Below are 90,195 nucleotides of genomic sequence, written 5' to 3'. Positions count from 1 at the left end.
CTCATCATCGCAGCTCAGAGGGCACTTTCCTCGTCACGACACCCGACGACCAGCCAATTCGTCCGTGGATCGAGGCTAAACGGACAGCGTCGCGGGTGGTCAACCCGTCGAGTCGCCCGCGCAACGCGGTGATGGACGCTTCGGCCACGCCGTGAAGGATAAAGGTCGCCGTGGCTCTGCCGCCCGGTACCTCCGACGGTTCGGACACTCCGCGCGACCCCGACCGGCGCCGGCAGGGCGGAACACCAGCACCAGATGATGGCTGTAGCGTGGCGGGCGTGAAAACTTCTCGGATGCCTTCCCTGATCACGCTCGCCATCGGAACCACCTCGCTGGCCGTTGCACTCACCGGGTGCGGATCCGACAGCGACACGTCGGCATCGCCGTCACCGTCGATCAGCGACGCGGTGTCGTCGTCGACCACCCAGGCCCCGGCCGCGGCGGCATCGTGCCCGACCGCCGCACCGGTCGGCGACGCCACCCCGCAGTGGACCCTCTCCGGGGCGACCGGTTCCGTCGCGGTCACCGGCTCCACCGACACCGCGGCACCGGTGGTCACGGTCGAGGCGCCGTTCAGCGTGACCGAGACCCAGGTGGAGACCCTGGAGCCCGGCGACGGCCCCGTCGTGGCCGACACCGCGACCGTGTCGGTCTGCTACATGGGGGTCAACGGCCGTGACGGCAACGTGTTCGACAGCAGCTACGAACGGGGCGAGCCGGTGGAGTTCCCACTCGACCGCGTCGTCCCGGGCTTCCAGAAGGCCATCGCCGGGCAGACGGTCGGTTCGTCGGTCGCCGTGGCGATGGTGCCCGACGACGGTTACCCGAACGGTGAACCGCGTGCCGACATCGCGCCCGGTGATACCCTGATCTTCGCGATCAAGATCCTCGACGCGTCCGCCTGACCCCGACCCGGCGGCAGCCCGCTAGTTCGTGGCGTACATCGGGTTGCCGCTGGCGTCCTGGAGCTGGTTGGACCAGTGCTCCAGAGTCGGACCACTGTCCCAGTCGTCGGGGTGGAAACCCTTCGTCGTGTACGACGCGTAGCGGCGCAACGCCTCCCGGCTGAACAGCGGTGACTTGCGGAACTCGTTGAGGCTGCGCAGCAGACGAATCGGGTTGTAGGAAGCCGGATCACGCACCAACGACCGGACCGTCTGGAGGAACATCTCCAACACGAAAATCGTGGTGGCGATCCGCATGGCCCGGACCCGGTTGCGCTCGCTTCCGCCGACCGCCCGGTAGACGTCGAACGCCACCGCTTTGTGCTCGGCCTCTTCAAAGGCATGCCACAGCAGGATCGACCGCACATCGGAGCCGTCCAGCAGCGACAGCAACTCGTCGTCGTTGAGCAAGATCTCGGCGAACGACGCGGTGTAGTGCTCCAACGCCGAGGTGGCCGCCAACCGCATCTCCGGCGAGAAGACCCGGTCCACGCGGTCGAGCAGTCGTTTGACGTGTCGGTCGATCTTGTCGGTCGGGTAGCCCATCGCCTGCAGCCGATCGTTGAGCATGCGGTGCTGCGCCTTGTGCGACGACTCCTGACCGATGAAGCCCTTGACCTCCTGCTGCAGACGTGGGTCGGTGATCTGGTCGTTGTAGTTGCGCACCGAACGGATGAAGAAGTCCTCCCCTTCTGGGAAGACCGCCGACAAGACCGCGACGAAATGACTCATCACCAGGTCGTCGTCGACGAAGTGCTGTCGTTTGGTGCCGCTGGGAAAGGTGAATTTGACCCGCCGGGCCTTCAGCGGAACGTGCGGATGCCTCCGGGCCGGGGTGTTGTTGTCGCTCATCTCGACCTCCTGTCGCCGCCGAGAGTGACCGAGACGCTCCATACGCGCCGTCGTGACAGGGGCGGCGGGGTGAAACCGCCGTCGCCGGCGCCCCTCGGCGATGCGGGCGCCTCGCGAGCTCCCCTCTGCCCACGATTTTAGCCGGGCTCACCCGACCGGGGCAGATCTCGGCCGCGCCGACCTATCGGCGCAGCGTCGCCCGGGCCAGCAACGCGGCGGGGACGGCACCGATGACCAACAACACCAACCCGTACGGGGCCGCCGCGGTGAAGTCCAGCACCTCGCCCTCGGTAGTCGACCACAACGCGGTGGCCAGCGAGTGCTCACCGGTCGGGCGCAGCAGCAACGTCGTCGTCAGTTCCTTTCCGCCATCCAGGCCGACCAGGAGCGCGCCGACACCGATCGCGGGCAGGGCCAGCGGCGCGGTGATCCGGGTGAAGGTCCGCACCGGCCCCTTCCCCAGTGATCGCGACATCTCTTCGAGTTGCGGCGACGCCTGGGCGATCCCCACCTGCTGCGAGCCGATCGCCAGCGGCAGGAACATCACCACATAACCGGCGACCAGCAATACGCTGGTTTGGTAGAGCGGATAGGCCCAGCGCACCGCGAGGTAGACCAGCGCCAGCGCCATGATCACACCGGGCAGCGCATGAGCGATCCAGGTCGCTCGTTCGATGGCCGACGACAGCCGTCCCGGATAGCGCACCGCGAGCACGGTGACCGGCAGCGCTACCGCCGTCGCCACCAGCGCTGCCGCGCCCGCCCACCGCGCGGTGTTCGCGGTCGCCGCGGCCAGCCCCGCCCAGTCCGGCGCTCCCCCAGCGCCGCCGGCCCGCCGGACCAACCCGCCTGCCGTGACCCACAGCGGAATCGCCAGGGCGGCAACGGCTACCGTCGAGCAGCCGGCGACGACCAGCGGTGTGCTCGGGCCCAGCCGCCAACGCAGCGGCGGGCGGGCCGCGCCCCGTCCGCTGCGCAGCGGATACCGACGGCCGCGTAGCAGCCGGTCGAGCAGAAGCAGAACGATCGCGCCGCCGGCCAGCACCACGGCCAGCGCACGTGCGGACTCGGGCATGCCCAACACGGTGGCCCGCTGCACGATCGCGGTGGTGAGGGTCGAGTAGTTGAGCATCTCCACCGCTCCGAACTCGGCCAGGACGTGCAAGCCGATGATCAGCAGTCCGGTCGCTATCGCCGGGCGCAACTGCGGCAGCGTGACGCGAACGAATGCGGCCACCGGGCCGCGCCCGAGCGCCCGCGCAGCCTCTTCCTGCGCCGGGTCCAGCCGGCGCAACGCGGTGAGCACCGGCAAGAAGACGTACGGGAACAGGGTCAGCGTCAACACCGCCGCGGCCCCGCGCAGCCCGAAGATGAGCTCCGATCGCGGAAAGTATTCGTAGAAGAACGCCACCCAGGCATACGATCCCACGAAGGTCGGCACCCCCAACGGCAGCGTGAACACCACGGTCCACATCCGCGGCAACGGCAGCGTCGTGCGCGCGATGAGCACCGCCAACCCGACACCCAGAACCGCGGTGAATCCACACACGAGCACCAACAACCACAGCGTGTTCACGATCAGCGGCACAGTGGTGGGCGCCGCCAGTTGGCTACGCAGCAGCGGAATGCTGAATCCGGCACGCAACAGCAGGTAGGCGGCCGGTGAGACCGCCGCGGCCGCGATCAGCAACCCCAGCACGGCCAACGTGACCGGAGCGTGTCCCGGCCGGCCCCGCCGCGGCACCGCGACGTCGAACCCGGCGGCGCTCGGCACCGGATCATTCATCTGCACGGCGCCGGCCCGGTTCGGGGTTGCGGCGATCAGATGATTCCGCTCTGCATCAACAAGGCGTTGGCCTCATCGACGTTCTCCAGGGAGGCCTGATCGAACTGCGGGAACGTCAGGTCATCGATCGACGGCAGCCCGTAGTCACTGCTTACTCCCGGGGTGAGGGGGAACTGCGGGCTGCGCTGGGCGACGACCTGCTGTCCGCCATCCGGTGAGGCCAACCACCGCAGGAACTGCTGGGCCTGCTCCTGGTGTCGGCTCGAGGCCACGACGCCGGCGCCGGAGGCGAGCATCAACGCGCCGGCGTCGTCGCTGTTGAGGAAGAACACCCGGGAGGTCAGGTTCTGCTCTCCGCCGCGGTCCCGCGCCAGGATGTACCAGTAGTAGTGGTTGCTCAGCCCGAACGCATGCTGACCGGCCTCGACACTGTCACGCACCTTGCCGTTCTTCTGCTCGTTGATCCCGTTGTCCTTCACCGCTTTCAGCCAGTCCAGGGTGGCGTCGGCGCCGATGGTGTTGATCAGGTAGGCGGTGGTGGATTTGAACGCACCCGACGGCGCGTAGGCGAATCGTCCCTTCCACTGCGGGTCGGCGAGATCCAGGATGCTCTTGGGCAATTCGTCTTCGGCGATCAGGTCCGGGTTGTAGAAGAACACCCGGGAGCGGGCCGCCCACGGCAACCAGTTTCCGGTGGACGGGACGAACCGCTGGTCCGGTACGGCCAGCACCTCGGTGGGCACGGCAGCGAGCAGGCCCCGGGCGTCCAGGTCACCGATCGGGCCGGGCTCCTCGGTCAACACGACATCGGCGTTGGAGCGTTGCCCCTCCTCGATGATCTGTCCGACCATCTCGGCGTCCTTGCCCGCGCGGATGTCGACGCCGATCCCCGTCTCGGCTTCGAAGCGTTCGGCCAGCGCGTTGGCCAACTCCTCGTGCTGACCGGAGTAGACGGTCAGCCGGGCCGTGTCGTCGGAGGTGCCGTCACCAGACGAGCATGACGTCAGCCCGACGGTGAGAACCGTTGCCGCGACGGCAGCGAGAATCCTTGTCAGCACAGGCCTGTTCATGATCTCCTCGTCCGTTTCTGCTCGTAGTCCATGGCACGCCGGGCATCGCCAGGCTAACCAATCCACCGCAATGCGCGGTCGGGCGCAGCGCCGGGATCACGCGGGGACACCCGACACCGGTTCCGGCTCAGCGGAGACCCGCACCCGTACCTCGGCAGCGACCGACGGCACCCGGCGTCCGTCGGTGCGGACCAGCAGGCGGGTCCCGTCGGCGAGGTCCAGGTGAACCAGCCCCTCGTGACCGAAGTAGCTCGTCGCGGCCACCACGGCCGGGACCCCGTCCTCGGACAGCACCAACTGTTCGGGACGTAGTACCAGGCGGGCCGACCCCTCCGTATCGTCGGCGCCCGGGTAGACCGCGGTCGCTGCAACCCGTACGGCCCCCAGCGCGCACTGCACCTCCACCAGCTCGGTTCCGGGCACGGGGGCGCCCACCCGGCACGGGATCTGCACCGCTTCTCCGAGAAAGGCGGCCGCTTCCGGGTCGACCGGCCGGGCGTAGACCGCCGACGGGCTGCCGAACTGGACGACTTCTCCGTCGCGCATCATCGCGACCCGGTCGGCCAGCGACAGCGCCTCGGCTTGGTCGTGGGTGACCAACACCGCGGTGGCGCCGATGGAGCGCAACAGGTCTCGCACCTCTTCGCGCAGGTCCACTCGCAGGGCGGCGTCCAGCGCGGAAAACGGCTCGTCGAGCAACAACACCGAGGGCGCCGGCGCCAGCGCTCGCGCCAGCGCGACCCGCTGCTGCTGGCCGCCGGAGAGTTCATCGGGACGCCGCTCCCCCATCCCGGGTAGGCCGACCAGCTCCAGCATCTGTTCCACGCGTTCCCGGCGTCGCGTCCGGGAACCCGACGAGAACCGCTCGCGTGGCGGCGACGGCAGCCCGTAGGCGATGTTCCCCCCGACGGTGAGGTGGGGAAACAGGGCGCCTTCCTGGGCGACGATGCCGATGCTGCGCCGTTCCGGCGTCACGAACACCCCCGGACCCGCGACCATCCGGCCGTCCAGCCAGACCTCGCCGGCGTCGGGACGGTCGAAGCCGGCCATGACCCGCAACAGCGTCGTCTTCCCACATCCCGACGGGCCCAGGACGGCGGTCAGACTCCCGTCTTCCACCTCGAGATCGACGCCCCGCAGGGCCGGCACGGAGTCGCTGCGGGAGCGGAAAATCCGGGTCACCCCACGCACGCGCAGCATTAGGTTAGCCTACCTACCGGTAGCCGATGCCGACGAGCGGCAGCGGTCGGCCATCACCACAGGAGGGCCATGTTTCCCGGCAATCACGCAGCGGAAAACCCGGATCGACCTGCGGTGATCATGGCAGCCGACGGCGCTGTGCTGACCTACGGCGACCTCGATGACAGGTCCGCCCGCCTGGCCGCGGCCATCCACGAGCTGGGACTGCGCCGTGGAGATGTCGTCGCGATGCTCTCGGACAACACCGCCGAGGCATTCGTCATCTATTGGGCGGCGATCCGTTCCGGGCTGTATCTGACCGCGATCAACCACCACCTCACCGCCGCCGAAGCCGGCTACATCGTCACCGACAGCGGAGCGCAGGTGTTGTTCGCCTCCGGGCGGCTGGGCGACCTCGCCGGTGAGATCATCGCCGAGATCCCCGATTCGGTGCGCCGCTATTCGTTCGAAGCCCCGTTGGCGGGCTATTCGTCTTACCGGGAGTTGCTCGACACGCAGGCGCCCGCCTTGACCGATCAACCCCGCGGCGCCGACATGCTGTACTCCTCGGGAACCACCGGACGCCCCAAGGGCATCAAGCCGCCCCTGCTACCGATCCAGGTCGACGAGCCGGGCGAGCCGCTCATCGCGTTGCTCGGCGCACTGTTCTCGGTGGGCCCCGACACCGTCTACCTGTCGCCGGCACCGATCTATCACGCCGCTCCGCTGAAATACTGCAGCGGCGTCCAGGCTCTGGGCGGCACCGTGATCTTGATGGAGCGTTTCGATGCCGAGGCGATGCTGGCTGCGATCGAGACCTACCGGGTGACGATGACCCAGGTGGTCCCGACGATGTTCGTCCGGTTGCTGCAGTTGCCCGACGAGGTGCGGGCGCGCTATGACCTGTCCTCGCTGAAACTGGCGCTGCACGCGGCGGCGCCGTGCCCGCCCGAGGTCAAGGACGCGATGATCGACTGGTGGGGGCCGATCCTGGTCGAGTACTACAGCGCCACCGAAGCCCACGGCATGACGATGATGACCTCCGCGGAGTGGACGACCAAACGCGGGTCGGTCGGCAAGCCGGTCCTCGGCGTCGCTCACGTCTGCGACGACGACGGCCGCGAACTGCCCACCGGTGAGGTCGGCACCGTCTACTTCGAACGGGAAACCGTGCCGTTCTCTTACCACAACGCACCGGACAAGACGCGAGGAGCACAACACCCGGATCACGAAAACTGGACCACTGTCGGCGATTTGGGCTATCTGGACGACGACGGCTACCTGTTCCTCACCGATCGCAAGTCGTTCATGATCATCTCCGGCGGAGTCAACATCTATCCGCAGGAGATCGAGAACGTTCTCGCGTTACATCCGGCGATCCACGATGTGGCGGTGATCGGCGTGCCGGATCCGGAGATGGGTGAGCAGGTCAAGGCCGTGGTGCAGTTGCGCGACGGCATCGACGGCGACGCCGGCCTCGCCGAGGAGATCATCGCTTACGTCCGTGATCGGCTCGCACACTACAAGGCCCCTCGGACAGTGGATTTCGTTGACAGCCTGCCGCGCACGCCGACCGGGAAGCTGGTCAAGGGCAAGTTGCGGCAGCAGCACGCCAAGCCGGCCGGCGAGGCGCCCTGAGCGGTTATCCTGCGCCCCCGCCGTCCGGTGCGCCGGGGTGCCAGGTGCCCGGCATCATCGGCGTCTCGGGACTGTCCCGGAACGAATCGACGGCCAGCGTCGCCAATCCGCTGGCCTGAGGCGCCACGTCGGTCGCCGCGGTTCCGGCGAACCCGATCGGCCCGGCTCCGTGCTGCGAGGCAGCGGTGGCGGAGTCGGCTTCCGGCTCGAGGTCCATGTATTCGTAGCCGCGACCGAGCATGCTCATCTTCTTCCGGCGCTGTCGACGCACTTTCTCGGCCTCGCGCGCCGGTTCGACGGCGGGCGCAGGTGTATCAGCCGTATCGTCGTGCGGCACCTGTTTCTTGCGCCGGGCCGCTGTCTCCGACCGCGCAGTGACCGCGGTCGCCAGGTGCGGGTAGATCGCGTTCTGGGCGCTCATCGCCCCCTCGGGCCCGAGTACCGGGGCCGGCGGCGACCCCGCGGCGGGCGGCGGTGCGGCCGGCGCGCCGGGCGGCGGGGCGGGCGCCGTAGCGGGTGCGGGCGGTGTCACCGGTGCGTGCAGGCCGGCCGGGACCGGCGGCGTGGCCGGCGGCGGGGGCATCGGGGCCACCGGCGCCACCGCCGGGGCCGGCGGCTGCGGGATACCCGCCAGTCCGGCCAGGCCGGCGAATCCACCCGCCGCCGCGGGTGCGGCGGCCACCGGTGCCACGGCGCCGGCCGCCAAGCCCACCGAATAGATCGGGTTGGCGGAGATGAACGTCCCCAACATGGCGGGGTTGTTCAGCACGATCCACGTCAAGAACAGGGTGCGGTGCACGATGAATTGTGCGCCGAGGAAGAACATCGCCTGCACGAGTTGCGCCGGGTCCCCCGAATACGCGGTGAACATCTCCCCGATCCGCGGGAGAAATTTTTCCAGGCTGGGGTACATCATCCCGAACGAGTTCGGATCGAATGGGTTGAATTGCGGCGGGAAAAGCGCGTGGTACCAATCTTCGGGAGTTTGTGGGATGTGGTCACCCATCATCCACCACATCGGTGGTTTTCCACCGTTGCTGTCGCCGCCGGACATTGCGCCGCCATTCTCGCCCGCCATATCCGGCATGTCGGACTTCATGATCATCGGAGCCGGCGCGGTCTTCGGCGTCGCGGCGACCGCTGCGGTGCTCGCGGTCTGGTAGCCGGTCATGGTCAGCGCCGCCTGAACCCACATCCGCAGATAATCGGCCTCGTTGACGGCGATCGGGATGGTGTTGATGCCGAAGAAGTTGGTGGCGATCAACGTCGCGTGCAGGGTGTGGTTTGCGACCAGTTCCGGCATCGTGGGCATGGCCGCCAATGCGCCGGTGTAGGCCACGGCCGCCGCCTCGTGTTGGGCGGCCGCGGCGGCGCTGTGAGCACCGGCCTGCGCCAGCCAGGCCAGGAACGGCAGGTGCGCAGCGGCATACCGCGCTGCGCTGTCCCCCTGCCAACTCCCCGCCTCAACCCCGCTCACCAGCGCCGTGAGTTCCTGGGCGACCTCGGTGTACTGGACGCTGAGCGCCTGCCACTGAGCCGCTGCCACCTGCAGTGCTGCCGGCCCCGGACCGCTGGACAGCAGCGTCGACCACACCTCCGGCGGGCTGGCCATCCAGACCGGCGCGGTCACCGCTGCCGCCGAAGGTCCGAGCAGAATCGTGTCCACATCGGGTACAGGGCTCCTCTCACCGAAGCCCACCGAACACGCGCCACCGCATACACAGCGCGGCATCATCGACGCGGACTGGGGCTGCTGGTAGGCGGTCCGCGGGCCCGAAGCAGGCCGCCGCAGATCGCATCCACGGCGTTTATCGCATGGTTCAGACTCGGATGCGAACTATATCGCACTGTTCAACCGGCAACCAAGGATTGCTGCAGCTGCCGCTTCCGGCGCCGGCGCCATGGCAGGCGCCTCGCCCGGGCCACAAAAAACACCCGCCCGGACGAACCGGACGGGTGTTTCCGCGGCCAACCGGCGGTGCGAGCACCGCGCGGAGGCGCGAGAGAAGCTAGTGGGGTGCGCCGCTCAGGCGGCCGCACGCACCGGGGTGTGCGCCACCGGGGTGACGGCGGATTCGGTGTGGGCGGGGTTCCGCCAGTGATTCAGCAGGAACCTCAGCCACCGAATGTCGATCAACATTGTTCATTCTTCCTTTGTTATGCGATCTTGGTCAGCAGGGGCAGCAGACGACGACGTTCGTGAATGGTCTCAAGGAACCGGTTCAATGCGTCCGGGGTCGAATCCGCTGTGGGAAACGCCGATTCACCGTCGAACGCCCGCAGCATCCCCCGCACCGACTGGCTCGGGATCAGACACCATTCCACTCCCACAGTGGAGCATGTTTCGTCGACGCAATGCAGGAGCGACATACCCTGTGATGTGAAAAAGGTGACCTCGTTCAGGTCGAGAACAAATGGCTTTTCCGCCAAGACATAACGCTTCGCGTATTGGCGAACCCGCTCGATGTTCTTTTCGTCGATGCGACCGCTGATCGTCACCACCGTGGCGAGTTGACGGCACTGCACGCGCAGTTCGGCACCGTCGTACTCGGTGACCGGGTTGCCGTACCTGTGGGCGAATCTCCGAGCCTGGTGTGCACTCGCGGAAGTCATGCTGGCCTCCCCACCTCACTGGTTACTCACTTGACCGGTTCGAGGCGGTCACCTCGACCTGACACCCAAGCTAGGGGCCCAAGTTAAGGTGCCCGGGTGTAACCGATAAAGCTTCGTTAAGAACTGGTATTGCTGTGATCACGGCCAGGTCTCGGTGGTCGACAGACCGCGAGGTATTCGGCGTAGTCCCAGGCCGCCACGAACCGCTGGCCGGCGGCCACCCCGCTGGTGTAGAGCTCCTCGCGTTGCGCCGAAGTGAGGTCGAAGGCGATCGGGCTGATCTCCTGAGTCGGCACGAAGACCGTTCGGCGCACTGTGCACGGATCATCGATGTACGCGGCGTCCTGGTTGCCCACCAGCGTCTCGATCGCCGCCAGCCCCAACGAGACCGGACCGCGTACCGGGTGGGTGGTCGGCGGCTGGCACGGCCGGGCCGAGAGCCGGATCCCGAAGGTCGGCCACCGCGGCTCGGCGCGGTCGAACAATTGCACCGGGAAGTTCGACAGCAGGCCGCCGTCGACCCAGGTGGCGCCCTGCACCCGGACCGGCCGGAAGACGTAGGGAATGGCCGACGACGCCCGGACCGCACGCGCCACCGGGAAAGCGTCGGGATCGAGACCGTAGGTCTGCAGATCCCACGGAATCCGCACCAGCCTTCGCCGGGACAGGTCGCTGGCGGTCACCACCAGTGACCAGGCGAACTGCTCAGGGCTCTCCCCGGTCCGCAGGTCCGCGAACGTGTGTACCCCGAGGTCGGCGAGCAACCCGGTGAGCAACCGTTCCAGATAAGCCCCCTGGTACAGCCCCTCCGAGGTCAGCAACGACACAACGCCGCCGATGAGCGGCAACCGACCGATCACGCTCGGATCGGCAAACCTGCTGAAATCGATGCCGCGCATGATCTCGGTCAGCCGGGTCACCGGCTCGCCGGACTTCTGTAGCGCCGCAACCAGAGCGGCGACCACCGCGCCCGCACTGGAGCCGGCCACCCGGGGGAAGCGGTAGCCGGCTTCGGCCAACGCGTGCACCGCGCCGACCAGGCCGACACCGCGCACCCCGCCGCCTTGACAGACCAAATCGGCCCGCAGCGACTGAACCGCGCTCATGGCTCAACAATATGACCCGAAGCCACCGGGACGGCCGGTTTCACAGTGTTCAACGGACCGTGCGTCGCGCAGAACGACGTTCAGCACCCGCACAGCCACGGCGCGTAGGAAAGGAGACGAACCATCGCAGTTCGGTGTCCAGTGCCGTCGCACCAGTGCCGTCGCAACTGCTGGGTTGGCCACGCGCCGATGTCCAGGCGGTGCGCGGTTGCCCGCCCCGCCTGATCGCAAGGGTCAGATGAGCCGTCGGCCGTCGGCGCCGAAGAAGTGCAGCCGGTCGGCCGACACCCGCAGCCGGAGCCGTTCGCCTCGAGCAGGCGGGCGGCTCCCGGCGATGCGGACCACCACCGGCTCCCCCATCGCCGGCCCGGCGATCCGACCGTACAGGTAGGCGTCGGCACCGAGTTCCTCGACGACGTCGACGATGATTTCGATTCCGCTGTCGGCGATCTCGCAGTGTTCCGGGCGGATCCCGAGTACGACCCGGTCCGCGGCATCCGCGACCGTGCGCGGCACCGGAATCGCCCAGCCCCCCAATCGAACCGCTCCGTCCGACACATCGGTGTGGAACAGATTCATCGGCGGTGATCCGACGAAGCCGGCAACGAACGCGTTCGCGGGCGTGCGATAGAGATCGCGCGGGGCGGCGCATTGCTGCAGCACCCCGTCAGCGAGAACCGCGACCCGGTCCCCCATCGTCATCGCCTCCACCTGATCGTGGGTGACGTAGACGGTGGTGGTGCCCAGCCGCCGTTGCAGCGCTGCGATCTGGTTGCGGGTCTGAACGCGCAGCTTCGCGTCGAGGTTGGACAGCGGCTCGTCCATCAGGAAGACCTTGGGGTGGCGCACGATCGCCCGCCCCATCGCGACGCGCTGGCGCTGGCCACCGGAGAGTTCCTTCGGTTTGCGGTCCAGCAAGGCCTCCAGGTCCAGCAACCGGGCGGCCTCCGCCACCCGCTCGTTCATCTCCGCCTTGGGCGTCCGGGCGATCTTGAGTGCGAACCCCATGTTCTGCGCGACGCTCATGTGCGGGTACAGCGCGTAATTCTGGAAGACCATCGCCACATCGCGGTCTTTCGGGTCGACGTCGGTGACGTCGCGCCCGCCGATGAGAATCCGGCCGGAGTCCACCGGTTCCAGGCCCGCCACCATTCGCAGCGACGTGGTCTTGCCGCATCCGGACGGACCGACCAACACCATGAATTCACCGTCGTCGACGGTGAGGTCCAGGCCGTCGAGGGCGGGCCGGTCCCCGTCGCCGTAGCGGCGGGTGACGCGGTCGAAGCGCACCGCCGCCGATCCTCTCGACGCAGTCGTCACTGGCCGCCCAGACCGGTGGTGGCGATGCCGCGCACGAAGGTGCGCTGCGCGACGGCGTAGAGGGCCACCAGCGGCGCCAGGATCAGCATCGAGGCGGCCATCAGCACCGGCCACCGTGCCACGTATTGACCCTGCATCCACACCAGACCCAGGGTAAGGGTGGCGATCGAGTCACGTTGGATCATCAGCAGCGGCCACAGGAAGTCGTTCCACACGTTGACCCAGGTGAGCACCGCCAGAACCATCACCGCCGGCCGTGCGTGCGGCAACAGCACCCGCCAGTAGATCTGCCACGGTGAGCAGCCGTCGAGCACCGCGGCCTCCTCCAGATCAGTGGGCAGCGTGATGAAGAACTGACGCATCAGGTAAGTGCCGAATGCACTGCCGAACAGGCCCGGGACAATCATCGCCCACATGGTGTCGGTCCAACCGAACGCCCGCATCAGGATGAACTGCGGGATGACGGTGACCGTCAGCGGCACCATCAACGTGCCCAGGTACAGCACGAAAAGCGTGTCGCGTCCCCGGAAATGCAGGCGGGCGAACGCATATCCGGCCAGCGAACAGAAGAACACCTGTCCGACGGTCACGGCTCCGGCGTAGAGCACCGTATTGAACAGCATCCGCCAGAACGGCATCAGCGCGAAGACGTCACGATAATTCGACCATTGCGGGGTCGCCGGCAACAGGGTCGGCTCGGTGACCTCCGCTTCGGTCTTCAGCGATCCCGACAATCCCCACAACACCGGAAGCAGCGCGCAGGCAGCGATCCCGGCGAGCACCGTGTACATCGCGATCCCGCGCGCGACGCGCACCGTCGCCCCGCGCCGGGACACCACCATCACCGCTCCCCCGCGTTGCGCCGCGCCAACCTCAGTTGCAGCACCGTCAATCCCAACAACACCGCGAACATCACCCACGCCAGCGCCGAGGCGTAACCGAAGTCGAGAAAGGCGAACGCGTACTGGAACAGCATGATCCCCAACACGTAGGTCCCGGTCTCCGGGCCGCCGCTGCCACCGGTGAGGACGTACACCTGATCGAACGCCTGAAACGCCCCGATCACCGAGATGACGACGACGAACCAGACCGCGCCCCGGATCATCGGCACGGTGATCGAGACCAGGCGGCGGATCTCGCCCGCCCCGTCCAGTCGGGCTGCCTCGTACAGACTTTCCGGGACCCCCTGCATGGCGGCGAGCAGGATGACCGTCGCCAACGGCACGCTCTTCCACACGCTGATCACGCACAGCGCGACCATCGCCCAGTGCGGTTCCTGCAACCACGGGACCGGGTCGACGCCGATCAGACCCAGCAGGATGTTGAGCAACCCGTTGTCGGTGTTGAACACGAACTGCCACACCACGGCCATCACCACCGCCGAGACGGCCAACGGCATGAACACCACGCTGCGGAAGAAGCCGATACCCGCGATCCGGCGGTTCAACGCCGCGGCCACCGCCAGCCCGATCAGCACGGTCGGCACCACCGTCCCGAGGGTGAACACCACGGTGTTCACGACGGCGATGACGAACAGCGGATCGGCACTCAACAACGCCCGGAAGTTGTCCGGCCCGACGAACTCCGGGGCGGTGAACAGGTCCCAGCGCTGCACGCTCATGTAGAGCGAGAACCCCAGCGGGAACACCAGGAACACCACGACGGCGGCCAGGTTGGGGACGATGAACAGGCGCCCCGCCCGCGCACGTTGCCGTAACCGCCCACTCATCGCCGGACCAACACCTCATCGACCGGTCCGGTGAGGGCTTTGAGGCTCGATGCCGGCCGAGCACCGCGCAGCACCGGCCCGAAGGCGCGGTTCATCAGTGCGTTGACCTTCTCCCACGCCGGGGCGATCGGCATCCCGGCGGAGTGGGCGGGCCCGCCGGTGAGCACGGCGAGGTTGGCGATGTCGGCGTGGGCGCCGGCGAATCCGGCGGAGTCGATCGCCGAGCGCAGCACCGGCACGAAGAGCCCGGACTCGGCGATGTGGGCCTGCCCGGCCGGGCCGGCGACGAACTTCACGAACTCCCAGGCCTGCTGTTTGCGGGGACTGTCCGCGGCGATCGCCAATCCGGTGGTGCCGATGTTGGAGCCCGCGCGGCGGGCCGCCGGACCGGTGGGCAACACCGTGACATCGAAGTGCAGGTCCTCGGCTCGGGCGAAGGTCTGGTAGCGCCAGTGCCCGCCCATGGCCATCGCGGCACGCCCGCCGGAGAACAGGTCCATCGTCGACATCGATTGCACATCGGAGGCCGCGGGTGCGACACCGTGGCGGTTCGACAGGTCCGCGTAGAACTGCACCCCGGCCAGGAAGGCGTCGTCGTCGAAATTGAGGTGCGATGGGTTCATCCGCGGCACCGACCACGGGGTGCCGTTGTTCATTCCGAACAGAGCCGCGGAGTAGGCCGCCACCCAGGTGTCGACGAAGCCCCACCGGGTGACCCGCCCGGACCGGTCCCGCTTAGTCAACGCCTTTGCCGCATCGAGGAATTCATCGAAACTCCACGGAGTCTCCCAACGCGCCGGCGGCGGTCGCACACCCGCCTCCTCGAACAGCGCCGGGTTGTAGAACAAGAAATTCCCGGACCACTGCTCCGGCAGCGCGTACTGACCGCCCTCGAAGGTGAACGTCTCGTAGAGGGTGTCAATGCTGTCGTCGCTCAGGCCGGCAGCGAAATCCGGGTCCGTTTGCAGGAAACCGTTGAGGTCGGCGAGAACCCCGCGGTCGGCGAGGCCGGCGTAGCTGAACTCCCACGCCATCAGCACGTCCGGGCACACGCCGCCCGCGCAGAAGATCGAGACCTGTTGCATCGGGTTGGGGCCCGACAACACGGTTCGCACCGCGATGTCGGGGTGGGCGCGCCGGAAGGCGTCGATGACCACCTTGCGGGCGTCGGCCTCCTCCGGGTTGGCCGCGAAGAAGAACGTCAACGCGTCGTCGTCGCGGGAGCAGCCGGCCGTCCCGCCGAGCGCCGTGGCGGCACCGAGCGTCGCCGCACCCCGCAGCCAGGTCCGGCGAGAGAAGACATGCGGGTCCATAGCGTGTCCGATTCTCCCCCGCCGCGCCGATTGCCGAGGCCGCAACGCGCGGCACGCCCTATGGTGGGTTCGTGCCGAGTTTCCGTATCTCCGAGGTTGCCGAGTTGCTCGGGGTCAGCGATGACACCGTCCGACGCTGGATCGACGCCGGCCGGCTGCCGGTCACCCCCGGGGAGGGCCCGCGTGCGGTCGACGGCGCGGCGCTGGCCGAGTTCGTGCAGCAGCGTCCGGCCGGGGAACGGATGGCGCGCAGCCCGGTGCTGGGCGCGTCGGCCCGCAACCGGCTGGTCGGGCTGGTGACCAAGGTGACGCGGGACACCGTGATGGCGCAGGTCGACATCCAGGCCGGGCCGTTTCGGATGGTCTCGCTGATGAGCCGCGAAGCCGCCGACGAATTGGGGTTGGAGCCGGGCAGTCTGGCCGTGGCCTCGGTCAAGGCCACCAACGTGGTGGTCGAAGTGCCCGGCCGCTGATCAGCGCCCGCTGAAATAGCGGACCCGGTGGATCTGGTGCCCCCGTAGCGCCACGAACAGCACACCGCGGTCGGTGTCGCAGAAGACCGACACCGCGACCGTGTCCCCCGCACCGATGATTTTCGTCCAGCCGGCTCCGCTGAGCCGCTCGACGAACTCGGTCAACGCAATCGGCCGGTCGTCGCCGAGGCTGATTCGGGCATCCGGCGCCAACAGCCGGGCCGCCACGGTGATGTCCTCGCGCGCCACCGCGCTCAAGAAGGTTCCGACCGCGCCCTTGTGCCGCGCCCCCACCCGCCGGAAGCCGGTCAGGAAACCCGCGGCGCCGGACACCCCCTGGTTGCGGCCCAGCCCAGCGGCCAACGCCAACGACGGGCGCAGCGCCCGGATGCCGTTGCGCAGGAACTGCCCCATCATGGCCGGCAGTTCCCAGTAGGCACGCAGCGCGGCGATCCGCCACCGGCCGTCCGCCTGCCGCAGGTCGTAGCGCAGAAATGCCGGAATGTTCATCACCACACCGCGACCCATCGCCACCTCGAGTTCCAGGTCGCGGATGACGGTGGTCGTGCAGACGATGTCGAGGTCACGATGGAACGTGATGTCCCGTGGCCCGATGAACGTGTCGTAGAACCGCCCGATCCGTTCGGTGCCGACGTGCGGTCGCGAGCCCACCGGATCCTCCACCAGCCCGTCGGCGGTGAACAGATCGACCCAGGCCGCCCGGTCGTGGGCGCCTGCAGCGCGCGGCGACTGTTCCACCGCGGCCAGCAGTTCGTGTTCCCGGTCGGCGGTGGCGGTGTCGAGTACCTCGACCCCGACCGTGCGCAGCAGGTCGAGGGCGGCAGTGGCCGATTGCGGGCTCACCCCCACGGTGAGGTCGGACAGCACCCGGGTGACGAACCCGGCTCGGGTCGCGGCCTCGGCGGTGGCCTGAACGCAGTGGTCGGTGGCGATACCGACCACGTCGACCGCCTCCACGCCGCGGGCCCGCAGCCAGTCGGGCAGCAGCACCCCGCCGTCGTCCACACCTTCGAACCCGTTGTAGCCGGCGTCGCGCGCACCCTTGGCGAAGACGGCCTCGATCAGCGTCGGCGCCAACGACGGATGCAACTCCGCGCCCGGGGTGCCTGCCACACAGTGCGGCGGCCACGAGGTCTCGTAGTCGGGATTGTCGGAGAAGTGGTCGCCGGGGTCGACGTGGCGGTCCGCGGTGGCCACCACGTGACGGTAGCGATCACCGGTGTTCAGGTACGCGCTGATCGCGCCGGCCAGTTCGGCGCCACCGGCGATCGGGAGGGCGCCGCCCTCGCAGAAGTCCTTCTGCACGTCGACGATGATCAGCGCCCTCATCCATCCACCGTATCGCCCGCCACCGGCCGTGCCAGCCCCAAGAGTTCAGCGCCCGGCCCGGGCGGCCAGCCAGTCGCGTTGCTCACGCACGAATCCGGCGTCGACGGCGGCGCCGTGTCCGGGCACGTAGCGGGCGTCCGGGCCACCCACGGCCAGCAACCGCTCCAGGGTTGCCGGCCAATCGCGCGGGTGGGCATCGGCGCCGATCATCGGCGGACCGGATTCCTCGACCAGGTCGCCACAGAACACCACGGTCGGCTCGTCGACGGTGACCGGCGGGACCACGACGATCAGGTCGTGGCCGGTGTGCCCGCGCCCGAGGTGACGAATCCGCACCCGGCGGTCACCGAGGTCGACCGTTCCCCCGCCGCCGGGGCCGATCAGCCGACCGGGGCTGGGCAGCGCCGCCAACGCCTCGTCGACCGCCGCCTGGTCGGCACCGTGACGTAGCGCATCGGCGCGCAGCGAATCGGTGTGGTCGCGCATCGTCTCGGCGACCCCCGGCGCGGCGTGGATGACCGCGCCGGCGAACACCGACGAGCCCAGGATGTGATCGAAGTGGTGGTGGGTGAGCACCAGATCGGTTACGGCGGCGCCGGTCAGCGCACGAACACTGTGATCGACCATTTGAGCCTCACATAGCGTTGTGCCGCAATCGATCAGCACTGAACCGCGACGCCCGACAACCACACCGATGGTGACGTCGAGAAACTCCAACCGGAATTGATACACCCGGTCGGCGAGACGGATCGGATCCGCGCTCATCGGTTTCTCCGCACCGTCTGCACCGCGCAGCACAGCCAGGACACCGCGACACCCGCGAAGAGCACGATCCGCACTCCATCCAGCCACCCGGCCGGGTACAACACACCGGTGATGTAGTGCGCGACAAACCCTTCCGACGGCAGCGGAGCCATGCCGCCGCGCTGCCGGGCCCAGCGTTCCAGCCAGGTCAGTGGGCAGTCGAGACTGAAGACGGTGATGGCCGCCGCCCACAACACGGTCGGGAGGTGAAGCCAGAAGCTCCATCGCCAACGCAAGGCGAGGAAGCCGCCCACGACCAGATAGCCCAGGAACACGAAATGGGCGAAGATGGTTGCCGCCACCACGATCTGGTACACCGTCTCGACACCTCACGCACCCGTTGCCGTGGGGAACTCTACTCGCGAAACCGGGCCGGTACATTGGCGTCCATGACGGAAAACGCGTTCGGCAACCCCGCGCCTGCCCAGGGCGCGCCCGGCGGTCTGCTTCGCCGGTTTTTTGCCCGGTTCATCGACGGCGTGTTGGTGAACATCGCTGCGGTGCTGTTGTCGCTGCTGTTGCGGGACAGTGACTACTGGTTCTTGGTGACCGGTCTGTTCTCCGGTGTGCTGATGTTCGGCTACTTCGTGTTCTTCGAGATGACCCGCGGCGCCACGCCGGGCAAGTCGTTGCTGGGGCTGCGGGTGCACGGCCCGGGCGGCGCCGATCACCCGGACGGCAAACAGGCGGCGATCCGCAATGCGTTCACGCTGCTGCCGGTGTTGCCGTTCGCCGGCGGCCTGCTGATGTTCATCGCGGTGGTCGTGATCGCCGTCACCGCGTTCGACAGCCCGACCAAGCAGGGCAAGCACGACGACCTCGCCGGTGGCACCGCGGTGGTCCGGGACTGACCGGCCCGCTGCGCTAACGGACGAGGGTGAATCCCTGCCACGCCCGTCGGCGGACGGAGTGCGGGTCCTTTTCGACTCGGACGCGCCGGTCGATCACCAGCACGGCGCGCTCGTCGGTGGTGTAGGTCGGCCAGCCGTCGCCGGGTCGGCCGGTGCGGGCGAACTCCCGCCACCGGTTCTGCACCTCGTTGCTGACCTTCAGCGCGTCACGGCGGTCGCCGGCGGCGGTGAGCAGATTGCCGAATCCGCTGCGGTAGACGTCGAACACGGCGAACAACTCGGTTGCGTGGGTGGCGCCCAGCCCCGACCAGCGCAGCATCCGGGGTGCGAAGTCGTAGCGGTACACATAGGTCGGCGCGTGCGCGCTGTGCGCCTCGGCGATCTGCCAGACGGCGGCGTTGAACGCGAAATCGCCGCCCAGCCGAACACAGGCCGCCGGTTTCGGGTAGTCGGGGTAGGCGGCGAGGATCCGCTCCCGAGTGGCCGCGTCGACGTTGCCGAGTACGTCTTCGATCATCGCCTCGGTGGTCGGCAGCAGTCGTAGGAACCGGGTGAACAACCGCCCCTCGTCGGCGTTGGAGCCCACGATGAACGGCACCCGGTGGGCGATACCCCGGCGCATCGCGTCGACCGGTTCCACCGGGACGACGTCGTCGCCGTAGACCGGCCCGATCGGGAAGGCGCCCAGGGTGTCTTCCACGCCCTGGTCGATCAACTCGTCCTGCGCGCGTACCAGTTGAGAAGCGGTCGCGGCCATCAGCGTGTGGGCGGCGTCGGAGCGGCGGGCGCCGAGCAGCTCGGCGTAGCGGCCGGCGAACTCGGCCGCCAGCTCCGAGGAGCGCTCCATCCCGGACGCCGGGCTCTCGGCGATCGCCCGATGGAACAGGCCCGCCGCGGACGGTACCGCCATCAAGGTGGCGACGGCGTGTGCGCCTGCGCTTTCACCGAAGATCGTGACATTGTCCGGGTCGCCGCCGAATGCGGCGATGTTGTCGCGCACCCAGTTCAGCGCCGCCACGATGTCGCGCAGGAACAGGTTGCTTTCCAGCGGGTAGTCCTTGGTCGACAACGCCGACAGGTCCAGGCAGCCCAGCGCACCCAGTCGATAGTTGACCGACACGTAGACACAGCCGCGCCGGGCCAGCGCCGCCCCGTCGTAGATGGGGGTGGCGGAACTGCCCAGGATGTAGCCGCCGCCGTGGATGAACACCATCACCGGCAGCGGACCCGGCTGCGGGTCTTGCGGGGTGACCACGTTGAGGGTCAGGCAGTCCTCCCCCATCGGCTGGTATTTGCCGACCGAGAGCATCGTGTAGCGGCGCTGTTGGGGAGCACACCGGGTGAAGCCGTGACAGTGCCGCACCCCCGGCCAGGGCTGCACCGGTCGCGGCGCCCGAAACCGCAGGAGTCCCACCGGGGCCTGCGCGTAGGGAATGGACCGCCACCGGTGTACGCCGTCGCGGGTGAACCCTTCGACGACGCCGGCGGTGGTGGTGATGCGGACCGTGCGATGGTGCATGAGGAGACGGTATCGAAACGGTCGTGTCCCGGCCCGTCCCTGCCCGCAAAACGGTGCCGCGACGGTTAGCCTTGCCGCATGCGTTGTGCTGTCCTGCTGGCAACGGCGGTGCTGATCGCCGGTTGCTCGCACACCATCACCGGCCACCCGGAGTCGGAGACGTCCACGCCGCCGGCCGGCACGTCGAGCAGTGCGCTGCCGCCGCAGACCACCGCCCCGGGCGCACCGCCGCCCGACGGGGCTGCCGCGACCGATGTGATCGCCTGGGTGGAGGTCGGTGAACAGATCGACACCGGGCCGTTCCACACCGCCACCCGCGACGGCACCAGCCGTGACCTCGGCGAGGACATCGCGTTCCTCTCCGGGACGACCCGCTGCATGACCGATCAGAAGTACGCCGCGGACACGCTGATGTGCCTGGTCGATCTCGCCGATCCGCCGCCCAAGCCGGACAGCGCCTACGGCGAATGGATCGGTGGCTGGGTCGACTACACCGGCGCGGACCTGCAGGTCGGCTCCGTGCACGGCGACCCGGGGCCGTTCAGCAAGGGCGACGGCGCCGACCTGCCCGAGGGGCAGACGTTGCGCTTCGGTGATTTCCGGTGCCGGGCGCACGACAGCGACCTGTACTGCGTCAACTATGCGCACCAGTCGGCGGTGCGGATGTCGGCCGCCGGGGTGGTCCCGTTCGGTTGTCTGGACTCGGTGCCGGCGCCGGAGGGTGTCGGGCTGAAGTTCGCCTGCTGACCGGCGCAGACTCCTGCTCAGCGCCAGCCGTCGGCCGCCGCGGCGGCGTGGAGCACCCGCGCGCACAGCGCGCGCAGCTCACCGGGTTCGACGCCCTCCTCGAGTGCGGTGGCGACGTCCTCGGCCGCGCAGCGGACCTGGTAGATCCGGTCGGCGAGGGTGGCCGCCTCCTCGGCGGTGAGCACCACCGCGTCGGCGGGCAGTGCCGCACCGCCCGCAGCGGCGAGCTGGGTGCGCTGTTCGTAAGCGCGCTGGCGGCAGGACTGGCGGCAGTACTGGCGGCGACGACCGGTGGGGGTGTCGGAGACCTCCCGGCCGCACCAGCGGCAGGGCTGGGGCGGGCGGCGGCGCGTCACGGCTGCCGAGTGTAGTCGGCCGCCGGGCCGGGTCGCGGTATCATCAGTGGTCGCGCCTGCGGCGGCGTCGGCGGGTGCCGGGAACTTTTCCCGCCGGCCGACGCGTTGACCTGACGAGTTTGTGCCGAGAATTGTGTTCGCCGATGCGCTGAGCGCAAAGCATTGTGTTGAGAGGTGAGGTCCGATGGCCGACCGTGTTCTTCGAGGAAGCCGGCTCGGGGCGGTTAGTTACGAAACCGACCGGGACCACGACCTGGCGCCGCGCCAAGTGGCCCGCTACCGCACCGAGAACGGTGAAGAGTTCGACGTCCCGTTCGCCGACGACGCCGAGATCCCCGGCGTCTGGATCTGCCGCAACGGCATGGAAGGCACCCTGATCGAGGGTGAGGCCCCCGAGCCGAAGAAGGTCAAGCCACCGCGGACGCACTGGGACATGCTGCTGGAGCGGCGTTCGGTCGAGGAGCTCGAGGAGTTGCTCAAGGAGCGGTTGGCGCTGATCAAGGCGCGGCGTCGCGGCTGACCGACTCTCAGCGCGTACGAGCGGGCTACGCAGCGGGGCGTGGGTTCTACGCGGTTTGGTCGATGCTGGCGGTCCGCCCTCCGCCCGATGGTCGAGGTAACGAAATCACCGTGCCTCGGCATGGGCGCCCGGAAAGGCAGCCCGATGATCGCGGCCGGGCCCGGACAACTGGTCGAACCCCGGCCCGGGGCACCCCGGCTACTCCGAAGACAACGGCGGAAGTGCCCGGCCGACTGAATCAGGATCGGACGGCGCCGCGCGCCCGGTCCCACCGCCCGCCGATCCCCCACCGGGCGACCTGAGCCATCGCTTCGCGGATGTTGGACCCGCTCATCTTCGAGACGCCCAGTTCCCGTTCGGTGAACGTGATCGGCACCTCGACGATGGTGAAACCGTGGTTGATGGCCCGCCAACTCAGGTCGATCTGGAAGCAGTAGCCCTTGGAGTCCACCGCATCGAGGTTGATCTCCTCGAGGACCTCGCGCCGGTAGGCGCGGTAGCCGGCGGTGATGTCGCGGATCTTGACGCCGAGCAGCAGCCGCGAATAGGTGTTGGCGGTCTTGGACAGCAGGAGCCGGCGCACCGGCCAGTTCCGCACTTCGCCGCCCTCGACGTAGCGCGAGCCGATCGCCACGTCGGCGCCGGCGTCGATGGCCTCGAGCAGCCGGTGCAGTTGCTCGGGCGCGTGGCTGCCGTCGGCGTCCATCTCGACCAACACCGAGTAGCCGCGTTCGAGGCCCCAGGCGAACCCGGCCAGGTAGGCCGCGCCGAGGCCGTCCTTGCTGGTGCGGTGCATGACGTAGACCGCGTCGGGGTCGGCCAGTGCCAGCTCGTCGGCCAGTTCGCCGGTGCCGTCCGGGCTGCCGTCGTCGACGATGAGGACGTCGACCTCCGGTGCCGCACGGCGCACCCGCCCGAGGATGAGCGGCAGGTTCTCCCGCTCGTTGAAGGTCGGGATGATCACCAGGCTGCGCCCGGTCGGGCGGGGGCGCGAATCGTCGGGCGGGCTGCCGGCGGTCATGGGGCTCCTCTGTCCGGCCCGGAGGGCTCCGGGGGCGTCTCGGTGCTGTCGGTCCCGACAGCGTCGTCGTCGGGGTCGGTGGCTCCGTTGGAGCCGGTGTCGGGTGGGGTACGGCGTGGCAGGCGCGGCGGCCAGGTCCGCAGCGAGGGTTTATTCTGCAACATCGCCGCGAGCAGGGCGGCCAACCCCAGACCGGCCAGCAGCCACTGAACAGCCGGGCCCCATCGGGTGGCCGGTGTCAGCGTGGTCTTCAGGTGGACCTGCTGGTCGAGGAAGGCCGGCTGGAAGAACTCGGTGCGGCCGAGTTCCCGGCCGTCCGGGGCGATGACGGCGCTGATCCCGGTGGTGCCGGCGACGACGACGTAGCGGTCGTGTTCGACCGCGCGCGCCTTGGCAAAAGCCAACTGCTGGGTGCTCATCGCGGCGTCGAAGGTGGCGTTGTTGGTCGGCACCACCAGTAGTTGTGCCCCGTTGCGCACCGATTCGCGCGGCGCGCGGTCGAAAATGATTTCCCAGCAGGTGGCGACGCCGACCGGCACGCCCGCGGCCTGCACCACCCCGGTGCCCTCGACCGGGACGAAATAGCCGGCACGGTCGGCGTAGGCGGACAGGTGCCGGAAGAAGCCGCGCCAGGGCAGATACTCACCGAACGGCTGCACGATCTGTTTGTCGTGGCGGTCGGTGGGCCCGACGGCCGGATCCCAGACCAACACCGAGTTCGTCGACACCGGGTTGTCGGCGGTCCAGCCGGGTGCGCGCAGCACCGTGCCGACCAGGATCGGCGCGCCGATGACCCGGGCGGCCATGGTGATCTGCTCGGCGGCGTCGGTGTTGGTCAGCGGGTCGATGTCCGAGGCGTTCTCCGGCCAGACCACGAATTGCGGCTGCGGGGCGTGCCCGGCGTGGACCTCCTCGGCCAGCCGCAGGGTCTGCTGGACATGATTGTCGAGCACTTCGCGGCGCTGTTCGTTGAAGTCGAGTCCCAGCCGCGGCACGTTGCCCTGCACGGCGGCCACGGTGACCCCGGGGGTGTTCTCCGCTCCGGACCCGGCGCGGCGCACGGTGGGCCAGACCGCGACCGCGCTGAACAGCACCAGGCAGATGCACACGCCGGGCAGCACCACCGCGGGCGGCGCCCCGGTCTTCTGGGTCTGCGGGTCCTGGCGCCACCAGTGGATGATCTCGACGGCCAGCGCGGTCATCGCGCAGCCGAGCAGCACGATCGCGGCCGACAACAGCGGGATACCGCCGAGCGAGGCCAACGGTAGGAAGGGGCCGTCGGTCTGGCTGAACCCGATGACGCCCCAGGGGAACCCGCCGAACGGGAAGACGGATTTGAACCATTCCTGCAACGCCCAGACGCCGGCGAACCAGATCGGCCAGCCGGGCAGCGAACGCACCAGGACCGCCCCCAACCCGAACAGCGCCGGGAAGAGCGCACAGACCAGCGCCAGCACCAGCCAGGGCACCGCGCCGACCAGCCCGCTGATCCACGGCAGCAGCGGAATGTAGAAGACCAGGCCGAACAGCAGTCCGTAGCCGAATCCACCGGCCGCGGTGGTGTCCGGACGGGTCAGCACCCAACTGAGCAGCGCCACGGCGACCACCGCAGCCCACCACCAGCTCCACGGGGGGAACGCGGTGCACAGCAGCGCCCCCCCGGCGACGGTGGCGATCAGCCGGGGCAGCCGGGGCACGGTCGCGACACCGAGGCGGGCGAGCCGGGCCAGGCCCGCATGAGCCGCCCGGTTCAGCAGCTGCAGCAGCGCACTGAGCCAGCCCGCGACGACGGACCCGGCCCGCGCGGCCACCCCAGGGATCGCCGGCCCACCGGTCTCGCCGGCGCCGTCGCCGTGGTCCGACTCGTCCCGGCCGGTCTCGTCGCCGGTGTCGGTGTCGTCCGAGTCAGTGTCGGCGTCGGTGGTGTCGGCGGCGTCAGTGTCGGTGGCGGTGTCGTCGTCGCTCGGTTCGGGCAGCGGTTCGGGGTCGCCGACCGGGTCGTAGTCGGTGTCCAGTTCGAAATGCGCGGAATCCTGCTCATCGCCGTCGCGCACCACCGGGATGATTTCGGTGGCCTCGTGGCGGCGCCACCTCGATCGTTCAGCCATGGATGACCACACCCCGGTGGACCGTGCTCCGGCAGTGCGGCAGTGGCGCATCGGCTCCCAGTTCCGGCAATGCCGGCACCCGCGACCGCGGATCGGTCGACCAGCGTTGCACCGCGTCGCGCGGCGCGCTGACGGCGAGTTCCCCGGTGTCCCAGATCGCGTAGGAGGCCGGGGCCCCCGGTGCCAGGGTCCCGGTCAGGCCGTCGTGGACACCGGCCGCCCGCCATCCGCCCCGGGTGGCGGCCGCGAAGGCGGCGCGGGCCGACAGGGCACTGCCCTCGGTGCAATGGGTGGCGGCCGCTCGCACGATCGCCCAGGGGCTCAGCGCGGTGACCGGGGCGTCGGAACCGAAGGCGAGGGGCACGCCTTGGGATGCTAACAGCGCGAACGGGTTGAGGTTACCGGCGCGTACCGGCCCGAGACGCTGCGCATACATCCCGTCCGGGCCGCCCCAGCGCGCGTCGAAACCGGGTTGCATGCTCGCGATCACGCCCCAGGAGCCCAGCCGAGCGGCCTGCTCGGCGCTCACCATCTCCAGATGCTCCACCCGGTGTCCGCAGCGTGCGAGCGCCGGGACGCCGAACCGGTCGACGGCGCGGGCCAACCCGGCCACGACCGCGCTGACCGCGGCATCCCCGATCGCATGGAATCCGGCGGTCACGCCCGCTTCGGTGCAGGCCAGCAAGTGATCGGCGATGCCGTCGGCATCCAGGTGACACGACCCGGTGCAGTCCGGGGCGTCAGCGTAGGGCTCGTGCAGCCACGCGGTGCGCGACCCCAGCGAACCGTCGACGAACAGGTCGCCTGCCAAGCCGGCCGCACCGGTCTCGGCCAGCAACTCGGTGGCCTGCGCCGCGGTGCGCACCGGTTCTCCCCAGTAACCGGTCACCTCCACGCCGTGGTGGGTGTCGCGCAGCTCCCGCCAGTCGTCCAGCCCACCGATGTCGGGACCCGCACATTCGTGTACGGCGACGATGCCGGCGGCCGCGGCCGCGTCCAGCGCCGCGGTCCGGGCGGCGGCGCGTTGGGCGGCGGTGAGCAGGCTGCGGGCGACGGCCCGCACCCGGTGGTGGGCGTCGCCGGTCAGCGGCCGCTGCGCACTGTGACCGGCCGCAGCGTCGAGCCCGGGCACGCGGTCCCGCAGCGCACCGGAGACCAGCGCGGAATGGACGTCGACGCGGCTGAGGTAGGCCGGCCGACGGCCGAGCACCGCATCGAGGTCGGCGGTGGTGGGTGCGACGGGCTCGGGCCAGTCGCTCTCGTCCCAACCATGGCCCCAGATCGGTGCGTCGGGGTGGGCGGCGGCGTATTCGGCGAGCAGGTCGAGGCAGTGCTCACGGGAGGTGGCCCCGCCCAGGTCCAGGCCGGTCAGGGTGAGCCCGGTGGCGGTGACGTGGATGTGGCTGTCGACGAAGCCGGGGGCGACGAAGCCGCCGTCGAGGTCGACGATCTCCGCGTGGGGGAACTGCTCACGGGCGACCGGGTCGGAGCCCAGCCAGGCCACGACGCCGTTGCGGACCGCCATCGCGGTCGCGTCGGGGTGCGTGGGGCTGTGGATGCGCCCACCGAGCAGCAGTGTGGTCACGCCGCAAAGTTACGGGGTGCCGCCGGCGGGCAGGGCAGGCGGTGCGACCCTGGTCGCTGTCCCGGCCGGTTCCGGGACCACCTCGCCGTCGATGACCTCGCCGTCGACCACCGGGGACGCGCTTCGGCCAGCGGCGGAGCGGGTGATGCGGCCGAGGGCCACTGCGCTGAGCACCGGGCGGGCGGCCGCGCGGGTGGGCGGCAACAGCAGCGCGATCCCGGCGACGCTGCTGGCCAGGCCGGGCACCACGACCAGAACCGCCCCGATCGCCACCAGAGCACTGTCGGTGAGCGTGCGGGCCGGGTCGCGCAGCCCGCGCACCAGTACCAGCGCCTGCCTGCGCAACTGCGCCCCGGCGATGAGCAGGCCCAGCAGAAAGGTCCCCAGCAGGACCAGGACGGTCCAGCCGGCGCCGATCGTGGCGACCAGGACGATCAGCACGACGGTTTCGACCAGCAGGTAGGCCAGCAACACCCGGGACAGCATGTGAGGACAACGTCGGGCCGTCCGCCGGGGTTCCGCGGCGCGCGGTGAACGCCTACGTTGACTGCTGTGACGACTATCACCGTGGATTGCCCGGACGGTCCCATCGATGCCCTGCTGGACCGGCCCGCCGGCGACGGGCCCTTTCCCGGCGTGGTGGTGATCCACGACGCCTTCGGCTACGGGCCGGACAAAGAAGCGATCTCGGCGCGCATCGCGGCGGCGGGCTATCTGGCCATCACCCCGAACCTGTACGCCCGGGGCGGGCGGGCGCGCTGCATCCCGCGGGTCTTCCGCGAATTGCTGACCCAGCGCGGCCGTGCACTCGATGACATCCTCGCCACCCGCGATCATCTGCGGGCGCTGCCGGAGTGTTCCGGGCGGGTCGCGGTGGCCGGATTCTGCATGGGCGGGCAGTTCGCGCTGGTGCTCGCGCCGCAGGGGTTCGCCGCGACCGCACCGTTCTACGGCACCCCGCTGCCGCGCCGACTCGACGAAGCGCTCAGCGGCGCCTGCCCGGTGGTGGCCAGCTTCGGCCGGCGCGACCCGTACGGGATCGGCGCGCCGGCCCGACTGCAGCGCGCCGTCGAGGCCAACAACGTGACCGCCGACATCAAGGCGTACCCGGGGGCCGGGCACAGCTTCGCCAACCGGCTGCCCGCCCAACCACTGCTGCGGATCGCCGGGTTCGGCTACAACGAGGCCGCCACCGAGGACGCCTGGCGGCGGGTGTTCGCCTTCTTCGGCGAGCACCTGCCCGCTTAGGACCGCTCAGGCGGCCCGCAGTTCGAGCCCGATGTTGTTGCGCATGCCGCCGCGTAGTTTGCTGACGAAGTTGAAGGCCCGTCCCATCAATCCGTAGCGCTTGCCGAGCGCGTCGTAGACGGCGCCGGTCTCGGCCGGATCGAGGATCGCGGCGACGGCCTCCACGGCAGCCCCCCTGGGGCGACCGCGCACATCACAGGGAGCCAGGGTCACCCGCGCGGTGTTACGGATCCGCTTGACCTTCCAGGCGTCGGCCCGGGTGATCACCAGCAGCCGGTCGCCGTCGGGAGCGGCCCAGATCGGCGTCGGCTTGGGTCGGCCGTCCTTGGTGAAGGTGGTCAGCAGGATGTAATCGGCGCGAGAAACCTCAGCGAAAGTCGGGGCCACGACCCCAACCTACCCGGTCAGCGCACCTCGAAATCGGCGAGCTCCGGCCGGCGCAACAACTCGCGGTGGCGTTGCGGGGTCCACGGGAACAGCTCTGGAAGGCCGTCCTTGCCCAGATACCAGCTGTTACAACCGGTAACCCAGACCGTCTGCGGCATGGCGGATTTCATCTCGTCGTTGTAGCGCACGGTTGCGCGTTCGGTGGGCGCCGCGGCGGTGATCGCGCCGCTGCGGATCCGGTTGATCCACCACAGCGCGTAGTCCGCCTGATCCTCGGCGATCGGCACCAGCGACTGGTTGCCGATCGGTGAATGCGGCCCCATCAACATGAACAGGTTGGGGAACCCGGGCACCGCCACCGAGCGGTAGGCGTGCGGGCCCTCGGCCCACACCTCATCGAGGCTGCGGTCCTGCTCGCCGGTCACCTGCATCGGGCGCACATAGGCCCGGGCGTCGAATCCGGTGGCGTAAACCAACACATCCAGTTCGTGCAGCGCGCCGTCGGCGGTGACCACACCGCGCGGCTCGATGCGCTCGATCGAGTCGGTGACCAGGTGCACATCGGGCTTCTGCACCGCCCGGTAGAAGTGCCCGGCGGCGATCAGCCGCTTGCACAACGGCTGATCGGTCGGGGTCAACTTGGCCCGCAACTGCGGGTCGCGTACCGACAGGCGCAGGTTCCATCGGCATACCGCCTGGACGATGCGCCGCTGTGCCCCGGGCTGGACCACCGCCCGCCCGAACAGGGACCGGAAGAAGGCGCCCCACCCCCGGTAGCCCACCGTGCTCAACGCCGGCCACCGGCGCAGCACCGCCCGGCTCAGCGCCGAGTAGCGCGGGTTGGGCATCGGGTAGATCCACTGCGGGGTGCGCTGGAACATGGTCAGCTGTCGCACGTTGCCACCGAGTTCGGCGACGATCTGCACACCGGTGGAGCCGGTGCCGATCACCCCGATCCGCTTGTCGGTCAAGGGCACGCTGTGATCCCAGCGCGCGGAGTGAAACGCCGGCCCGGCGAACGACTCCCGGCCGGCGATGTCGGGGTGGCGGGGAACCCGCAGCACCCCGGTCGCGGTGACCAGCACGTCGAAGGCTTCCTCCGCGCCGTCGCCGGTGGTCAGCCACCAGCGTTGCTCGCGGTAGCGCGCCGAGGTCACCGCGGTGTTGAACCGGATGTGCGCCCGGATACCGCGCTCGTCGGCGACCTGCTGGAAATAGGCCTGGATCTCGTCCCCGGGCGGCAGCAGCCGCGACCAGTCCGGGTTCGGCCGAAACGAGTAGCTGTAATAGCGGGACGGGACGTCGCAGGTCAAGCCGGGATAGGTGTTGTCCCGCCAGGTTCCGCCGACGTCGTCGGCCTGTTCGAACACGGTGAACGTGTCGATGCCGGCGTCGCGCAGCTTGATCGCCATACACAGCCCGGACATGCCCGCCCCGATGATCGCGACGCGCACCGGTCGAGGCCTGGTGTCGCCCATCTGACCCTCCCGTCGGGTGAAGCCAGGTGCTGCCGCCGATGATGCCACCGTTGTCCGGGGCTCACGTGCGGATCGATGCGATCCGGTTCGGCCGGGTTCGCCGGTCAGCCCTCGAGGTCGCCCTCGGTCTCCAGCATCACCTGACGCAGCCGGTCGAGGGTGTCCTCCGGCGGTGCCGCCCACATGCCGCGGCCGGCGGCCTCCAGCAGCCGTTCGGTCATGCCGTGCAGTGCCCACGGGTTGGATTCGGCCAGGAATTTGCGGTTCTCGTCGTCGAAGACGTAGCTCTCGGTGAGCTGCTCGTACATCCAGTCGGCCATCACGTGGGCGGTCGCGTCGTAACCGAACAGGTAGTCGACGGTGGCGGCCATTTCGAACGCCCCCTTGTAGCCGTGCCTGCGCATCGCCGTCATCCAGCGGGGGTTGACCACCCGCGCCCGGAAGACCCGGGTGGTCTCCTCCGACAGCGTGCGGGTGCGGATCGCGTCAGGTCGCGTGTTGTCGCCGATGTAGGCGGCCGGGTCGCGTCCGGTCAGCGCGCGCACCGTCGCCACCATCCCGCCGTGGTACTGGAAGTAGTCGTCGGAGTCGGCGATGTCGTGTTCGCGGGTGTCGGTGTTCTTGGCCGCCACCACGATCCGCCGGTAGTTGCGGTTCATGTCGTCGGCGGCGGGCACCCCGTCAAGACCGCGGCCGTAGGCGAAGCCGCCCCATGCGGTGTAGACCTCGGCCAGGTCGGCGTCGTCGCGCCAGTTGCGGGAATCGATCAGCTGCAGCAGCCCGGCGCCGTAGGTGCCCGGCTTGGAACCGAAGATCCGAGTGGTGGCGCGGCGCCGGTCACCGTGGGCGGCCAGATCGGCTTGGGTGTGGGCGCGCACGTAGTTGTCCTCGGCGGGTTCATCGAGCCCGGCGACCAGCTGCACGGCGTCGTCGAGCATCGCCACCACGTGCGGGAACGCATCGCGGAAGAACCCGGAGATCCGCACGGTGACGTCGATGCGGGGCCGGCCGAGCTCAGCCGGCGCGATCGGCTCCAGATCCACCACCCGGCGGGAGGCGTCGTCCCAGACCGGCCGGACGCCGAGCAGGGCGAACACCTCGGCGATGTCGTCACCTGCGGTGCGCATCGCCGAGGTCCCCCACACCGACAGCCCCACCGACTCCGGCCACCGGCCGTGGTCCTGCCGGTAGCGCGCCAGCAGCGAATCCGCCATGGCCACCCCGGTTTCCCAGGCCAGCCGCGACGGAATCGCCTTGGGGTCCACCGAGTAGAAGTTGCGCCCGGTGGGCAGCACGTTGATCAGCCCGCGCAGCGGCGAGCCGGACGGGCCGGCCGCGATGAACCGCCCGTCGAGGGCCCGCAGCACCTGCTCGATCTCGGCGGCGGTGCCGGCCAGTCGGGGAACGACCTCGGTGGCGGCGAAGCGCAGCACCGCGGCGACGTCCGGATCGTCGGTGAGGTCGGCAACCGCGTCGGGGTCCCAGTCGCGGTCGGCCAGCCCGGCGACCAGGGCGCGGGCCCGCTGTTCGACCTCGTCGACGCTGACCCGTTCGGCGCTGCCGTCCTCGGCCAGGCCGAGCGCCTGGCGCAGCCCGGGCACGGTCTGTTCGCCGCCGAACAGTTGCCGCGAGCGCAGGATCGCCAGCACCAGGTCCAGTTGCTGCTCCCCCGTCGGCGTCTGGCCGAGGATGTGCAGGCCGTCGCGGATCTGAACGTCCTTGATCTCGCAGAGCCAGCCGTCGACGTGCAGCAGCATGTCGTCGAACTGTTCATCGTCGGGGCGTTCCTCCAGGCCCAGGTCGTGGTCCATCTTGGCGGCGCGGATCAGTGTCCAGATCTGCTGGCGGATCGCGGGCAGTTTGCCGGGGTCCAGGGCGGCGATGTTGGCGTGCTCGTCGAGCAACTGCTCCAGCCGCGCGATGTCGCCGTAGCTCTCGGCGCGGGCCATCGGCGGGATGAGGTGGTCGATCAGCACCGCGTGGGCGCGGCGTTTGGCCTGGGTGCCCTCGCCGGGGTCGTTGACCAGGAACGGGTAGATGAGCGGCAGGTCACCGAGTGCGGCATCCGGGCCGCAGGAACCCGACATGCCCAGCGTCTTGCCCGGCAGCCACTCCAGGTTGCCGTGCTTGCCGAGGTGGACGATCGCGTCGGCGCGGAACCCGTCCGGGAAGTCGGTGCCCAGCCAGCGGTAGGCGGCCAGGTAATGGTGGCTGGGCGGCAGGTCGGGGTCGTGGTAGATCGCCACCGGGTTCTCCCCGAACCCGCGGGGCGGCTGGACCATCACCACCACGTTGTCGGCGCGTAGTGCGGCGATGACGATCTCGCCGTCCGGGTCGCGGCTGTGGTCGACGAACAGCTGCCCCGGCGGCGGGCCCCAGTGTGCCTCGACGGCGGCGGCGAACTCGGCGGGCAGGGTGGCGAACCAGGCGCGGTAGTCCGCGGCGGGCACCCGGATCGGGTTGGCCGACAGCTGCCCCTCGGTGAGCCAGTCGGGGTCCTGGCCGCCGTGTTCGATCAGGGTGTGCATCAGGGCGTCGCCGTCGCCGGCCGCCACGCCGGGCAGCTCCCCCACCCGGTAGCCGTGCTCGCGCAGCGCGCTGAGCACCGCGATGGCACTGGCCGGGGTGTCCAGTCCGACCGCGTTGCCGATGCGGGCGTGTTTGGTGGGGTAGGCGGAGAACATCAGCGCCACCCGCTTGTCGGCGGCGGGGACGGCGCGCAGCCGGGCATGGCGCACCGCCAGCCCGGCGACCCGCGCGCAGCGTTCCGGGTCGGCGACGTAGGAGATCAGGCCTTCGTCGTCGATCTCTTTGAACGAGAACGGCACGGTGATGATGCGGCCGTCGAATTCGGGGACCGCGACCTGGCTGGCGACGTCGAGGGGTGACAGGCCGTCGTCGTTGGCTTCCCACTGAGCGCGGGACGTGGTCAGGCACAACCCTTGCAGGATCGGGATATCCAGCGCGGCAAGGTGTTCGACGTTCCAGGACTCGTCGTCCCCGCCCGCCGTCGCGCCTGCGGGTTTGGTGCCGCCGGCGGCGAGCACGGTGACGATCATGACGTCCGCCCGCCCGAGGGTCTCCAGCAGCTCCGGCTCGGCGGTGCGTAGTGAGGCGCAGAACACCGGCATCGACGTGCCGCCTGCCGCCTCGATCGCCGCGCAGAGCGCGTCGACGTAGTCGGTGTTGCCGGCCAGGTGCTGGGCACGGTAGTAGAGCACCGCGACCGTGGGCCGGCCGCCATCGGCGGGCTCACGGGTGACCCCCCAGGTCGGGGTGCTCACCGGCGGGGCGAACCCGACGCCGGTCATCAGCACGGTGTCGCTGAGGAAGGCGTGCAGCTGCTGGAGGTTCTCCACCCCGCCCTGGGCGAGGTAGAGGTGGGTCTGCAGGGCGGTGCCTGCCGGCACCGTGGAGCGGTCGGTCAGGTCGGCGTCGGGCGACTGCTCACCGCTGACCAGCACCGCGGGCACCCCACTGGCCAGCACGGCGTCGATCCCCTCCTCCCAGGCGCGGTAGCCGCCCAGGATGCGCACCACCACCACGTCGACGCCGGTGAGCAGCTCCGGCAGTTCGTCGTCGAGCAGCCGCGCCGGGTTGGCCCAGCGGTAGTCGGCGCCGCTGGCGCGGGCGGTGATCAGGTCGGTGTCGGAGGTCGACAGCAGCAGAATGCGGGCGGGGGCTTCGGGGGCAGCGGACACGCCTAATTCCTACCCCACCGCCGCCGGTGCCGCGCCACCCTGATCGCTCCGCGATCTCATCCGAACGGGTGAGACCGGGCCGGCGATGCCGAGAAATCGGGTAGCCGACTGCTCTACGCCGCGGACGCGGCCCGCACGATAGTCAAAACGTCAGCAACACCGAAAGAACGTCGGTCCGGATCCAGCCGAGGAGGGACACCCGATGTCACACACCGACACCGTCAAGAAGGCCTACGAGATGTTCCACGCCGGCGACGTGGCGGGCATGAAGGATCTGTTCGCCGATGACGCCGTCTGGCACTCCTCCGACGAGGTGCCCCTCGGCGGCGCGCTGCACGGCTCCGACGCCATCATCGACATGATGACCCGGATCCCGGAATACTGGACCAGCGTCATACTCGAGCCGAACACCTACCTCGAGGCTGGCGAGCGTGTCGTCGCCTTGGGGACGCAGCGGTTCACCAACGCCCAGGGCACCGCGGAGACGCCGTTCGCCCAAGTGCTCGAATTCGACGGCTCGGGCAAGGTCGTCCGCAGTGACCTCTTCGGCGACACCGCGAAGATCGCCAGGCTGCAAACCTGACGGAGCGTCGGCTCAGCCACTCGCCATGTTCGAGGACTTCTCCCGGCTGGTATCCGGGATACACGCAACGGTTTTGACACCGTCGCTGTGGGATGGGGTGCTCGCCGACATCGGACGTGCGGTCGATCAATCCGATACGGCCCTGGTGGTCCACCGCGACGGTGGACCGCGCCGCATCGAACATGCGAACCTGCCGTTTTCCGCAGCGCAGGCTTACAACGCCCACTACGCGTTGCGGGACCCGATCATGGCGACGGTCGAATCCGGTCCGGTCGGCACGCTGCGTACCCGATCTGAGATGGTCGGAAAAGTCGGCCGGACCGAAATCGACGCCGACTGGTGTCGACCGAACGCGTTCGACGAGATCTACTTCCTGCATCTCACCGGCGCCCCGACAGCGGCGACCCTGGCGCTGCGATTGCCGAAACGCTCGGGCGTAGCCGGGCCGACCGACCCCACCGCGTTGCTGTGTTCTCTGGCGCCGCATCTGGCGCAGGCGTTCCGAACCCGACAGCACCTCGATGACCTCGGCTACCGCAACAGCGACTTGAGCCAGGTGTGCGAGTCCCTGCAGCGCGGGATCCTCATCCTCGCGGCCGGACGTGGTGTCGTCTACGCCAACTCCGAAGCGGAGCGCTTGCTGCGTCGCGATGACGGCCTACGAATCAGTTTGGCGAAACTGGAATCCTCGCAGCGCGACTCAAGGGAGCCCACCGGTACGTTCCTGTGCGCCCGGCCGTCCGGGAAGCGGGCATACGTCCTGCACGTGGTGCCGATGACCTCCACCGTGGAGGACCAGCGCTCTTCGTGGCGGCGGATGGTCGTCATCGTCGACCCCGACGTCGAACGAGTACCGAGCGCGACGTTACTGCGCGAACTCTACGGTTTGACCGTAAGTGAAGCCCAGGTTGCCGTCCTTGTCGCCCAAGGCGGCGACCCCAAATCGATAGCCGAAACCCTGTCGGTCTCGCTGGCAACCGTGAAAACCCATCTGCAGCACGTTTTCGACAAAACCGACACCCATCGTCAAGCGGACCTGGTCCGGCTCCTGCTTCAGCACGAGCCGGACCGTGACGCCGCGAGAAATCGTGACGTCACAAGTGACCCATCTCGCGTGCCATCCGGGCCGCCTCAAGAAAATTCGGTTCACGTTGCGGGACGTACAGTGTCGAGCCCCGCCGTCGACTGATCCGATGGGCGGTTGCACGCACCCGGCGTGCCGGAAAAACCTGAAACATGTTGAATTCCTTTCCTTGCGAAGTTCTTCCACAAGAAAAGCACCGCTACCGATCGAATTCCTCATCCAGACAGAGGAATTCGACACCACAATTCTTACCCTGCGGCGCCGAGGCGTGCCGCAAAGCCAGCAGAATTGAACGCGGGGCTCACCGGCGTACCGGTCCTCTGCCCAGCAATGCGGCCAGCTGGTCACGGTGCTCGATCCCGAGTTTGGTGTAGATCCGGTAGAGATGACCGTCGACGGTTCGCACCGACAGTGAGAGCCGTTCGGCCATCTCGCGGTTCGACAATCCCTCTGCGGCAAGCGATGCGATCTCGCGTTCGCGGCCGGTGAGCGGCAGCGGCCGGATCGCCGCGCTGACGGCCGGGCTGGCGAGCCCGCATACCTCGGCTCCCAGCCGCGCCCGACCCATCGAGGCCAGCGCCTTCGCCCGGTCGCCGTTCCGCTCGTGCTCGGTGGCGGCGTGGGCCGCCGCGTCGGCCGCCAGAGCCAGCGCGCCCGTCGCGATGAACCCGCTCGCCGCCCGGTCCAGCGCGTCGCCGTCGTGGCGCGCCAGGGCGGTCGCGTGGAGCGCCGTCGCGGCCGCCAACGGGGTGGCCAGGGCGTGCGCGAGCTGCCCCAGCCGGGGCGTACAGCCCCGGTCGCCGAAGCGGACCGAGGTGTGCAGCGCCCGAAGCTCGAGCGTGTCCATCCCGGAACGTCGGGCGGCCCGCGCGGCCCGGGTGGCATGCATCCGCGCCGCGGTCGTCTGGCCGCGGGCCGCCTGCTCCCATGCTCGGCCCAGTTCGAGTTCCGGCCGGAAAACCGCGAGGTGCTCTCCGTTGGCCGCCTCGGCTCGGCATACCGCTTCGGCGGCTGCCGCAACGTCACCACGGGCGCCTTCGAACTGTGCCAGCCAAGCGGCCACCGGCAGTTGCCACACCGAGCCGCCCGGCAGGACCGCCCGACACGCCCGCAGGTGTTCGACCGCTGCAGGCAGTGCACCGCGGGCCTGGTCGACCAGCCCGTGCATCGCCTCCACCAGGGCGTCGGCCTCCGAGACCCCGGCCGCCATCAGGGCGTAGCGTCGTACCGCCTGCTCCGCGGCGTCGAGGTCGCCCGCCGCGGTCGCGGCTGCCACCTCGGCAAGCCCGAGCAGGAAACGGTGCGGGCCGCCGCCGCCGGCACCGGTCGCCTGCAGTCCCGCCGCGACGACAGGTGCGACCTCGCTGAATCGGCCGGTGAGGCCCAACGCGTACACGGTTGCCGCCGCGGCCCATCCCAGCGCCGGTGCCGCGGCCGCGGTGTCGCAGCGCGCCGGCCCGGTCATGGCCGCGGTGGCGACATCGCCGGTGAAGAACGCGAATGCGAGTTGAAGGGCGGCGACCGCTCCATCGGCCGTCGCCGGGTCGCCGCAGTAGCCGGGCACCGCAGCCAGGGCGCGGCGGGCTCGATCCACCTCGCCACAGCCCCAGAACAGGTTCGCCGATCGCAACACCGCCCAGTTGAGCGCCGCAGGTCCGTCGCCCGTACCGGGTTCCGCGGCCTGCAGCACCTCGTCGGCCTCCGCGCCGCGCGCCTGCCAGCTCAACGCCTCGGCGAGGGTCAGCGCGGGTCCCAGACCACCACCGTGAGCGACGGCGAAACGGGCCAGTTCCTCGGCGTGGCGGAGGTCCGACAGCGTCAACGCCTGTCCGGCCGCTGTGGCGATCACATCGAGATCGGGGGGAAGATCGCTGCGGATCAGGTACTGGGCCAGCCGGATACCGCCGCGCGCATCGGGCAGCCGGGGCCGCCCGGACCCCGCTCGCAGCTGCTCCCGCAAAGCGTGGGCGAGCCGGCCGTTGATCTCCCGGGTGCGCACCGTACCGGCCAGCCGCATCGCCACCTCGCCGATGACCGGGTGGTTGAGTCGGGCCACCGTGTCCGTGCCGTCGGCGACCAGATGGATCATCCCGCGTCGTTCCAGCCGACCGACCGCCTCGCCGTCACAGAGTTCCCGCAGGACACCCCAATCCAGCAGCTCCGCGACCGCCAGGACCTCGACGGCGGTACGTTCCTCGTGGGTCAGTGTCCGCAACCGGAATTCCAGCAGGTCGTGGAGTTCGTGGTCGGCGTTCAACGGCCCGCCCAGCTCCCAGCGGTCATCGACCCGGCGCAGCACCCCCGATTCGCGTCCCGCGCTGAGCAACCCGCGCAACAGCAGCGGATTGCCGGCGGTACGCCGCTGCAGTTCGGCGACCAGCCGGTTCTCGACGGGTCCGCCGAGGACCGCACGGGCGAGCACCGCGGTCTGTTCGGTGGTGAACGCCGCGAGGTGCACCCCGGTGAGCAGTCCCTCTTTGAGTAATGCGGTGACCGCGTCGGGCGGATCGGTTCCGGCGCCGAGCGTCACGATCAGCCGCACCGCGTCGCTCACCGCGAGCTGGTAGGCCAACGCCGCCGAGAGCGGATCGAGTAGGTGGGCGTCGTCGAGAACCAGCACGAGGTTCGGCTGGCGGGACAGCGCCCGCTCGGCTTCGGCCAACATCTCGGCGGGGTCCTCGGCGGTGTCGACCGTCAGCGCCCGGGAGAACGCACCGAGCGGGACGGCGCTGCCGCCGCGGGTGCCCAGGACGAACCGGACCTGCTGCCCACGCCGTTGCAGCGTGTCCGCCAGCCCACGCGCCAACGTCGACTTGCCCACTCCGCTTTCGCCGACCAGCGCCACGCCGCGACCGGTGACCACGCCGTCGAAGGCCGCCATCGCGCGGGCGAACTCCGGCTCGCGGGCCACCATCGGCCAACCCGGCGCTGGTACCGCGTCCTGCTCCACCGGCCCCCCCGGGGTGATTCGCGCGACTGGGTGCCGCAATACTACCGTGACCTGCACGAAGTTCGATGCGATGCGCCGGGGCGTTCGCCCGGATCGGCGCTACCGGGCGGCAACGCGGGAAGGGGATGCGGGCGCCATGAGCCGTACGCGGGACACCGACGCCTGCCCCGGCGCGCGGCAGACCCATCCGGCCGCCGACGGCGCCCTGGCCCGGATCCGGTTACCCGGCGGGATGATCAGCGCCGCGCAGTTGGCGGCGCTGGCGCGCACAGCCGCCGAATTCGGCTCACCGGCACTCGAACTCACCTCGCGTGGGAACGTCCAGGTGCGCGCCATCACCGATCCGGCGGGTGTCGCCGCGGCGGTGGCCGCGGCCGGTCTGCTGCCTTCCGCCAGCCACGAACGGGTCCGCAACATCGTCGCCTCACCGCTGAGCGGGCGGGTCGGCGGCACCGCCGACGTGCGCGACCACGTCACCCGGTTGGACCGCGCGATCCGGGCCGAGCCGCGACTGGCCGACCTGCCCGGGCGATTCTGGTTCGGACTCGACGACGGGCGCGGCGACGTGGCCGGGCTGCGCCCCGATCTCACCGCGCTGTGGGCCGATGCCGACACGGCAGCGCTGCTGCTGGCCGGACGGGACACCGGAGTCCGGGTCCCCGCCGCCGACGCGGTGGCCACGCTCATCGCGCTCGCGGCCCGTTTCGCGACCATCCGCGGCGACGCGTGGCGGGTCGCCGAGCTCACCGACCCCGAAACACTGCTGGCCGGACTCGAGCCGGTCGCCGAGGCCGGTGCGACCTGGACGCCACCGGCCGGGCCGCCGGTGGGCTGGCTCGAGCAGGCCGGCGGGCGGGTGACACTGGGCGCGGCCGTTCCGCTGGGGGTGTTGTCGGCTCGGGTCGCGGAGTATCTCGCGGCGATCGACGCCCCACTGGTGGTGACCCCGTGGCGCTCGGTGCTCATCTGCGACCTCGACGAAGCGGCCGCCGACACCGTGGTGCGGGTGCTGGCACCGCTGGGGCTGATCTTCGACGCACACTCGCCGTGGCTGTCGATCAGCGCCTGCGTGGGCAGTCCGGGGTGCGCGCGGTCGGCCGCCGACGTGCGCGCCGACGCCGCCGCCCGCCTCGATGAGCCCGCCACCGGGCATCGCCACTTCGTCGGCTGCGAGCGTGCCTGCGGCAGCCCGCCGGGCGCGCAGGTGCTGGTGGCCACCGCGGACGGATACCGGGAGCTCACGCCGTAGGGTGAGCGCGTGCTGGACTACCTGCGCGACGCCGCCGAGATCTACCGGCAGTCGTTCGCCACGATCCGCGCCGAGGCGGACCTGGCCCGGTTCCCCGCCGACGTGGCCCGGGTCGTGGTGCGACTGATCCACACCTGCGGGCAGGTCGACCTCGTCGATCACATCGCCTACACCGAGGACGTGGTGGCCCGCGCGCACGCGGCGCTGGCCGGCGGCGCGCCGGTGCTGTGCGACTCCTCGATGGTGGCGGCCGGCATCACCCGCTCCCGGCTGCCGGCGGACAACGCGGTGGTGTCGCTGGTCGCCGACCCCCGGGCGGGCGAACACGCCCGGCGGTCGGCAACCACCCGCTCGGCGGCCGGGGTGGAGCTGTGGGCCGACCGCCTCGGCGGTGCGGTGCTGGCCATCGGCAATGCGCCGACCGCGCTGTTCCGGCTGCTGGAACTGATCGACGAGGGTGCGCCCGCACCGGCGGCGGTGCTGGGCGGCCCGGTCGGCTTCGTCGGCTCGGCACAGTCCAAACAGGAGCTCGTCGACCGGCCCCGCGGAGTGGCCTACCTGGTGGTGCGCGGTCGGCGTGGCGGCAGCGCGATGGCGGCCGCCGCGGTCAACGCGATCGCGAGCAGCGCCGAATGAGCGGCCACGGAACACTGTTCGGGGTCGGGCTTGGCCCGGGCGACCCGGAGCTGGTGACGGTGAAGGCCACCCGGGTCATCGCGGCGGCCGACGTCGTCGCGTATCACAGTGCGCGCCATGGCCGCAGCATCGCCCGCGGCATCGCCGAGCCGTACCTGCGCCCCGGTCAGCTCGAGGAGCACCTGGTCTATCCGGTGACCACCGAAACCGTCGACCACCCGGGCGGCTACGCCGGGGCGATGGAGGACTTCTACCGCTCGGCGGCCGAACGGATCGCCGCTCACCTGGCCGCCGGTCGGGACGTGGCGCTGCTGGCCGAGGGCGATCCGCTGTTCTACAGCTCCTACATGCATCTGCACACCCGGCTCACCGAACGTTTCCACGCGGTGATCGTCCCCGGGGTGACCTCGATCAGTGCGGCCTCGGCGGCGCTGGCGACACCCCTGGTGGCCGGCGACGAGGTCTTGTCGGTGTTGCCCGGCACGATGGGGGTCACCGAGCTGAGCCGGCGGCTCGCCGACGTCGACGCCGCGGTCATCCTCAAACTGGGCCGGTCCTACCCGGCCGTTCGGGAAGCGTTGTCGCGCACCGGACAACTCGACGACACCTACTACGTGGAGCGGGCCTCCACCCCGGCCCAGCGGGTGCTGCCCGCCGCCGACGTCGACCCGGCCGAGGTGCCGTACTTCTCGCTGGCATTGTTGCCCGGCGGCCGGCGCCGTCGCGCGGCCGCCGGTGCGGTCACCGTGGTGGGGTTGGGGCCCGGCAGCCAGGACTGGATGACGCCGGAGAGCCGCCGGGTGCTGGCAGCGGCAACCGACCTGATCGGCTACGGACCGTATCTGGATCGGGTGCCCGAGCATGCCGGGCAACGCCGCCACCCCAGCGACAACACCGATGAGCCCAAACGGGCCAGGCTGGCCTGCGAGTTGGCCGAGCGGGGCCACACGGTGGCGGTGGTCTCCTCCGGGGATCCGGGCGTGTTCGCGATGGGCGCCGCGGTGCTGGAGGAGGCTCGACGCTGGCCGGGCGTGACGGTGCGGGTGGTGCCCGCGATGACCGCCGCGCAGGCGGTGGCCAGCCGGGTCGGGGCGCCGCTGGGGCACGACTACGCGGTGCTCTCGCTGTCCGATCGGCTCAAACCGTGGGAGGTGATCGCCGCCCGGCTCTCGGCGGCCGCCGCCGCGGATCTGGCGCTGGCGATCTACAACCCGGCTTCCCGCAGCCGCACCTGGCAGGTCGGCGCGATGCGGGACCTGCTGCTGGAGCACCGCTCCCCCGATACACCGGTGGTGATCGGGCGGGACGTGTCCGGGCCGGCCGAGCAGGTGAGCGTGGTGCGGTTGGCCGAACTCGACGCCGCAGCCGTCGACATGCGATGCCTGCTCATCGTCGGATCTTCCCAAACCCAGTGGTACAGCGACGATTCCGCCGACCGGGTGTTCACCCCCCGCCGCTACCCGGGTTAGCCGGCAGTGGCGGCGTGCCGTCTTCGCCGCGCCGACCAACACAGGAAGTTCTCAGAGCGCGTGTCGCTCTCCGACTCGTTGTGAGTTGTATCGTCGAGAGGTGGTCCAGGAGAACGACCGGTCGGAGGAGATCGCCGCCGACGCCCTGAAGCCGGCAGCGACCCTCGGAGCCCAGACGTGGATGTCGTCGCTGATGCTCTCGCCCCGCGAAGTCGAGAAGCTGGTCATCTACCAGGTCGCCGACCTGGCACGCCGACGGCGGGAACGCGGTACCAAACTGAACGTTCCCGAATCCATCGCGCTGATCTGCGAGGCACTGCTGGAGTCCGCGCGCGACGGCGCGTCGCTCGCGGACACCATCGAGCTGGGCAAACGGGTCCTCACCCGCGACGATGTGCTGGCCGGCGTGCCCGACATGGTCACCTTCGTGCAGGTCGAGGCGATGTTCCCGACCGGCACCCAGCTGGTCTCGGTGGCCAACCCGATCGGTTGATCGGTCGAACGGACGATGGAGGGTGTCATGATCCCCGGTGAATGGTTCATCGCCGACGAACCCGTTGAAATCAACGCGGGCCGCCCCACCGTGCAACTTCAGGTCCGCAACACCGGGGACCGGCCGATCCAGGTGGGCTCGCACTACCACTTCTTCGAAGCGAACGGGGTTTTGGAGTTCGATCGAACACGGGCGCTCGGCAGACGGCTCGACATCCCCTCCGGGCAAGCGATCCGGTTCGAACCCGGCGAGGAGAAAACCGTCGTCCTCGTCGAGTTCGGTGGCATGGGTCTGATCAGAGGCTTCAGCGGCATGGTCGAGGGCGCCGTCCGAAACGACAGGGTGGCTCGGCGGGCGCTGCGTCGAGCGGGTGAGCTCGGGTTCCGCGGGATACCCGGCGGTGCCGGAGAGGGGTCGTCGCGGTGAGCTCGGTTTCTCGGCGCACCTACGCCTCGCTGTACGGACCCACCACCGGCGACCGGTTCCGGTTGGCCGACACCGAGTTGATAGCGCAGGTGGAGCGCAGCCTGCTCACTCCGGGTGAAGAGCTGGTCTTCGGTGGCGGCAAGTCGATTCGCGACGGCATGGGCCAAACACCGGGGGTGACCAACGCCGAGGGCGCCTTGGACCTGGTCATCACGTCGGTGATCGTGATGGATCCGATCATCGGCATCGTCAAGGCCGACATCGGTATTCGCGACGGGCGGATCGTCGGCGTCGGGCAGGCGGGAAACCCCTACGTGCAGGACGGCGTGGACCCCGGCCTGATCGTCGGGACCGGCACCCAGGTGATCGCCGGTGAGGGGTTGGTGGCCACCGCGGGTGCGGTCGACACGCATGTGCACTTCATCTCCCCCGAACAGGTCAAGGACGGCCTGTCCAGCGGTGTCACCACTTTCCTCGGTGGCGGAACCGGCCCCGAGGACGGAGCCCGGGGCACCAACACCACACCCGGCGCGGGCAACATCACCCGCATGCTGCAGGCAACCGCCTGCTATCCGGTCAACGTCGGCTTCCTCGGCAAGGGCAACAGCAGCCAACCCGAGGCGCTGATCGAGCAGATGCAGGCCGGCGCCTGCGGTTTCAAGGTGCACGAGGACTGGGGTGCGACCCCCGCGGTGATGGACTGCTGCCTCAGCGTGGCCGATGACCACGACGTGCAGGTCGCGATCCACACCGACACGCTCAACGAGTCCGGCTATCTCGCCGACACGCTCAGCGCGATCAACGGCCGCGTCGTGCACGCCTACCACATCGAGGGAGCCGGCGGCGGCCATGCGCCCGACGTGATGGCGATGGCCGCACTGCCCAACGTGCTGCCCTCATCGACCAACCCGACCCGGCCGTTCACCACGGACACCGCCAACAATTTGTTCTACATGACCGCGGTGACCCACAACCTGAACCCGCGCGACCCGGTCGACAACGCCTTCGTTCAGTCCCGCATCCGGACCGGTACCGAAGCCGCGGAGGACGTGCTGCAAGATCTCGGCGTCGTCTCGATGTACACCTCGGATTCTCAGGCAATGGGTCGGATCAGCGACACCATCACCACCGCATGGCGCACGGCGGACAAGATGAAGCAGCAGACCGGGCAACTCGCCGGTGATCCCGACGAGCACGACAACGGTCGCATCCTGCGTTATCTGGCGAAATACACCATCAACCCGGCGTTGACACACGGCATCGGCCACCTGGTGGGCTCGTTGGAGCCGGGCAAGATCGCCGATATCGTGCTCTGGCCGACCAGCACGTTCGGGGTCCGGCCGAAGTTGGTCCTCAAGGGCGGGATGGTGGTGCGGGCGACGCTCGGCGACCCCTGCGGGTCCATCCCCACCACCGAACCGGTGCTGATGCGCCCGATGTACGGCAGTGAACCTCCGGTGGCGCCGCACATCGCGATGACGTTCATGTCCGAGGCCGCCGTCGTCGCCGGGGTGCCCGACCGGATCGGGCTGGACCGCTGGGTCGAGCCGGTCCGAGGTTGTCGCACCGTCGGGAAACAGCAGATGGTGCGCAACGACGCGATGCCCGAGATCCGCATCGACCCGAAGACATACGACGTCTACCTCGACGGCACACTCGCCACCGCCGAACCGGTCGACCGGGTCTCGATGGCGCAGCTGTACTACATCGTCTGACGGATCGACTCAAACCGATAGGCGGGCGATCACGACTTCCAACCGGCCGGCATCATCGGCACGGTTTTCGAGCCGTCGGCGTCCGCTCCCACGCTGACCAGCCCGGCGGGCCGCACCCCAGGGATGGCCGCCGCACCTGCGAAACCCAGGGTGCCCGCACCGGTCCCCGACGAGTCGGTGGTCTCGGCGGGGCCGGGCTCGTCGTCGACGTCGGGTTCCGAGTCGGCGTCGAGGAATTCGTAGCGGTAGCCGCGCTCGGTGGCCGTACCGTGGCGGCGGCGGTGTTTCATCCGCGCGGTGAACGCGGTGCCCGTCCGGGTCGTCTCGGCGGCGTCCTGCTCATCGCCGGCGTCCTCGGGGCGCCGCGCACCCCGCCGCGCGCCTGCCGAGCGGCGGGCCGCGGCCCCCACCGAGGTGGCCACGTACACGGTGTCGGTCAGACCCGCCCCGGTGGTCTGGGTAGGCCCGAACCCGGTGCCCGGCCCCCCGCCGGCGGGTCCACTCGCAGCAGGAGCGCTCGACGCCGGTGCCGTGGAGCCGGACGTCGCAGGGATGTTGCCCGCGCCGCCGCCGGCACCACCGGCCGCGGCGCCCGCCCCGGCCGGCGCGCCGAGGGGTGCCGGTGCGGTCGCCCCCGCAGGCACGTCGGTGGGCTGGACTTCCAGCCCGCTGAGGCCGGCCAGCCCCGACAGGCCGGCCAGTCCGGCCGCGCCGGCCGATCCGGCGGCGGCCGCGGCCACCAGCGGTGCCGCCCCGACCAGCACCGGGATCGCCAGTTGCACGGCGATCTGTCCCATCGGCCAGATCAGCATCAAGGTGTGGTAGGCGGACCAGCCCAGGGCGCCGGCGAGCACCGGGGACATCCCCGGGATCATGCCGAACAGCTGGCCGAACTGACCCGCGGTCTCCACCGGTGGCAGCGGATACCCGTCCACGCCGAGGATCTTCCACAGCTGTTTGGCGACGGGGTCGAGCACGCCCATGTTGATGTTGGTCAGCAGGTCTTTGATCTGCTGCTCCCAGCCGGTGGCGGCCTGGCTGTCCGCGACGGTGTCGGCGGCCCGCAGATGCGCACCGGCCTCACCGGCTCGGCCCGCCGCGGCCGAGTCGGTCCCGGCGGCGGCGGTGGCCGCCTCCGCGCCGGGCGCCATGATCGGCGCCGCCGGCGATGTGGGCGACACGGTGGCCAGCGCGGTCTGGGCGGTCACCTGGTAGCCGGCCATGGTCTCGGCGGCCTGGATCCACATCCGGACGTAATCGGCTTCGTTGACCGCGATCGGGATGGTGTTGATCCCGAAGAAGTTGGTGGCGACCAGGGTGGCGTGCACGGCGTGGTTGGCGGCGAGTTCGGCCAGGGTGGGCATGGTGGCCAGCGCCACGGTGTGGGCACCGGCGGCGGTGTGGTGCGCTGCCGCGGCGACACTGCTCTTGGCGGCGCTCTCGGCCAGCCAGGCCAGGTACGGCCCGTGGGCGGCCAGGTAACGCGCGGCGGTGGGCCCCTGCCAGGCGCCCGCCTGCACGGCGGCCAGGTCGGCGGTGAGTTCCTCGGCGGCGGCGGTGTACTCGGCGGCCAGCTGTGACCAGGCCGAGCCGGCGGCCACCAGCGGTCCGGCACCCGGGCCGGAGCTCAGCAGCGCCGAATGCACCTCCGGGGGTGCTGCCAGCCAGATCGGCGCGATCATCGCGACCGGCACCCCCTCTCCGTTGATTCGCGGCGGCCTGCTCGTCGGCGCCCTCAGACGCCGTCAGATGAGTAGTCGGATCGCGATGCCGATTAGTTCCCCGCGGTGCGCAGTTTTGTCCCTCGACGGTGATTTGCCAGGATGAGGTGGTGAATTGCGAGGTCGCGCGGGAAGCGCTCTCGGCGCGTCTGGACGGGGAGGCGCAGCCGGTGCTGGCGCACCAGCTCGACGCCCACCTACGCGGCTGCCGGGACTGCCGGGAGTGGCTGATCGCCGCGGCGGCCCAGACCCGCCATATCGCGGTGGCGGGGCCCCAGCGCGGCCCGGACCTGACCGAGCAGATCCTCGCCGGTGCGCGGGCCCGGGCGGCGGGCACCGCGTCGCTGTGGTGGCGCGGCGGGTTGATCGTGATCGGAGTGGGTCAGCTGGTGTTGGCGGTCGCGCAGATCGCCGGGTTGGATTTCGGGATGGTGCACACCGAAGGGCACGGCGCGGCGACCGGCGCGCACCTGCTGCACGAGTCCACCGCCTGGCTCGTCGCGCTGGGGGTGGCGATGATCGCCGCCGGATTCTGGACCGTCGCCGCGGTGGGCGTGGCGGCCATCACCGGCGCCTACACGGTCGCGCTGGTCGGCTATGTGGCGGTCGATGCGGTGACCGGGCAGGTCACCGTGTCCCGGGCACTGAGCCACATCCCGATCCTGCTCGGGTTGTTCTTCGTGTTGCTGGTGGTGCGCGACCGGTTCGGGTCGCCGCGCCGGGGCCGCGGCTCCTCGACGGCCGACACGGCGATCCCCTGGCCCGAACCCGGGCGGCGCGATCACCTGCGGCCGGTGAACCGGACCGCGGCGTGACGATGTCCCCCGACCAACCTACGACCAGCCGTCGTAGACTGGCGGCGATGACCGCGCGCAGCGACGACGAAGCCGTCACGGCGTTGGCCCTGGCCGCCGCCGGGCGTAACAGCCGCGCGCTGGAGGCGTTCATCCGAGCCACCCAGCAGGACGTGTGGCGCTTCGTGGCCTATCTCGCCGATGTCGGCAGTGCCGATGACCTCACCCAGGAGACGTTCCTGCGCGCCATCAGCGCCATCGAACGGTTCTCCGGACGCGCCAGCGCCCGCACCTGGCTGTTGGCGATCGCCCGTCGGGTGGTCGCCGACCACATCCGGCACACCCGGTCGCGTCCGCGCGCGGCGCACGGCGCCGATCCGACGCAGCTGCCCGACCGGGCGCACACCAGCCGCGGCTTCGAGGACGTCGTCGAGGTCACCGCGATGATCGCCGACCTCTCCCCTGACCAGCGCGAGGCGCTGCTGCTCACCCAGGTGCTCGGGCTGTCCTACGCCGACGCCGCGGCGGTCTGCGACTGCCCGGTGGGCACCATTCGATCCCGGGTCGCCCGGGCTCGCGAGGCGTTGCTGGCCGACCCGGACTCCGGCGAACTCACCGGCTAGCGGCCAGCGCGCGCACCCACGCCGCGGCCTGGGCGGCGTCCTCGGCGGTGACCACCCCGGCGGGCAACGGCGGCCGTTGCACCATCACCACCGGGATCCCGTGGTCGGCGGCGGCGGTCAGCTTCGCCCGGGTCATCGCTCCGCCGCTGTTCTTGGTGACCAGGACGTCGATGTGGTGTTCGGTCAACAGCGCGGCCTCCTCCCGGTACTCGTAGGGGCCGCGGGACAGCAGCAACCGGTGCCGCTCCGGCAGCGTGCCGGGATCCGGGGCGGTGACCACCCGGATGAGGAACCAGGCGTCGACACCGGTGAACGCGGCGACGCTGGAGCGCCCGGTGGTCAGGAACCCCCGCCGGTGGCCGCGCTCGGCGATGACCTCGGCGGCCCCCCGGTTCGACGGCACGGTCGTCGCGCCGTCGCTGGGCCAGGCCGGCCGGGCCAGCACCAGATGCGGAAGCCCCAACTCGGTGCAGGCCGCCGCGGCGTTGGCGGTGATGGTCGCCGCGAACGGGTGGGTGGCGTCGACGACGGCGTCCACCCCGGAGTCGGTCAGCCAGCGCCGCAGCCCGTCGACGCCGCCGAACCCGCCGATGCGCACCGCGCCGGCCGGCAGCGCCGGGTCGGGGACGCGGCCGGCCAGCGAACTGATCACCTCGATGCCGGGTTGCAGGTCGGCGGCCAGTTCGCGGGCCTCACCGGTGCCGCCGAGCAGCAGGATCCTCACCGCCGGCCGCCCCGCCGCCGTCCGGGCGAGTACAGGTAGCTGTCGGTGAACCCGTCGGCGGCCAGGGCGTCGCCGACGATGATCACCGCGGTCTTGGTGATCCCGGCCGCGTTCATCTGTTCGGCGATGTCGGTCAACTCCCCGCGCAGCACCGTCTGCTCCGGCCGGCTGGCGAAGGCCACCACCGCCACCGGTGTGTCGGGCCGGTAGCCGCCGGCGAGCAGTTGCGGGACGATCGCGTCGATCTGGGCGGCGGCGAGGTGCAGCACCAGGGTGGCGCCCGGTGCGGCCAGCGCGGTGAGGTCTTCGCCTTCGGGCATGGCGGTGGACACGGTGGCGACCCGGGTCAGCGTCACCGTCTGCGCCACCCCGGGCACGGTCAGTTCGCGGCCGAGGACCGCCGCGGCGGCGGCGAACGCCGGCACACCCGGCACGATCCGGTAGTCGATGCCTGCCGCATCGAGGCGACGGCACTGTTCGGCGACCGCGCTGTACAGCGACGGGTCCCCGGAGTGCAGTCGCGCCACGTCGTGGCCGGCCGCGTCGGCGGCGGTGATCTCGGCGATGATCTCGTCGAGGGTCAGCGGGCCGGTGTCCACCACGCGGGCTTGCGGCGGGCAGAACGCCAGCAGATCGTCGGACATGATCGACCCGGGATGCAGGCAGACCGGGCAAGTGGCGAGCAGGCGCCGGCCGCGGACTGTGATCAGGTCGGCTGCGCCGGGTCCGGCGCCGATGAAGTAGACGGTCATCGGGTCCACTCCCATTGGGTCACCGGGCGTTGCGGCAGCCACCCGCTGAACGCCCCCAGCGGCTCGGCCCGGTCATGCTGTAACCGTCGCAACGTTCCGCCGTATTGCGAATAGGATTGCAGGAGTAGGGCTTCGGATTCTACGGTGACGGCGTTGGCGACCAGCCGGCCGCCGCGCGGCAACGCCTGCAGACACCCGTCGAGCAGGCCCGGGGTGGTCAGTCCGCCGCCGATGAACACCGCATCCGGTGCGGCGGCTCCGGTGAAGGCCGCCGGCGCGGCGCCGCGCACCTCGACCCGGGCGCCGCTGCCGGCCGCGTTGTGGACGATGGCGCGGCCACGGGCCTCGTCGCGTTCGAAGGCGACCGCGCTGCAGCCCGGCGCGCTGCGCGCCCACGACACCGCGATGCTGCCCGACCCCGATCCGACGTCCCACAGCCGTTGACCGGTCCGCGGCGCCAGCGCGGCCAGGGTGACCGCACGGATGGTGTATTTGGTCATCTGGCCGGTGTTTCCGAACGCGGCGTCGGGCAGGTGGACGGCCGAGTCGTCGGGCAGGTAGCGCACCGCGACGACGTTGAGATCGTCGGTGTCGGTGTCGGTGCCGGCGGCGAAGTCCCGCGCGGTGCCGTCACGGCGTCGTTCGGCCGGCCCGGCGAGTTGTTCGAAGACGCTGAGTTCGGAGTCGCCGCGGCCGTGGTCGCACAGCAGCGCCGCGAGTCGCCGGGGGCTGGACCGGTCGCGGGAGAGCACGATCGCCCGCCCACCGCGGCGCACCGCGGTGTGCGGCGCGGCGCTGACCAGGCTGATCACCTCGGTGTCGGCGACGTTCCAGCCCATCCGGGCGCACGCCAGCGCCGGGGCCGACACGTGCGGCAGCACGGTAACGCGGTGCGCGCCGAACAGCCGGATCAGGGTGACGCCGATGCCGTGCAGCAGCGGATCGCCGCTGGCGAGCACGTGCACGTCGTGGGGCTGATCGAGCAGATCCGGCAGCGCCTCCAGCAACGGTGACGGCCAACTCCGCCGGTGCGCCGCGACCGTGTCGTCGAGCAGCCCGAGTTGCCGTTCGGATCCGTATACCTCAGTGGCCGAACACAATTCGTTTCGGGATCGTTCGGCCAGGCCGGCCATGCCGTCCGCACCGATCCCGACGACCACGATCCGGCTCATCGGGGCAGCCTCCGCCACACCGGGCGGGGAAGCAGCCGCATCCCGACGAACAGCGGGCGCAGCGCCCACGGGATCCACACCGTGTGCCTGCGGCGGGACAGCGCCCGGGCGGTGGCGGCGGCGACCTGCTGCGGAGTGCTCGACAGCGGCGCCGGGCTCATCCCCTCGGTCATCCGGCCGACGACGAAGCCCGGCCGGGCGACCAGCAGGTGCACGCCGCTGCCGTGCAGCGCGTCGGCCAGCCCGCAGGCGAAGCCGTCGAGGCCGGCCTTGGCCGAGCCGTAGACGTAGTTGGCCCGCCGCACCCGCACCCCGGCCACTGAGGAGAACACCACCAACCGGCCCCGCCCGGCGGCGCGCATGGCGGCGGCCAGGTGGGTGAGCAGGCTGATCTGGGCGACGTAGTCGGTGTGGACGATGGCCACCGCGTGCTCCGCGTCGGCTTCGGCGCGGGTCTGATCGCCGAGGATGCCGAAAGCCAGCACCGCGGTGCCCAGCGGGCCGTGCTCGGCGACCAGTCCGTCGACCAGCCGGCCGTGGGCGGCCAGGTCGTCGGCGTCGAACTCCGCGGTGTGCACCGCGGTGGCGCCGGCGGCGCGCACCGCGGCCACCTGATCACCGAGCCGGTCGGCGTTGCGGGCGGCCAGCACCACCGGCACCCCGGGCGCCAGCAGCCGGGCCAGTTCGACACCGATCTCGCTGCGGCCGCCGAAGATGACCACCGGCGGGTTCGTCGTGTCCTCCACGTCAGCGATTATGTCCTGCGCTAGCGTGGGCCGTGATGGCGAACACCACGACCCGGCTCACCGATGACGCGCACTCGTTCCTGACCGAGCGGCATCTGGCGATGCTGACCACGTTGCGCGCCGACGGGTCGCCGCACGTCGTCGCGGTGGGGTTCACCTTCGACCCGAAAACCCATATCGCGCGGGTGATCACCAACGGCGGTTCGCAGAAGGCGCTCAACGCCGAGCGCGGCGGTGTCGCGGTGCTGTCCCAGGTCGATGGCGCACGCTGGCTCTCGCTGGAGGGTCGGGCGTCGGTCAGCTCCGACGCCGACGCGGTGCGCGACGCCGAACTGCGCTACGCGCAGCGCTACCGCACCCCGCGGGAGAACCCGCAGCGGGTGGTCATCGAGGTGCAGATCGAGCGGGTGCTGGGTTCATCGACGCTGCTCGACCGTGGTACCGGTTAGCCCGCCACCACCAGTTCGTGCGGGCGGCTGTTGACCGGTTCCGCACCGTCGTCCGTGACGATCACGATGTCTTCGATGCGGGCGCCCCACCGGCCGGTGAAATAGATTCCCGGTTCGACGGAGAACGCCATCCCGGTGGCCAGTGGCAGGTCGTTGCCCGCGACGATGTAGGGCTCCTCGTGCACCGACAGGCCGATGCCGTGGCCGGTGCGGTGGACGAAGTTCTCGGCCAGGCCGGCCTCGGCCAGCACGTCGCGGGCGGCCGCGTCGACCTGCTCGGCGGTGACGCCGGGGCGTACCGCGTCCACCGCGGCGCGCTGGGCGCGGTGCAGCACCGCGTAGTGCTGCGCCACCTGCGGATCCGGCTCGCCGATGCTGTAGGTGCGGGTGCAGTCGGAGTAGTAGCCCGGCTCGACCGGTCCACCGATGTCGACCACGACGGTGTCCCCGTTCCGCAGCTGCCGCTGCGAGCAGGCGTGGTGCGGGTCGGCGCCGTTGGGGCCGGAGCCGACGATGATGAACGCCACCTCCGTATGGCCTTCGGCGACAATGGCTTCGGCGATGTCGGCGGCGACGTCGGCCTCGGTGCGTCCGGCGGCCAGCAGACCGGGCACCGCCGCGTGCACCCGGTCGATGGCGGCACCGGCGCGGCGCAGCGCATCGATCTCGGCCGGGTCCTTGTGCATCCGCAGTCGGCGCAGCACCGCGGTGGCCAGCACCGGCGGCGTCCCCAGCAGACCGGCCAGCGGCACCAGATGCAGTGCGGGCATCGCGTCGGTGACCGCGGCTGCGGCGCCGGGCAGCGCGTCGGCGACCAGGCGGTAGGGGTCGTCGCCGTCCACCCAGTCTTGGACGGCGATACCGAGGTCACCGACGGCGGATTCGGCGAGAGCCGGCACCTCCAGCCGGGGCACCACCATCGTCGGCTCACCGTCGGCGGGCAGCACCAGCGCGGTGAGCCGCTCGAAGGTCTCCGCCCGCGAACCCAGCAGGTAGCGCAGGTCGTGGCCGGGGGTGATGACCAGCCCGGCCAGACCTGCCTCGGCGGTGGCGGCGGCCGCGGCGGCCAGCCGGCGGGAATAGACGGAGCTGTCGAACCGGGAAGTCACCCTCCCAGGCTAACGGGTCGCGACATCGGCGATCCGGGTGGGAAATACCATGGCGGGCATGCCCGCTCCGCTGCTGCTGCTCGACGGCGCCTCGATGTGGTTCCGTTCCTTCTACGGGGTGCCGTCGTCGATCACCGCGCCCGACGGCATGCCGGTCAACGCGGTCCGCGGGTTCCTGGACTCGGTCGCCACCCTGGTCACCCAGCAGCGGCCGGGCCGGCTGGTGGTGTGCCTGGACCTGGACTGGCGCCCCCGGTTCCGGGTGGAACTGCTGCCGTCCTACAAGGCGCACCGGGTGGAGGAGATCGAGGCGGAGGAACCCGACGTCGAGGAGATGCCCGACGAATTGGGGCCGCAGGTCGAGGTGATCCTCGAGGTGCTCGACGCATTCGGGATCGCCACCGGCGGCGCCGAGGGCCTGGAGGCCGACGACGTGCTGGGCACCCTGGCGGCCGCCGAGACGACCGACCCCGTCGTGGTCGTCTCCGGTGACCGCGACCTGCTGCAGGTGGTCGCCGACGACCCGGTCCCGGTGCGGGTGCTCTACCTCGGCCGCGGGCTGGCCAAAGCGACCCTGTTCGGCCCGGCCGAGGTGGCCGAACGCTACGGGGTGCCCGCGGAGCGGGCCGGGGCCGCCTACGCCGAGTTGGCGCTGTTGCGCGGTGACCCCTCCGACGGGCTGCCCGGGGTGCCCGGGATCGGCGAGAAGACCGCGGCGCGGCTGCTGTCCGAGCACGGTTCGCTGGCGGCGATCCGGTCGGCGGCGGCCGATCCGGGGTCGGCGATGGCCGCCGGGGTGCGGGCGAAGCTGACCGCCGCCGACGAGTACATCGAGATCGCCGGGCCGGTGGTGCGGGTGGTCACCGACGCGGCGGTGGAGTTGTCCCTACCCGGCGACGCGCTGCCTGCAGGCGCCGCCGATCCCGATCGCGTTGCGGCGCTTGGCGAACGCTATGGAGTGGGCTCGTCGGTGCGCCGGTTGGAGACCGCGCTGCGGGCGGCCGGTGCCGGGTGACCGGTCAGCGTGGCCGGCCGACGGCGTAGGTGCCCGAGTCGTCCTGGAAGGTCACGGTCACCTTGCGTTTGCTGCCGTCGATGCTGACCTCGCAGTCGAAGGTGTCGTCCTTTTTGACCGTCGGATTGCCGCGGCCCTCGTTGCAGATGACGTCCTTGACGTTCTTGGCGCCGTAGCCGTTGGTGTCGTCGCTGAGGACCTGCTGCACCCCGGCCTGCGCCTTGTCGATGTTGAGCTTGGTGGTGACCAGGAAACCGGGCCACACCAGCCCGAGCACCAGCACCGCCACGACGATCGCTCCGGTCAGCGCGGCCAGGGTGACCGCGGCGCGACCGCTGATCGGCATCCCGAGGAATTTCTTGCGGGCATCGGCGACCAGGTGGTGGTCGTGGCCGCCGGGGGCGCCGGGCTGCGGCTGGCCGGGCTGGCCGGGCTGGCCGTAGGGTCCGGCTGCGCTGTAGTCGGTGGGCTGACCGTACGGGCCGGGCTGCGCGTACTGGGTGGGATGCCCGTACTGGCCCGGCGGGGGGTACTCGGCGGTCTGGCCGTAGGGCTGGCCCGGCGACCCGTACGGGGTGGGCTGGCCGTACTGCTCGGGCTGCGGGTACCCGGGCACCGCCGGGTAGGTCGGCGGGTATTCCTGCTCGTAGCCGGTCGGCTGCCACGGCGACGGCTCGGCGGGCGGCACCGTGGCACCCGGCTGACCCGAATCGGCCGGCTGCGGGTTCTCCCCCGATCCGGCCGGGGGCTGCCAGGCTTCCGTCGGGTCCGGTCCCTGCGGTCCGCTCATGCCATCTCCTGTGTCACTGCGTTTCGGCCTCGCTGCTCGCGCCCACCCTACCGGCCTACCCTCCGTCGACCGCGACGACGCCGCGCCGAATCGCACCGATCGCCTGCTGCGCCGTCCGACGCAGTTCGGGCTGCAGGCCGGCGTTGCGGACCTGATCGAGCAGATCGAGTACCTGACGGCACCAGCGCACGAAATCCCCGGCGGACAGCGGGCTGCCGGTCTCGGTCACGTCGGAGGCCGCCAGCGCGGTCGCCAGGTCACCGGTGCGGGCCCAGTGATAGGCCGCGCCCGCGAACCCGTCGTCGGGCTCGCGGCCGGTGGCCAGCCGGTGCCGCTGCTCGTCGGTGCGCAGGTGCGCCGACAGCCGCAGGGTGTTCTGCAGGCCGCGCCGCACCCCCGCCGACGGAGCGTCGGCGCCGTGGATACCGCCGTGGCCGTCCCCGCGGGTCTCGAACAGCACCGCGGAGACCACCGCGGCCAGCTCGGCGGGCTTGAGCCCCTGCCACGCGCCGGTACGCAGGCATTCGGCCACCAACAGGTCGCTTTCGCTGTAGATGCGGGCCAGCAACCGACCGTCGTCGGTGACCGTCAGATCCCCGTCCGGCGAGCTGCGGATGTAACCGCGTTCGGTGAGCAGCCCGACGATCCGGTCGAAGGTGCGGGCCAGCGAGTTCGTCGCCGCCGCCACCTTCTTGTCGAGCTGGGCGTTGTCGCGTTCGATGCGCAGGTAGCGTTGCGCGGCGGCCAACCCCTCGTCGCGGTCGGCGGTGTGGTGCGCCGGGTGGGATCGCAGCCGAGCGCGCAGTTTGAGCAACTCCGGGTCGGCCGGTTCGTCGCCGCGGCCGCGGTCGCGCCGCGGCACCGCCAGCCCGGCGGCGGCCGAACGCAGCGCCGACGCCAGGTCCCGGCGGACCCGCGGCTGGCGGTGTTCGACCCGCTTGGGCAGCCGCATCGTGCCCAGCGGCGGTGTCGCGCCCGGATAGTCGGCCGAGGAGATCCGGCCCGCCCAGCGGTGCTCGGTCAGCACCAGCGGCCGCGGGTCCAGGTCGTCGCGGGCGGCCTCGATCACCACCGCCAGCCCGCCGCGGCGGCGGTGGCTGATCGTGATGATGTCGCCACGGCGCAGCCCGGCCAGCGCGTCGTTGGCGGCGCGGCGCCGCTGCAGCCGGGAGGCGCGGGCCTGGGCCTTCTCCCGCTGGGAGATCTGCTCGCGCAGCCGGGCGTAGTCGAGGATGGGGGCGTCGGCGCCGCCGAGTTCGGCGGCGATCTCGGCGAGCATCGCCCGGCCCCGCTCGGCACCGCGGACCAGCCCCACCACCGACCGGTCGGCCTGGTACTGGGCGAAGGACTGCTCCAGCAGCCGGTGCGCCTGCTCGGTGTCCATCCGCGACACCAGGTTGATCGTCATGTTGTACGACGGCGCGAACGAACTGCGCAGCGGGAAGGTGCGGGTGGAGGCCAGCCCGGCCACGTCGGCCGGTTCGACGTCGGGTTGCCACACCACCACCGCGTGGCCCTCGACGTCGATGCCGCGGCGCCCGGCCCGCCCGGTCAGCTGGGTGTACTCCCCCGGCGTCAGCGGGGCGTGCTCTTCGCCGTTGAATTTCACCAGCCGCTCCAGCACCACGGTGCGGGCCGGCATGTTGATGCCCAACGCCAGGGTCTCGGTGGCGAACACGGCTTTGACCAGTCCGGCGGTGAACAGTTCCTCGACGGTGTGGCGGAACCCGGGAAGCATCCCGGCGTGGTGGGCGGCCATCCCCCGCAGCAGCCCCTCGCGCCATTCGTAGTAGCCCAGCACCCCCAGGTCGGCGTCGGCCAGGTGCGCGCAGCGCCGCTCGATGACCTCGGTGATGCGCGCGCGCTCGGCTTCGGTGGTCAGCCGCAGCGGCGAGCGCAGGCACTGGCGCACCGCCGCGTCGCAACCGGCCCGGGAGAACACGAACGTGATGGCCGGCAGCAGCCCGGCGCCGTCGAGCGCGGCGATCACCTCCGGGCGGGCCGGCGGCCGGAAGACCCGGACCGGTCCGCCGCGGTGGCGCTGCGGCCGCCAGTCGGAGAGCCGGTCGGCTTCCCGGCGGTGGCTGATGTGCCGCAGCAGTTCCGGAGCGACCGCGCCGGTCTTGCCGTCGGCGTCGAACAGGTCGAACAGCCGCTTACCGACCAGCATGTGCTGCCACAGCGGCACCGGGCGATGCTCGTCGACGACGACGGTGGTGTCGCCGCGCACGGTCTGGATCCAGCCGCCGAACTCCTCGGCGTTGCTGACCGTGGCGGAGAGGCTGACCAGCCGCACCGGTTCGGGTAGGTGCAGGATCACCTCCTCCCAGACCGCGCCGCGCATCCGATCGGCCAGGAAGTGCACCTCGTCCATCACTACGTGGGAAAGTCCCTGCAGGGTCGGTGAATCCGCGTAGAGCATGTTGCGCAGCACCTCGGTGGTCATGACCACCACCGGGGCGTCCCCGTTGATCGACTGGTCGCCGGTGAGCAGACCGATGTGTTCGGCGCCGTAGCGGGCGCTCAGATCGGTGTGCTTCTGATTGCTCAGCGCCTTCAACGGGGTGGTGTAGAAGCACTTGCCGCCGCCGGCCAGCGCGAGGTGCACCGCGAACTCTCCCACCACGGTCTTGCCCGCGCCGGTGGGGGCGCAGACCAGGACGCCGTGGCCGGATTCCAAGGCGGTGCAGGCCCGGCGCTGGAACTCGTCGAGGGCGAACGGCAGGTCCGCGGTGAAGCGGGCCAGTTCCGACTCAGGTGGCGTCGTCATCGGTGCGGGTGATCGGGCCGGGTGCGGCGACCGGTGACGGGTCCTCGAGCACCGACGCCTCGTCGTCGGCCAACGCCTCCGCGGCCGCGGCGCGTCTCGCCTTGCGCTTGTCGTGCAGGCGGGCGATCTGGATCGCGAACTCCAGCAGCAGCGTCAGCGCGAGGCCCAGCGCGATCATCGAGAACGGGTCGGAGCCGGGGGTGAAGATCGCCGCGAACAGGAACACCACGAAGATCAGGCCGCGCCGCCAGTTTTTGAGGCGCTGGTAGCTGAGGACGCCGACGGCGTTGAGCATCACGATCAGCAGCGGGAACTCGAAGCTGATGCCGAACACCAGCAGCAGGTTGATCAGGAAGCCGAAGTACTGGTCGCCGGAGAGGGCGGTGACCTGCACGTCGCTGCCGATGGTGAGCAGGAAGTGCAGGGCCTTGGCCAGCACGAGGTAGGCCAGCAGCGCCCCGGCGACGAACAACACCACCGCGGAGACCACGAAGGTGACCGCGAACCGGCGCTCCTTCTGGTAGAGCCCCGGGGTGATGAACGCCCACAGTTGGTAGAACCAGACCGGGCAGGCCAGCACCACTCCGGCGGCCAACCCCACCTTCAGACGCAGCATGAACTGGTCGAACGGGGCGGTCGCCAGCAGCCGGCACTGCCCGTCGGCGCTGATGTCGGCACGCGCCGACGGCGGCAGTGCGCAGTAGGGGTGACGCAACCATTCGCCGAGGCTTTCCAGCCCGAACACCGGATGCGAATACCACAGGAATCCGGCGATCGTGGTCAGGAAGATCGCGGCCAGGGAGATCAGCAGCCGGGTCCGCAGCTCGCGCAGGTGGTCGGCGAGCGCCATCGTGCCGTGCGGGTTGGTGCGGCTGCGGCGTTGACGCGGGTCGAGCCGCTTGAACAATCCCTGGGTGCGCACCATCAGAAGTCGAGGCGTGCGGCCGCGCCGCACGCCGGGGTCGAGGCCGGGTTAGGAGGCCCGTCCGTCGGCCGCGGGTGGGTCGACGCGCTCGGACTGCACCGCGGTGGGCGGCGCGGCGGGACTCGCCGGAGTCTCCGCCCTGCCCTCGTTCTGCAGCTCGCGGACCTCGGATTTGAAGATCCGCAACGACTTGCCCAGCGATCGTGCTGCGTCGGGAAGCCGTTTGGCACCGAACAGGACGATCACCACGACCAGCAGGATCGCCCAGTGCCACGGACTAAGACTGCCCACTTTGGTTACCTCCAGACGTCGCCACGATGCTACCGCAGCCCGCCGGCCCGGTTAGGCCGAGCGTCCCGCCGCGTCGTAGGCGGCCACCGCCGCGGCCGCGCCCCGGCGCACCCGCTGGGCCAGGCTCTCCGGTTCCAGAACCCGCACCTGCCCGCCCAGGCCCAGCAGCAGCCGAGTCATCCAGTCGTCGGAGGCGTAGGTCATCGCCGCCTCGCAGGTGCCGTCGGGCAGCTCGTTGAGCACCCGCATCGGGTAGTACTCGAACATCCAGGCCGCCGACGGCGCCACCAGCAAGGTAGCGGCGGGCAGGCCCGGGTCGGCGGTGAACAGCGACATGTCGGTCGGGGCCGCCACGGCCGGCTCCGGCGGCGCCGAAGGCTCGTCGAGCACGGTGGTGTCCACGATCCGGTCGAACCGGAACAGCCGGACGCCGTCGGCCTCGCGGCACCAGCCCTCCAGGTAGCTGTGGTTGCCGATCAGCACGACCCGGATCGGGTCCACCATCCGGGTGGTGAGGGTGTCGTGGGAGGCGGCGTAGTAGTCGATGCTCAGCGCCCGGCCGTCGGTGACGGCCTGGCGGACCGCGGCCGCGGCGTCGCCCTCCGCCGGGGCGGGTTCGTCGACCGCGGCGGCCGCTTCGGTCTGGTCGGCGGTGGCCGCCCCCGCCGCCGCCTCGATCTTGGCGATCGCGCTGCGCGCCGCCTCCGGCTCCACCACCCCGGGGATGTCGGTGAGGGCGCGCAATGCCATCAGCAGCCCGGTGGCCTCCGGTGAGGTCAGCCGCAGCGGATGGTCGAGCCCGGCGGAGAAGGTCACCTCGATGTGGTCGGCGTCGATGTCGACGAAATCGATCAGGTCGTCGGGGTAATGGCCGGGCAGGCCGCTGACGAACAGCAGGTTCAAATCGTCGACCAACTGCTCTTCGGTCACACCCAGGTCGGTGGCCGCCTTGGCGCGGTGCACCCGCGGGTTGGCCTGGAAGTACGGCACCATGTTGAGCAGCCGCACCAGCCGCTCGGAGATCGGGCGCATCAGCCGGCCACCTCCATCTCGTCGCTCGCGACGGCCCGCAGCCGGGCGAGGACCTCCTCGCGCAACTCGGGCGGCTCCAGCACCACGGCGTCGGCACCGTAGCCGGCGACGGTGCGGGCCAGCCGGCCCAGCGCATCGCCCTGCAGTTCGATCACCGTGCCGTCCCGCTCACCGAGGCGGCGTTCCTCGACCGCGATACCCGAACGCCGCAGTGCCACGCCGCGGTCCGCGGCCACCCACACCCGGGCGGTCACCGTCGTCGCCGAGCCGGCGACCGCGTCGGTGACGATCTGCCGCAGGTCCGCGTCGGCGGGCCGGGTTACCGCGCCGGGCTCCCCGACCGCGGTGACGGTGTCGCCCATGCGGGAGAGCCGGAACACCCGGGTGTCGTCCCGGTCGCGGTCGTGGCCGACCAGGTACCAGCGACCCTTGGCGGTGAGCACGCCCCACGGTTCGACGGTGCGCTGCGTATAGGGCTGGCTACGGGAGGGGCGGTGGTCGAACTGCACAGCCTGCCCGTTGTCGATCGCGGACAGCAGCCCGCTGAGCACCGCGCCCGCGCCGCGCAGGCCGGGCCGCTCGGTGACCGGGGCGATAGCGGTGGAGGCGTCCGGGTCGACCTCGACGCCGGCGGCGCGCAGCTTCAGCAGCGCCCGCTGGGTCGCGGTGATCAGTTCGGGGGTCTCCCACAGCTGGCCGGCCACCGCCACCGCGGCCGCCTCACCGGAGGTGAAGGTGATCTCCGGCAGCGCATAGTCGCCGACGCTGATCCGGTAGCCCTCCACCGGGCTCGAAGAGGAGACCCGGCCGGTCTCCAGCGGGATGCCCAGGTCGCGCAGTTCGCTCTTGTCGCGTTCGAACATCCGGGCAAAGGCGTCGTCGCTGTCGTTGTCGTAGCCGACCACGGTGGCGCGGATCTTCTCGGCGGTGAGATATCCGCGGGTGGACAGCAGCGCGATCACCAGGTTGAGCAGCCGTTCGACTTTGGATTCCGCCACGGCCACAGCCTAACCGGAGCACCGCCGCGCGGGCCGGTCCCGGCGCGCCGGTCACATACTGGCGATCAGCCGCGCGACCCGCTCGTCCTCGTACCGGAACGGGTCCTTGCACAGCACGGTGCGCTGCGCCTGGTCGTTGAGCTTGAGGTGCACCCAGTCGACGGTGAAGTCACGCCCGGCGGCCTGGGCGGCGCTGATGAACTCCCCGCGCAGCTTGGCGCGGGTGGTCTGCGGCGGGGTGTCGACGGCCGCGTCGATCTCCTCGTCGGTGGTCACCCGGGCTGCCAGGCCCTTGCGCTGCAGCAGGTCGAACACACCGCGCCCGCGCTTGATGTCGTGGTAGGCCAGGTCCAGCTGGGCGATCTTGGGGTCGGACAGTTCCATGTCGTAGCGGTCCTGGTAGCGCTGGAACAATTTGCGTTTGATCACCCAGTCGATCTCGGTGTCGACCTTGGCGAAGTCCTGGCTCTCCACCGCGTCGAGTTGGCGGCCCCACAGGTCGATGACCTGCTGCAGTTCGGGTGTCGGCGCCCGGTTGGCCAGGTAGTCCACCGCCCGGCCGTAGTACTCGCGCTGGATGTCCAGCGCGCTGGCCTGCCGTCCGCCGGCCAGCCGTACCGGCCGCCGACCGGTGACGTCGTGGCTGACCTCCCGGATCGCGCGGATCGGGTTGTCCAGGGAGAAGTCCCGGAACGCGACGCCGGCCTCGATCATCTCCAGCACCAGCGCGGCGGTGCCCACCTTGAGCAGGGTGGTGGTCTCGCTCATGTTGGAGTCACCGACGATCACGTGCAGGCGGCGGTATTTCTCGGCGTCGGCGTGCGGTTCGTCGCGGGTGTTGATGATCGGGCGGGACCGGGTGGTGGCGCTGGAGACGCCCTCCCAGATGTGCTCGGCGCGCTGGGACAGGCAGAAGGTGGCGGCCTTGGGGGTCTGCAGCACCTTGCCCGCACCACAGATCAGCTGGCGGGTGACCAGGAACGGCAGCAGCACGTCGGAGATGCGGGAGAACTCCCCGGCGCGCACGATCAGGTAGTTCTCGTGGCAGCCGTAGGAGTTGCCTGCCGAATCGGTGTTGTTCTTGAACAGGTAGATGTCGCCGCCGATGCCCTCGTCGACCAGCCGCTGCTCGGCGTCGACCAACAGGTCTTCGAGCACCCGCTCCCCGGCGCGGTCGTGGGTGACCAGCTGCAGCAGGTTGTCGCATTCGGCGGTGGCGTACTCGGGGTGGCTGCCCACGTCGAGGTAGAGCCGCGCCCCGTTGCGCAGGAACACGTTGGAGCTGCGCCCCCAGGACACCACCCGGCGAAACAGGTAACGCGCCACCTCGTCGGGCGACAGTCGGCGTTGGCCGTGAAATGTGCAGGTCACGCCGAACTCGGTCTCGATGCCCATGATTCGTCGCTGCACGGCTTGAGCCTACTGGTTGGGTCGCCACGGCGCGGCCCGGCCGCGCCGACGGGCGGTGACGCAGTATGCGCTGCATGCGCTGCGACGATGCGTATATCTGATTCAGAATCAGCTTCGATACTGATCGGCCGTTCCTTTCGACGGTGCCGAAAGGAACGGCGGCCACCCCGCTCCCCTGGGTGCCTCTGTTGCGCGAGTTATCCACAACGGAGGGACTGAAGCCTTCACTTTGTCGTCAAGCCCCCCACACGGCAGTAGCGGAGCCGTAGGCTGACCGCACCAGAGCTAAGCGTTTGACCTGGGAGGCGGCAGTGACACACCCGATGAACACCGGCGGGCCGAACGCGGCGCCCGGCGCCCCGGTGTCGCCGTGGTCGCCTGCTGCCACCGGGGTCCAGCCGGTGATGACCCCGCCGCCCCCGGCGGTGGGTGGTCCGGGGTGGCCGGCCCCGCCGCCGCGGCGCATGCCCGAGTCCTCTGATCGCAGCGCGCGGCGGTGGTGGACACGTGCCGGGCTGGGGGTGCTGGTGGCTGCGGTGGCCCTCGGCGGCGGTATCGCAGGGTCGCTGCTGATGAGCCAGGCGCGCCCCGACACCGACGCGGCCGCACCGCCGCCGCCGGCGGCCAGTGGGCCCAGCGCTGCGGAGATCCACACCCAAGACGTGCGACTGTGCACCACCTACATCACCCTGCACGCGACAGCACCGAAGTACGCCGAAACCGGAATGGACGTGCTGCCAGCCGCCGCCGAGCTGCGGGTGGCGTTGCTAGAAAACCCTGACGCTAGTCCCGAGATTCGGGCAGCCATGACGGATGTGTTGACCAGTTACGAGGGAGTGATGGCAGCGCTGGCCCAGGTGCGACAGCGCGGACTCGCCCAACCGCCAGTATGGGACCGCGACGCCTCCGATAAGGCGTTCCACCGGGCGGCCGAAGTGTGCGGGAGGACATAGACCATGGCCATCCTGCACGCCCCACCCCCGGCGACCACCGGCGGGCTTCCACCCTGGCCCGCCTCCACACCGCCACGGCGGCAACACAACCGGGCAGCAATAGCCGCCGCGCTGATCGCCGCCGCAGCCGGGGGCGCGATCGCCGGGGCCATCATGACCGCCGCAACCCCGACCACTATCGCAGCGCCTACACCCGAAGGCGCACCGCCACCAGCGGTCGTCAGCGCAGAAACCCGTCATACCCAAGACGTCAACCTGTGCACCACCTACGCCATCAGCAACGCGGTCATCCCGAAGCCGGATAGAACAGGCATGGACATCCTGCCAGCGGCCGCCATGCTGCGAGCTGCGCTGCTGGAAAACCCTGACGCCAGTCCGCACATCCGCTCCGCACTCAACGATATGGTCACCGTGTACGACGCCGACATGGCCCAGGCCGCGCGGGTACGCCCCGGCGGCCTAGTCGAGCCACCGAGTCGCGCAGATCTACCGATACGCGAGATTGCTGATCGGGCGTGGTCGATGTGCGGGTTGGATCAGTAAGGGCCGCATCGTGATTGCTGGTGATATGCCATGCCCCACCGGGGAAGCCGCTGCCGTGCTGGGCATCCCGGCGGCGTCGCCAGCCGCCAGTGAAACACAGTTGGACAACCTCACCGAGGAGCAAACCCGCCGAGCTCAGTACTAGGTTACGAAGCACCCTGAAATCGACACCCAGGCCGGATTATAGGCGGAAAAATCAGCACGATCACGTCCTGCATCGTCGATTTCAGGGTGTGGCCGTCGGCCACGACCGGCGCCGACAACACCTACTCGGCGGTTCCCGCCGGCCGCTCGGGCAGCAGCGCCTCCAGCGCGGCCCCGGTGATCCGCCGGAACGCCCGCTTGGGCCGGCCGGCGTCGAGGATCGCCACCTCCAGCGTTCCCGGCCCGAGCACCCGCGGCTCGGCGGCCTCCCCGTCGTCGGCGTGCAGCGCGTGCACCGCGACCTGCACGGCGTCGGCGAGGCCGGCGTTCTCGGTGTAGGAGTCCTTCATCGCGGTGATGATCGGCTCGGTGGTGCCGCCCATCACCACGAAATGCGGCTCGTCGTTGATCGAGCCGTCGTAGGTGATCCGGTACAGCTCGGGGCGCTTGGTCTCGCCGTAGTGCGCCACCTCGGCGACGCAGAGCTCCACCTCGTAGGGCTTGGCCTGCTCGGTGAAGATGGTGCCCAGGGTTTGGGCGTAGACGTTGGCCAGCTGCCTGCCGGTCACGTCGCGGCGCGCGTAGGCGTAACCGCGGGTGTCGGCGAACTGGATCCCGCCCCGGCGCAGGTTGTCGAACTCGTTGAACCGGCCGACCGCGGCGAAACCGACCCGGTCGTAGAGTTCACTGACCTTCTGCAGCGACCGCGACGGGTTCTCGGCGACGAACAGCACACCGTCGGCGTAGGACGACACCACCACGCTGCGGCCGCGCGCGATCCCCTTGCGGGCGAGCTCGCTGCGCTCGCGCATCGCCTGTTCCGGCGAGATGAAGTACGGAAAGCTCACTGCCCACCCCGCTCGCCGGTGCCATCGGGGCCGAATGTGTCGGCGCGGGTGCGGCTTTCGATGATCTCGCGGGACAGTTCGGCGATACGCTGCTCGGTCACCTCGTCGGCGCCGTCGGCGTCGATGGTGACCGCGGTCGGGTAGATGCCGCGAACCAGGTCCGGGCCACCGGTCGCCGAGTCGTCGTCGGCCGCGTCGTAGAGGGCCTCGATGGCGACCCGCAGCGCCGAATCCGCGTCGCGCACCTGCGTGTAGAGCTTCTTCATCGAAGACTTGGCGAACAGCGAGCCCGACCCCACCGACTGGTAGCCCTCCTCCTCGAGGTTCCAGCCACCGGCGGCGTCGAAGGAGACGATCCGCCCGGCCGAGCGCGGGTCGGCGGCGTCGATGTCGTAGCCGGCCAGCAGCGGCAGCGCGATCAGCCCCTGCATGGCCGCGCCCAGGTTGGACCGCACCATGATCGCCAGCCGGTTGACCTTGCCGGCGAACGTCAGCGGCACGCCTTCGAGCTTCTCGTAGTGTTCGAGTTCCACCGCGTAGAGCCGCGCGAACTCCACCGCGATGGCGGCGGTGCCGGCGATCCCGGTCGCGGTGTATTCGTCGGTGATGTACACCTTCTGCACGTCGCGCCCGGCGATCATGTTGCCCTGGGTGGCCCGACGGTCCCCGGCGACCACCACCCCGCCGGGGTATTTGAGCGCGACGATGGTGGTGCCGTGCGGCAGCTGGTCACCGACACTGTCGGTGGTCGCGGTCATCGGGAGCAGGTCGGGCGCCTGGCGGCGCAGCAGGTCCGAAAACGAGGAGAGCTCGGTGAAACCGGAGCCGGTCGTGGCGAGGTGAAGGCCCTGATGGTCACCGAACATCCAGGTCACTCGCCGCCCTTCTGCACGTAGGCCCGCACGAAGTCTTCGGCGTTCTCCTCCAGCACGTCGTCGATCTCGTCCAGCAGGTCGTCGGTCTCCGAGGCCAGCTTGTCGCGACGTTCCTGCCCCGCCCCGGTGTCACCGGTCGGGTCGTCGTCACCCCCGCCTCCGCCGCGCCTGGTCTGCTCCTGCGCCATCAGCTGCCTCCTGCTTGGTCGTTGGCGGACGCAACCCGCGTCCGCCAGCTTCTTCAGCCTACCGCCCGGGGCCCGGCCGCCCGCGGTACGTGGCGCTCAAGTCGTGAGTTGATCCACCAGTTCCACGGCGCTGTCCACCGAGTCCAGCAGCTCGCCGACATGGGCCCGGCTGCCGCGCAGCGGCTCCAGGGTCGGGATGCGCACCAGCGAGTCGCCGCCCAGGTCGAAGATCACCGAATCCCAGCTGGCGGCGGCGATGTCGGACCCGAACCGGCGCATGCACTCGCCCCGGAAATAGGCCCGGGTGTCGGTGGGCGGGTTGTCGACGGCGTGCAGCACCTGCTGCTCGCTGACCAGCCGGCGCATCGAGCCGCGCGCCACCAGCCGGTTGTACAGGCCCTTGTCCAGCCGAACGTCGGAGTACTGCAGGTCGACCAGGTGCAGCCGCGGCGCCGACCAGGCCAGGTTCTCGCGCTGACGGAACCCTTCGAGTAGCCGCAACTTGGCCGGCCAGTCCAGCAGGTCGGCGCACTCCATCGGGTCGCGTTCGAGCAGGTCGAGTACCCGCGCCCAGGTCTCCAGGACATCGGTGGCACGGGGGTCCGGGTCGCGACGGTCGACCAGTTTGGCGACCCGCTCCAGATAGATGCGCTGCAACGCCAGCCCGGTCAGTTCCCGGCCGTCGGCCAGGGCCACCGCGGTGCGCAACGACGGGTCGCGGCTGATGGCGTGCACGGCGTGCACCGGCCGCGCCAGCGCCAGGTCGGTGAGTTCCAGGCCGTGCTCGGGGCCCTCCTCGATCAGATCCAGCACCAGTGAGGTGGTGCCGAGCTTGAGGTAGGTCGCCGTTTCGGCGAGGTTGGCGTCGCCGATGATGACGTGCAGGCGACGGTATTTGTCGGCGTCGGCGTGCGGCTCGTCGCGGGTGTTGATGATCCCGCGTTTCAAGGTGGTCTCCAGGCCGACCTCCACCTCGATGTAGTCGGCGCGCTGGGTGAGCTGGAAGCCGGGCTCCTCACCGGCCGGACCGATCCCCACCCGCCCGGAGCCGACCACCACCTGCCGGGAGACGAAGAACGGGGTGAGGCCGGCGATGATCGTGGAGAACGGGGTCTGGCGGCTCATCAGGTAGTTCTCGTGGGAGCCGTAGGAGGCGCCCTTGCCGTCGACGTTGTTCTTGTACAGCTGCAGTTTGGCGGCGCCCGGCACGCTGGCGACATGGCGCGCCGCGGCCTCCATCACCCGTTCGCCGGCCTTGTCCCAGATCATGGCGTCCATCGGGTCGGTGCACTCCGGCGCGGAGTACTCCGGGTGGGCGTGGTCGACGTAGAGCCGGGCGCCGTTGGTGAGGATCATGTTGGCCGCGCCGACCTCGTCGGCGTCGACCACCGGTGGCGGTCCGGCGCTGCGGCTCAGGTCGAATCCGCGGGCGTCGCGCAGCGGCGACTCCACCTCGTAGTCCCATCGGGTGCGTTTGCCGCGCTGGAGGCCGGTCGCAGCGGCGTAGGCCAGCACGGCCTGCGTGGAGGTCAGGATCGGGTTGGCGGCCGGATCCGACGGCGAGGAGATGCCGTATTCGACCTCGGTACCGATGATCCGCTGCATACCTCCACCCTAGGGGGTGGCTTCGGGCAGCAACTCCCAGCGGTCGTCGTTGTCCACCCCGCCCGCGGTCACCCGCAGGGTGCGGTCGTGGCCGGCCGGGTCGGTGGCCGTGCAGTCGAAGGAGTCCCCGTCGGCGACCATCGTGATCCCCTCACCGCAGTCGACGCTGACGTCGAAACCCTGGTTGGCGGTGAGTTGTTCACTGAGTTTCTCGCTCGCGATCGGCAGGTCGTAGAGCGTGTCGAGGGTGCGGAAGTTGACGTTTCCGTCCTGCCCGACGGTGACCTGGATGCGGACCTTCTGGTCATCGTGGCCGTCGACGGTCGCGGTGCACACGAAGTTCTCCCCCTCTTTCGGTGGCGGCTTCGGACGTGGGCAGAGGACGTCGGACGGGGTGTGCCCCATCGAGCCGTACTGGCTGGTGAGGTTGTCCTTGATCTGCGACTGCACCTTGTCGTAGTCCAGACCACCGGTGGAGAACCACATCGAACACGCGCTGACCAACGGCAGCGCCAGCAGCGGGGCGACCCGCCGGAATTGATGAGCCATGCGAAAACGGTAACGCGGCCCGGCCCGCCCGCTGAACGCGAAATTCCGGCGCTACAGGTACTGACCGAGGTTGGATTCGGTGTCGATGGCGCGGCTGGCGCTGGCGCTCTTGCCGGTGACCAGGGTGCGGATGTAGACGATCCGCTCGCCCTTCTTACCCGAGATCCGCGCCCAGTCATCCGGGTTGGTGGTGTTGGGCAGGTCCTCGTTCTCGGCGAATTCGTCGACGATCGAATCCAGCAGGTGCTGGATGCGCAGGCCGGGCTGGCCGGTCTCCAACACCGATTTGATCGCGTACTTCTTGGCCCGGTCGACGACGTTCTGGATCATCGCGCCGGAGTTGAAGTCCTTGAAGTACATGACCTCCTTGTCCCCGTTGGCGTAGGTGACCTCCAGGAACCGGTTGTCCTCGATCTCGGCGTACATCCGGTCGACGACCTTCTCGATCATCGCCTTGATGCACGTCACGCGGTCCCCGCCGAATTCGGCGAGGTCGTCGGCGTGCACGGGCAGGTCCTCGGTGAGGTACTTGCTGAAGATGTCCTGGGCGGCCTCGGCATCGGGGCGCTCGATCTTGATCTTCACGTCGAGGCGGCCGGGCCGCAGGATCGCCGGGTCGATCATGTCCTCACGGTTGGACGCACCGATGACGATGACGTTCTCCAGACCCTCCACCCCGTCGATCTCGCTCAGCAGCTGCGGAACCACGGTGGTCTCCACGTCGGAGGAGACGCCGGTGCCGCGGGTGCGGAAGATCGAGTCCATCTCGTCGAAGAACACGATCACCGGGGTGCCCTCGGAGGCCTTCTCCCGGGCCCGCTGGAAGATCAGCCGGATGTGCCGCTCGGTCTCGCCGACGAACTTGTTCAGCAGCTCCGGGCCCTTGATGTTGAGGAAGTAGGACTTGGCTTCCTTGGCGTTGTCGCCGCGCACCTCGGCCATTTTCTTGGCCAGCGAGTTGGCCACCGCCTTGGCGATCAGGGTCTTACCGCAGCCGGGCGGGCCGTAGAGCAGCACGCCTTTGGGCGGTCGCAGCAGGTATTCGCGGTACAGCTCGCCGTGCAGGAACGGCAGCTCCACCGCGTCGCGGATCTGTTCGATCTGTCGGCCCAGCCCGCCGATGTCGGCGTAGCTGACGTCGGGCACCTCTTCGAGCACCAGGTCCTCGACCTCGGCCTTCGGGATGCGCTCGAAGGCGTAGCCGGCCTTGGCGTCGACCAGCAGCGAGTCCCCCGGACGCAGTTTGCGCGGCCGCGAGTCGTCGCTGAGCGTGCTGGCGTGTTCGGGCAGGTCCTCGGCGATCAGCGGCTCGGCCAGCCAGACGATGCGTTCCTCGTCGGCGTGGCCGACGACCAGCGCGCGGTGGCCGTCGCCGAGGACTTCCCGCAGCGTGGAGATCTCCCCCACCGACTCGAACGTGCCTGCCTCCACCACGGTCAGCGCCTCGTTGAGCCGGACCGTCTGGCCCTTCTTCAGCCCGGCGACCTCGATGTTCGGCGAGCAGGTCAACCGCATCTTGCGGCCGGAGGTGAACACGTCGACGGTGTCGTCGTCGTGGGTGCCCAGCAGCACTCCGTACCCGCTGGGCGGCTGCCCGAGCCGGTCGACCTCCTCGCGCAGCGCCAGCAGCTGCTGGCGGGCCTCTTTCAGCGTTTCCATCAGCTTGGCGTTGCGGGACGTCAGCGAGTCCAGCCGGGCTTCCAGCTGGTGCACCTCCCGCGCGCCGCGCGGTCCGCCGGCCGCTTCGAGCCGATCCCGCAGCGTCGCCGCCTCGCGACGCAGCTCCTCAAGTTCGGCGGCGTCGTCACTGGACAGGGGGTTGATGCGGGGATCGCCGAACGCGTCACGCTCTGACTCGCCCATGGGGCCCTCCTTTCCAACGCCGGACCCGGCGGAGTGGATGGTTCAACGCTACCGGCGATCACCGTTTCATGCGTGCAGGAGAAATCCGACACTCCGGCGGCACTGTTAACCTGGATCGTCAGCTGGTCCGGAGCCGGACCGATTGAAAGGACGACTTTTACCGTGAAATTCCTCGCCACAAGCGTTGCCGCCGTCGCCGCCCTCGGGGCCGCCGCGGCCGGCCTGACCTCACCGGCCACCGTCACCGCACCGGTCCAGCCGGTGGTGTTCGACGCGCCGCTGCCGCTGGAGCCGCCCGACGCGGCGCTGCCGAGCCCCGACCAACTGACCGGGGTTCTCAACGGCCTGGCCGACCCGAACGTGCCGTTCTCCAACAAGAGTTACCTGGTCGAGGGCGGTCTGGGCCTGCTGGAGTCACGTACCGCCGACAAGGCGCTGCAGCGCGCCGCCGAGAAGGGCAGCCTGCCGCTGTCGTTCAGTGTGGCCAATATCGCACCGGCCGGGCCGGGTGCGGCCACCGCCGACGTCACCGCCAGCGGCCCGTCGACCCCGGCGATCACCCAGTCGCTGACCTTCGTCGACCAGGGCGGCTGGAAGCTGTCGCGCAACTCGGCGATGACGCTGCTGCAGTCGGTGCGCTAAGCGCTGCCGATGCGTCGGACGCTGAGCGTCGCGCTCGCCGCCCCGGCGGTGGCGGCGGCGTTGTGCCTGCCCGGATGCGCGCCGCAGGCGAGCACCCCGGTGGACACGACGTTGCCCGCGCCACCGTCGACGACGACCACCCCGCCCCACGACCCGGGGCTACCGGACCCGGGCGCGTTGACCGACGTGCTGTACCGGCTGGCGGACCCGGCGGTGCCGGGCGCTGAGAAGGTGGTGTTGGTGCAGGGCGCCACCGAGGCCGACGCCGAAACCCTGGACCGGTTCGCCGCGGCATTGCGGGACAACGGCTACCGGCCCGCCACCTTCACCGCCGACGACCTGGTGTGGTCGGCGGCCGGCCCCCCGGACGGGGTGGTGGCCGACGTGACGATCGCTAAAAACGGTGAGGAGCACGGTTTCTCACTGCCGATGGAATTCGACCGCACCGACGGGCAGTGGCAACTGTCCCACGACACCTTCGACATGCTTCTCGGCAGCGGGCCGGGCGCGTCGGACTCCCCCGGACCGCCCGAGCCGGAGAGTCCCGGGCCCGAAGCCCCGGGACCGCCCGGATGACCGATGTGGATCGGCTGGCTGGAGTTCGACGTCCTGCTCGGTGACGTGCGCTCGCTGAAGCAGAAGCGCTCGGTGGTCCGCCCGATCATCGCCGAACTGCAGCGCCGGTTCGCGGTGTCCGCGGCCGAGACCGGCACGGTCGACCTGCACCGCCGGGCCGGGATCGGGGTCGCGGTGGTCGCCGGTGACCGTGCCCACGTCGTCTCGGTGCTCGACGCGGCCGAGCGACTGGTGGCCGACCGCCCGGAGATCGAGCTGCTTTCGGCCGGTCGCGGTCTGCGCCGCAGCGACGACTGAGGCACCGGCCGAGTCACCGAATGCGCACTCCCTGCGAGGTTTCCGGCGATTTTTCGCGCTGAGTACACGCTCGGGACGGGCTGGCCGTCGGATGTGTGATCGTCGCCCCGCGCGTCCTACCGTGGCTGTTTACGGCGCTTGGGGGTCGGTGGGGTGACACCGGGGGCCATCCGGCGGGTGGAGACCAGGAACGCGGTGTGCCCGCGCATGTTGTGCTGCGGGCGCACCGCCAACCCCACCACATCCCAGTCGCGTTGCAGGCTCTCCCAGGACCGCGGCTCGGTCCAGCATTGCTGTTCGCGCAGCGCCTCGACCACCTTCGACAGCTGGGTGACCGTCGCGACGTAGACGATCAGCACCCCACCGGGCACCAGCACCCGCCCCACCGCGTCGAGCACCTCCCACGGGGAGAGCATGTCGAGCACCACGCGGTCGATCGAGGCGGGCGGCAGGTCGGTGCCGGCCAGGTCGCCGAGGATCAGCTGCCAGTTCTCCGGAGCCTCGCCGAAGAACGTCTCGACGTTGCGGCGGGCGTGCTCGGCGTGGTCCTCGCGCACCTCGTAGGAGATCACCCGCCCGGTCGGGCCGGTGGCGCGCAGCAGCGAACAGGTCATCGCCCCGGAGCCCGCCCCGGCCTCCAGCACCCGCGAGCCCGGGAAGATGTCGCCCTCGTGGACGATCTGGGCCGCGTCCTTGGGGTAGATGACCTGTGCCCCGCGCGGCATGGACAGGACGTAGTCGACCAGCAGGGGCCGCAGCACCAAGAACGGGTTGCCGTTGGTGGAGGTGACGACGCTGCCCTCGGGCAGCCCGAGCACGTCGTCGTGCCGCACGGCGCCACGGTGGGTGTGGAACTCACCGCCGGGGCTGAGCAGCACGGTGTAGCGGCGCCCTTTGGCGTCGGTGAGCTGGGCGCGGTCGCCCGCGGTGAACGGGCCGGTGGTGGACACGGACGTCTAGCCTGCCAAAGCGGGCCGCGGCGGTGCCGGCCGGGCCGATCAGCCGGCGGCGGCCAGCGCCATCACGCCCACCCCGCCGAGCACGGCGACGGCGTCCTCGACCAGCCCCGCGGCCATGCGGCGCCCACCGGTGGCGTTGACCAGCAACTGCCGGCCCGCGTAGCCGCCGAGGGTGCCCAGCACCGCCCCGATCAGGCCCGCCCCCAGGCTCGACCAGCGGTAGCCCCACACGGTGCCGAGGACGGCACCGGCGAACGCGCCGGCCAGCAGCCGGGCCGCGAACTGCAACACGATGGTGCGGTCGGGGGTGCCGGGCAGCTTGTCGCCGACCAGCTCGGTCACCGCCAGCAGGCTCAGCAGCACGACGGTCACCGGCTCACCCACCCAGGAGGCCCAGGTGTCGGCGAGCCCGATCCCGCCGAGCATGGCGGCCCAGGCGACCAGGGCGGGCGCTGCCAGCGCCCGCAGCCCGGCGATGACGCCGATCAGCAGCGCCAGCCCCAACACCATCAGTTGCGTCACTATCGCCTCCAGCGCGCTCGCCGCCGGGTCCCGGCGGTCACCGGGACGCTAACACGGGTCAGAACCGGCAGAATCGGATATCGGAGGCCAGGATGGCCCGCGCGCCCACCTCGGAGAGCCGGTCCATCGTGGTGTTGACGTCGCGGCGCGGGACCAGGGCGCGCACCGCCACCCATTCGGGGTCGGCCAGCGGCGCGATCGTCGGTGATTCCAGGCCCGGGGTGATCGCGGCGGCCGCCTCGAGCACCGAGCGCGGGCAGTCGTAGTCGAGCATCAGGTACTGCTGGCCGAACACCACACCCTGCACCCGGGCGGCCAGGTGCCCGCGTGCGGCGGTCTTGGCCTCCTCCGGCGGGTTGCGTTCGATCAGCACCGCCTCGGAGTCGCACAGCGAGGCGCCGAAGGCGGCCAGATTGTGCAACCGCAGGGTCCGCCCCGACCCGACGACGTCGGCGATGGCGTCGGCGACGCCGAGCTGGATCGAGATCTCCACCGCGCCGTCGAGCCGGATCACCTCGGCGCCGATTCCCCGGTCGGCGAGGTCCTTGCGGACCAGGTTCGGGTAGGAGGTGGCGATGCGTTTGCCGGCCAGATCGGCCACCGACCAGTCCTGTCCGGCCGGCGCGGCGTAGCGGAAGGTGGAGCGGCCGAAGCCCAGTGCCAGCCGCTCGGTGACCGGTGCCTCCGATTCCAGTGCCAAATCGCGGCCGGTGATGCCCAGATCCAGTTCGCCGGAGCCGACGTAGATCGGAATGTCCTTGGGCCGCAGGAAGAAGAACTCGACCTGGTTGGTCGGGTCGAGCACGGTGAGGTCTTTGGCGTCACCGCGGCGGCGGTAGCCGGCCTCGCCGAGCATCTCCACGGCGGACTCACTCAATGCACCCTTGTTGGGCACCGCGACTCGTAGCACGTTCACAGCTTCCGGTAGACGTCGTCGAGGGTCAGCCCGCGCGCCAGCATCAGCACCTGGGTCCAGTACAGGAGCTGGCTGATCTCGGTGGCCAGCTCCTCGTCGGATTCGTGTTCGGCGGCCAGCCACACCTCGCCCGCCTCCTCGAGGATCTTCTTGCCGACGGTGTGCACACCGGCGTCCAACGCGGCCACGGTGGCGCTGCCCGTCGGTCGGGTGCGGGCCCGCTCCTCCAGTTCGGCAAAGAGATCCTCGAAGGTCTTCACAGGCTGGGATTGTTTCATGGCGCATCCGGGGAGGTCACATCGGTTTCGCCGGTGCGCAGCACCCGGTGCACCGCGGTCAGCGCCGCGACGTCGAAACCGGTGAGCGAGGTCGCGTGGCGTCGGCCCGGCCCGTCCGGCACGGCCACCGCGTTGGGGATCACCAGCACCGGGCAGCCGGCCGCTCGGGCGGAGTCGGTTCCGGTCACCGAGTCCTCGACGGCAAGGCAGTCCGCCGGTGCCGCCCCCAGCGCGGTTGCGGCGGCCAGGTAGGGGTCCGGTGCCGGTTTGGCGCGCGGCACCTCGTCGCCGCAGACCGTCACCGCGAAGTAGTCACGCCCGATGCTGTCGAGGGCGCGTTCGGTCAGTGCGCGGGCGGTGTTGGTCACCAGCGCCATCGGAACCTCGGCTGCGGCCAGCGCGTCGAGCAGTTCCCTGGCCCCCGGGCGCCACGGCAACCCGTCGGCGAACAGCGCGCCGACCCGGTCGTGCAGCCAGTGTGCGGAGGCGTCCAGCGCCGCGGCGTCCAGCCCCAGGCCCAGGTCGGTGTGCACGATGCGCATGGCGCGCTGTGCGGAACTGCCGACGGTGGCCTCCCGCACCGCCGCGGAGAGACGACCGCCGTGGCGGGCGTAGAACGCCTGCATCGCGGTGTCCCACAGCTTCTCGGAGTCGACGAGGGTGCCGTCCATGTCCCACAGGACCGCACGCAGGGCTCAGTCCTCCGGGTTGTAGCCGAGGTTGGCGCCCAGCCAGCGCTCGGCCTCGGCCAAGGTCCAGCCCTTGCGCTTGGCGTAGTCGGCGACCTGGTCCTGGGCCAGCCGGCCGATCACGAAATACTGCGACTGCGGGTGCGAGAAGTACAGGCCGCTGACGGCGGCACCCGGCCACATCGCCATCGAGTCGGTCAGCTCGATGCGGGTCCGCTCGGTCACGTCCATCAACTTCCAGATCGTCGCCTTCTCGGTGTGCTCCGGGCAGGCCGGGTAGCCCGGGGCCGGGCGGATCCCCTGGTACTTCTCGGCGATGAGTGCCTCGTTGTCCAGGGTCTCGTCGGGCTGGAATCCCCAGAACTCCTTGCGAACCCGCTGGTGCATCCGTTCGGCGAAGGCTTCCGCCAGCCGGTCGGCCACCGACTCCAGCAGGATCGCGCTGTAGTCGTCGAGATCCGCCTTGAACTCCGCGATCTTCTCGCCGCTGCCCAGCCCCGCGGTGACGGCGAACGCGCCGATGTAGTCGGCCAGACCCGTTTCTTTGGGCGCGATGAAGTCACCCAGCGACTTGTTCGCGATGCCTTCGCGGTGCTGGCCCTGCTGGCGCAGGTTGTGGAACATGGCCAGCACTTCGGTGCGGGACTCGTCGGTGTAGACCTCGACGTCGTCACCGACCGCGTTGGCCGGGAAGAACCCGATCACGGCGTTGGCCGTCAGCCACTTCTCTTCGATCGCGGTGTCCAGCATCTGCTGGGCGTCGTCGTAGAGCTTGCGGGCGGCCTCCCCCGACGCCGGGTTGTTGAGGATGTCGGGGAAGCGGCCCTTCATCTCCCAGGCGTTGAAGAACGGCTGCCAGTCGATGAACTCGCGCAGCTCGGCGAGGTCGTAGTCCAGGAACTCCCGGACTCCGAGACCCTGGGCGGGCACCGGCGGCGTGTAGCCGTCCCAGTCGATCGGCGTCCGGTTCGCGCGGGCCTTCTCCAGCGGCACCATCGGCCGCTCACTCTTCTGGGCGTGCCGCGCCCGCAGGGAGGCGTAGTCGGCCTCGGTCTGCTCCAGCAGCGCCGGGCGCTGTTTGTCGTCGAGCAGTGCGGCGACGACCGGCACCGAGCGGGAGGCGTCCTTGACCCAGATCACCGGAGCGTTGCGGCGCGGCGCGATCTTCACCGCGGTGTGGGCACTCGAGGTGGTCGCCCCGCCGATCAGCAGCGGGATCTCCAAGCCTTCGCGTTCCATTTCGGCGGCGAAACCGGCCATCTCCTCCAGCGACGGGGTGATCAGACCGGACAGTCCGACGATGTCGGCGTCGTACTCGTTGGCCGCGGCGAGGATCTTGTCGGCGGGCACCATCACACCGAGGTCGACGACGGAGTAGTTGTTGCACTGCAACACGACCCCGACGATGTTCTTGCCGATGTCGTGGACGTCGCCCTTCACCGTCGCCATCACGATCGTGCCGTTGGTGTGCTCGGCTTCGCCGGGCTGCTTCTCCGCCTCGATGTAGGGCAGTAGGTAGGCGACGGCCTTCTTCATCACCCGGGCCGACTTGACCACCTGGGGCAGGAACATCTTGCCCGCCCCGAAGAGGTCGCCGACGACGTTCATGCCGTCCATCAGCGGGCCCTCGATCACCTCGATCGGCCGGCCGCCCGCGGCGGCGATCTCGGCCCGCAACTCCTCGGTGTCCTCGTCGACGTGCGCGTCGATGCCCTTGACCAGGGCGTGCGTGATCCGCTCGCGGACCTCGAGGTTGCGCCACTCGGCCGCGGCGGGATCGTCGGCGGCTTCTCCGGACTTGTTGAACCGTTCGGCGATCTCCAGCAGCCGTTCGGCGGCATCGGCGCGACGGTTGAGCACGACGTCCTCGATGCGTTCCCGCAGTTCGGGGTCGATCGAGTCGTAGGGCACCAGTGCTCCGGGGTTGACGATGCCCATGTCCAGTCCGGCCTCGATGGCGTGGAACAGGAAGACCGCGTGGATGGCTTCCCGGACCGGGTTGTTGCCCCGGAAGGAGAACGACACGTTCGAGATACCGCCGGAGATGTTCACCCCGGGCAGGTTCTCCTTGATCCAGGCGCAGGCCTCGATGAAGTCGATCCCGTAGGTCGCGTGCTCCTCGATGCCGGTCGCCAGCGCGAAGCAGTTCGGGTCGAAGATGATGTCCTCGGCCGGGAAGCCGACCTGTTCGGTCAGGATGCGGTAGGCGCGCCCGCAGATCTCCTTGCGGCGCTCCAGGTTGTCGGCTTGGCCCTGTTCGTCGAAGGCCATCACGACGACGGCGGCGCCGTACTTGCGGCACAGCCGGGCCTCGGCGATGAACTTCTCCTCACCCTCCTTCATCGAGATCGAGTTGACGATCGGCTTGCCCTGCACGTTCTTCAGGCCCGCCTCGATGACCTCCCACTTGGAGGAGTCGATCATCACCGGGATGCGGCTGATGTCGGGCTCGCTCGCGACCAGCCTGGTGAACCGGTCCATCGCGGCGACGCCGTCGATCATGCCCTCGTCCATGTTGATGTCGATGACCTGCGAACCGACCTCGACCTGCTGTAACGCGACCGACAGCGCGGTGTCGTAGTCCTCGGCCTTGATCAGGTTGCGGAACCGGGCGGAGCCGGTGATGTTGGTGCGCTCACCGATGTTGACGAACAACGAGTCGTCGGTGATGTTGAGTGGTTCCAGACCGGCAAGCCGGGTGGCCACCTCGATCTCGGGCACCTCACGTGGCGGCTTGCCTTCGACGACCTTGACGATCTCGGCGATGTGCTCCGGCGCCGTTCCGCAGCACCCGCCGACCAGGTTGACCAGGCCGGCGTCGACGAAGTCGGCCATATAGGAAGCCTGACGCTCCGGGTTCTCGTCGTATTCGCCGAACGCGTTGGGCAGCCCGGCGTTCGGGTAGCAGGAGACGAAGGTGTCCGCGATCCGCGCCATCTCGGCGATGTAGGGCCGCATCTCCGGTGCGCCCAGGGCGCAGTTGAGGCCGACCGCGATGGGCTTGGCGTGCCGGATCGAGTTCCAGAACGCCTCGGTGACCTGGCCGGACAGCGTGCGCCCGGAGGCATCGGTGATGGTGCCGGAGATGATGACCGGCCAGCGGCGGCCGCGCTCCTCGAACAGGGTCTCGACGGCGAACACCGCCGCCTTGGCGTTCAGCGAGTCGAAGATCGTCTCGACGAGGATGAGGTCGGCGCCACCGTCGACCAGGCCGCCGGCGGCCTCGAGGTAGGCGGCGACCAGCTGGTCGTAGGTGATGTTGCGGGCGCCGGGGTCGTTGACATCGGGCGAGATCGACGCCGTCCGCGTCGTCGGCCCGAGGGTGCCGGCCACGTAGCGGGGTTGCTCCGGGGTGCTGAACTCATCGGCGGCCTTGCGGGCCAGGGCGGCCCCGGCGTAGTTCAGTTCGTAGGCCAGCTCCGCCATGTCGTAGTCGGCCAGCGAGATCGCGGTCGAGTTGAACGTGTTGGTCTCGATGATGTCGGCGCCCACCTCGAGGTACTCGCGGTGGATGCCCTCGATGATCTGCGGCTGCGTCAGGTTGAGCAGGTCGTTGTTGCCCTGCAGCGGCGACGGCCACTCACTGAACCGCTCGCCGCGGTACCCGGCCTCGTCGGGGCGGTCCCGCTGAATCGCCGTGCCCATCGCGCCGTCGATCACCACGATCCGCCGACGCAGCGCAGCGGTCAGTTCCTCGGTGCAGTCCGGCCGGATGTCGGGTTCAAAGGTGCTCACGCGGCCTCCTTCCGTAGCGGAAGGCGTCCTTAGTCTGCCGAGCGTGGCGGCCACCGGGAAAAGCCCGGCGCACCGTTGCAACGCCTCTCGGCGCTGAAGAGTCTACTTCGTCGCGCGGCGCCGGGGCGAAGGCGCCAAAGCTCCCGGCCGTACGCCGTAGGCTGAAGTCCGTGACCCGACCGTTCGATGGCCTCGCGCTGCCCGACCTGCACGACCCCATCGTGGTGGTCGCGTTCGAGGGCTGGAACGACGCCGGCGACGCCGCCACCGGCGCGCTGGAGCACCTCGACACGGTCTGGGCGGGCGTACCGATCGTGGAGATCGACGACGAGGACTACTACGACTACCAGGTCAGCCGGCCGGTGATCCGGCTCGTCGACGGGGTGACCCGCGCGCTGGTGTGGCCGTCGATGCGGATCGCCTACTGCCGCCCGCCCGGCGTCGACCGCGACATCGTATTGATGCACGGGGTGGAGCCGAACCTGCGGTGGCGCACATTCTGCACCGAACTTCTCGACACCGCCGAACGCCTGGGCGTCGACACGGTGCTGATCCTGGGGGCGCTGCTGGCCGACACCCCGCACACCCGCCCGGTGCCGGTCTCCGGGGCGGCGTACTCGGCGGAGTCCGCCGCCCGGTTCGGCCTGACCGAGACCCGCTACGAGGGGCCGACCGGGATCGCCGGGGTGTTGCAGGAGATATGCGTGGGACGCGGCATCCCGGCGGTGTCGTTCTGGGCGGCGGTGCCGCACTACGTGTCGCAGCCACCCAACCCGAAGGCGACGGTGGCGTTGCTGCGCCGGGTCGAGGAGGTCCTCGACATCGAGGTGCCGCTGGCCGACCTGCCCGCCCAGGCCGAGGAGTGGGAACAGCTGGTCAGCGAGATGACCGCCGAGGACGACGAGATCGCCGACTACGTGGCGTCCCTGGAGGAACGCGGCGACGCCGAGGTCGACCTGAACGAGGCGCTCGGCCAGATCGACGGGGATGCGCTGGCCGCGGAGTTCGAGCGTTACCTGCGCCGGCGCCGGCGCTGAGGCCGCCGCGCACGCCCGGCCGTCGTCGGACTACTGCGGGTCCGGCTCCTCGCCCACCGGCACCACCTCGCGCAGGAAGTCGCGCCTGCCCAGGTACTCCGAGAGGTACTGGCGGTGCTCGGGGCAGGCGAGCCAGATCTTGCGCCGGTCGGGGGTGTGGATCTTGGGGTTGTTCCACACCACCTGGTAGACGGCGGTGGCCTCGCAGCCCTTCGCCGAGCAGACCAGCGTCTCCTGCGGTGCACTCATCCCCCGGTCCTCCTTGTCATCGCCGAACATGTCATCGCCGAACTGTCCCCGGCGTGCGTCGCCGGGTCCGCCCGGTGCAACCCGCCCGGCGCCCGCGAGCTTCCTGCTAGCGCTGTTCCAGGCGTTCGGTGTGGGCGCTGGTGGAGCGGCCCAGGGCCGCGACCTCGGCGTCCATCCGCGGCAGCAGGTCGGCGGCCAAGCGGTGTATCGGCAGTTCGCCGAGCGGGGTGGACAGCACCGGGCGCAGCCAGCGCAGCGCGCCCACCCAGCCGGGGCAGTTGACCCGGCGGCGGCGCCGCTCGATGCCGTCGACGAACGCGCTGGCGCAGTCCGCCACCGAGGTGGTGCGGTTCAGCGGGACGGGCAGGCGGCGCACCATCTCGGCGAAGGTCGACAGGTCGGAGGTGCTGTCGCGGACCATCGCGGTGTCGATCCAGGACATGTGCGCCGAGCCGACCGCGACGCCGCGGTGGGCGAGCTCCAGGCGCAGCGTGTTGGCCAGCTGTTCCACCGCCGCTTTCGACGCGGTGTAGGCGGTCAGCCCCGGCCCCGCCGTGTAGGCCGCCATCGAGGAGACCAGCAGCAGGTAGCCGCGGCTCTCGAGCACGGCGGGCAGCGTCGCCCGCACCGTGTTGAACACCCCGACCACGTTGACGTCGACGATCCGTTGGAAGGCCCCCGGATCGATGTGGCTCACCGAGCCGTAGCCGATGATCCCGGCGTTGGCCACCACCACGTCGAGGCCGCCGAAGTGCTCCACCGCCGCGGTGGCCGCGGCCTGCAGGGCGGCCAGGTCCCGCACGTCGGCGACGGCGGTACGGACCCGGTCACCGGTCAGCGTCTCCGCCAGCGCGGCCAGCTTCGCGTCGTCGAGGTCGACGAGCATCAGGCCGGCCCCCTGCGCGTGCAGCCGGCGGGCGAGCTCGGCGCCGATGCCATCGGCGGCCCCGGTGATCAGGACGGTCTTGCCGTGTACCGATCTGCTGCGTCGACGCCCCATACCGGCAAAGCTACCGGCCGGAGCCGGCGTTGTCCTCGGGGTCGAGCACCACACCGAGCAGGGCGTCCACCGCGTCGGCCACCGCCCGCGGCGCGGCGGGGTCGTGGCCGCCGTACTCCAGGGCATCGGTGACCCAGCCGTCGAGGGCGGCCAGCGCCATCGGGGTGTCCAGGTCGTCGGCCAGGTAGCGGCGTAACCGGGCGATGACGTCGGCGGCGTCGGGCCCGGCGGGCAGGGCCGCCGCGGTGCGCCACCGCTCCAGCCGGGCGACGGCCTCGGCGAGGACACCGTCGTCCCAGAACCGGTCGGCGCGGTAGTGGCCGGCCAGCAGGCCCAACCGGATCGCGGACGGGTCGACGCCGGCGGCCACCAGCTTGGAGACCAGCACCAGGTTCCCGCGGCTCTTCGACATCTTGTGCCCGTCCCAACCGATCATCCCGGCGTGCACGTAGTGCCGGGCGAACCGGCGCTCCCCGGTCACCGATTCGGCGTGGGCGGCGGAGTATTCGTGGTGCGGGAAGATCAGGTCGCTGCCGCCGCCCTGGATGTCCAGGCCGGGACCGATCCGGTCCAGGGCGATCGCCGAGCACTCCACGTGCCAGCCGGGCCGGCCCCGCCCGAACGGCGACGGCCAACTGGGTTCGCCGGGCCGTTCGGCGGACCACAGCAGCGCGTCGAGCCGGTCGACCTTGCCGGGCCGGTCGGGGTCGCCGCCGCGCTCGGCGAAGAACTCCAGCATGGTGTCGAGGTCGTAGTTGGATTCGTAGCCGAACTGCGCGGTGGCGTCGGCGCGGAAATAGACGTCCGGGTGGTCGGGGTCGTCGATGACGTAGGCGGCCCCGGCGGCGAGCAGTTTCTCGATGATCTCGATGACCTCGGCGATGGCCTCGGTGGCGCCGACGTAGTCGTGCGGCGGCAGCACCCGCAGCGCGGCCATGTCGGCGGTGAACAGGGCCACCTCGCGGTCGCCCAACGCGCGCCAGTCGATGCCGTCGCGGCGGGCCCGCTCGAACAGCGGATCGTCGATGTCGGTGATGTTCTGCACGTAGCGCACCGCCAGCCCGGCGTCCAGCCAGATCCGGTGGATCAGGTCGAACGCCAGATAGGTGGCGGCGTGGCCGAGGTGGGTGGCGTCGTAGGGGGTGATCCCGCAGACGTACATGGTGGCCGTGGCGCCGGGGCTGACCGGGCGCACCCGGCGGTCGGCGGTGTCGTAGAGCCGCAGTTGCGGGCCGTGCCCGGGCACCACCGGAACCGGGACCGCCGACCACGACTGCATACCGTCGACTCTAAGACCCGTGCTCATCGGCTCAGCGAACCGCCCGCCGGATCGCCGTCAGCAGCGGCTCGGCCACCTCCGGGCGGCAGATCAACAGGTCCGGCAGGTAGGGGTCGGGCCGGTTGTACAGCAGCGGGGAGCCGTCGAGGCGGGAAGCGTGCAGGCCCGCCGCCAGGGCCACCCCGGCGGGGGCGGCGGAGTCCCATTCCCATTGGCCGCCGGCGTGCAGGTAGGCGTCGACCTCGCCGCGCACCACCGCCATCGCCTTGGCTCCGGCCGACCCGATCGGCACCAACTCCAGCGGCACCGACTGGTGGATGAACCGCAGGATCGCCGGTGGCCGGCTGGCGCTGACCGCCACCCGCACCGGGTCGGTGCCCCTGGCCGGCCCGGCGGCGACCGCGGTGTCGCTGCGGTGGACCTCGCCCATGGCGGGCAGCGCGACGGCGGCATCGGTGATGGCTCCCTGCGGTCCGCCGTCGCGGCGCCACAGCGCGATGTGCACCGCCCAGTCCGGGCGGCCGGGGGTGGAGAACTCACGGGTGCCGTCCAGCGGGTCGACGATCCAGACCCGCTCGGTGTGCAGCCGCCGCAGGCTGTCCGGGGATTCCTCGCTGAGCACCGCGTCGTCGGGGCGGGCGGCGCGCAGCCGGTCGAGGATCAGCGTGTTGGCGCGGGCGTCGCCGGCGTCGCCGAGCCCCCACGGGTGGTCGAAGCCGACCTGGTCGCGGACTTCGAGCAGCAGCCGACCGGCCTCCTCGGCCACGTCGGCGGCCAGGGCCGCATCGGTCTGGTCTGCCGACGCTGATGTCACCGGCCCAGTATCGGCGGTCCCGGGTCCGCCGCGGCCGGTGGGGTGCTGACCGCCGCTCAGAACGCCGGCCAGGGAATGGGGTGGAAGCGGTCGTCGGGCTCGGGCATCACCGGGGCGGCGAGCAGGTGCTCGGCGCGATGGCGAAGGGCGGTGATCTCCGCGCCGGTGAGGTGATCGGCCAACTCCGCGCCCAGCGGGCCGTCCAGCGCCTCGAGCAGGGTGGTGACCCCGGCCAGCGCGGCGTCGTCGACGGGTTTGCCCGCCCAGCCCCACAGCACGGTGCGCAGCTTGTCCTCGACGTGCAGGGTCACGCCGTGGTCGACGCCGTAGACGGCGCCGTCGGCGCCGCGTAGGACGTGCCCGCCCTTGCGGTCGGCGTTGTTGACCAGCACATCGAAGACCGCCATCCGGAACAGGTGCGGATGGTCGGCGTGGACCAGCAGGACCCGGGCGCCGGTGTGGTCGCGGGCCTGCAGCACCGGCAGGTAGCCGTCGGGTACGGCGCCGGCCGGCACCAGGTCGACGAGGTCGGGTGCGTCGTTCTCCGCCGGCGGGTCGATCCACCGTTGCACCATGCCCTCGCCGGCGGGGCCGTCCCGGATCACGGTGTCGGGCACCAGGTTCCAGCCCAGGTGACGCGAGATCAGGTAGGTGCCGAGCTCGCGGCCGGCCAGTGTCCCGTCCGGGAAGTCCCACAGCGGCTGCTCGCCGGCGACCGGTTTGTACACGCAGTGCATGGTGTGCCCGCCCAGGCTCGCCTCGCACAGGAAGGTGGCGTTGCTCGCCGAGCGGATCCGGCCCAGCACCGCCAGTTCGCCGCGGCGCAGCAACTCGGCCCGGTCAGGCGCCGGGATCATCATCGGCCCACGCGCCGCGCCGGTAGCCGTTGCTGCGGACGCAGATGTGTCCCTCGGCGTCCAGCGGCTCGGTGCAGATCGGGCAGGGCGGGCGGCCCGCGGCGATCACCCGGTTGGAGCGGCTGGCGAACTGGCGGGCCGCGTCGGGGGTGAGGAACACCCGCACCGCGTCGGGCCCCTCCTCGGTGTCGTCGAGCACCACCGAGGCGTCGAACTCGGCGTCGGTCACCGCGAGCAGTTCGACCACCACGGTCAGGGCCTCGGAGTCCCAGCCCAGCCCCATGGTGCCGACCCGGAACTCGGCGTCGACCGGGGTGACCAGCGGCTCGAGGTCCTCGACGGTCTCCGGTTCGGGTGGGATCGGGGTGCCGAACCGGCGGTTGACCTCCACCAGCAGGGCATCGATCCGCTCGGCGAGCACCGCGACCTGCTGCTTTTCCACCATCACCGACACGACGCGGGCGTCGTGCACCGCCTGCAGGTAGAAGGTGCGGTTGCCGGGTTGCCCGACGGTGCCGGCGATGAACCGGTCGGGGCTTCGAAAGACGTGGATGGCGCGGGGCATGGCAACTCCAAAATACCGGTGGTCAACCCGTCGACCCGCCCACCGGGGCGTCGCCGGTCGCGGCGGGCGGGGCGTGCAACGCGGCGGCCAGTCCCGGGCCGGTGTGGTTGACGTGCAGCACCAGCGGCCGCAGCCGGGTGTAGCGGATCACGCTCAGCGACGCCGGGTCGACGTTGATGCGCTGGAAGCTGTCCAGGTGGGTGCCGACGGCGTCGGCGACGACGGACTTGATCACGTCGCCGTGGGTGCAGGCCAGCCAGAGCACGTCGGCGCCGTGCTCGTCGGCCAACCGCCGGTCGTGGTCGCGGACCGCGGCGACGGCGCGGGCCTGCACCTGCGCCAGCCCTTCCCCGTCGGGGAAGACCGCCGCGCTGGGCTGGGCCTGCACCACCGACCACAGCGGTTCGTTGACCAGGTCGCTGAGGGTGCGTCCGGTCCAGGCCCCGTAGTCGACTTCGGTGAGCCGGTCGTCGACGATCGGGGTCAGGTTCAGCGCCGCGGCCAGCGGGGCGACGGTGCTCTCGCAGCGCAGCAACGGCGAGTGCACGATCGCGGTGAGCGGCAGTGCACCGATCCGCTCGGCGAGCCCGGCGGCCTGGTCCCGGCCGGTGTCGTCGAGGTCGACGCCGGCGGAGCGGCCGGCCAGCACACCGGCGGTGTTGGCGGTGGAGCGGCCGTGCCGCAGCAGCAGGACCGTCATGTGGTGAGCACCCCGGTGGCCAGCAGCACCAGCACGGCGGTCCCGGCGAGCACCCGGTAGCCGACGAACCAGTACATGGTGTGGCTGACCAGGAATCGCAGGAACCAGGCCACCGCCGCGTAGCCGACCGCGAACGCGATCACGGTGGCGACCAGCAGTTGCGGTCCGGTCGCGCTCATGCCCTCGCTGACCGGGTGGAAGGCGTCGGGCAGCGAGTACAGACCGGAGGCGAACACCGCCGGGATGGCCAGCAGGAAACCGAATCGGGCGGCCAGTTCGCGGTCGAGGCCCAGGAACAGCCCGGCGCTGATGGTGGCGCCCGACCGCGACACCCCGGGCACCAGCGCGAGCATCTGGGCGGTGCCCACGATCAGGGCGTCGGAGAGTCGCAGCCGGTCGATGTGGCGGGTCTGGCGGCCGGTGTATTCGGCGACCGCGATCACCGCGGAGAACACCACCAGGGCGGTGGCCACCACCCACAGGTTGCGCACCCCGGACCGGATGATGTCGGTGAACAACAGACCGGCCACACAGATCGGGATGGTCCCGACGATCACGTACCAGCCCAGTCGGTAGTCGGCGTCGCGGTGCGCGGCGACGAACAGCCCGTTGAACCAGGCCCGCACGATGCGCACGATGTCACGGGCGAAGTACACGATCACCGCGGCTTCGGTGCCCAGCTGGGTCACGGCGGTGAACGAGGCCCCGGCATCGCCGTCGAAGAACAACCGCGAGGTGATCGCCAGGTGGCCGGACGAGGAGATCGGCAGGAATTCGGTCAGTCCCTGCACCACGGCGAGAACGATCGTCTGCAGCCAGGACATCTCCACGGGCACAGACACGACGATGACCGTACCGGTGGGTCGGCCGGCGCGGCGGGCGGGGTTTAGCGGGCGACGGGTTCGGCGGTGGCGACCGCGTCGCGCACCGCGGCGGCCAGGCTGCGTTCGTCGGTCACGTCGATGCCGACGAGGCTGCGCGACGCGGTGGCCACGACGTCTTCGGCCTGCGGGACCGGGCCGGCCAGCCGCGGCCGGTAGATCTCGACCAGCAGGAACTGGTGGTCGACGTGGAAGGCGAAGCTGCGTCCGTCGCCGACCGCGCCGAATCCGCTGCCGAAGATGCCGGTGGAGATGTCTTCGATCGTGAACTCCTGGCCGATGTGAGGCTCGGGTGCGGCAAGGGTCATGGTCGTGACCCTACCCCCAGAACCGGGCCGGATGGCCCAGACCGGGCGGGTCGGCGTACCGCGCGTTTCGTCGCCGCCGTCACCGGTTCCCTACAATCGATCGACGATGCCTCCCGCCCCGACACCCCCGCGAGTGACCCGTTGCTGAAATCCGGTGGTCGCGCACTTCGCCGCACCTGGATCGGGTTGTTGTGCGCGACGGTCCTGGTGGCGGCCCCGACCGGCTGCTCCTCCGAGCGTTTCGATCCGGCCCCCCGCACCATCCCGCCGGCCACCCCGGCCCAGTCGCCGCCGACCGCCGCAGCGCCCGCCGGTATGGTGCACCCGCTGGCGGGGAACGCCGCCGCGGCCCTGTTCGACCCGGGCGCCGGGCTGGTGGCGCTGGTGCCCGGCACCGACCCGCCGGACCCGGCCACCCTGGCGGTGCTGGCGCCGGGTGCTGCGGCGGCGCGCAGCATCGCGCTGCCGGGCCCGGTGGGCGCGATGGCCGGTGACGGGCACGGCACCGCCTACCTGTCCACCCGCGGCGGCTATTTCCTGGTGGATCTGGCCGCCGGGCACACCAGTCGGGTCGAGGTCGATGACGCCGCGGACACCGATTTCACCGCGATCGCGCGGCGCGGTGACGGGACGCTGGTGCTGGGCAGCGCCGACGGGGTGGTGTTCACGCTGTCCTCGCCGACCGCGGTCGCCCACCGGGAGGATGCGTTCGCCCGCGTCGACGCGATCGTCACCCGCGCCGACACCGCGGTGGTGCTCGACCGCGGCCAGACGTCGGTGACCTCGATCGGCCCCAACGGGGCGATGCGGCAGGCGCTGCGGGCGGGGCAGGGCACCACCACGCTGGCCGTGGACCCGCACGGGCGGGTGCTGGCCGCCGACACCCGGGGCGGGCAGCTGCTGGTCTTCGGCACCGATCCGCTGATCATGCGCCAGGCCTATCCGGTGCCCGACTCCCCCTACGGGCTGGCGGGTTCGCGGCGACTGGCCTGGGTGTCGCAGACCGCGACCAACACCGTCGTTGGCTACGATCTGGACACTGGTATCCCCGTGGAGAAGGTGCGTTATCCGACCGTGCGCCAACCCGACTCGCTGGCTTTCGACGATGCCACCGACACCCTCTATGTGGTGTCCGGAGCAGGCGGCGGCATCCAGGTGATCGACCGTGCCGGGGGCGGCCGGTGAGCGCGGCGCGGTCGCCGCGGCTGCCCGCCGGCTGGGACGTCGACCTCTCCGACGACTACGACTGGGTTCCGCTGCGGTTGCCGCCGGATGTGACCCGGTTGTCCGCTTCCATCCGGCTGTCGATCGAGGCGGAGTACCGCGGCTGGGAACTGACCCGGGTGCGCCTGTACACCGACGGCAGCAGGCGGGTGTTGTTGCGGCGCCGCAAGACCGCCCAACTGCTCGACCGGCCGGAGCACTGATGGCCTACCGCGCGTTGCGGGGGCTGATGTTCGCGGTGCCCCCCGAGCGCATCCACACCGCGGTGTTCGCCGCGCTGCGCGGGGCGACCGCGCCGCCCCCGCTGCGCCGGGCGCTGCACCGCCGGCTCGGTCCGACCGATCCGGTCCTGGCCAGCACGGTGTTCGGGGTGCGTTTCCCGGGGCCGCTGGGTTTGGCCGCCGGGTTCGACAAGGACGGCCTCGGCGTGAACACCTGGGGGGCATTGGGTTTCGGGCACGCCGAGGTCGGAACGGTCACCGCGCAACCACAACCGGGCAATCCAGCGCCGCGGCTGTTCCGGCTGCCCGCCGACCGGGCACTGCTCAACCGGATGGGCTTCAACAACCACGGCGCGGGCGCGCTGGCCGTGCGCCTGGCCCACCAGCGCCCCGACATCCCGATCGGGGTGAACATCGGCAAGTCCAAGGTGACCCCGCCGCAGGAGGCGGTCGAGGACTACCGGTGCAGCGCGCGACTGCTCGCGCCGCTGGCCGCCTACCTGGTGGTCAACGTCAGCTCACCGAACACCCCGGGACTGCGCGACCTGCAGGCCGTGGAGTCACTGCGGCCGATCCTGGCCGCCGTGCTCGGCGAGGCCGCACCGACCGCCACACCGGTGCTGGTGAAGATCGCCCCCGACCTCTCCGACGCCGACGTCGACGCCGTCGCCGACCTCGCGGTGGAGCTGGGCCTGGCCGGAATCGTCGCCACCAACACCACCGTGGGTCGCGCCGGGCTGCACACTCCCGGGGTGGCCGAGCTCGGCGCGGGCGGGGTCTCCGGTCCGCCGGTCGCCGAACGGTCACTGGCGGTGCTGCGCCGGTTGTACGCCCGGGCCGGTGGCCGGTTGACGCTGGTCAGCGTCGGCGGTATCGAGAACGCCGACGACGCCTGGCGGCGGATCACCGCCGGGGCCGCACTGCTGCAGGGCTACACCGGTTTCGTCTACGGCGGCGGCCTGTGGGCCAAGCGGATCCACGACGGGGTGGCCGCCCGGTTGCAGGCGGGCGGCCACCGGTCGCTGGCCGAGGCGGTCGGGACCGCCGCCGGTTAGTTCTGCTCGTAGGTGGCGTGGATGACCGCGCGGGCGATGGCGTTGCTGAACAGGTTGAAGCCCAGGTAGGCGGGGGTGGCCTCGGCGGGCAGTTCCAGCTTCTCCACCTTCACCGCGTGCACCGCCACGTAGTAGCGGTGCGGCCCGTGCCCGGCAGGCGGGGCGGCCCCGATGTAGCGGCGCATGCCGGCGTCGTTGGCCAGGGTCAGCGCGTCGCCGGGCAGCAGGCTGCCGTCGCCGGCGCCCTCGGGCAAGTCGGTGGTGGTGGCCGGCAGGTTGGCCACCGCCCAGTGCCAGAACCCCGACCCGGTGGGGGCGTCGGGGTCATAGACCGTCACCGCGAAGCTGCGGGTCTCCTCGGGGAAGCCGGACCAGCTCAGTTGTGGGCTCAGGTCCTCTCCCCCGGCGCCCATGATGCCGCTGACCTGGGCTTTGGCCAGTGGCTGGCCGTCGGTGATCGAGGTGGAGGTCAGGGTGAAGCCGGGCAGCTGCGGCAGCGCGGCGTAGGGGTCGGGCGATGTGGTCATCGTCGGTCCTTTCTGTAGCGGTGTGTCTAACAGTGGCGCAGGAAGTGCTCGAGTACCTCGGTGCCGAAGGTGAGTGCGTCGACGGGTACCCGCTCATCGACGCCGTGGAACAGTGCGGCGAAATCGAGTTCGGGAGGCAGCCGCAGCGGGATGAACCCGAAGCAGCGGCCCCCCAGCCGGTCGAAGGCCTTCGCGTCGGTGCCCCCGGACAGCATGTAGGGCACCGCGCGCGCGTCGGGGTCCACCGCCAACAGGGCGGCGTTCATGGCGTCGACCAGATCGCCGTCGAAACTGGTCTGGTAGGGCGCCAGTTCGGTGATCCACTCCCGGGTGACGTCCGGGCCGATCAGCGCGTCGACCTCGGCTTCGAAGGCCGCCTGCCGGCCCGGCAACACCCGGCAGTCCAGCACCGCTTCGGCGACGGCCGGGATGACGTTGGCCTTGTATCCGGCGGTGAGCATGGTGGGGTTGACGGTGTCGCGCAGGGTGGCGCCGATCAGTTTGGCGATCGGGCCGAGCTTGGCGATGGTGCCCTCGATGTCCGGGGAGTCCGGGTCGAAGGCGTGGCCGGTCTCCTCGCCCACCGCGGTGAGGAACTGCTCGACGGGTTCGCTGAGCATCAGCGGGAACCGGTGGCGGCCCAGTCGGGCGACGGCCTCGGCGACGGCGGTGACGGCGTTGTCCTGGTTGATCATCGACCCGTGCCCGGCGCGGCCGCGCGCGGTCAGCCGCATCCACCGCATGCCCTTCTCGGCGGTCTCGATCAGGTACAGCCGGCGCAGTTCGCCGTCGCGGCGCTGCACGCTCAGCGAGAAGCCGCCCACTTCGCCGATCGCCTCGGTGACCCCGTCGAACAGGTCGGGGCGGTGTTCGACGAGCCATTGCGCGCCGAAGCGGCCGCCGGCCTCCTCGTCGGCGACGAAGGCGAACACCAGGTCGCGCGGGGGGACCACGCCGGTGCGCCGGAAGTGGCGTGCCACCGCGATCATCATGCCGATCATGTTCTTCATGTCGACCGCGCCGCGGCCCCAGACGTAGCCGTCCTCGACCGCTCCGGAGAACGGGTGCACGCTCCAGTCGGCCGGCTCGGCGGGCACCACGTCGAGGTGGCCGTGGATCAGCAGCGCACCGCGGGTCGGGTCGGCGCCGGGCACCCGGATGATGACGTTGCCGCGTCCGGGCGCCCCGGACTCGACGTACTCGGGTTGGTAGCCGACCTCGGCGAGCTGCTCGGCGACCCAGTGGGCGCATTCGGCCTCCCCGACGGTGGTGTCGGGCTCGCCGGTGTTGGTGGTGTCGAACCGGATCAGCCGGCTGACGAGATCCACCACTTCGTCGGCGGCGCTGGGGGCATCGGTCACAGACCCTTGTCTACCACTGCGCCGGCTGCCGGGTTTGGGCCGACCCGAGCCCATCCGATAGCCTTAGCTGCCCCGGCGTTGTGGTCGGGTCGGTCCGAGTGGCGGAATGGCAGACGCGCTAGCTTGAGGTGCTAGTGCCCTATTAACGGGCGTGGGGGTTCAAGTCCCCCCTCGGACACCATTGTGATGAGTCGCGTCATCGGTGACAGCTGAGTCGCGTCATTGGTTACAGATGGGACTGGTGCACGATCGGGTGACAGTGTCGGTGTCATGCCGCTGAGGCGGCTGTGTTGATGATCGTCTCGTATTGG

88 protein-coding genes, 1 tRNA gene and 1 pseudogene are annotated in these 90,195 nt (G+C 70.5%); 29 read left to right on the top strand and 61 right to left on the bottom strand.

Going from position 1 to position 90,195, the window contains the following annotated elements:
- The first annotated feature begins 293 nt into the window (after positions 1–293).
- Entirely contained in the window at positions 294–905 is a 612-nt protein-coding gene (locus AWC30_RS16485) for an FKBP-type peptidyl-prolyl cis-trans isomerase (protein ID WP_085111317.1), read from the top strand.
- A 21-nt stretch (positions 906–926) separates the two neighbouring features.
- On the opposite strand, the gene AWC30_RS16480 is transcribed toward AWC30_RS16485, so the two are convergent.
- The 4 genes from AWC30_RS16480 to AWC30_RS16465 all read right to left on the bottom strand — a co-directional run bounded on the left by AWC30_RS16480 (position 927) and on the right by AWC30_RS16465 (position 5,852).
- On the bottom strand, positions 927–1,796 hold the full coding sequence (locus tag AWC30_RS16480) for a metal-dependent hydrolase (protein WP_085111316.1): 870 nt from the start codon (positions 1,794–1,796) through the stop codon (positions 927–929).
- A gap of 181 nt (positions 1,797–1,977) precedes the next feature.
- Positions 1,978–3,570: an ABC transporter permease gene (locus AWC30_RS16475; RefSeq protein WP_165756496.1), complete on the bottom strand. Its 1,593-nt coding sequence runs from the start codon at positions 3,568–3,570 to the stop codon at positions 1,978–1,980.
- A gap of 47 nt (positions 3,571–3,617) precedes the next feature.
- Complete coding sequence (locus AWC30_RS16470; protein WP_085111314.1) at positions 3,618–4,652, bottom strand: extracellular solute-binding protein; 1,035 nt, start codon at positions 4,650–4,652, stop codon at positions 3,618–3,620.
- A 96-nt stretch (positions 4,653–4,748) separates the two neighbouring features.
- Positions 4,749–5,852, bottom strand: coding sequence for an ABC transporter ATP-binding protein (locus tag AWC30_RS16465; RefSeq protein WP_085111313.1), 1,104 nt, complete (start codon positions 5,850–5,852; stop codon positions 4,749–4,751).
- A 69-nt stretch (positions 5,853–5,921) separates the two neighbouring features.
- Between AWC30_RS16465 and AWC30_RS16460 the strand changes: the two genes are divergently transcribed.
- Positions 5,922–7,469: an acyl-CoA synthetase gene (locus AWC30_RS16460; RefSeq protein ID WP_085111312.1), complete on the top strand. Its 1,548-nt coding sequence runs from the start codon at positions 5,922–5,924 to the stop codon at positions 7,467–7,469.
- Positions 7,470–7,473: 4 nt separating this feature from the next.
- On the opposite strand, the gene AWC30_RS16455 is transcribed toward AWC30_RS16460, so the two are convergent.
- The 7 genes from AWC30_RS16455 to AWC30_RS16425 all read right to left on the bottom strand — a co-directional run bounded on the left by AWC30_RS16455 (position 7,474) and on the right by AWC30_RS16425 (position 15,550).
- Positions 7,474–9,099 (bottom strand): PPE family protein, encoded by a 1,626-nt coding sequence (locus AWC30_RS16455; protein WP_085111333.1) that lies wholly within the window; start codon positions 9,097–9,099, stop codon positions 7,474–7,476.
- Positions 9,100–9,626: 527 nt separating this feature from the next.
- On the bottom strand, positions 9,627–10,082 hold the full coding sequence (locus AWC30_RS16450; protein ID WP_085111311.1) for an STAS domain-containing protein: 456 nt from the start codon (positions 10,080–10,082) through the stop codon (positions 9,627–9,629).
- A 116-nt stretch (positions 10,083–10,198) separates the two neighbouring features.
- Positions 10,199–11,188 (bottom strand): patatin-like phospholipase family protein, encoded by a 990-nt coding sequence (locus AWC30_RS16445; RefSeq protein WP_085111310.1) that lies wholly within the window; start codon positions 11,186–11,188, stop codon positions 10,199–10,201.
- Between the two features lie 234 nt (positions 11,189–11,422).
- Positions 11,423–12,478 carry an ABC transporter ATP-binding protein gene (locus AWC30_RS16440; RefSeq protein ID WP_372507283.1) on the bottom strand — a complete coding sequence of 352 codons (1,056 nt, stop codon included), beginning with the start codon at positions 12,476–12,478 and terminating at the stop codon, positions 11,423–11,425.
- A 26-nt stretch (positions 12,479–12,504) separates the two neighbouring features.
- Positions 12,505–13,350, bottom strand: coding sequence for a carbohydrate ABC transporter permease (locus AWC30_RS16435; protein WP_085111308.1), 846 nt, complete (start codon positions 13,348–13,350; stop codon positions 12,505–12,507).
- Positions 13,350–14,237, bottom strand: coding sequence for a carbohydrate ABC transporter permease (locus tag AWC30_RS16430; RefSeq protein ID WP_085111307.1), 888 nt, complete (start codon positions 14,235–14,237; stop codon positions 13,350–13,352). Before AWC30_RS16430 ends, AWC30_RS16435 begins: the two co-directional genes overlap by 1 nt.
- The gene (locus AWC30_RS16425; RefSeq protein ID WP_085111306.1) at positions 14,234–15,550 is read right to left on the bottom strand and encodes an ABC transporter substrate-binding protein; all 1,317 of its coding nucleotides are present in this window, start codon (positions 15,548–15,550) and stop codon (positions 14,234–14,236) included. The genes AWC30_RS16430 and AWC30_RS16425 overlap by 4 nt, the downstream gene beginning before the upstream one ends.
- 71 nt (positions 15,551–15,621) lie before the next feature.
- On the opposite strand from AWC30_RS16425, the gene AWC30_RS16420 reads away from it, so the two are divergent.
- Positions 15,622–16,023 (top strand): TOBE domain-containing protein, encoded by a 402-nt coding sequence (locus AWC30_RS16420; RefSeq protein WP_085111305.1) that lies wholly within the window; start codon positions 15,622–15,624, stop codon positions 16,021–16,023.
- Here the strand turns inward: AWC30_RS16420 and AWC30_RS16415 are convergent, their stop codons facing one another.
- From AWC30_RS16415 to AWC30_RS16405, 4 genes and pseudogenes are all read right to left on the bottom strand, one after another.
- Positions 16,024–16,851, bottom strand: a complete 828-nt coding sequence (locus tag AWC30_RS16415) for a nuclear transport factor 2 family protein (protein WP_085111332.1) — start codon at positions 16,849–16,851, stop codon at positions 16,024–16,026.
- Positions 16,825–17,373 (bottom strand): annotated as a pseudogene (locus AWC30_RS18140) (isochorismatase family protein); the annotation flags it as partial. The gene AWC30_RS16415 and the pseudogene AWC30_RS18140, both read right to left, overlap by 27 nt.
- A gap of 45 nt (positions 17,374–17,418) precedes the next feature.
- Positions 17,419–18,138: an MBL fold metallo-hydrolase gene (locus AWC30_RS16410; protein WP_085111304.1), complete on the bottom strand. Its 720-nt coding sequence runs from the start codon at positions 18,136–18,138 to the stop codon at positions 17,419–17,421.
- Positions 18,135–18,494: a DUF2784 domain-containing protein gene (locus tag AWC30_RS16405; protein WP_085111303.1), complete on the bottom strand. Its 360-nt coding sequence runs from the start codon at positions 18,492–18,494 to the stop codon at positions 18,135–18,137. The genes AWC30_RS16410 and AWC30_RS16405 overlap by 4 nt, the downstream gene beginning before the upstream one ends.
- A gap of 72 nt (positions 18,495–18,566) precedes the next feature.
- Here AWC30_RS16405 and AWC30_RS16400 point away from each other — a divergent pair, with 72 nt between their 5' ends.
- The gene (locus AWC30_RS16400) at positions 18,567–19,028 is read left to right on the top strand and encodes an RDD family protein (protein WP_085111302.1); all 462 of its coding nucleotides are present in this window, start codon (positions 18,567–18,569) and stop codon (positions 19,026–19,028) included.
- A gap of 13 nt (positions 19,029–19,041) precedes the next feature.
- Here the strand turns inward: AWC30_RS16400 and AWC30_RS16395 are convergent, their stop codons facing one another.
- On the bottom strand, positions 19,042–20,547 hold the full coding sequence (locus AWC30_RS16395; RefSeq protein ID WP_085111301.1) for a carboxylesterase/lipase family protein: 1,506 nt from the start codon (positions 20,545–20,547) through the stop codon (positions 19,042–19,044).
- 78 nt (positions 20,548–20,625) lie between these two features.
- On the opposite strand from AWC30_RS16395, the gene AWC30_RS16390 reads away from it, so the two are divergent.
- Positions 20,626–21,294 (top strand): hypothetical protein, encoded by a 669-nt coding sequence (locus tag AWC30_RS16390; protein ID WP_085111300.1) that lies wholly within the window; start codon positions 20,626–20,628, stop codon positions 21,292–21,294.
- Between the two features lie 17 nt (positions 21,295–21,311).
- Here the strand turns inward: AWC30_RS16390 and AWC30_RS16385 are convergent, their stop codons facing one another.
- Positions 21,312–21,650 carry a hypothetical protein gene (locus tag AWC30_RS16385; RefSeq protein WP_085111299.1) on the bottom strand — a complete coding sequence of 113 codons (339 nt, stop codon included), beginning with the start codon at positions 21,648–21,650 and terminating at the stop codon, positions 21,312–21,314.
- Positions 21,651–21,834: 184 nt separating this feature from the next.
- Between AWC30_RS16385 and AWC30_RS16380 the strand changes: the two genes are divergently transcribed.
- Positions 21,835–22,170: an RNA polymerase-binding protein RbpA gene (locus AWC30_RS16380; RefSeq protein WP_085111298.1), complete on the top strand. Its 336-nt coding sequence runs from the start codon at positions 21,835–21,837 to the stop codon at positions 22,168–22,170.
- 238 nt (positions 22,171–22,408) lie between these two features.
- On the opposite strand, the gene AWC30_RS16375 is transcribed toward AWC30_RS16380, so the two are convergent.
- From AWC30_RS16375 to AWC30_RS16360, 4 genes are all read right to left on the bottom strand, one after another.
- Positions 22,409–23,191 carry a polyprenol monophosphomannose synthase gene (locus AWC30_RS16375; RefSeq protein WP_085111297.1) on the bottom strand — a complete coding sequence of 261 codons (783 nt, stop codon included), beginning with the start codon at positions 23,189–23,191 and terminating at the stop codon, positions 22,409–22,411.
- On the bottom strand, positions 23,188–25,299 hold the full coding sequence (gene lnt / locus AWC30_RS16370) for an apolipoprotein N-acyltransferase (protein WP_085111296.1): 2,112 nt from the start codon (positions 25,297–25,299) through the stop codon (positions 23,188–23,190). Before lnt ends, AWC30_RS16375 begins: the two co-directional genes overlap by 4 nt.
- Positions 25,292–26,824 (bottom strand): amidohydrolase, encoded by a 1,533-nt coding sequence (locus AWC30_RS16365; RefSeq protein WP_085111331.1) that lies wholly within the window; start codon positions 26,822–26,824, stop codon positions 25,292–25,294. Before AWC30_RS16365 ends, lnt begins: the two co-directional genes overlap by 8 nt.
- Positions 26,825–26,893: 69 nt before the next feature.
- Positions 26,894–27,370 carry an FxsA family protein gene (locus tag AWC30_RS16360; RefSeq protein WP_085111295.1) on the bottom strand — a complete coding sequence of 159 codons (477 nt, stop codon included), beginning with the start codon at positions 27,368–27,370 and terminating at the stop codon, positions 26,894–26,896.
- Positions 27,371–27,436: 66 nt separating this feature from the next.
- Between AWC30_RS16360 and AWC30_RS16355 the strand changes: the two genes are divergently transcribed.
- Positions 27,437–28,132: a dienelactone hydrolase family protein gene (locus AWC30_RS16355; RefSeq protein WP_085111294.1), complete on the top strand. Its 696-nt coding sequence runs from the start codon at positions 27,437–27,439 to the stop codon at positions 28,130–28,132.
- Positions 28,133–28,138: 6 nt separating this feature from the next.
- Here AWC30_RS16355 and AWC30_RS16350 read toward each other — a convergent pair whose 3' ends face one another.
- The 3 genes from AWC30_RS16350 to cobN all read right to left on the bottom strand — a co-directional run bounded on the left by AWC30_RS16350 (position 28,139) and on the right by cobN (position 33,668).
- Entirely contained in the window at positions 28,139–28,519 is a 381-nt protein-coding gene (locus tag AWC30_RS16350; RefSeq protein ID WP_085111293.1) for a PPOX class F420-dependent oxidoreductase, read from the bottom strand.
- A 17-nt stretch (positions 28,520–28,536) separates the two neighbouring features.
- Complete coding sequence (locus AWC30_RS16345; protein WP_085111292.1) at positions 28,537–29,997, bottom strand: flavin-containing monooxygenase; 1,461 nt, start codon at positions 29,995–29,997, stop codon at positions 28,537–28,539.
- 104 nt (positions 29,998–30,101) lie between these two features.
- Positions 30,102–33,668, bottom strand: a complete 3,567-nt coding sequence (gene cobN, locus AWC30_RS16340; RefSeq protein ID WP_109562111.1) for a cobaltochelatase subunit CobN — start codon at positions 33,666–33,668, stop codon at positions 30,102–30,104.
- Positions 33,669–33,900: 232 nt separating this feature from the next.
- Here cobN and AWC30_RS16335 point away from each other — a divergent pair, with 232 nt between their 5' ends.
- Positions 33,901–34,281, top strand: coding sequence for a nuclear transport factor 2 family protein (locus tag AWC30_RS16335; protein ID WP_085111290.1), 381 nt, complete (start codon positions 33,901–33,903; stop codon positions 34,279–34,281).
- Between the two features lie 25 nt (positions 34,282–34,306).
- Positions 34,307–35,470: a helix-turn-helix transcriptional regulator gene (locus AWC30_RS16330; protein WP_085111289.1), complete on the top strand. Its 1,164-nt coding sequence runs from the start codon at positions 34,307–34,309 to the stop codon at positions 35,468–35,470.
- Positions 35,471–35,666: 196 nt separating this feature from the next.
- Here the strand turns inward: AWC30_RS16330 and AWC30_RS16325 are convergent, their stop codons facing one another.
- The gene (locus AWC30_RS16325) at positions 35,667–38,279 is read right to left on the bottom strand and encodes a helix-turn-helix transcriptional regulator (protein WP_085111288.1); all 2,613 of its coding nucleotides are present in this window, start codon (positions 38,277–38,279) and stop codon (positions 35,667–35,669) included.
- Positions 38,280–38,451: 172 nt separating this feature from the next.
- Here AWC30_RS16325 and cobG point away from each other — a divergent pair, with 172 nt between their 5' ends.
- The 6 genes from cobG (at position 38,452) to ureC (ending at position 44,303) form a co-directional block, all read left to right on the top strand.
- A complete protein-coding gene (cobG, locus tag AWC30_RS16320; RefSeq protein WP_085111287.1) occupies positions 38,452–39,564 on the top strand; it encodes a precorrin-3B synthase in 1,113 nt (370 codons plus the stop codon).
- A gap of 9 nt (positions 39,565–39,573) precedes the next feature.
- Positions 39,574–40,200, top strand: a complete 627-nt coding sequence (locus tag AWC30_RS16315) for a precorrin-8X methylmutase (protein ID WP_085111286.1) — start codon at positions 39,574–39,576, stop codon at positions 40,198–40,200.
- On the top strand, positions 40,197–41,669 hold the full coding sequence (locus AWC30_RS16310; protein ID WP_085111285.1) for a precorrin-2 C(20)-methyltransferase: 1,473 nt from the start codon (positions 40,197–40,199) through the stop codon (positions 41,667–41,669). Before AWC30_RS16315 ends, AWC30_RS16310 begins: the two co-directional genes overlap by 4 nt.
- Positions 41,670–41,769: 100 nt before the next feature.
- Entirely contained in the window at positions 41,770–42,162 is a 393-nt protein-coding gene (locus AWC30_RS16305; RefSeq protein ID WP_372507282.1) for an urease subunit gamma, read from the top strand.
- A 27-nt stretch (positions 42,163–42,189) separates the two neighbouring features.
- Positions 42,190–42,588 carry an urease subunit beta gene (ureB, locus tag AWC30_RS16300; RefSeq protein ID WP_085111329.1) on the top strand — a complete coding sequence of 133 codons (399 nt, stop codon included), beginning with the start codon at positions 42,190–42,192 and terminating at the stop codon, positions 42,586–42,588.
- Entirely contained in the window at positions 42,585–44,303 is a 1,719-nt protein-coding gene (gene ureC, locus AWC30_RS16295; protein ID WP_085111284.1) for an urease subunit alpha, read from the top strand. The genes ureB and ureC overlap by 4 nt, the downstream gene beginning before the upstream one ends.
- Before the next feature lie 29 nt (positions 44,304–44,332).
- Here ureC and AWC30_RS16290 read toward each other — a convergent pair whose 3' ends face one another.
- Positions 44,333–45,985, bottom strand: coding sequence for a PPE domain-containing protein (locus AWC30_RS16290; RefSeq protein ID WP_085111328.1), 1,653 nt, complete (start codon positions 45,983–45,985; stop codon positions 44,333–44,335).
- Positions 45,986–46,134: 149 nt separating this feature from the next.
- On the opposite strand from AWC30_RS16290, the gene AWC30_RS16285 reads away from it, so the two are divergent.
- The gene (locus tag AWC30_RS16285) at positions 46,135–46,839 is read left to right on the top strand and encodes a DUF2275 domain-containing protein (protein ID WP_165756495.1); all 705 of its coding nucleotides are present in this window, start codon (positions 46,135–46,137) and stop codon (positions 46,837–46,839) included.
- A 47-nt stretch (positions 46,840–46,886) separates the two neighbouring features.
- Positions 46,887–47,441 carry an RNA polymerase sigma factor SigC gene (gene sigC, locus AWC30_RS16280; RefSeq protein WP_085111282.1) on the top strand — a complete coding sequence of 185 codons (555 nt, stop codon included), beginning with the start codon at positions 46,887–46,889 and terminating at the stop codon, positions 47,439–47,441.
- Here the strand turns inward: sigC and AWC30_RS16275 are convergent.
- The 4 genes from AWC30_RS16275 to AWC30_RS16260 are packed head-to-tail and all read right to left on the bottom strand — an operon-like array spanning position 47,431 to position 50,835.
- Entirely contained in the window at positions 47,431–48,165 is a 735-nt protein-coding gene (locus AWC30_RS16275; RefSeq protein WP_085111281.1) for a cobalt-precorrin-6A reductase, read from the bottom strand. The two genes, sigC and AWC30_RS16275, sit on opposite strands and share 11 nt — an antisense overlap.
- A complete protein-coding gene (cobM, locus tag AWC30_RS16270; RefSeq protein WP_085111326.1) occupies positions 48,162–48,917 on the bottom strand; it encodes a precorrin-4 C(11)-methyltransferase in 756 nt (251 codons plus the stop codon). Before cobM ends, AWC30_RS16275 begins: the two co-directional genes overlap by 4 nt.
- Positions 48,914–50,089 carry a precorrin-6y C5,15-methyltransferase (decarboxylating) subunit CbiE gene (gene cbiE / locus AWC30_RS16265; protein ID WP_085111327.1) on the bottom strand — a complete coding sequence of 392 codons (1,176 nt, stop codon included), beginning with the start codon at positions 50,087–50,089 and terminating at the stop codon, positions 48,914–48,916. The genes cobM and cbiE overlap by 4 nt, the downstream gene beginning before the upstream one ends.
- A complete protein-coding gene (locus AWC30_RS16260) occupies positions 50,086–50,835 on the bottom strand; it encodes a decaprenylphospho-beta-D-erythro-pentofuranosid-2-ulose 2-reductase (RefSeq protein ID WP_085111280.1) in 750 nt (249 codons plus the stop codon). The genes cbiE and AWC30_RS16260 overlap by 4 nt, the downstream gene beginning before the upstream one ends.
- Positions 50,836–50,870: 35 nt before the next feature.
- Between AWC30_RS16260 and AWC30_RS16255 the strand changes: the two genes are divergently transcribed.
- Positions 50,871–51,284: a F420-dependent biliverdin reductase gene (locus AWC30_RS16255; protein ID WP_085111279.1), complete on the top strand. Its 414-nt coding sequence runs from the start codon at positions 50,871–50,873 to the stop codon at positions 51,282–51,284.
- Here the strand turns inward: AWC30_RS16255 and AWC30_RS16250 are convergent.
- Positions 51,281–52,393 (bottom strand): M24 family metallopeptidase, encoded by a 1,113-nt coding sequence (locus tag AWC30_RS16250; RefSeq protein ID WP_085111278.1) that lies wholly within the window; start codon positions 52,391–52,393, stop codon positions 51,281–51,283. The two genes, AWC30_RS16255 and AWC30_RS16250, sit on opposite strands and share 4 nt — an antisense overlap.
- 58 nt (positions 52,394–52,451) lie before the next feature.
- On the opposite strand from AWC30_RS16250, the gene AWC30_RS16245 reads away from it, so the two are divergent.
- Positions 52,452–53,408: a 5'-3' exonuclease gene (locus tag AWC30_RS16245; protein ID WP_085111325.1), complete on the top strand. Its 957-nt coding sequence runs from the start codon at positions 52,452–52,454 to the stop codon at positions 53,406–53,408.
- Between the two features lie 4 nt (positions 53,409–53,412).
- On the opposite strand, the gene AWC30_RS16240 is transcribed toward AWC30_RS16245, so the two are convergent.
- The 7 genes from AWC30_RS16240 to pafA are packed head-to-tail and all read right to left on the bottom strand — an operon-like array spanning position 53,413 to position 61,624.
- The gene (locus AWC30_RS16240) at positions 53,413–54,198 is read right to left on the bottom strand and encodes a DUF4333 domain-containing protein (RefSeq protein ID WP_085111277.1); all 786 of its coding nucleotides are present in this window, start codon (positions 54,196–54,198) and stop codon (positions 53,413–53,415) included.
- Between the two features lie 55 nt (positions 54,199–54,253).
- Positions 54,254–56,968, bottom strand: coding sequence for a DEAD/DEAH box helicase (locus AWC30_RS16235; RefSeq protein ID WP_085111276.1), 2,715 nt, complete (start codon positions 56,966–56,968; stop codon positions 54,254–54,256).
- On the bottom strand, positions 56,952–57,890 hold the full coding sequence (tatC, locus tag AWC30_RS16230) for a twin-arginine translocase subunit TatC (protein WP_109562110.1): 939 nt from the start codon (positions 57,888–57,890) through the stop codon (positions 56,952–56,954). Before tatC ends, AWC30_RS16235 begins: the two co-directional genes overlap by 17 nt.
- Positions 57,891–57,941: 51 nt before the next feature.
- Positions 57,942–58,184 (bottom strand): Sec-independent protein translocase subunit TatA, encoded by a 243-nt coding sequence (tatA, locus tag AWC30_RS16225; protein WP_085111274.1) that lies wholly within the window; start codon positions 58,182–58,184, stop codon positions 57,942–57,944.
- Positions 58,185–58,235: 51 nt separating this feature from the next.
- A complete protein-coding gene (locus AWC30_RS16220) occupies positions 58,236–59,216 on the bottom strand; it encodes a helix-turn-helix transcriptional regulator (RefSeq protein WP_085111273.1) in 981 nt (326 codons plus the stop codon).
- The gene (locus AWC30_RS16215) at positions 59,216–60,214 is read right to left on the bottom strand and encodes a helix-turn-helix transcriptional regulator (RefSeq protein WP_085111324.1); all 999 of its coding nucleotides are present in this window, start codon (positions 60,212–60,214) and stop codon (positions 59,216–59,218) included. The genes AWC30_RS16220 and AWC30_RS16215 overlap by 1 nt, the downstream gene beginning before the upstream one ends.
- A gap of 51 nt (positions 60,215–60,265) precedes the next feature.
- On the bottom strand, positions 60,266–61,624 hold the full coding sequence (pafA, locus tag AWC30_RS16210) for a Pup--protein ligase (protein ID WP_109562109.1): 1,359 nt from the start codon (positions 61,622–61,624) through the stop codon (positions 60,266–60,268).
- 311 nt (positions 61,625–61,935) lie between these two features.
- On the opposite strand from pafA, the gene AWC30_RS16205 reads away from it, so the two are divergent.
- Positions 61,936–62,577, top strand: coding sequence for a hypothetical protein (locus AWC30_RS16205; protein ID WP_133053711.1), 642 nt, complete (start codon positions 61,936–61,938; stop codon positions 62,575–62,577).
- Between the two features lie 3 nt (positions 62,578–62,580).
- Positions 62,581–63,120, top strand: coding sequence for a hypothetical protein (locus AWC30_RS17635; protein WP_133053710.1), 540 nt, complete (start codon positions 62,581–62,583; stop codon positions 63,118–63,120).
- Between the two features lie 266 nt (positions 63,121–63,386).
- Here the strand turns inward: AWC30_RS17635 and prcA are convergent, their stop codons facing one another.
- The 6 genes from prcA to arc form a co-directional block, all read right to left on the bottom strand.
- A complete protein-coding gene (prcA, locus tag AWC30_RS16200; protein ID WP_085111270.1) occupies positions 63,387–64,112 on the bottom strand; it encodes a proteasome subunit alpha in 726 nt (241 codons plus the stop codon).
- Positions 64,109–64,978, bottom strand: coding sequence for a proteasome subunit beta (gene prcB / locus AWC30_RS16195; RefSeq protein WP_085111323.1), 870 nt, complete (start codon positions 64,976–64,978; stop codon positions 64,109–64,111). The genes prcA and prcB overlap by 4 nt, the downstream gene beginning before the upstream one ends.
- Positions 64,979–64,983: 5 nt before the next feature.
- Entirely contained in the window at positions 64,984–65,175 is a 192-nt protein-coding gene (locus tag AWC30_RS16190) for a ubiquitin-like protein Pup (RefSeq protein ID WP_085111269.1), read from the bottom strand.
- Positions 65,176–65,271: 96 nt separating this feature from the next.
- Positions 65,272–66,780, bottom strand: a complete 1,509-nt coding sequence (dop, locus tag AWC30_RS16185; protein ID WP_085111268.1) for a depupylase/deamidase Dop — start codon at positions 66,778–66,780, stop codon at positions 65,272–65,274.
- Between the two features lie 9 nt (positions 66,781–66,789).
- Positions 66,790–67,329, bottom strand: a complete 540-nt coding sequence (locus AWC30_RS16180) for a DUF4333 domain-containing protein (RefSeq protein ID WP_085111267.1) — start codon at positions 67,327–67,329, stop codon at positions 66,790–66,792.
- Between the two features lie 51 nt (positions 67,330–67,380).
- The gene (gene arc, locus AWC30_RS16175) at positions 67,381–69,192 is read right to left on the bottom strand and encodes a proteasome ATPase (protein ID WP_085111266.1); all 1,812 of its coding nucleotides are present in this window, start codon (positions 69,190–69,192) and stop codon (positions 67,381–67,383) included.
- Between the two features lie 162 nt (positions 69,193–69,354).
- Between arc and AWC30_RS16170 the strand changes: the two genes are divergently transcribed.
- The 3 genes from AWC30_RS16170 to AWC30_RS16160 are packed head-to-tail and all read left to right on the top strand — an operon-like array spanning position 69,355 to position 70,707.
- Complete coding sequence (locus tag AWC30_RS16170; protein ID WP_109562108.1) at positions 69,355–69,834, top strand: MTB12 family secreted protein; 480 nt, start codon at positions 69,355–69,357, stop codon at positions 69,832–69,834.
- A 9-nt stretch (positions 69,835–69,843) separates the two neighbouring features.
- Positions 69,844–70,410, top strand: coding sequence for a lipoprotein LppK (gene lppK, locus AWC30_RS16165; protein ID WP_085111265.1), 567 nt, complete (start codon positions 69,844–69,846; stop codon positions 70,408–70,410).
- A gap of 3 nt (positions 70,411–70,413) precedes the next feature.
- Positions 70,414–70,707 carry a DUF503 domain-containing protein gene (locus tag AWC30_RS16160; protein WP_085111264.1) on the top strand — a complete coding sequence of 98 codons (294 nt, stop codon included), beginning with the start codon at positions 70,414–70,416 and terminating at the stop codon, positions 70,705–70,707.
- A gap of 116 nt (positions 70,708–70,823) precedes the next feature.
- Here the strand turns inward: AWC30_RS16160 and AWC30_RS16155 are convergent, their stop codons facing one another.
- The 6 genes from AWC30_RS16155 to metH are packed head-to-tail and all read right to left on the bottom strand — an operon-like array spanning position 70,824 to position 77,806.
- Entirely contained in the window at positions 70,824–71,657 is an 834-nt protein-coding gene (locus tag AWC30_RS16155; RefSeq protein WP_085111263.1) for a tRNA (adenine-N1)-methyltransferase, read from the bottom strand.
- 48 nt (positions 71,658–71,705) lie between these two features.
- Positions 71,706–72,188 carry a DUF4126 family protein gene (locus AWC30_RS16150; RefSeq protein WP_085111262.1) on the bottom strand — a complete coding sequence of 161 codons (483 nt, stop codon included), beginning with the start codon at positions 72,186–72,188 and terminating at the stop codon, positions 71,706–71,708.
- A 58-nt stretch (positions 72,189–72,246) separates the two neighbouring features.
- A complete protein-coding gene (hisG, locus tag AWC30_RS16145) occupies positions 72,247–73,098 on the bottom strand; it encodes an ATP phosphoribosyltransferase (protein ID WP_085111321.1) in 852 nt (283 codons plus the stop codon).
- Between the two features lie 2 nt (positions 73,099–73,100).
- Positions 73,101–73,382, bottom strand: a complete 282-nt coding sequence (locus AWC30_RS16140) for a phosphoribosyl-ATP diphosphatase (RefSeq protein ID WP_085111261.1) — start codon at positions 73,380–73,382, stop codon at positions 73,101–73,103.
- On the bottom strand, positions 73,379–74,074 hold the full coding sequence (locus AWC30_RS16135; protein ID WP_085111260.1) for an HAD family hydrolase: 696 nt from the start codon (positions 74,072–74,074) through the stop codon (positions 73,379–73,381). Before AWC30_RS16135 ends, AWC30_RS16140 begins: the two co-directional genes overlap by 4 nt.
- 3 nt (positions 74,075–74,077) lie before the next feature.
- Positions 74,078–77,806, bottom strand: a complete 3,729-nt coding sequence (gene metH, locus AWC30_RS16130; RefSeq protein ID WP_085111259.1) for a methionine synthase — start codon at positions 77,804–77,806, stop codon at positions 74,078–74,080.
- A 170-nt stretch (positions 77,807–77,976) separates the two neighbouring features.
- On the opposite strand from metH, the gene AWC30_RS16125 reads away from it, so the two are divergent.
- Positions 77,977–78,843, top strand: coding sequence for a PAC2 family protein (locus tag AWC30_RS16125; protein WP_085111258.1), 867 nt, complete (start codon positions 77,977–77,979; stop codon positions 78,841–78,843).
- 30 nt (positions 78,844–78,873) lie between these two features.
- On the opposite strand, the gene AWC30_RS16120 is transcribed toward AWC30_RS16125, so the two are convergent.
- The 9 genes from AWC30_RS16120 to AWC30_RS16080 form a co-directional block, all read right to left on the bottom strand.
- Entirely contained in the window at positions 78,874–79,092 is a 219-nt protein-coding gene (locus AWC30_RS16120; protein WP_085111320.1) for a hypothetical protein, read from the bottom strand.
- Between the two features lie 106 nt (positions 79,093–79,198).
- Positions 79,199–80,092, bottom strand: coding sequence for an SDR family oxidoreductase (locus AWC30_RS16115; protein ID WP_085111257.1), 894 nt, complete (start codon positions 80,090–80,092; stop codon positions 79,199–79,201).
- Between the two features lie 10 nt (positions 80,093–80,102).
- A complete protein-coding gene (gene mshC / locus AWC30_RS16110; protein ID WP_085111256.1) occupies positions 80,103–81,371 on the bottom strand; it encodes a cysteine--1-D-myo-inosityl 2-amino-2-deoxy-alpha-D-glucopyranoside ligase in 1,269 nt (422 codons plus the stop codon).
- Between the two features lie 31 nt (positions 81,372–81,402).
- The gene (locus AWC30_RS16105) at positions 81,403–82,185 is read right to left on the bottom strand and encodes a 3'(2'),5'-bisphosphate nucleotidase CysQ (protein WP_085111255.1); all 783 of its coding nucleotides are present in this window, start codon (positions 82,183–82,185) and stop codon (positions 81,403–81,405) included.
- A gap of 56 nt (positions 82,186–82,241) precedes the next feature.
- Positions 82,242–83,042, bottom strand: a complete 801-nt coding sequence (locus tag AWC30_RS16100) for an Rv2133c family protein (protein ID WP_085111254.1) — start codon at positions 83,040–83,042, stop codon at positions 82,242–82,244.
- Positions 83,026–83,607: an Rv2134c family protein gene (locus tag AWC30_RS16095; protein WP_085111253.1), complete on the bottom strand. Its 582-nt coding sequence runs from the start codon at positions 83,605–83,607 to the stop codon at positions 83,026–83,028. The genes AWC30_RS16100 and AWC30_RS16095 overlap by 17 nt, the downstream gene beginning before the upstream one ends.
- Before the next feature lie 22 nt (positions 83,608–83,629).
- Complete coding sequence (locus tag AWC30_RS16090; protein ID WP_085111252.1) at positions 83,630–84,307, bottom strand: histidine phosphatase family protein; 678 nt, start codon at positions 84,305–84,307, stop codon at positions 83,630–83,632.
- Positions 84,304–85,131: an undecaprenyl-diphosphate phosphatase gene (locus tag AWC30_RS16085; protein ID WP_085111319.1), complete on the bottom strand. Its 828-nt coding sequence runs from the start codon at positions 85,129–85,131 to the stop codon at positions 84,304–84,306. Before AWC30_RS16085 ends, AWC30_RS16090 begins: the two co-directional genes overlap by 4 nt.
- Before the next feature lie 62 nt (positions 85,132–85,193).
- Positions 85,194–85,496 (bottom strand): hypothetical protein, encoded by a 303-nt coding sequence (locus tag AWC30_RS16080; RefSeq protein WP_085111251.1) that lies wholly within the window; start codon positions 85,494–85,496, stop codon positions 85,194–85,196.
- 141 nt (positions 85,497–85,637) lie between these two features.
- On the opposite strand from AWC30_RS16080, the gene AWC30_RS16075 reads away from it, so the two are divergent.
- The 3 genes from AWC30_RS16075 to AWC30_RS16065 are packed head-to-tail and all read left to right on the top strand — an operon-like array spanning position 85,638 to position 87,996.
- Positions 85,638–86,681, top strand: a complete 1,044-nt coding sequence (locus tag AWC30_RS16075) for a YncE family protein (RefSeq protein WP_207568466.1) — start codon at positions 85,638–85,640, stop codon at positions 86,679–86,681.
- Positions 86,678–86,923 carry a DUF5703 family protein gene (locus tag AWC30_RS16070; RefSeq protein ID WP_085111250.1) on the top strand — a complete coding sequence of 82 codons (246 nt, stop codon included), beginning with the start codon at positions 86,678–86,680 and terminating at the stop codon, positions 86,921–86,923. Before AWC30_RS16075 ends, AWC30_RS16070 begins: the two co-directional genes overlap by 4 nt.
- Positions 86,923–87,996, top strand: coding sequence for a quinone-dependent dihydroorotate dehydrogenase (locus AWC30_RS16065; RefSeq protein ID WP_085111249.1), 1,074 nt, complete (start codon positions 86,923–86,925; stop codon positions 87,994–87,996). The genes AWC30_RS16070 and AWC30_RS16065 overlap by 1 nt, the downstream gene beginning before the upstream one ends.
- On the opposite strand, the gene AWC30_RS16060 is transcribed toward AWC30_RS16065, so the two are convergent.
- Positions 87,993–88,523, bottom strand: coding sequence for a YbhB/YbcL family Raf kinase inhibitor-like protein (locus AWC30_RS16060; protein ID WP_085111248.1), 531 nt, complete (start codon positions 88,521–88,523; stop codon positions 87,993–87,995). The two genes, AWC30_RS16065 and AWC30_RS16060, sit on opposite strands and share 4 nt — an antisense overlap.
- A 26-nt stretch (positions 88,524–88,549) precedes the next feature.
- Complete coding sequence (locus tag AWC30_RS16055; protein ID WP_085111247.1) at positions 88,550–89,938, bottom strand: M20/M25/M40 family metallo-hydrolase; 1,389 nt, start codon at positions 89,936–89,938, stop codon at positions 88,550–88,552.
- A 38-nt stretch (positions 89,939–89,976) separates the two neighbouring features.
- On the opposite strand from AWC30_RS16055, the gene AWC30_RS16050 reads away from it, so the two are divergent.
- Positions 89,977–90,065 (top strand) — tRNA-Leu (locus AWC30_RS16050).
- Positions 90,066–90,195: the final 130 nt, after the last annotated feature.

The organism is Mycolicibacillus trivialis, assembly GCF_002102395.1.
GTDB classification, from domain to species: domain Bacteria; phylum Actinomycetota; class Actinomycetes; order Mycobacteriales; family Mycobacteriaceae; genus Mycobacterium; species Mycobacterium triviale.
This window is presented reverse-complemented; position numbering and strand designations above follow the sequence as displayed.

Bases quoted from the DNA above. Each gene is read 5' to 3' on its own strand.
- dop (WP_085111268.1), bottom strand. From the start codon at position 66,780: ATGCAGCGGATCATCGGTACCGAGGTCGAATACGGCATCTCCTCGCCG.
- AWC30_RS16470 (WP_085111314.1), bottom strand. From the start codon at position 4,652: ATGAACAGGCCTGTGCTGACAAGGATTCTCGCTGCCGTCGCGGCAACG.
- AWC30_RS16390 (WP_085111300.1), top strand. From the start codon at position 20,626: ATGCGTTGTGCTGTCCTGCTGGCAACGGCGGTGCTGATCGCCGGTTGC.
- AWC30_RS16330 (WP_085111289.1), top strand. From the start codon at position 34,307: ATGTTCGAGGACTTCTCCCGGCTGGTATCCGGGATACACGCAACGGTT.
- AWC30_RS16400 (WP_085111302.1), top strand. From the start codon at position 18,567: ATGACGGAAAACGCGTTCGGCAACCCCGCGCCTGCCCAGGGCGCGCCC.
- AWC30_RS16100 (WP_085111254.1), bottom strand. From the start codon at position 83,042: ATGATCCCGGCGCCTGACCGGGCCGAGTTGCTGCGCCGCGGCGAACTG.
- AWC30_RS16460 (WP_085111312.1), top strand. From the start codon at position 5,922: ATGTTTCCCGGCAATCACGCAGCGGAAAACCCGGATCGACCTGCGGTG.
- AWC30_RS16435 (WP_085111308.1), bottom strand. From the start codon at position 13,350: ATGGTGGTGTCCCGGCGCGGGGCGACGGTGCGCGTCGCGCGCGGGATC.
- AWC30_RS16410 (WP_085111304.1), bottom strand. From the start codon at position 18,138: ATGAGCGCGGATCCGATCCGTCTCGCCGACCGGGTGTATCAATTCCGG.
- AWC30_RS16360 (WP_085111295.1), bottom strand. From the start codon at position 27,370: ATGCTGTCCCGGGTGTTGCTGGCCTACCTGCTGGTCGAAACCGTCGTG.
- AWC30_RS16240 (WP_085111277.1), bottom strand. From the start codon at position 54,198: ATGAGCGGACCGCAGGGACCGGACCCGACGGAAGCCTGGCAGCCCCCG.
- AWC30_RS16060 (WP_085111248.1), bottom strand. From the start codon at position 88,523: ATGACCACATCGCCCGACCCCTACGCCGCGCTGCCGCAGCTGCCCGGC.
- AWC30_RS16445 (WP_085111310.1), bottom strand. From the start codon at position 11,188: ATGAGCGCGGTTCAGTCGCTGCGGGCCGATTTGGTCTGTCAAGGCGGC.
- lnt (WP_085111296.1), bottom strand. From the start codon at position 25,299: ATGGCTGAACGATCGAGGTGGCGCCGCCACGAGGCCACCGAAATCATC.
- AWC30_RS16095 (WP_085111253.1), bottom strand. From the start codon at position 83,607: ATGCCCCGCGCCATCCACGTCTTTCGAAGCCCCGACCGGTTCATCGCC.
- prcB (WP_085111323.1), bottom strand. From the start codon at position 64,978: ATGTTCGGTGACCATCAGGGCCTTCACCTCGCCACGACCGGCTCCGGT.
- arc (WP_085111266.1), bottom strand. From the start codon at position 69,192: ATGGGCGAGTCAGAGCGTGACGCGTTCGGCGATCCCCGCATCAACCCC.
- sigC (WP_085111282.1), top strand. From the start codon at position 46,887: ATGACCGCGCGCAGCGACGACGAAGCCGTCACGGCGTTGGCCCTGGCC.
- AWC30_RS16450 (WP_085111311.1), bottom strand. From the start codon at position 10,082: ATGACTTCCGCGAGTGCACACCAGGCTCGGAGATTCGCCCACAGGTAC.
- AWC30_RS16345 (WP_085111292.1), bottom strand. From the start codon at position 29,997: ATGGGCGACACCAGGCCTCGACCGGTGCGCGTCGCGATCATCGGGGCG.
- AWC30_RS16120 (WP_085111320.1), bottom strand. From the start codon at position 79,092: ATGAGTGCACCGCAGGAGACGCTGGTCTGCTCGGCGAAGGGCTGCGAG.
- AWC30_RS16080 (WP_085111251.1), bottom strand. From the start codon at position 85,496: ATGACCCTTGCCGCACCCGAGCCTCACATCGGCCAGGAGTTCACGATC.
- AWC30_RS16375 (WP_085111297.1), bottom strand. From the start codon at position 23,191: ATGACCGCCGGCAGCCCGCCCGACGATTCGCGCCCCCGCCCGACCGGG.
- AWC30_RS16480 (WP_085111316.1), bottom strand. From the start codon at position 1,796: ATGAGCGACAACAACACCCCGGCCCGGAGGCATCCGCACGTTCCGCTG.
- AWC30_RS16190 (WP_085111269.1), bottom strand. From the start codon at position 65,175: ATGGCGCAGGAGCAGACCAGGCGCGGCGGAGGCGGGGGTGACGACGAC.
- AWC30_RS16220 (WP_085111273.1), bottom strand. From the start codon at position 59,216: ATGCGCCCGATCTCCGAGCGGCTGGTGCGGCTGCTCAACATGGTGCCG.
- AWC30_RS16245 (WP_085111325.1), top strand. From the start codon at position 52,452: ATGCCCGCTCCGCTGCTGCTGCTCGACGGCGCCTCGATGTGGTTCCGT.
- AWC30_RS16380 (WP_085111298.1), top strand. From the start codon at position 21,835: ATGGCCGACCGTGTTCTTCGAGGAAGCCGGCTCGGGGCGGTTAGTTAC.
- AWC30_RS16290 (WP_085111328.1), bottom strand. From the start codon at position 45,985: ATGATCGCGCCGATCTGGCTGGCAGCACCCCCGGAGGTGCATTCGGCG.
- mshC (WP_085111256.1), bottom strand. From the start codon at position 81,371: ATGCAGTCGTGGTCGGCGGTCCCGGTTCCGGTGGTGCCCGGGCACGGC.
- AWC30_RS16365 (WP_085111331.1), bottom strand. From the start codon at position 26,824: ATGGCGGTCCGCAACGGCGTCGTGGCCTGGCTGGGCTCCGACCCGGTC.
- AWC30_RS16430 (WP_085111307.1), bottom strand. From the start codon at position 14,237: ATGAGTGGGCGGTTACGGCAACGTGCGCGGGCGGGGCGCCTGTTCATC.
- AWC30_RS16090 (WP_085111252.1), bottom strand. From the start codon at position 84,307: ATGACGGTCCTGCTGCTGCGGCACGGCCGCTCCACCGCCAACACCGCC.
- AWC30_RS16465 (WP_085111313.1), bottom strand. From the start codon at position 5,852: ATGCTGCGCGTGCGTGGGGTGACCCGGATTTTCCGCTCCCGCAGCGAC.
- AWC30_RS16485 (WP_085111317.1), top strand. From the start codon at position 294: ATGCCTTCCCTGATCACGCTCGCCATCGGAACCACCTCGCTGGCCGTT.
- AWC30_RS16180 (WP_085111267.1), bottom strand. From the start codon at position 67,329: ATGGCTCATCAATTCCGGCGGGTCGCCCCGCTGCTGGCGCTGCCGTTG.
- cbiE (WP_085111327.1), bottom strand. From the start codon at position 50,089: ATGAGCCGGATCGTGGTCGTCGGGATCGGTGCGGACGGCATGGCCGGC.
- AWC30_RS16335 (WP_085111290.1), top strand. From the start codon at position 33,901: ATGTCACACACCGACACCGTCAAGAAGGCCTACGAGATGTTCCACGCC.
- AWC30_RS16115 (WP_085111257.1), bottom strand. From the start codon at position 80,092: ATGGGGCGTCGACGCAGCAGATCGGTACACGGCAAGACCGTCCTGATC.
- lppK (WP_085111265.1), top strand. From the start codon at position 69,844: ATGCGTCGGACGCTGAGCGTCGCGCTCGCCGCCCCGGCGGTGGCGGCG.
- AWC30_RS16255 (WP_085111279.1), top strand. From the start codon at position 50,871: ATGGCGAACACCACGACCCGGCTCACCGATGACGCGCACTCGTTCCTG.
- cobM (WP_085111326.1), bottom strand. From the start codon at position 48,917: ATGACCGTCTACTTCATCGGCGCCGGACCCGGCGCAGCCGACCTGATC.
- AWC30_RS16085 (WP_085111319.1), bottom strand. From the start codon at position 85,131: ATGTCCTGGCTGCAGACGATCGTTCTCGCCGTGGTGCAGGGACTGACC.
- AWC30_RS16310 (WP_085111285.1), top strand. From the start codon at position 40,197: ATGAGCGGCCACGGAACACTGTTCGGGGTCGGGCTTGGCCCGGGCGAC.
- ureB (WP_085111329.1), top strand. From the start codon at position 42,190: ATGATCCCCGGTGAATGGTTCATCGCCGACGAACCCGTTGAAATCAAC.
- cobG (WP_085111287.1), top strand. From the start codon at position 38,452: ATGAGCCGTACGCGGGACACCGACGCCTGCCCCGGCGCGCGGCAGACC.
- AWC30_RS16140 (WP_085111261.1), bottom strand. From the start codon at position 73,382: ATGAAACAATCCCAGCCTGTGAAGACCTTCGAGGATCTCTTTGCCGAA.
- AWC30_RS16235 (WP_085111276.1), bottom strand. From the start codon at position 56,968: ATGACGACGCCACCTGAGTCGGAACTGGCCCGCTTCACCGCGGACCTG.
- AWC30_RS17635 (WP_133053710.1), top strand. From the start codon at position 62,581: ATGGCCATCCTGCACGCCCCACCCCCGGCGACCACCGGCGGGCTTCCA.
- AWC30_RS16425 (WP_085111306.1), bottom strand. From the start codon at position 15,550: ATGGACCCGCATGTCTTCTCTCGCCGGACCTGGCTGCGGGGTGCGGCG.
- AWC30_RS16160 (WP_085111264.1), top strand. From the start codon at position 70,414: ATGTGGATCGGCTGGCTGGAGTTCGACGTCCTGCTCGGTGACGTGCGC.
- AWC30_RS16055 (WP_085111247.1), bottom strand. From the start codon at position 89,938: ATGGGCTCGGGTCGGCCCAAACCCGGCAGCCGGCGCAGTGGTAGACAA.
- AWC30_RS16395 (WP_085111301.1), bottom strand. From the start codon at position 20,547: ATGCACCATCGCACGGTCCGCATCACCACCACCGCCGGCGTCGTCGAA.
- AWC30_RS16325 (WP_085111288.1), bottom strand. From the start codon at position 38,279: ATGGTGGCCCGCGAGCCGGAGTTCGCCCGCGCGATGGCGGCCTTCGAC.
- AWC30_RS16065 (WP_085111249.1), top strand. From the start codon at position 86,923: ATGGCCTACCGCGCGTTGCGGGGGCTGATGTTCGCGGTGCCCCCCGAG.